The organism is Mesorhizobium sp. M0590, from assembly GCF_040320905.1.
Classification (GTDB): Bacteria; Pseudomonadota; Alphaproteobacteria; order Rhizobiales; family Rhizobiaceae; genus Mesorhizobium.
The window spans coordinates 1-95,789 of the sequence record NZ_JAMYQN010000023.1; the positions used below are offsets into that span (position 1 = coordinate 1).

The window sequence follows — 95,789 nt, forward strand, 5'->3', positions numbered from 1 at the left end:
CCGCTAAACACGGGGGCTGCGCGGCGGACACGCCGACGTCACCGCAATGCCACGCCATTTTGCAGAACTTGACGCACACAACTCGGCTACGGCTCCTCGCCTTCCCGATGCGGACCGGTGTGGCTGGACCACCCTGCCGGGCAAGAGACCTCCCAGGTTCCGACGCGTTCCTTTCATACGTGAGTGGCCCTAGACCCCGGCAGGGCGACGGTGCCTCGCTTATCGGCTCCGCACATGTTGCCTTCGACGGATGAGAACGTCTCGGCCCCTGCAATCTTATCACTATCGTGGCTCACTCCCACACCCCACATCATTGCTGTGTACGCTTCGCCGTGGTCGATGCCTTCCACGCCGCAACACTCGCTACCGGGCGGGCGCTACCCCTTACCCGGGCCGGACTTGCAGGCGAACCTTTCGTCGAAGACCACGGCGAATTGTGTCCTGGCCTCGAACCACTCGCGCGGGGCGCGTTTCCATTCCTCGGCGGCGTGGTTGAGAACGAGACATAGCAGCTTCACCGCGGCGTCGTGGGAAAGTGACCGCGCGTTCGCACGGCCCGCCGCAGCTTTGAGTTCAGCGATGACGGTCGGCCTGGCACGCGTCAGGGCGGCTCCGCCACATAATCTCGCCCGACGCATAAGAACGGATCGGCGCCCATCGTCTGTCACCGAAAGACCCTGCTCATGGGTCAGGCGCAAGATCGCTTGGATATCCCTCACGCTCGTTCGTCTCGCTTCAACTCCCTGGCGATTAGCCCAAAGTCCGGTCGCTCAGGTCTTGCGGCGGACGACCGGCACGGCCAAACAGCAGCCGCTCAAGCGTCGCGTCGTCGTGGCCGGGCGGCAGCGGCCAGCATGACAGCCCGGACTCCCGCGCCCGTACCGTGCAGTGAGATCATCCCCGTGCAACACAGGATCGGCAGAGGCTAAATCTCGGGAACAATCAGTGAGGCAATCGAGAACATCCGAGTGAGGCAACGGCATTGTTCTTTGGGAACACTCTTGGGCGACGACCGGTGCGGCGCCATTGCCGACGTTGAGGTGGCGACAGGTGAACAGAACGAGGGCATGGCTGTAGAGGAGCGTCTGGCGGGTCGAGGGCGTGCATGTCCAGTCCTCGGCGCACCGCGCGGGCGGGGCCGTGCCATGTCTTGGCTTCGCCAAATATGCGCATTCAGGCCTGCCTGACCGCTGCGGCCATTAATCTGAAGCGGCTGGCCGTCGAACTCTACGGCTTCCTGCTTCTGCTCATCAGCAATTCGACGGTCAGCATGAAGTTTCAGAGGCTCGCCGCGGTATGACGCGTCGTTGTACAAGTTGATCGCCATCGGCTTGGAGTACGAAATTGCCGGGCAAAAAAGCACTTCTTCAACAGGCCCACGCCCCTTACGCGCTTTAGCCCTACTTAATTTGGTGGCTCCCCAAGGGAGCAAAGGCGTGCTTTGGTTGGTTTGCAGGGGGGCCATCCGAGCTGCCCCCTGATGAGACAATAACAGACGCTGTATGGAGACGGACCTATGAAACTCGCTTCAGGATACAAGGATTTTTGGGAAGCGGCCCACAAGAACTATCCGGATCAAACGAAGCCGGGTGGAAATCTTCATTGGATAATCGCAATAAGCAGCGTTGTGAATGCTGAGTGTTCAGACCGCTTTGAAAAGCCATCAGAACGTGGATGGAAATCATCTTTTCACGCAAAGCTTTTTCCCGACAGATCCACAAAAGTTGGGGCTTTGGCGCAAACATATAAAGGGTTACTTAATGTTAAGACCCCTTTTGATCTACATCTGTATACGCGTCTTATTTGGGAACTTCAGCCAAAAACGATTCTGGAGCTTGGTTCTCTTCAGGGTGGAAGCGGGCTGTGGTTTGCAGATCAAATGTCTGTGCTATGCGATAATAAAGGTGAAGTTCATTCTTTCGATATTAATGATGAATGCATCCACCCGGATGCCAATCATCCAATGCTTAAATTCCATCATGTCGATCTTTCAAACGTTTCAAATTTCGACGAAGACCTCCTAACGAAGTTGCCTCATCCTTGGATTGTTGTCGACGATGCCAACATAGAAATATTTCCGACATTTTCTTACTTGGGGCAGTTCCTAGTACCTGGCGATTACTATGTCATCGAGGATGCCCCAATGCATGCAGATAGAGAGATTATCGATGGCTTGGAGTTGGTCGAGAAGTCAGGATTTCTAATTGATACCTACTACACGGACGCGTTTGGGACCAATTTAACTTGTGCTCCAAATGCATGGCTTCGAAAGTCGTGAGGCTGGACCGATAGGTTGCCGGCTTTCGAGATCATGCTCTTCATTTTGCGTCGTAAAGTGTTGGCTTTGGTTCGGGCGCACGTTCATTGAACTCGGAATCCGTCAGAAGATTAATCGAGATAGCGGCACGCCTCCTGGGGCCGCCCCTCCGACACCAGCGGGCATGCGGGTCCGTACCCCGCGATTAGCAGTGCAATGGAAAGCGCCGCGCCGCACGACAGCACGGTTGGCACCCGATCGCATCCAGCACTCGATTTGCGTAGTGATGACCGGCTGCCCAAACGTTTAGCCAAAAGGGGAAGCGCAAATCAGCCAAACAAGCCTTTTGGCACCGCCCGCTCACGCGGCGCTGTCAGCCAATTGCCCTTTCGGATCCTCCCCGGCTCTGGCAGCTTTTTAGCGGCGGGCGAGTTTTTGGAATTCCCAAGAGAGAGTTTGCGTGATTCATAGGAGGTCGGCTTGTGGAGGGCCGATCAAACCGGGCGACCGTAAGAGCGTACAACCGATGGCGCGCGAGAGGGCGATGTCGGCTACATCAGCTTCATCATTTTGTCGCGGCAGGGGTTTGGGACAGCGCTCCGCTCGAGGCCGCCCTGCTGAAGGGGGCAGATCGCCTGGTCGGCGATGAGGCGGGTTTTCTCGTCATTGACGACACAGCGTTACCGAACAAGGGACAACATTCGGTTGGTGTCGCGCCTCAATACGCTTCGTCGCTTGGCAGTCCAAGTGCCAGTCACTGGTGTCGGTGACCCTGGCCTCGCGCGAAGCGCCGGTGCTGGTGGGCCTTCGGCTCTTCCTGCCCGACACCTGACGAATGATCCCGAGCGGATGATGCGGGCGCGAGTCCCGAAGGATCGACAGGTCGCTCTGACAAAGCCGGAGATCGCCATCGAAGTGATCGATCGTGTCATCGCCTCCGGCGCGCGTTTCGGCTGCGTGCTTGCCGACGCGGGCTACGGGTCGAGCAGCTCTTTTCTTCAGGCTTTTAGTGAGCGCAGTCTGCTGTGGGCTGTAGGAGTATCGCGACGCCAAAACGTCTATCCGGCCGATGTTGATCTGATCTTCCCGGTCGCGACCACCGGGAGGCGCCGCCGACATTCACATCCCGGACCAGCCGCCGGTCTCTGCCGAGGTGATGCTGTCTGGTGAGAGAGGGCACAAGATAAGCTGGCGGCGCGGCACTAAAGGTCGGCTGACATGCATGTTTGCGGCTCGACGCCTCCGCGTTGCGGATGGTCATAAGCACCGGATGCTCGACAATCGCATGCAATGCATGCCAGGCGAGGAGGTCTGGCTCGTCGGCGAACGCCGGTCGATTGGCGAGCAAAAATACTATGTATCGAACTTGCCGGACGATGCGAGCCTCAAGATGCGCGCCGCCACGATCAAGGCGAGGTGGGTCTGTGAGCAGGCACATCAGCAATTGAAAGAGGAACTCGGCCTGACCACTTCGAAGGCCGATCATGGACTGGATTACATCGACACGCCTTGATGACCATGATCGCGTACGCCTTTCTCCAAGTCCGCCGCCTCAAAGCAGCGGGACGGAAAAAAAGAGTCGGTGGACCACCGCCAGAACCGAGCATGCCAGCTTAGACAAGCCATTCTTGACCTCTTCACGCGGCCGCCACCCCGCGATGTCCTCACTGTTAGAAGCTGCTCGCAGACGCCACCAAACCTAATCTGCCAAAGTAGTGTTAGCTCGGCGAGTCTAAGGGGAATGCGGTTCAGCGGGCCAGCCCCGAGAGTTATTTGAAGGGGCCAAGATTTATGATCAGCTCCAATTGCCTTTATCTGTCCCGCCGGATCGCTGGTCGGAGGCCAAGTTTGGCGCCCGCAGTCACCCTCCGAGTTTATTATGCTGCCGCCCTTCGGCCTGAGCCCATGGGCAAAGCTTCGTGTTGGCCAGCCGGTCGAAACAAACGTTGAAGACTTGTTGATTCGTGTCCTTGCACGGCACCGGCTCGGTCATGTCGTGATCCAGATGAGCCCGGACCACGCCCCGCCGGTCAATGCCAGCCCGGCCGATTTTTGCGATCAATCTACGCACACGGCGGCCCACTTCATCGCGAGTGAATCAAAGAAGCTCCTGTGTCACTGCCGGATTGCACCCTTTGGCGTAGTTCCAAATTGACGCGTAGCCTACCTCGTAGGGACCCTTTTGAGAGAGGTAGCGCCGCCCTCCAACAGCAACATCGCCCGCTTCATTCTGCGCTCGGCAATGTATTGGGCGTAGCTCGATAGCTCTTGGGTGAACACGGAGAGCCGCGGCGACCTCCGCTAGGGAGGGCGGGTTGTTCAGGTTTGCGTCGACCATGTTCCTGACGTATTCGACGCGGTTCAAAGCGAGATCAGAACGGGACAGGAAGCCGCCATCGGATAGGAGCGTACTTAGGCAGAGGCAGAGGAGCTCTTGAGATTTGACGTGTGGCTTTTGGAGAGCAATGGATGAATGTTAGGGGCCAGCAATTCCTCCGCCGCCGGCATAAGAGCATACCGGAGTGGTCGTGAATACCAGAACGCCTCGGCCTTACGTTGAGGTCTGAAATATTGGGAAAGCACGTCGGATAAAAGCCGAACAGCCAACTCAGCCTATCTGGCCAGACGCCGACGGAAAGCGACAGCTCATTGGCGCCGCGGTCCCAGGTACTCCGAGTACTCCGTCCCGCCGTCTGATAAAAAATGGCGAGCGTCGGTGCGGTCAATTCATAGTGATATGCGCTACGAAGCTCTATCGCACGCGATCCGGTCAGGTGAAGGAGAAACACTATGCGCCCAGCGCCTAGTTCGTCGTCGTGAAATTCGTCCTTGGCCTGCAGCTTGGCGTATTGTCAGACAAGGCTTCTCATAGTCATAATAGCCGACCACATGGCCCAGAGCGTGCTCCATAGGAGGCATCAGTCGGTAGGCGCCGGTCGCTTCGCTTCCGTCGGCACCCTCGATGCGGAAATTGTTTCCCTCGTTCAGGCGGCGAACAAACTCATCCGTGTTGATCAAGTGCTGCCCTCGTCGGCGGACACGCAGCGCGTAGGCGCTCCATCCCATTATTGGTGATAATGTCAAGGAGGACCCACATGCATTGTACCGGGCCGTACATACGGCGGGCCTTGTCGAACGTAGGGATAGCGTCTTACGACAACGTTCGTGCCGTCTGCGGTTGGATCAAGCGTCGGACGACTCGGAGCCATTCTGCTTGCAGAGTCCGACGCGGCATAGAGTATCGGATTGGCCGAATTGGCAACGTTTGCCGTTGGCAAGCGTGCTTCAGTATGCGGTCGACAGGAAACATCAACTGCACGGACCCGGAGCGCCGGACGGCGCTGCTTGTCGGGTCCGGTTGATGTGGTGATGTGAACGTGTGGTCTGTTCTGGCAGAGGGCGCTTGACCAGCCCACCAGGCAAAGGATTTGCGTCACGTGCGGGGCGCAACGCGCTGACGTTTGAATGAGGCGCCGACAATGGTTCAAAGCAAGCCCGGCCCGTGCGGGACGACGTAAAGGCCTCGGAGCCCAATCGCATGCTCGCAAAACTACGCCGCATAATAGTTCCTGCCTTCCCAGACTCTTCATTTCCTTGGATTGTAGCCGTCAGAACAAAAACGAGGGGAGCGTCCCGATGCCTATCAGAAGTCAATTCATTGGAAGCGCCGCAGAGCAAAAGACTTCCGCCGTCACGATTCACTCGTCGCTGATCCATGCAGTCCAGCGCACAATGAGTCCCGCCCAGCCCGCATTGCTGAACTGGGCATCGCGGCCGCCGCCGATAGAGAACTCGGTAATCGGATGTTCGGTGCCGACGTCTGAAATTGCCACCTAGGATTTATATCATGCACAAGAAGACCGTCGACACCTTGGTCCTGAACGGGGACATCTTTACTGGAGACAGGGATCAGCCGCACTATCGACCCGGTGCGATTGCCATTAAGGATGGCGTCATTGTGGGCGTTGGTACCGAGTCCGAGATATTATCCGCTTACGAAACTACCCAAAAGATCGATGCTCGGGGCGCTTTGGTGCATCCCGGCTTCATCGAGACGCACCTGCATATGACCGCCATGGCCTATCACGGCGCTCCTTTTTCACCTCAGAATGCAGCCGCAACAAAGGTGAACTATTCTACGCTGAAGAGTGCAACCAACCCGACAATTACCGCCGCGTATACTGCCGCAGCTGCGTGTTCGATGTTGCAACGCGGATTCACGCTGTTCTTCGAAGCCGGCACGGTTTTCGAGACCGACGCCTTCGCCGAATCGATGACCAAGTGCGGCGTCCGCGCTATGGTCTCAGCCCCATTCGCTTGGGACGACTTGTCGACTTATGAAGATCTCTGGCCTCATATGATGCCCGATGAACTAAAAAAGCGTGCTCCCGCCGATGCCCACCGCGTTATTGATCAGTGGAAACACGAGATTGCCCGAAATAAGGACGAAAACGCTCTCGTACGCGGATATTTCGGACTTTACGGAGGAGCGACCGCCACGGACGAGCTCACGCGAGAAGCCGTGAAGCTGGCGACCGAGTCAAACGTCATTTTTTGGCAGCACCAGTCATTCAATGCCGAGTTCGATGCCGAAGAAAAGAAAAAGTGGGGCGATACCGGCGCAGTGCGTATGGACAGGCTAGGTGCTCTGAACCCGAACACCACGCTGGCCCATATGAATGTTCTCCAGGAAAAGGACATTGAGCTCATTCTACAAAAAAGGCCCGGTCTGTCATGGTGTCCCAACAATGCCTTAGGTTATCGAATAACGCCGCCGCATAAATGCTGGTTTCCCTATCTCTACAAAAACGGGGTAAGCGTATCGCTCGGCGTTGATACAACGGTCATCCACCCGATCGGAATCGCTGGGCTTCTCAGTCTTTATCTTTCCGCGTCGTTCGGGGAACGCCTAAACGACGCTGATCCATTCTACATGCAGACGATCGACGCGGCGAACAATGTGGGCCTCGGCGACAGGCTTGGCAGTCTCACCGTCGGCAAGCGCGCGGACGTGGTGATCAGGGAGGCCCGCGACATCACTCACTTGTCCTGGCGTGACGATACGGGAATCTTGTTGTCGCTGTCCTCATCGATGATCCCTGTCGATACTGTCATAATCGACGGCAGGATTGTGATGGAGCAGGGCCGCCTCACCACAATGGATCAGGATGCGATCCTGACCGAGGCGGTGCACCAGCGCGATCTCCTGGCAGAAAGTCTGTCTGCCTGAGCTCATGCGATTTTGAGTAAGAGGCTAATCACTAGGCTAAATCACTGGAGCGATTCTTGCCCACAGTGCACAAATTCACCATTACGTGCGCGTAACCGGGGCAGCGCACGCGTCACCAATGTCGCGATATTCACCGGTCACTCTGGAGCAGATCAACCCGGGATGTCGCCGACCGGCTGTTCGGCGGCAATTGCCGCCATTCGGTCCTTGCGCCTGGAAAGCATCAGTCCTAGCTGCGCACTATGGACGCAACCGTGGGCTCGAATGTGTGGGTGGGAATGGAAGACAACCTCCGACCTGAGAAAGGCAAGGTCGCTAAGGCGGAGAAGGTAGCGCGAGTGCGGGGATATCTTGACCCTTTTGTGCTTCGACATCAACGGCAACAAAGTCCGGCTGATGCTCGCGCTCAGAGGGCAGGGTCGTCGCAATGGTTGAGATGCAAGGATGGTAGAGCGCGTGACAGTCACAAATGCGGTTGAGGTCTCTAAGGCGCCGAATCCGGCTAAGACTCCCATAGACCATATCCAAATTCTATCGGCCGCCGGCAATCCCTTCCTCCTATTTACCGATCGGGCAACGGCGACCCCGCCAGGCGATCAATCTTTCCCTTCAAATCAGAGTAACGAGGAGTACTCGTAAGTTTCGGTGGACGCGTTCGGATCGTCTGCCGATCGCTAGCTTCTTGGCCTTGCTACGACACTACCGACGAAGTGAAGGACACGTCGAGAGGCCGGCGCCCTGAAGGAGTGCGTTGCTGACCTGACACTCGAGAGCGGTTGTTTAAAAGAAGCATGATCGTGGGAACCTCGCGAAGACCCAGCCTTGGGAAGACCAAGCGTTAGCGCACCGAAACAGGTTACAAGGGCAAGTCTTGGTCATGTGCAACCGGCTGAAAGTCACGCCGAACGATCTCAGCGCATTCTGGATGCCATTCACGGCAAACCGGCAGTTCAAGCAGGCGCCGCGCATGTTCTTGTCCGCCAAGGACATGCACTACACCACCAGCGATGGCCGCAAGGTGCTGGACGGCACCGCCGGCCTCTGGTGCGTCAATGCCGGCCACTGCCGGCCCAAGATCACCGAGGCGATCCAGCACCAGGCCGCCGAGCTCGACTATGCGCCCGCCTTCCAGATGGGCCATCCGATCGTTTTCGAACTGGCCAACGTTTGGTCGACTTAGCGCCGAAGGGCATGGACCACGTGTTCTTCACCAATTCCGGTTCGGAATCGGTCGGGACGGCGCTGAAGATGGCGATCGCATATCATCGCGTGAGGGGCGAGGGCTCGCGCACCCGCCTGATCGGCCGGTGAGCGCGGCTATCACAGCGTCAATTTCGGCGGCATCTCGGTCGGCGGCATCGTCACCAACCGCAAGATGTTCGGCACGCTGCTCGGCGGCGTCGACCACATGCCGCACACGCACCTGCCGGAGAAGAACGCCTTCTCGAAGGGCGTGCCGGAATATGGCGCGGAGCTCGCCAACGAGCTGGAGCGGATCGTTGCCCTGCATGACGCCTCGACCATTGCCGCCGTCATCGTCGAGCCGGTTGCCGGTTCCACCGGCGTCATCCTGCCGCCGAAGGGCTATTTGCAGAAGCTTCGCGAGATCTGCACCAAGCACGGCATCTTGCTGATCTTCGACGAAGTCATCACCGGTTTCGGCCGTCTCGGTACGCCGTTTGCCGCCGACTATTTCGGCGTCACGCCGGATATCATGACCACGGCGAAGGGCGTCTCCAACGGCGTCATCCCGATGGGCGCGGTGTTCGTGAAGAAGGAAATCCACGACGCCTTCATGACCGGCCCCGAGCACATGATCGAGTTCTTCCACGGCTACACCTATTCGGGCAATCCGATCGCCTGCGCGGCAGCGCTGGGCACGCTCGACACCTACAAGGAAGAAGGGCTGCTGACGCGCGGCGAGGAACTGGCGCCGTACTGGGAGGACGCGCTGCACTCGCTGAAAGGCGAGCCGAACGTCATCGATATCAGAAACATCGGCCTGATCGGCGCGATCGAGCTGGCGCCGATCGCCGGCCAGCTGACGAAGCGGGCCTTCTCGGCTTTCGTCAAGGCGTTCGAGCGTGGTGCATTGATCCGCACCACCGGCGACATCATCGCGCTGTCGCCGCCGCTGATCATCACCTAGGGCCAGATCAACGAATTGATCGATCATGTCAGGGCGTTCTGCCCCACGTCCCGGATGGGCTCACCATAAGGCCTTTCCAAAACAAGAACAGCAGGGACGAATAGGCACCAAAGACCACATACCGGATAACGGCCAGGTCGAGAGGATGAACCGGACCATCAAGGATGCGACCGTCAGGCGCTTCTACTACGAGACCTCGATCAGCTCCGCCAGCACCTTGCAGACTTCATCTCGTCCTACCGTCCTACAACTTCGGCCGCAGGCTCAAGACCATCAAAGGCGTCACGCCCTATGAGTTCATTTGCAAGGTTTGGGCCGCACAGCCCGACGCTTCAAACTTGATCCGCTCCAGCAAATGCCGGGACTAAACATCTAGCAGGAAAAGTCCTTTTTCGATATGCCGACCGCACGACGTGCTGAGCCGACTCGACGCCACCGCGGGTCATGGGCCGGAAGAGCTGCTCGAGACACCGATCCAGTATCTTTCGGTCAACGTCTATTACCGCGTTTAGCCGGCTCGCGATGGATGGCTGCTGGCCCTGATGGTGTGTCCAGATATACGCTACTGGGAGATACGGAACCTACAGTCTATTGGTCATGATTTCTCCAGGAGCCTGCTATGGCCGCAGTCGCATTAGTCCTTCCTGCATAGTCGAGGCGACCAAGCGGCCGTCTTGTGTAAAGAACTGGCCCCTCGTCAGTCCCCGGGCGCCGCTTGCGGACGGGCTATCCATGACATGAAGGAGCCACTCGTCAATTCGCAAAGGGCGGTGAAACCAGATGGCATGATCCAGACTGGATGTTTGCAAACCGGAGGTGTTCCAGGTCAGAGCGTGCGGCTGCATGGCAGCCGACTGCATGTGCATGTCCGAGATGTATGCCAGCAGATAACGGTGCACAGCCGGGCGCTCGGAGAGCTTGTCGAGAGCGCGATACCACACGCGGCTAAGCGCAGGCTTCGCTTGTGGGTGGAAGATATCTACGGGGTCTACGGGACGGATTTCGATCGCGCGTTCAAACGACAGATGCCAAAGACCGGCCTCTGGCAAACTGTCCTTATATTGTCCGGCGATCTCGGCCTGTGATAGGAGACCTCCCGGGCCAGGGATGCGGGGCTTGGGGCTCTGATGCTCGAAGCCGGTCTCTTCGCTTTGAAACGAGGCCGTCATCGTGAAGATGGTACGGCCGTCTTGGGTTGCGTCCACGCGCCGTGTGGCGAAGCGCTTGCCGTCTCGTATCCTGTCCACTTGGTAAATGATTGGCTCGCACGCGTTGCCGGGCCGGAGGAAATGCCCATGCACTGAATGCGCAGCTTGATCCACTTGAACCGTCTGCTCGGCTGCCGCAAGCGCTTGAGCCACAAGCTGGCCACCAAACACATATCCGAAGCCAAGGTCCAGACTAATGCCGCGGAACTGGTCTGTCTTGACTAGTTCGGGCTCAAGCACTTCTAGCACCTCGCTCAATGATACAGCGTGACTTTGCACTTCCACCTGTCCTTTCCGATGCAGGCGTCAATCTTGTGCAGGGCAGATCTAGTTGATGTCATCGGTTCAGCACAGATTATCCAGTAAACATATCGAAATTATAAGTCCAAAGCCATTCGCTAAACCTCTGGCCATCGCCTTTATCCCACAGAAGCCATGGTGAAGCGTCGACTTGTATTTCAAAGTTCGTCCAAAATTAAATAGGAAACGCAGCGTTTGCGTTTGCAGGCGGCCCAGTATTATGAAGCGGGATGCCAATTGCAAGTGGCCATCAACGACCCGTGGGAATGCGCTCTCGGAGAGACTGCTCCCATCGCGCGAGTGTCTCACCCGCGCCACATTTTTGCGAGCGCAAGCCCTGCAGTACGCCTACAAGACCGTCATCAAGCATCTGTTGATAATCGGCGGCGGTCATATTATCCCCCAACCCCCACGTTTCTGCCTGCTCGGCGAGCCTGTCGATAAAGGTTTGGGTGTATTCGGGAACATCGGTAAGCTTCGAATATCCCTTGCTTTCGGGATTCCTCTTTTCCACAAACTCTCGCATGTCCTTCGTGCCGCTGCCGACGAAGTAGGTTAGGAAGGGCCCCATGACCGCTTGACGCAGCCCGAAGGAATAACGAAAAGCGTCATCGATATCCTGTACCGTGGCCAGATCGTCATGCACCAGCCACAGAGCCTCGAGCCATGCCGCCATCTGGAGCCGGTTCCCGATGAACCCGTAATTTTCCTTACGCACGACAAGCGGGTGCATTCCCACCGCCCGATAGATTTCCGCGGCCCGCGACACCATCTCTGGCGCCGTGTGCTGTCCGGCACAAAGCTCCACCAGGGGCGCCAAGTACACCGGTTGGAATGGGTGCGCTACAACCAGGCACTCGGGATTGCTCATCTCCGCCTGAAGCAACGATGGCATTAGCGCCGAGGTCGACGAGCAGATCAGAGTTTCGGGGGCCGCCTTGTTGGCGGCGGCAAGTAGCTGCTGCTTGAGCTCTAGACGCTCCGGTGCGGATTCTTGCACCATCTCTACACCCTGCACTGCTTCGGCCACAGTACTCACTACAGTAAGTGACCCTTCGGGGGGCAGCGGGACCTTTGTCAGCTGTCGGAAGGCACGGCGCGCTTTCTCTAGCCTTTCATTCACACGCGACACCGCATTGGGTGCGGGGTCATATAGCCTCACATTGACTCCGTTGAGCATGAGCCGTGCGGCCCACCCGCCGCCGATGACTCCACCTCCCAGCAGCCCAACGGCCCGGGGCGGTCTCTCCGATATGGATGTTGAACTTATAGACATGAATTTTGACCCTTTCTCAGACATGAACTCTGAATCGCAGCCGCAGACGCGGGCCGCATACTCCGCCGTTAGCTGCTGCAGCTGAGTGCGGCTATCTGCGCTTTTCAACGCCAAGAATTGCCCGTGCCTCGGAAGGTGTCGCGACACTGGCACCCATACGCTCGATGATTCCGACCGCGTTACAGACGAGCTCGGCGTTAGACGCCAGTACGCCACGCCGAAGATAAAGGTTATCTTCCAATCCTACTCGAACATGCCCGTGCATCGCCACTACCTGTGCGACCGTGGGCATTTCATCGGCACCGCAGCCAAATCCGCCCCAGATGGCCCCTGGAGGCAAAAGCTCCTGCATAGCCTGCAGAACTACAGGAATAGCCGGAGGGCTATATCCCGTGCTAAGGCAAAACTGGAAAAGAGGAGGACCATCAATGGAACCCTCCGATATGAGCTCCTTAGCAATTTCAATGTTTCCTAGATCGAAGCACTCCAACTCAGGCTTGACGCCAGCGTTTCGCATGAGATTCGCCATCTCCCGCAGGTCGGACATACGTGCAACAAAGATGCTCTCACCGACTGCCATCGTACAGCAATCCAATGTTGCAAGCTCTGGTTGAAGTTTAATCGCGTGGAGACAGCGCGTCGTACTATTCTTAAGTGTCGACGCCTGGCCGATTTTTATCGGATCAACGGAGTCGAGTATCAATTCGCCATCCATCGCGCAGGTTAGATTGATGATTACATCCGTTGCCGAGTCCCGTATTTTCATTACCACCTGTTCATAGAGTCCGAACTGGTTCGATCCGGCTCCGGTGTCTGGATCGCGAACGTGAAGGTGAACGACCGCAGCTCCTGCTTTCGCTGCCTCGATCGCTGCATCCGCAATTTGCGAAGGCGTCTTAGGGATGTTCGGGTGCTTCGCAAAGACAGCGGAACTGCCACCAGTTACCGCGCAAGTGATGATGGCCTTATGGGACATGAAGGACTCCTGCATTTTAGGGTGAGGCGGCCGCTCGACCGCTTGTATAACTTCTGGCTCGGGATCGCGCTGGCCACCAAGCCGCCACTGAAGCGGCTCACCGGGTGGATCTGGCTCTTTTCATCGACGGAAAGAACAATTGCATGGACCGGCGGCGAGACGTAGAGCCCGACGACGTCGTGCAGTTCTCGGCAAAGGCCTTGTCATTCGACACTTTGAATCTGCGCCAGCGGTGCGGTGCAAGACCATGCTCGTGCCTCTTGACGACCGAAGAGGCCGCGATCCCCACCGCCTTGCCATCGCGCGAACGGCCCAGTGTGTGGCCTCTTGCTTGCGCGTTTCAAGCGTCAGCGCGGTATGAGCGAACTGGTTGCGGCGGCCGCACTCACGTGTAACAGACTGCGTCTACTGATCATCGAAACCTCTCTATCGACGTGGATTTTTGGTGCCGTGATATCACCCGAAGAAAAGCCCGTTGGCAGACCCGAGTTGTTATGCTCGGACTTAGATGATCTCGCCAGAAATTGTAGAGGTGCTGTCCGCGGCGCGTGATCAGGGGAATGTTGTCGGGACGGTCGAAAATCGCTGTCAGGGCGTCGTGGTCGCGCTCGAACTGCGTTCCACCGTAGTCCTCCAAGGTCCTGGCCGACTGGCTGGCCGCCCAGTCAAGTGCCCGTTCGCCTCCTACGTCTTCAAGCCAAAGATAGTGATCATCGTCGGGAGCATTCAGCGTTAGGCGCAAATCGAGTGCGGTCATGTCCGGATAACCTGAAGAATGATGTCGACTGGAGAACAAGAGCAAGGTTCTCCGTCGGCTGAGGAGTTCGGCTTTTGCGGGGGCAACCGCATGTTCGACCGGCGTGATCATGGAATCCATTTCTCCTCTATCCGCGCCTCAGCGCGTTTGCGGATAGTGCAGCAAGTGTCGTGCCAAACGAGAGAATCATTTCACAATAATGGGATGGTCCCGATGGCGCTGTGTCTCATGTCCGACTTTGTCGAAACCCGACAACGAGTGCAACCGTAAGCGCATGGTCGGTGTCCAACGCGGGCTCGGTGGGCACCGCGCAAGACTCAAGCAGTGAAGCTCACCGCGAACTGGCCGAGCTTCGGATCGACATGGGCGATGGGAGGCGATCGCCTGCTTCTGATGCAAATCGACATACCGCTGGTCGAGCTTTTTCAAAAGTGTTCAGGGCATTGGTGTCGCCGGCCGTGGCAACAAGGTGCCCGTCGCGAGCAGCACTCTCGGATAGAGGGCGCCGGATCGTTCGCGGCGAATGACGGGCATTTCTGCAACTTTCACATTTCGCGACGGAGAACGCAATTCACTTCGATAATGCCGAGCGCATCGCGGCGCCCGTGATCCTGGCCTGTGCCTGTGGGCGCGCAAAAGGTTGCTTTACGGCCGCATCTGTCCGCCTAATGGCGCTTTTTCTCTTGCAGCGTGGCCGGAGGGTGATTATAGCGCAAAGCTCTTCCGGCGATCTTCACGCTCCATAATCCAGTTAGGGACGGTCCCAGCTAGCCGGTGGGTTGGCGGATGTGTTTCAAGCCGTTAAAATGACGTAGGATTGGGTTCCTAAGGCCGATCCGAATCATTTCCGGAGACCACACCCGCCAACCCACCGTCAATTTTTCAGGCTAGCCTCTAGGGCCGGTATCCGATAAGTCCCTCCCTTAGCCATCAATGCCCATACAATGCGCGCTCTCTTGTTGGCGAGGGCGACGATCACCAGTATGGGCGGCTTGCGCGGTCCGTAAGCCGGAGCCTCGAGCCCGCGCTCAATGTATTTGCGCACCGTCTTGCGGTCGATCCCGCTCTCCCTAGCGATCGCCGACACCGACAGGCCCTGCCGATGCAAATCCAGTATCATCATCATCTCCCCGATCTTGATCACCGAAATCCCTCTCCAGACCATCACGAGAAGCATCAACGATCACGCGCCGCCGGTCTCCCGGAGCGCGCTCCGGAAGACCGGCGACAGCGCTTACTTGGGGAAGATTCAAACGGCACTTCTGGGGAGTATTGAGCCGGCATCGCAGCAAGGGCGGTCGCGGTCATCGGCGCTTTCGAGGAATGGTCATCAACCGCTTGGCTTTCTGCACTCCTTGGCGCGCCGGCGATCTCTCGGTCGAGCACCGCCGCCTTCTTATCCAGCGACCGCAACTGCGCAACAAGGAGACACAGAATAGGGCGAGCAGCTTCGGGGATGGCGGTATCCTTGTCCTGAAGCGGCGACAAGCTTGGCGACATGGAAGAGACCCTGTGCGGCCACGAGGCCGAATTCGGCAAGATGGCCCCGTATCGCATTGATGGCCTGGGTCCGCTGGCGAATCACAAGATCACGAACGCGGAACACCATTGCCGCAGCCTGCTGCTCTTCGTTCTTTACCGCTACGAACTGCATAGTAGGCCTTTGGGCCCCCTCGCAAATTGGTTCGGCGTCAGCGGCATCATTCTTCTGCCGCTTCACTAATCGTGAGGTCGCAAGAATGTGAAGGAACGCGGGACAGACGCCTGAAAGCCGCGCAATTCTGGCGTTACCGGCTTTGCTCCGCATTATTTTCCGACGAACCTCTGCGGTCGTTTGACCAGCAGAGGAGCTATATGTCGAAACGCGATCGCGAACTGATCACCGAGCTCAAAGCCGTACTGATCAGCGTACAGCCCGCTAGTGATCAGGAATTACTGCGCCTACGCACAAGAGTTCCTCGACTGCATCGCACAGCGAACAATTCTGGTCGCTAATGTGACAAAAGCACAAGTCGAGCGATATCTATGCGATGGAATCGCCCTGTTTTACGATCTGCGATGAATACGAGACCTGGCTTCGCGAGGAGCGTGGCTTTGCCCGGCCCAGCATCGCGCGTTCCTGTGGGAGGCTCGACACTTCCTGGCCTGGCAACTCGAACGATGCGGTGCCAACGACCTGGTGAACCCGGGCGTCGAGACATCGACCGGTGACCTGAGACCCTGAACTTCCTCCAAATTTGGTTAGAGTCCGTCGATCACGGAGACGGACGATGCGACCCTCGCGGTTCACTGAGGAACAGATAATCGGGAAGCTGAAGGAGCAGGAGACCGGCGCGAACACGGCGACGTCTGCCGCTAGCTCGGCATCTCGGCGGCGACCTTCTACAAGTTCAAAGCCGAGTTCGGCGGCATGGATGCGTCCGACGCCCGTCGCCTGAAGGCTCTGGAGGACGAGAAAACGCGGCTGAAGCGGCTTCTGGCCGACGCCATGCTCGACAGTGCCGCGTTGAAGGATCTTGTGGGAAAAAATGTATGGTCCGCCCCGTCCGTGCAAGGGTTCGCGACATCGCCGATAACGATTCCAGTTGCGTAAATGTATCCGGCCTCTCTCGAGTGGACTGCTGTTGCAGCCAGGCCATGATGAGATCCGCGCACGCCATTCCCAATAAATGGTTCGGGCATGAAGCCCGCTTTTTTGCACAGGGCTTACGGGCATGCTGATCCACTGTTTCGTCATCGCTATTCCGAGCCTTGCAATCGAGCCAAAAGCGTCAGGCGAATGCAGGATCCCCTGCGCGCTCCCGGCTTGGTCAGGACAACCCAGACAATACGCGCCATCTTGGCGAGTGCGACAACGGCCTTGTTCGGGTGCATCCGGCGGGACGGTGACCGATACCAGGTGATCTGGGCGTTTCGAGCCGAGGCCGGCCGCGACAGCCTCGTCCGCCCGGGCGAGGAAATGTTCGAGCAAGTGGAGTGTGTGTCTGAGCAGCGCAATGCGCTGATGACGCGCATAGTTTGCAAAAGCTGACGCCTCACGAGCGCGCGACGAGGATCCGCCGGACAGAACCGGCTGTGAAAAGGCAGACCGCTATATTTTACATACGGCTCGGGTGATCAGGCTTGCCTCCGTAACCGATGCACGGCTAGCCAAGTCAATACCCAGTCGGCGGTGGTATTAAAGCGGATGTCATAGCATTCGCCCGCAGGTAATTCCCTGCAAAGGGTTTGGGTTAGGTGCAGCCGCAAGCATCCGTTCGCAGGGGGCGTCCGTAGTTCAGCACAGTCGAACCCAAAAAAGCGACGCACCACCGGGTAGAGTCCTTTGAAAAGTGTCTCCTTTGCCGAAAAGAGCAACGTTGCCAGCCGATCTGGAGGGAGCGCCGTCTGTCGTGCAATCAAGGCACGTTCACGCTGGTTAGCCGTCATGCTCAGGATCGATGCCAGCGCGTGGCCGCTGGCTATTGCCTCGATGTCGACACCGGCTTGCCAGCCTGGATCGCCTTTGGCGAAACAGGCGCAATGCCCCCGCGCATGGGTGATTGAACCAACTGAGCCTTTTGGCCAGACTGGGGCGCGGTCGGGACCGATGGGAATCTCAGTAGTAAGTTGCCCCAGCGCCTGCAATGCCGCGTCCGCCATCGCGCGACCGGCCAGAAATTCGGCACGGCGTAACGGTAGTGCCGTGCACAAGCTGGGAGGGAACGCCAAGGCGAGCTTATGAAACAGATCTTCCGTGTAGCACTCGAAATCGAACCGGCCATGCACAAGAACCGCATCGACGTATCCCGTGTCCTGCAAGGTCACGTCTTTAAGAAATCCAAGCGAACGGGCAGAAAGAGCAATAAGGTGCCTGATGGCTGAGGCGCGCATGCTGGAGGCCGCGCTCACCGCCACAGTGCCCAGCCTAGACCCCATCGCCGTAGACAAACGCAAGGTTCTCCTTCGGCTCGGGAAAGCTCAGTTTTCGCGGTGGCGACCGCATGTTCGGCGAGCGTGATCATGGATGATTTCTCCTCAGTCTGTGCCGTAGCGCGTTTGGGGATAGCCCGAGCATGGGTCGTGCCAACTAGGAAAATTCTTTCAGAACAGTGTGATCATTCCGATAGCACTGTATCATCCGACATCGTCGAAGATCCGACACCGAGTCTAACCGTGACCGCCTGTCGGTTCCCTGTGCGAACTCGGTGTGCGCCGCGGAAAACTCAACTCACCGCGAACTGGTCGAGTTACATTCGAGGAATGACTCGATTTCAAGGTTTGGGCCGACCGATGTGCGACGATGACTTTGAACCGAAGCCCCTGAAACATGCGCGCCACCCGCAGCCGCAGATACTTGGATCGGGCGCTGCCGTCAGTCAATCTTGCTGGTAAGAGGGCGGTGAGAAAGTCGCGGCACAAGCAACCTGCCATGCACCTGGACTTGGCCCGGCGCGGCGTGCGACCGCCATTGCGGTCGTTCTCGTTGAATGGGTAAGGCGCCCAACTTTTGAAGTCGTTGTTGAAACCGCGTTGACGCGGCGATGCTGATCATAGGTATCTTCGCGGTCAATAGTATTTGCCAAACGCCAAAACTATGGCATTTAAAGCCTCGCAGAGACCTGTCCAGATGGTTGAAGTGACTTGAGCCGACCGCGACAGCACCAGACGTGACGACGATCACCTGCTGCCCGCGTGCGAAAAATCGGACGACATCCTCCATTAGACTAGTGTCTCAAGCCAAGAACCGCGTATTTCTCCGGTTTCTGGATCGCCGATCAGTGCTGAGCCAATCTTCACTATCAGCCGGCGAGCCGAAACCAATCGGATCGAGTTTGTTGGTGCTGCCGCTGAGTGTTGCTGCACTGGAAGTGAACACACGTCTCTCCAATCTCACCTGTCCTGATCGTCACGGCCTTCGAGGGTATAACGGCGTACGAGGCGCCCTTGATTTCAGATCGGCTGTCAGCAAGCCGCGTCGCCTTTGGTATCAGAAACGGTAGGTGACGCCTGCGCCTATCAACCACGGATCGAGCGCAGCCTTCCCCGTCAGCTTCGCGCCGTCGACCGTGACGTCGAAGTCTGGCTTGAGGAAAAGCTTCTTCACGTCGAAGTTGACGCCCCAGTGCTGATCCACCATGTAGTCGAACCCGACCTGCAGCGCGGTGCCGAACGTGTTCTTAACCTTGAGAGCGTCGGCGCTGCCGACATCCTGGTTATAGAATATCGTGTAGTTCACGCCGGCGCCGACATAGGGCTTGAAAGTGCCGAACTTGGTAAAATGATACTGCAATGTGAGCGTAGGCGGCAGCAGCCAAACCTTGCCGACATTGCCCAGTCCGCCGACCGTTCCTTGGCCCTCGATGTTTGCATAGGTGGTGCCGAGTATGAGCTCGGCGGCGATGTTGTCCGTGAAGAAATAGGAGATATCGAGTTCCGGCGTCACCGTGTTCGAATAGGAAAGATCGGAGCCGGGCACTGCATTGACGTAGCCCGAATCCTCAGTGACGACCCCCAACGCACGCAGGCGGATCTGCCAAGGGCTTGGCGCTTCCGTGACCGAGGCCCCTGCCTGCAGGACGCTCGCGGCTTGCGCAAGCTCCGCCGCGACGGCCTGCTGTCTCACCATCATGAGCACGACAGCCGCTGTTACTCCCCGCGCCACGCCCATTCGCTTTCTCGCCATGATATTCTCTCCTTGCTCTTCAGAAATGATGCACTGAACTACGAAAAGTCTTGCTCGTATTGGGTGAGATTGGCGGAGCGCCCATGCGCAGTTTGCGTGGGACCGCGCACAAGTTATTTGCGCCCTTCTCGCAACCATCGACCTGTACTCACACAGAATTAAGTGGGATGACCAAAGGCCTGCAGCTTGGCGGCCGTCTTACCTGCGTGGCCCGGGTGGACGCGGTCGTCCCGCTCGTGGTGGCGAGCAGGATCGGCGGATTGGCGGCAAGGGTGGTCCCGACGCCACAGTGCGCACGGATTTCCGGCATTTTGCCCGAAACTGTAGAGGTACTGACCGCGGCGCGTGATCACGGGAACCTTGTCAGGACGGTCAAAGATCGCTGTCAGGGCGTCGTGGTCGCGATCGAACTGTGTTCCACCGAAGTGCCCCAGGGTCCTGGCCGACTGGCTGGCGGCCCAGGCAAGTGTCCGTTCTCCTTCTACATCTTCGAGCCAAAGATAGGGATCATCGTCCGGGGCATTCAGCGTTGGGCGGAAATCGAATACGGCCATGTCAGGATAACGTGAAGAATGATGTCGACTGGAACACAGCCGCAACGTCCTGTCGGCTCCGAAAGGCCCAGTTTTCGCGACTGCGACCGCCTGTTCGGCGAGCTTGATCATGACGTGATTTCTCCTGTGTCGGTGCCGCAGCGCGTTTCGCGGACTGCCTCGCAGGAGTCGTGCCAAATGAGAAAATCATTCAGAACAACGAGATGACCCTGATGGCGCTGTGTCTCATGTCCGACATCGTCGAAGATCCGACAACGAATGCAACCGTGACCGCCAGCTAGAACCTCCTGTGCGAGCCCGGTGGGCACTGCGGAATAAGCGGTGAGCTCACCGCGAAACTGGCCGAGCATCGGATTGACATCGGCGACGGGGCGCTCGACGACCACTACGTCGCCGGTGTCGGGCGCGGCACAGCCTGGGGACTCCGCGGCGGCGATCATCGAATAACTGCGTTTACGACGGCTCCATCCTGGCCCACCGGTGGGCGCGCAAAAGACTGCTTTGCGGCCTTATCCCTCCGCCTGGATCGAGTCGCAGGGACCGAATGGCGCACGTGCTTTTGGAACGGCAGAGTGGTCATAACGCAATTGTCTTCCGGCTATCTTTACAGAGATTCGACAATCCAGTTGGTGAAGGTCCCAGATCGCGCAGTCATTGATGCGCTTAGGTCTGGGCATGCGCCCATCCGCAACCATCTCATCAAGAGCATCGATCGGACACCAACATAGAGAATTGCTTCCCCATGAGAGAGGCCTCGCGGTGGACATGAGATTGCGTCACTCTTCATGATCGCGGCCTCCGAGGATGCGGGATCGAGCCAGTGCAACGGCACGACACGGGCGAAGGATCTGGCAGCTCTTGCAACTGCCGACCTCGATGGGAGAGGCATATCGCGATCTGTCCGGCAGAGACACGAGGTTCTGCACTGTCCGTTCATGAAGACTTCGTGCTGGTCTCCATAAGAGAAGTATTCTGGTGCAGAAGGTGCCCGATTATCTATTCGGAAAAAGGCGGCATCGACGTGCAAATCGGGCGCCGCCGTGAGGCTTCCCCCTCAATGTCGGATTTATGTCGGATTTCCGACAGGATCGCAAGTCCGCCAGCCCATGGTTTAGATAACTTCCTTCTCTGGCACGGCCTATGCATGGGGTTCTGCGTCATCAGCGAGAGGTCGTCCATTATCATGCGCACCGAAAATGCCGTCGCCGCAGTGAAACCCGCGCTCTTGCCTGCCACCAAGCCGGCGAAAGGCCGGCGCGTCATGGTCGAGGCGGGCGACTCGGCCGGCTTCAAACACCTGATGGGCCTGGAAAGCGTCTCGCGTAACGGCGACGCGGTCATCGAGGCGGGCGGAAAGGATATACGTTGATGCCCCAACCCACGTCCCCGGCATGACCCGTCGATTGTCACCGCGCTGGAATGCTCGGGTCTACATTCGACAACCCGCAGGACAATTCTCGCAAATCCGGTCGGCACCGGGGATCGAAACGTCCGCGAGGGGGCCCAATGGCTATGGCCGATATTCGCCGCGAACAAGCGCCTAGTGGGAAGACTCTATAGGAGGAAAGCAAGTGGAGTTATCTTGCGTTGGGGTCGGTGCTGGGCCGTCTAATTTGAGCCTTGCGTGTCAGATACACGAGCAAGTTGGGCAAGGGGCACTGTTCCTGGATCGGCAGGTCGACTTCCGCTGGCATCCAGGCATCGCTTTCGATTCCTCAGAGCTCCAGGTGAGCCACTTCAAGGATCTGGTCACGCTGGTGAATCCGCGATCAGCCTACACTTTCGTAAACTACCTGTACGAGAACGGGCGTCTGTACCACTTCCTGAACGCACAGTTCGAGGCTGTGTTCAGAGCTGAGTTTGAGCAGTACCTGAACTGGGCCTTCCACAGGAACCCACTTGTCCGTGGCGGCGAGACCGTGCACGAAATCCGCTTTGACGGCGCGTTTCGGGTGCGGACCGATAACGCGGTTCTCGGCGCCAGAAACGTCGTGGTTGGCATTGGCAAGCAGGCGCAAATCCCACCTCAGTTTCAGGGCTGGATTGGACGCAACCTGTTCCACTCATCTGTTTTACTGCACATCCACCCTGAGGTGCGGAGAAAGCATGTCTGCGTGGTCGGCGGAGGCCAGTCGGGAGCCGAGGTGATGTTGCACCTTGTCGGCCTGCCGAACGAACGGCGGCCTGCCTCGATCACTTGGGTCTCGCAGCGCGAAAACTATCTGCCTCTGGACAACAGCCCGTTCACAAACGAGTTGTTCATGCCCTGCTTTTCGGATCGTTTCGCGGCGATGAGCGAGTCGCAGCGTAAGCTGCTCCTGCGGCGTTTCGTGCTTGCCTCGGACGGCATTTCGGAAAGCACGTTGCGCGCGATCTATCAGGCGCTGTACCGCCACGCATTTTTCGAGCCAAACCGATCCGACATCACACTGCGGCCGGGCTGCACCGTCTCGCACTGCATCAACGCCGGCGCGGGTAACAGGCTGACCCTGCAGCACGGCATGGTCGAGGTCGAAGAAGTCACGGCTGACATCGTCATCCTGGCCACCGGTTACGAGAACGCGGTGCCAGACTTCTTGGAACCCATCGCGCACCGGCTGGAGCAGATCGACAATGAATTAGCTATTCGCGAGGATTTTTCGGTGAGCTGGGACGGACCGGGTGACAGACGCATCTTCGTACAAAACGCGAGCCTCGGGCAGCGCGGCCTGGCCGATCCGAACCTAAGCCTGCTGGCCTGGCGCGCGCGCCGCATCCTCGATAGCCTTCTTGGGCGCGCGCCATGCGCGAACCGCGAGCATCCTGGCTTCATCAGCCATACCTCGATCGAGAGCTGGCCCGCCCCCGCAGCCGAAGAAATGGGCAGCGGGATATGACTCGTAGACTTTTGATCATCGGCGGTGGCATCCTAGGAATGATGTCCGCCTCCGCTGCGGCGAAGGCCGGAGGCTTCTCCGAAATAATCGTGACCGAACAAGCCCTTGGACCAAGCGGCGCATCGCATTATTCTGGGGGCGTGCATTTCCCCTACGGTTGTCAAGACCGTACCAGGTCGCTCACTCGAAAGAGCGCCGTGGTCTTGGCGGCCATGGCTGGGTCGGCGGTCAGCGGATGGTGCCGGCCTTTAGCGATGCGTGTCGTGGCTGGACCGGGTGAAGCGATTGATCCGGCCCAGTTTACGGAACCCCTGGACCCGGCTGAGCCTGACATAGGCAGTCTCGCGCCGAGCTTCTGCGGAGAATATCCGCCGGAGCGGAACGCACTTAGCATCGCCGTCCCACATGACGTGAGTCCGTCTCCGTGTTGACCAGCGTCCGACGGCCCTAATTGGGATGTCCGACCAACCAGTTTTTCCAACAGGAGGCTTTTCGCATGTTGACTGATGCACAAAGAGAAAAGTGGCAGAAAGACGGATACGTCAGGCTCGAAAGGTTCTTCGCTCCAGCGGCTCAGGAAGATATCTCTACTTTTGTCGAAGATATGTCACGCTGGGATGTCAGCGATGACAAATGGCTCATGTGGTTCGAGAAGACGACGGACAATCGAAAGATCATCTCCAAGATCGAGAATTTTCTCGACTTCCATGATCCATTGCGTCGTTTGCTCTTAGAAGATCAGCGCATAAAGTCAGCGGTCGAGGATTTGCTTGGCGAAGATTCGCGCAGGCTCAAGGAGTTGCTGATTTTCCACTACCCAGACAGCGGCGGCTATCTCCCGCATCAGGACATTTATCACATTCCACACAAACTCCCCGACCGGATGGTCCATGCGGTGGTTGCCATAGGCATCGACGACTCCGACCCGGAAAACGGCGGGCTTTTCTTCAGCCCCGGCAACCACAAGAAGGGGGTGTTTCCCATGGATGCCGGCGGGGTGATCGATCCTCAAGTCGCCGAAATGTTCTCCTGGGAACCCGTAGTATGGAAGGCTGGCGACATCTTCATCTTCGACGATTACGCACCGCACTACTCACGACCGAACAAAAGCAATCGTTCGCGGCGGACACTCTACTTGGTGTTCCAGCGTGCTTCAACCGGTGGACCGACCCGCGCTGAATATAACGTGCTTAAGCGCGCCCTTAACCCACCCGAGGGCAAAGTGGCCGATCTCGACAATCTCAAGCCCCCAAATGGCATTTTCTATCGCGATTGAGCTCACGCAGCAAGGGAGGCATGCACACGAAACTGATCGGCCGCTCAAAAATGCGCGGAGAGTATGGCGTTCTGATTTGCGGGCTCGCGGAGCATCGACCGCAGCCCGTTACGACGCTTCGGCACGTGGATTGTGGAGGTGGTCGCAGGGCGGTCTTCTATGACGCCTACAGCCCGACTGGCGCCCCCCTCGTCGCCCGCCTGGCGGCCCAGAGCCGCATTATTCTGGCCGGGGCCGCCAACGGGTTGGGCTGCCGCTTCTCTGCGCAACTTGCACAAGAGGCTGTTGCGTTGGCAGCCGAAGATCCCACTGCTTCAACAGCTTAGGTTCGTCATGCGCAAATACACGTTTTCTCGAACGGAGCTGTCGCGGGCGTTCGGTATCGACACGGCCACGCTTGGAACGGGCAGCGCTCGCACGGGGTTTTCATTCGGAAAGGTTGGACCGGGCGTTACATCCGAGCCCCATCGGCACGACGAAATCGAGGCCTTCGTGGTCCTGTCTGGCGCGGGCAAGGTCACGACCGACCGTGGGGAAATCTCGGTCGAGGCGGGCGATGTCGTTCTGTTCCACCCTTTTGAAGCGCATGTGCTGCGCAACGATGGGGACGAAGACCTAAATTTCGTCGATGTCTACTGGCGAGACGGCGAGGCCGCCCTTGATGCCGCTGCAAAGACCACGGCTCCACGCGGGCCGATCTTCGTCTTCTCCACGCCGCCAACGCCAAATGGCGATCTCCATCTGGGACATCTTTCTGGCCCCTATTTCGGCGCCGACGTCTATACTCGTTTCCTGCGCATGAAAGGAGTCGAAGCATATCACCTCACTGGAAGCGATGACAACCAGAGCTACGTCACGACACGCGCCGATGCCGATCAATCGACGCCTGCAAACGTGGCGCGCCACTACGCCGACGAGATTCGCGCCACGCTTGCACTTCTCGATTGTGACGTCCACAGCTTCCAACCCACAATGGGCGATGACGGTTACGGCGAGTTTCAAGCCGCGTGTTTCCGCAGTCTTCTGAGCAGCACGGCGGTAGATCTGCGCCAGAGCCCTGCGCTTTTCGATGCTGTGACAGGCCACTATCTTTACGAGCCGGATGTTAGCGGCCTCTGCCCCGATTGCGGCGGCTCCGCCGGTGGCAACATCTGCGAGGAATGCGGCGCCCCAAACCTTTGCCACGACTTGGGTGCAGCCCGGTCACGGCAGTCTGCCGAGGCGCCGCTGGTCGGCTCCGTCCGCCGCCCGGAACTTGCCTTGGACCGATGCTACGACAATATCGACCGGCATCTAAGGGCGTCGGGCGTCCCGCTACGGATCTCGGATCTCTTCGCGCGCCTACGCCGACGCGGCAACTTTTCAGTGCCCATTACCCACCCCTCGGACTGGGGCCTGCCGGCCGAAGGGTTCCCGGGGCAAGTGATCTGGGTCTGGCCGGAGATGGCCTTCGGTTTTCTTTACAACATCCAGGCGCTCGGCCGCTCGCTGGGTCGCGACTGGAAGGCGGCCATGCCCGGCAACGACTGGCAGATTGTCCATTTCTTCGGCTTCGACAATTCCTTCTACCACGCGCTACTCTACCCCGCTCTTTACGCCGAGGTCTTCTCCCACTGGACGCCACGCATCCACTATCACGTCAACGAGTTCTACCTGCTCGACGGCAAGAAGTTCTCAACCAGCTGCCGCCATGCGGTCTGGGGCAAGGAGGTTCTGAGCCCAAAGACGGTCGACGTTATGCGCCTCCATTTGGGCCTGACACGCCCCGAAAGTGAGCGGACGGATTTCACGCTGGACGCGCTGCGCCGCACCGAGAACGAGGTGTTCCAAGGGATCTGGCTGAACTGGCTCGATGCATTGAACCAGGAAATCAAGCAGGATTTTGGCGGGCGTGTGCCCGACGCAGGCGATTGGAGTCCGGCCGACCGCGCCTTCTTTGCTCGGATAGAGATCTATCGCGCGGCCATGGAGCGCGCCTATTCGGACGAAGGCTTCTCGGTCCGGCGCGCGGCCGCTCAGGTCTGCGATTTCGTGCGCGATTGCGTGATCTACCGTCGGGCGCAAGACTATGCGGCGGCGCGATGTTTCTATCCCGCCCGCAATCGGACTTCGCTAGCCCTTCAGACGACGGCCGCGGCGATCCTGGCACCGACACTCGCTCCGCTGATGCCCCGATTCGCCAGCACGGTGGCGCGAGGCATCGATGGCGTCTCAACCGAAACATGGCCCCGGTCCGTCCAGCGCCTTGCACCCGGGACGAGCTTTGATCTCGGAGCCGTGCTGGTGTTCTACCCCAACTCCGGCAATCCTCATCTCGGTGAGGAGGAAGCACTATGAGCCCACAGGTGCACCAGTGAGCTATCCCAATCTCGACCAGATCTGCGCGGCAATCAAAGCCGATGATGCCAAATATCTTTACTCGCTGTCACTGGCGACCGAACCCGCTATCAGACGGTAGAGACCAGATTGGCGGACCTGAACCAACGCATCGTCGACACCCTGGCCCGCGCCTTCGAGGACCGCTCGGCCGATCGCTTCCCAGCGCTGTTTCGTGCCGCAAATGCCGTGTGGGCTCGACTGCGCTGACCAACCTCTTCGGCATCGCGGGATTTCCGTCCTCCAGCCGGTCAAGACTGTCATGCGGTTCGAGGCGCTTGGTCAACCCTGGCGCGCCCTGGATTGTGCGCCGATCACCGGAAATGTCGAATGCGAATGCCTGCCTGATGGTATCTTCGATTCTGTCCGAGCCTGTACTGGCGCGGCAGTCGGCCGAAGAACAACTGAGCTACTGACAATCGGAAGATAGCAGGTTCAAAATTCTGCCCCAGAAACCGGATATTGCACACAACCAGCGTTCACGATCGCGATGGTGCACAAGCTTCCAACCAGACCCGCGCAAAGACAGCCCGTCGTCTGAAGATAGTCGGCGAGGGCCGCCAAATCCCCGCAAGCGTATCCTCCATCACATGCACGCCGTCTTCGCCGACAATGCAGACGCTAGTCTCGTCGAGAGATAAGTCCAGCCAGGGTGCTCCTTCAGGATTGCGTGTTTGCTCGGGTACGGAGCCGCCCCTCAGTTCCCAATCGAGGAGCGATCCTACAATTCACACTTTGGAGATCGCTCGCTAGGTTACCCGGTCTGTGAACCCTGCAGGCCGAAAATTCAGATGCCGCCCATGCAGAGATATTTCATTTCGAGGTAGTCCTCGAGGCCATGGCGGGATCCCTCCCGCCCGATGCCGGACTGTTTTATCCCACCGAACGGCGCCGCTTCTGAAGACATCCGGCCGGTATTTACCCCGACCATTCCATACTCCAAGGCCTCGGCCACACGCCAGACCCGCTTCAGGTTGGAGGCATAAAAGTAGGCCGCGAGGCCGTAAATTGTGTCGTTGGCCTCACGCACGACCTGATCTGCATCTTTGAAGCGAATAATCGGTGCCAGCGGCCCGAATGTCTCTTCTTGCGCGACGGTCATCTCGCTGGAGACACCGGTCAGGACTGTCGGTTGGAAAAACGTGCCATTCGTGCCGATACGTTTGCCCCCGCATCGAATTGCGCCGCCTTTGGCGACGGCATCGGCAATATGGGATTCGATCTTGGCCAAAGCGTGCTTGTCGATGAGCGGTCCGATGTCCACTCCGGGAGCGAAACCGTCACCAACTTGAAGTTGGCGAGCCCGTTGCACGAATTTCTCGACGAACTCGTCGTGAACGCCCGACTGGACGTAAAGGCGGTTCGCCGAAACGCAGGTCTGGCCGGCATTGCGGAACTTCGCCTGGATCGCACCGTCAACCGCGGCATCGATATCGGCATCATCGAAGACGATGAAAGGTGCATTGCCGCCGAGCTCAAGGCTGACTTTTTTGATCTGGTCCGAGCACTGGCGCATGAGAAGGCGCCCGATCTCAGTCGACCCGGTGAAGCTGATCTTGCGGACCTTGGGATTGGTACAAAGTTCGCGGCCGACCGCGTCACCTTCGGACGCATAGATCAGGTTGACGACGCCTTCGGGAAAGCCAGCCTGATGGGCGAGGGCGAACATTGCTCCCGCCACGAGCGGCGTCTGTTCAGCGGGCTTGAGGACGATCGTGCAGCCCGCCGCCAAGGCTGGCGAGATTTTGCGCGCCACCATCGAGGCCGGGAAATTCCATGGCGTTATCGTGCCAACAACTCCGATGGGCTGCTTGATTACCAGCATTCGGCGGTCCATCGATGGTGCGGAGATCGTCTCGCCATAGACGCGATTGGCCTCCTCGGCGTACCATTGCAGATACGCCGCAGCATGCGATATCTCCGACTTGGCTTCTGCAAGCGGCTTGCCCATCTCCGCGGTGAGAATCTCGGCGAGATCGTCGGCGTGGTCGATGATCAACTGATGCCATCGCCATAGAACGTCGCTGCGCTCACGTGCGGTCAACCCTGCCCATCCAGGCTGAGCGACATAGGCCTTGTCGATCGCAGCGCATGTCTCCTCGACACCCATGTCGGGTAGTTCTGCCAGCACTTCGCCAGTCGACGGGTTGAGGACCTCGAACGTTCGCTCGCTAGTCCGCGTGCCAAGTGCCGGCTGGCGATCAATGGGTCCAAACAGGTCAGGCGATCTCAGGTGACGGATCATCGGCAGGCACAGGGGCAATACCGGATTCCTCCTCAACGCAGCAGGCATATATAGCAGGTGCGGTGTGTACTCCGCGACGTCCGGGTTCCTTATAGGGCCTCGGCCAGACAGCTGGTAGACCACGGTACCCAACTGGAAAGGGAGAATACCTGAATACGCTAGAAGATGCCTCGCGGTTCTACTAGTCGAACGATTGAACAACGGACATCGGCTTCGCCAGCCGCGCGGAGTGGATGCTGGTGGCCTGCGCCTACAATCTGCGGACCACGAATCGGCGACTCTGTTCACTCGAAGAGAGGCTGGCCTGAGGAGGAGCGCACCCCAATAATGACGCCTGAACCGGCAAATGCCTGGCAAGGCCCGCGAAAACCGCTCCTCGCGGCTTTAAACAGATCCCGTTTACCGGGCGAGCGCCCGCAAGATGAGAAAGAGGATGGAGAGGAACAGGGTGGCGAAGGCGCGCCGAGGGAAGACCGGCCGGCGCATTTGCATGGGGATGGAGCTCATGATCAATTCCCCGCCTGTTGCTGCGGCAAAAGATAGCCTGTCGTCGAATGGTCGAGCACCAGATAACGCGCGGCGACCGCCTTGACCTCGTCGGTGGTGACCTTGCGGACGCGGTCCGGCCTCTCGAGCACGTCCTTCACATCGCCACCGGTGGTGAGCGTCTTGCCATAAATGTTGGCGATGTGGTCCAGCTCGTCGTGCGCAAAAATCACCGAGCGGATATAGCGGTCTTTGGCCTTGTCCAGCTCGTCGCTGGTGACGCCATCCTTGGCGATCCGGGCGACTTCGGCAACGGCCGCCGCTTCGAGATCGACGAGGTTTGCATCGCCGCGCGGCGAGCCGGAGATGGTGAAACTGGTGTCGTCTAGCATGGTGCCCTGGAAGGAGGCGCCGGCCACCGAGGCTATGCCTTGCTTGACGACAAGCTCCTGATAGAGCCGGCTGCGGTTGCCGCCGCCGAGGATCTCGGCCAGCAGGTCGAGCGCCTCGGCCTCGCCGGGCTCTGCCGTATGATAGGACGGCACCACCCATTGAGTGGAAAAGCTCGGCACCGAAACGCGCGCATCGGTCAGCGTCACTGTGCGCCTGGTGTTCTGCTCCGGCTCGACCGGGCGGTTGCGCGGGGGCAGGTCAGGCCCGCGCACAACCTTGCCATAGGTCTTCTCGGCCAGCGCCTTCACCGTCTCCGGCTCTACGTCGCCGGCCACCACCAGCACGGCGTTGTTCGGTCGGTAGTATTTGTTGTAGATGGTGAATGCGTCGGTTTTCAGCTTCTCCATCTCCTGCATCCAGCCGATGACCGGAATGCGGTAGGGCTGGTTCTGCCGCAACGTCGCGTTGACCTCCTCGTCCAGCAGAGCCTGCGGGTTCGTCTCTCTGCGCCAACGGCGCTCCTCCAGGATCACGTCGCGCTCGGTCTTGATATCATCGTCGTTGAGGATGAGGTTGAACATGCGATCGGCCTCGAAGCCCATCATCTCACCCAACGCCGAGGGCGCCACCGTCTCGACGAAGGTGGTGTAGTCATAGGCGGTGAAGGCGTTGTTGTAGCCGCCGATGGCTGAGACGGCTCGGTCGAACTCGCCGGCGGCGTGGTTAGTCGTCGCCTTGAACATCAGATGCTTGAGGATATGGGCAAGGCCTGATTTGCCGGGTGGCTCGTCGGCGCTGCCGATCTTGTACCAGACCATATGAGTGACGATCGGCGCGCGGTGATCGGGGATGACGACCACTTCCATGCCGTTGTCGAGCAGGAAATCCGTCACCTTGCCGCCGGCGGTGGCGGCCAGAGCCGGAGCGGTCGTCACCAGGGCCAGCGCGGTGGCAATGAACGCGTTGCGCAGCCAGGCGGACGATCGATGGCTTCGGTTGTGGTGGCTGGTCGAAAGGCAAGGTTCGAGGCAAAGTGATTTGTTCCTCATTTTGATGAAGGCGCTGCGTCCCCGTTTCCCCCCGTGGGAGGATCGGCGGGCAGCGCCGAGGCAGATGAATAAGCTCTTCAGGGTGCCAGGCCTTACTCGAGCCTCATCTTTGGATGCACTCAGGAGACCTGCGGCGGTATTTCTTGGTGAGGTGATCATGGGACGGATTCTCCTTGGTCCGCGACGCCTTGCGGATGACCAAGCATGCACCGTGCCAGATCAGAACCGTTCGAGGCATGTGGACAAATCAAGCTCTGCCATGCTGCGCATCCGACATTGTCGGACATCGGACAGGGCCGAACGCGACGCGCGCGGCTGAGGATATCTTCTTCGTTCGGAAGACGATTGGGCGCGCTGCCGGGGGAGGGGTATAGGATGCGCTTCGAATGGCCGCTGCACTGACGGTGAGAATGGAGATGTTGGTCGCCCCAGCGGAACCCTGTTCTCGACAGCAAGACCGGGTCGATCTGAACGGCAGAGGCGTGAGCAGCGTAGCGAACTCGAGCGCGGGGCCTGCTCGCGCGCGAAGACGGATCTGATCAAAGATCGGCGAGTTGGGCGATATCCGCGAGGCGCTGGAAAACGAAGATCGTAGGACTCGGGCGGGAAAAAACGATGCGGTTGCGCGCTTCTGGCGTAATGCGCGTGCCGCGAGGCCGTTGAGCCTGATGAGTTGCTGCGGGAAAGGGGAGTGTTTGCGCGGGACCTTGGTCAAACGTAAGAAACAACCGTCGAGCTCGCCGTGGATGGGGGCATACAGGCACGTTTGTCGCTGGAGGACAGCAGCACGGAAGCTGTCCGCGCTTGCCGTCGTCGCTGGGTACCAAACAGAAGAATTTGGCGGTCGCGATCGAATTCATCTGCGTAAATACCGCCTGGCTGTGCTCGGTTTGCCGGCAAACAGATTTTGCCTTCTTTGCGGCTGCAAACGCATCCCCGGCGGCGTGGTCCCTAAGGTCAAGAGCATCGGGTGAGTAACAGCCTGATCCTGCTCAATCTGATGCGCGCCAACCGCATGGCCGGATTGTGGAACCGCTCGCGGTAGCTTCTACCACAAACAGCAAGGTCATGAAATCAAGTAGGAAGTCGTCGATCGCTTGGGCGATTGTTTCTGACTTGCCCTTGGTCCAGCAAAACGCGCGCGTTATCGATCGCTTGCACGCTGGTGGCATCGATCAACCCCTCGACCCTCTTGAAACAATCCAATTCGAAACTCCTTCAAGCGCTTGCCAAGCCGTTATGCACGAAGGTAGCTCCGTGAACTACCCGGCCTTTGACCTGGCGGCACGAGCAGCGGTCGGCCTTACGTCCCGTGCCTCCAAGCACCAGCCATAGACGTGGCGCTGAGGAGCGTTGGAAGGATCGGGCGCTTCCGGCCATGCTCGAGCGGTAGTGTAGGACAGTGCTTGCTGGCGACTACGGCCAAAATGGAGTGCGCCAGCTGATCGGGGCTTAACAATTTTTCGCTTTTTGCTGCACCCAAGTCTCGGCTATGAGTCAGGCAGGCCTAATGGCCTGCCCACGTTGCAATTGTTAAGGAGGAACACGTATATGCCTACTGGAACGGTAAAGTGGTTCAACAGCACCAAGGGGTTTGGATTTATCCAGCCCGACAATGGCGGTCCGGATGTTTTCGTCCACATTTCCGCTGTCGAACGCGCGGGCCTCTCGACCCTCGCTGACGGCCAGAAGATCAACTATGAGATCGAGCAGGATCGCCGCACCGGCAAATCTTCCGCTGGCAGCCTCAGCAAAGCTGGTTGAAATATTCTCCTGCGTCTTGGCAAGAGTGGGCGCGTAGGTCCGGAGGTCCTCACGGCCGCTCGATAGGAGCGAGCAAAAACTGAGGGCAGCAGATTGCTGCAGGCGTCGCGAATTCCTCATGAAACAAAGTTGTTTGAAAGGCGGGGTTGGCCCCGCCTTTTTATATGACGCGCAGATTAAGCCGATGTCTGCAACGCTCCAGAACGAATCTCGATTGCCGAAATCAAGCCGCGACCTTCTTGCGGGTTCGCTTCGTCGGCGCCGGCTCCGGCGCTTCTGGCGCTTTCGGTTTGCGGCCGAGCCCCATCGTCTTGGCCAATGAAGAGCGCGCCGCGGCGTAGTTCGGCGCGACCATCGGATAATCCGCCGGCAGGCCCCATTTGGCCCGATATCCATCCGGCGTCAGCCCATAGTGGGTCGACAGATGGCGCTTTAGCGATTTGAATTTCTTCCCGTCCTCAAGGGAGATGAGGTAGTCCGGTGTCACCGACTTCCTGATCGGGACTGCAGGCGTAAGGGCAACCGGCTCTTCTGTAGAGACACCTCGGGCCGTCCCTTTCAGAGCCGCGTGCACTTGGCCGATGAGGGCAGGGAGATCCCCCACCGGGATCGGATTGTTGGAGACATAGGCTGAGACGACATCGGCCGTGAGCTCGATGAGGGTGTCGATGTTTTTTTCGGCTTCTTCTGTCATGAAACTCTCCAGGCGGCGTGAAACACAGTCGGCGAAGCGTCGCTTCATAGTGGCGGTCGCCGCTGAAAGCAACAAAGGTCTCGACAGGATTGTTGCGATGTTCGTCCAGCGAGATCTACGGCGCGGTATCCCGCCGTCGTGACCGTTGATCCGTCCGTTGTTGGCGAGCTGCCGCGGTGCTTGCGCATTTTCAGGCGCGTCTCGGCCGTAAGCTTTGCGCCAAATGACCAGTAATCTCGAAACGAAGCGGGCTATTTCTGTTTCGCCATCCTCTCTTTGGCTGTGAAATCGGTGGCCGAGCAGTGGCCGCTTCCTGGTGGCGCGTGAAGGAAGTATCAAAGGTTGATTCGCAATGGTCGAAACGATGTAGATTCATCATCCGGGGAGCCGCCCTCGCAGCAGGATGTTAGGGATTGGCCCGCTGGTAAACCGAGGACATAACGCCGCTGCTTTGCCATTGAACCGCTATCGCTGTGACAGCACCTTCCGCAAAGGTGGGCGGGAGAAGGCGCCTGTTCACGCAAACGCGCGGTTCAGCAGGTCGGGAAGAACGAATGAGCTCAGGGACTTTCAGCAGCCCACTTTTCGTAAGGCGTGCAGCGCACATCGTGCAAGAGATTGCCAGTCCTGCGGATGCTATCGATTTTCTCAACGAATGGCCAGAAGATCGCAGAGACCGGATCTACGAAGCCGCCCTCAGGGCGTGCTTTGATGCATACAACGGACGAATACCTGCGAGCGCAGCGCGCAAGACTTTTTTCTGCTTTGGGGAACAGGTCGCCATATTGGAGGATGCAGCCTCCGCGATGCAATGGCTCGCTGCCTGCATGTCGGGCAATGGAAAAGCGCAAGTATAGGCGTCGCAGTCGTATGTGAGGCTGGAGTGGGTACGCCGACGAAGTTATTGTATCGAGATTTTGCCGGCATCTGGAGCGAACTATAGCGAACAAACAATATTTTGCGCCCTATGGCGATATTAATCATCTTGTTGTATTTGTAAATCAGCTTCTCGCGGCAGGACTGCAATGTTTCCGATGTGAAACCACTGCGTGGGACTTGGTTCTCTCAAATTCGTGACGGTAAATTGCCGTGTAGTTATTGCAAAGAAGTTGTCCCATTGAAGCAAGATGATAAACGAAGCCAAAATTGTGCTCCGTCGTCTGCCAATATTCACTCGATGGAGGCTATAGGCCTCACAAGCCAATCAAAACAGCTACTCGGGCGCCCTTTGAAATTTGTGTAATTCTGCTCACCCCAAACGGCCCTCTACAGTCGAAATAAGATCGTCCCGCAAAGGTGCTACAAGACACTATCGCGGATCGATTTGAGCCAAGGTCGATCTGACGAAGGCAGGCGGAAGTCGAGCAGGACCTGCTGCGGAACAGATAACCGGCCCCAAACCGAATCTGACACGGTGGCGGCCCCGATTTCTTCATAGTTGAAGGCGCAGAGAGAACCGAAGCACGGCTCCGGCGCCGCCGCTTGCCGAGCAGCGATCCTCCGCCTCCCTGAAATCCAGTCGAGAAGAGCGTTCAATTCCGGGACAGTCCAACCTCTGCCGCAAAAACAGGTGTCAGACCACCCGGTCCTCTCCCGCAACTGATCTAGCGCAGGGCGTTCATGAGCCGCATATCCCAGAGTGGCTGCGTGCACGACGCAGCGAGATCATTTATGAAAATCCTATTCAGTACGATGGCTGTCCCCTTGCTGACAGCCATCGCTTTTGCTGCGGATTCGATCCCCGCAGACCTCAGAGAAACGGCACTGGCCACTTTCAAGGCTTTGCCACCCACCACGCCGATAGTCGCTAACAACCCGATCACACCGGAGAAGATCGCCCTCGGCAAGGCACTGTTCTTCGATCCACGCGTCTCGGCGTCAGGCGTCTTGTCGTGCAACTCGTGCCACAACCTGGCCACCGGCGGCGACGACAATCATGAAACCTCGATCGGCCATGGTTGGCAGAAGGGACCGCGCAACGCGCCGACTGTACTGAACGCTGTCTTCAACATCGCCCAGTTCTGGGACGGTCGTGCCGAAGACCTGAAGGCTCAGGCGAAGGGACCGGTCCAAGCCGGCGTCGAAATGGCCAATACACCGGGTCAAGTCATCGCCACGCTCAAGTCGATGCCGCAATATCTCGAGTGGTTCGATGCAGCTTTTCCGGCTGAAGCCGATCGGGTCACCTTCGACAACCTCGCCAAGGCAATCGAAGCCTTCGAGGCGACACTGGTCACGCCGGCCCCATTCGACAGTTTCCTGAATGGCGATGACGCCGCCATGACTTCCGAACAGAAACAGGGCCTGGCGCTTTTCATGGACAAAGGCTGCTCGTCCTGCCATGGCGGTATCAACGTTGGTGGGGAAGCCTATTACCCATTCGGCCTCGTGGAACAGCCCAGCGCCGAGGTCCTGCCGGAAAAAGACAAGGGCCGATTTGCGGTCACCAATACTGCCGACGATTCCTATGTTTTCCGCGTGGCGCCGCTGCGCAACGTTGCACTCACCGCGCCATACTTTCATTCGGGCAAGGTTTGGGATCTGAAACAGGCCGTTGCCATCATGGGAACCACCCAGCTTGGCGTGGTACTGGCGGACGAAGAAGTCGACCTGCTTGTTGCCTTCCTCAACTCGCTGACCGGAAAGGCACCCGAGCTCGCCTATCCCATTTTACCCGCCGAAACGGCGACAACGCCCCGGCCTGTAACGCAGATCTTAGGAAAATAAACGGCCAGCTGGCACGGAACGTCGCATCGACAATGATTGCGACTTTTACTGGGACGAGACGATCGCGACGTCCATGAGGACGCAAAGGCCTGGCTCGTTTCAAAGTGCAGACACTGCTTCCGTCACCATCTCGTTGCGGTGGAACCATGTTTGGGATCTGGCGTGCGACATGCCAAGGAAGGCGTCGGACGTTTGAGGCTTGCGCGCTGTCGATACCGCGCGGCGGCCGGCTATCGCGCTAGCGGCCGAATAGCCGCGCGCCGGAGTGACCGGCCCCCTCACGGTGATGGGGCAGCCACTCCGTCCTCCATGTCCAGCGATTCTTCGACTGCTTCCGGATTCCGGGCGATGGTCCAAAGGAGAGTATTCGCCGCTGCATCCGGTTTCGAGCGACCTTGCTCCCAGTTTCGAAGCGTTGCCAGATCGAGGCCATACCTCACGGAGAATGCCTCCTGAGAGAGCTTCGTGCGATCCCGGACTTCGCGAACACTTATCGGGCGCGGCGCATGAACCTTCGCGATCACGCCTGAGGACGACAGTTCATTCTTCAGTGCCAATAGGTCGTCGACGCAAGGAACCGTCACGAACGCCTTGCCGTGATCGACCATCTCCGTGAGTATCGCGTGGGCCGTCCTGAGCGGCAGCTGTCTCTTAACGAGAATCCGGGCGGCCTCAGGAGTATTCGCGCCGTGAAGAAAACTGAGGCTCAGTCGGACGGGAGAGCCTGACGACACCGGGACGACGTCCCGGGTTCGCACCCGTTGTCCGTACCGCTCCATGAATTTCGATGTAGTCGACATTAAGCTTCTCCGCGATCACTCGACCGAGCTTGCGCAATTTGGACCATCCCCACTGGAGGCATCGCGATAAAAGTACGCCAAACAACGCTAAGGGAGAACAAGCAGTGATCTGATTTCGTTCGACGCTCGTTTTCGAGAGCCGTTCTGGGTCGTTCGCAATCAACTGTGTAGGCCGGCGGAGCGAGCAAGGAGCGCCAGATCCGGACAGGGCTGAGTGGGGTGTTTCTCCGAAAGATGGGGCCATGCCCTAAGGAACACGAGATGTAGTGGACTCGTCGATCCGCGCGGTTTCGATTCGCGCACCCGGGCACAACGCTTGGATAAGTCCCATCAGATGCTCTCCGGTGGCCGTCATCTGTTTAGCTGACATTGGGCCGAGGGCTTCCAGCACGAGCCACATGGCGCGGGTATCGACCGTGACCATGGTGCGCCGCCCCTGCCGCCAGTTCCAGCGGCGGCACGTGACACCGGCATCATCGCACCAGATGACTTCGCCCGGTTCAGGATGCTCGGTTACCATTTCACCTTGCTGGATCGTGTCGAATGGCTCCGCTCCCTTCGCAATTAAAAGTCTCGGGACCCCCTGGTAGAGATCGAGATCCTCCCCGCCAATCGGAACGCCATACAGCACGCTGACGGCATTGTAGGCATCAACCAGTGGAGATATCCGCGGGAGAGAGCCATCTTTCCGCACCCGCTTGAGAAGCGCGGCGGCCGAGCACGGCGTTCGATTGGCCTTTGTGCCGAAAGCCTCGCAGGCAACGGCCCACGCCGCAAGATGCGCGTCCCTTTGGGCGTCATCGCGAAGCGCCGCCTGTTCCGCCGCCGCAATCGTGTCGTTCAACGCCTGTGCATCCGGCACGTCGATTTCAGCGTTCCGCACCACAATGCTGATCAGATGAAAATCCGGGTAGCGGGCCTTGATCTCGGGGGCAATCAATGGCGTGAAAGACATGGGATGCTCTTTTCTCATGGGGAGGCTTTGCGCTGCGGGTCCTTCGGGAAAATGTTTGAAGAAAGGTGCTTGTCGAGCGTCCAGATCTTCTGGCATCGGCATGGTGCATGCCGCACCATGCGCTGGATAATTCCATCATTCGGCCGTGGACAAGGCCTGGTAGAGATCGTCGATTATCTCTTGCGGGTGCTCGAGCCCGCCTCGGCCGGCAACAAGCTACGCCTCCGCCAGATCCTCCATTTCATAAAAGGCAGCGGGCGCGATATGGATGTGAGGCAGCTTTCCTTGCCGGTTATGCATCGCTCTCGGAAATTCGTCTCGCACGAAAATCTGCCGCCAAACTGGCCTGATCAACAGCACCAGTTGCATAGCGTTTTCCCAGTCCAGTTGACTTTGCAACGAAATGCGGTTCAGCCCAAGGGTCGGTTTCCTCGCCAGCACGCCACGTCCCCGCCGTTTTAGCCACCGTGTCCCGGCAACGCGTCTTGCACCTGCTTGATAACCGCTCGCAGGATCTCAACGCCCTTCTCGATTTGCCGAATGCTCAAGGCGGCATAGCCCATGACAAGCCCCACGCGATCGATGTGGCCTTCGTCCGATTGCCGCTCGTAGAGGGGCGAGATCAGGTGCAGCCCCAGGCCCGCGCCTCGGGCGGCTTCGACCAGGGTCGTTTCCCGCGATCGCGGCAGTTCGTCGAACCAAACGACGACGTGCAGACCGGCCTCTGCTCCGTGGACAGCGATGCGATCTCCGAAGCTGCGCCGCAAGGCGCCCAACAACGCCTCCCGACGCTCGCCGTTCAGCCTGCGCACACGCCGCACATGGCTTTCGTAGCCGCCACTCTCGATCAAAGAGGCCAGAGCCTCCTGTTCAGCGACCGGCGAATGTCGGTCCGCGAATTGTTTGGCGGTAGCGAAGACCTCCTGCAATTCCGTCGGGACGACGACGTAGCCGATACGCAGCATCGGCGAGAGCGTTTTGGAGATCGTGCCGAGGTAGATGACAGCCCCGTGGTCCTCAAGACTGTGCAGCGGAGGGACCGGATTGATGTCGTAGCGATATTCGCTGTCGTAGTCGTCCTCGATCACATAGGCGTTGTTGTGCCGCGCCCATTCCAGAAGCTGATGGCGGCGCGCGATCGGCATGACGCCGCCCAGCGGAAACTGATGCGATGGCGTGACATAGGCCAGTCGTGCCCCGATCCCCGCCAGCAACTCCGTCTTCATCCCGTCCTCGTCGACGGTGACCGGAACGGGCGAGGCACCCGTACTGGCAAAGACCTGACGCGCCATTCTATAGCACGGGTCCTCGATGACGAAGCGGTCGGCGGGATCGAGAAGCAGGCGAGCGCACAGATCTAGGCCCTGCTGCGAACCGTTGACGATGATGATCTGCTCGAGGTCGCAGCTCAGAGTTCGGGCGCGCCAGAGATAGCCCTGGAGCGCCTGGCGCAGCCCACGCCAGCCGCGAGGATCGTCATAGGCAAGACGCAACGGGCGCTGCCCCATCGCCTCGTTCATCGCACGTTTCCAGACCAATGCGGGGAAGTCTGACGGCGCCAGGTCGCCATAGCGGAAATCGACCTTCAGTCCAGTCGGCAGATAATCCGGCCAGGGCGGCGTAACGCGCAGTCGTTCGCCATAGGCGGACAGATGAACCGGGCCGACTCGTTTCGCGACAGTGCGGCTCGTCTCAGGACCGATCAGCGAGGATGCAACGCGAGGTCGTGCGCCTTGACGGACTTCGATAAAACCTTCCGCGGTCAGTTGGTCATAGGCGACCGTCACCGTCGTTCGCGAAACCCCAAGGTCATTTGCCAGGCCGCGGGAGGACGGCAGCTGACTACCGGTTTCATAGACGCCGCCGAGGATTTGCTCGCGAAGAGCCTCGTAGATCTGGCGTGCACCCATCGCGTGCGAGCGACCTGCAGAACCGGCACTTGAAGACTGGACCATTTCATTCATTGCTCACTGGATATTTCACATTGGCCAGTTTGCCGTCAATCTTTCGGAAGCCCAAGAAAGATCTAGAGGCCGAATGACCCGTTCCTATCAATCCGAAACCGATGCTCTCACGCGGTCGCTCCACGACACCGGTCCCGGATTCGCCACTCGGGCGATCCATCATGGCTACGATCCGGCCGGCTTTTCCAATGCCGTTCAGCCGCCAGTCTTCTTGACCTCGACCTATGGATTCGAAAGCGTGGCAGCGAACGAGGCCGCCGCCGCGCTTGGCGGAAGGCTCTATGCGCGCGAATACAATCCGACGACGGAGATCCTAGAACAACGGCTTGCCAATCTGGAAGGAGCCGAGGCAGGTCTGGTCGTTGCCTCGGGGATGGCGGCTTTCGGGACGCTGATCCTGTCGCTCCTGTCCCAAGGGGATGAACTCATCGTCCACAGGACACTTTATGCGAACACGCTTGCCATGGTCGAACAGGCGGTCCCCCGCTTCGGCATCAAGGTCGTCGCGGTGGACCTGTCCGATCCTCAAAATCTCGATGCCGCGATTACCGAGCGGACCCGGCTTGTTTTCTTCGAGACGCCGGTGAATCCGCTGAGCCGCATCCTCGACATCGCTGCCATTGCCGAGCGCGCCCACGCGCGCGGTGTAAAGATTGCAGTCGACAGCACCTTCGCCTCCCCCGCGCTCCAGCGGCCGCTCGAACATGGGGCAGACCTCGTGCTCCAATCGCTGACCAAATACATCAATGGGCACGGCGATGCCCTTGGCGGGGCGATTCTCGGCGACGCGCAAACGCTCCGCACGCTGCACGAAACGGGCCTGCGCTACATCACCGGCGCAGCGCTCTCGCCCATGTCAGCCTTCCTGATCCTGCGCGGTCTGAAGACGCTCACGCTGCGCATGGAACGGCACAGCGCCACTGCCCTTGCGGTGGCTCAGGCGCTCGAGGCGCACCCGGCGGTGGCATGGGTGAGTTATCCCTTCCTCGACTCGCACCCTGATCAGGTGACGGCGCAAAAGCAGATGTCCCAAGGGTCGGGCATGTTGGCCTTTGGCCTCCACGCTGGGTTCGAGGGCGCGCGGCGGATGATGGACCGGCTCAACCTGATCACCCGGGCTGTCAGCCTCGGCGATGCCGACAGCCTCATCTATCATCCGGCAAGCCTGACCCGTGCTCGTCAGCCGATCCGCAAGGATGCGCATCTGGCCGATGGAGTCGGCGAGGACCTCATGCGTCTCTCGGTGGGTCTTGAAGACGTCGATGACCTAATCGCCGACCTGCGGCGGGCTCTGGACGCCTTGTGATGACCTGTCGTCCGGCCAGTCCTGCGCTCACGCACAAACCTGGAGCCTTGCCATGGCATTCCTGAGCGGTCTTTCCGCGTTTCCCATCACGCCCGCCGATCGTGACGGCCGCGTCGATACCGTTGCTCTGAGCAGGCTGATTACTCGGCTTGGCGCCGCTCAGGTCGACTCCATCGGTCTTCTCGGCAGCACCGGCACCTACATGTATCTGACGCGCGAGGAACGGCGACGGGCGCTCGCCGAGACCTTGGACGAAACCGGGGGACAAATGCCGGTCGTGGTGGGTGTGGGCGCGCTGCGCACCGACGAAGCAGTGAGGCTCGCGCAGGACGCTAAGGCCCTTGGGGCTGCCGCGGGGTTGCTTGCCGCCGCCTCTTACACCCCGCTCACTGATGACGAGGTGTTCGAACATTTCTCCACGGTGGCGCGCGAAAGTGGCCTTCCGATCGTCATCTACGACAATCCAGGAACGACGCATTTCCGTTTCACCCCAGCACTCGTCAGCCGCCTGGCAAAGGTGCGGGGGATCGTCGCTATCAAGAATCCGACAGACAAGGGCGATGCGATCAAGAGCCATCTGGCCGACCAGAGGCGCACTGTGCCGGAAGGGTTCTCGATCGGCTACAGCGGCGACTGGAACGCCGCAGAGGCCATGATCGCCGGCGCCGACACATGGTACAGCGTCCTCGCCGGCATCCTGCCCGAGGTCTGCGTGAAGATCGTCACGGCGGCGCAACAGGGCGATGCGGCCGAAGCGCGACGGATCGATGCCACGCTTGCGCCGCTCTGGAGCCTCTTCAAGGAGTTCTCGAGCCTTCGCGTCGTCTATGCACTTGCCGAATTGCTCGAGATTTGCCGTGCCGACCCCCCGCGTCCCATCCTGCCTCTGCCCTCAGCAGCGAAGCGCCAGATCGCCGCCGCGTTGGAACGCTTGCCATCGGATGTCAACCGGTGAATAGCGAACCCGGCGGCCAGTGAAAGGAACTATCATGTATGTACCCGCGCATTTCGATGAACCGAGCCGAGAAGTCCTCTACGAACTGATCGAGAACAGTGCACTTGGCATGCTGATAACCCATGGCCGGAGCGGTCTCGACGCCAATCACATCCCCTTCGAACTCGACACGTCACAGGGAGAAAACGGTACCCTTTACTCCTGCGCGATTAATACACGTGCCGAAGGAAAGTGCACATTCTCACTCGAGTGACTTATTTCAAAGGATGTGATCGCGTTTTGGCACATTCACAGCCGACATGCGGCAGCCGGCAACTCACCACATGGTGAGCAACCAGGAAACCTTCCGGCCTACACTTTCTCCCGGAGCGCGCGTGCTGCAGCAACCATGTTCATGAGGGCAGGGCGGACCTCCTCCCACTTGCGGGTTTTGAGGCCACAGTCCGGGTTTACCCACAGTTGGGCATCGGACAGTCGCTCGCGGGCAAGCATGACGAGATCCGAAATCTCGCCGACTTCCGGGACCCGTGGTGAGTGAATGTCGTAGACTCCGGGCCCGATTTCATTCGGATATTTGGAGCTCGTGAAGGCGTCCAGCAGTTCCATTTTCGAGCGCGACGTCTCAATCGAAATGACATCCGCATCCATTTCAGCGATCGCGTCGATGATCTCGTTGAACTCCGAATAGCACATGTGGGTATGGATTTGAGTCGCGTCCTTTACACCCGTTGAAGCGATCCGGAAGCATTCGACAGCCCAGTCGAGATAGTCGTTCCAATCAGACTGGCGCAGTGGCAATCCTTCGCGAAACGCGGCCTCATCGATCTGGATCATCCTTGCGCCGGACCATTCGAGATCCGTCACTTCGTCGCGGATGGCGAGCGCGATCTGGCGGCATGCTTCGGAGCGGGGTACGTCGTCGCGAACAAATGACCAGTTGAGAATGGTCACTGGGCCTGTGAGCATTCCCTTCACAGGGTTTTCCGTAAGCGACTGGGCGAACTGCCACCAGCGCAGCGTCATCGGATTGGGCCTCGATACGTCGCCGAAGATGATGGGGGGGCGCACGTAACGCGACCCATAGCTCTGCACCCAGGCATGCTGGGTGAAGGCGAAGCCGGACAGCTGCTCGCCGAAATGCTGTACCATGTCGTTTCGTTCGAACTCACCGTGCACCAGCACGTCCAGCCCGATCTCTTCCTGCCAGCGAATTGCAGCCTCGATCTCCTTCTTCAGGAAGGTCTCGTAGTCGACATAGCTCAGCTGGCCCTTCGCATGAGCGGCCCGCGCCCTGCGTACCTGCGGCGTCTGCGGGAAGGACCCGATGGTCGTCGTCGGGAACGGCGGCAGCCCGAGCGTGCCGGCCTGGACTCTGGAGCGCTCGGCAAAAGCGCTCTCTCGTCGCTTCATGCTGTCGTCAATGCTGGCGATCCGCCCCTCAACCAGCGGGTCATGGATCTTCGTGGATGTCACGCGAGTGGCGGCAGCCTCGGCAGACGCTTTCAACGCGCCTGCCACCGCATCCCTGCCTTGGGACAGGGCCCGGGCAAGCAACACCAACTCGTCGGTCTTCTGGGCCGCGAAGGCGAGCCACGACCTGATGTCCGCGTCGAGTTCCGTCTCCATGCGGAGGTCGATCGGCACATGCAGCATCGAGCAAGAAGGCGCGATCTCGACGCGGTCCAAGGGCCAGCCGGCGACGATCGGTTTGATGCGGTCGAGAATGGCGGGCAGGTTCGCACGCCAGACGTTGCGGCCATCGATCAAGCCAAGCGAGAGCACCAGATCCTTCGGTGCGAGCCGACCCACCGTTTCCAGCTGCTCGGGAGCGCGCACGAGATCAATATGCAGCCCGGCCAGGGGCAGAGAAACCGCGGTTTCGAGATTGTCTCCCAGCGGCCCGAAATAGGTAGCCAGCATGATCTTCAGCTCGGGCGCGGCTTTCGACAGCTGGCCATAGGCGAATTCGAACGCAGCTCGTTCGTTCGGGTTCAGATCGAGGACAAGCGCTGGCTCATCGATCTGCACCCAATCGGCGCCCGACAGCTTCAAGCTCCGCAGGAGTTGCTCGTAGACGGGCAGAAGCCGTGGTAGGAGCGCGATGGGATCGAAGCCTTCGGCAGGCGATTTAGCCAGCTTGAGGAAGGTGACCGGTCCAAGGATGACTGGGCGTGTGTGAATGCCGAGGGCTTTAGCCTCGAGGAAGTAATCAACCGGCTTCGTCGACGAAAGAGCGAACGTCTGATCATCGTCTAGTTCCGGCACAATGTAGTGATAGTTGGTGTCAAACCACTTGGTCATTTCCATCGCGGCTACGCCAGGCCGATGAGCCGCATGCTGGTGACCACCGTGCCCACAATCCTCCGTCTGACCTTGGTTGCCGCGCGCCATAGCGAAGTAGATGTCGAGTGGGACCTCGCCGCCATTCCAGCCGTAACGGGACGGAAGGGCGCCGACCATGGCTGCGGTGTCGAGCACATGGTCGTAAAGCGAGAAGTCGTTCGACGGGATTTTCGACACGCCGCGATCGCGTTGCTCCTCCCAGCTAGCGGCACGGAGCGCCTTCGCCGTCGTGAGAAGGTCGGCAGCGGACGATTTTCCGGACCAGTAGCTTTCAAGCGCGAATTTCAGTTCTCGCCGACGACCGAAGCGGGGCACGCCGAGCGTTGCTACAGGAATTTGCTGAGAGACAGTCATGCCAGACCCCGATGGTTGGGGCGTCGGTGACAAGGAAGGCGCTAGCAGGCCGGCACGAACGCCAGGCTGCAGCGGCCACCGAGACACCCCGCCCGTGGACGTAATTCGCCGTGGCAGGTCTCCTGGCTCGCGGGGTCATAGCCTCTACCCGTCTTCCCAAGGCTATTCGCCTCAGTGACATGAGTGGGGTTGGCTCGCCGCTAACAGTTGCGGGGGCAGCGCCGGCATCGCACCGGCTTCCCTCTTAGCTCCGCTGCGGCAGCGCCGTACGGAGAACCACGACGCGGGAGACAATTACAGCAGTTCGCTTCTCTGTCAACGCCGCATAAAGAAATGTTTATGTCGTTATGTTAAATTTCCGCTGGCATGTTCCAAAGGTCGCCTCGAAAGCGAAAACTGTGGAAGCCTTGAGCGGCCGGTAAATCAAAGCAATGACGCACGGCGCCCTTGTCCAGGAGGATAGGAGTTCGTCGGCTGCCGGCAGCAAACATACCGGCAAGCGCCGTGGTGCTGCTTAGCGCATCACGCGAACCACCTCGGCGTCGAACTTCGGCTCCGAGGTTCCGACCGCTTCGTTGGTGATCTGCTCGCGACCATATTCGGCTCAATGGCGAGGCTGTTGCCCATGTGGAAGCTGTTGGCCGTGATGCCCTCGGTGATATGTGACACAACGATTTCGGGGGGAGCACACCGAGGCCAGGCGCAGCGGCGTGTTGCGAAGTGATCGAGGCCAATGTCTCGAACTGCTTGTTCGCAGCCCACCGGCTCAAGGTAACCCGGCTCAAACCACCGGGCTAGCTCAAGTCCTGTCCAAATGAGGCCTGAGCGGCAAATCGTCGTGCACGCGCACGGTTTGGCGTTCGATCTTGTGATGCGTCTTGGGCGGACAATCGCCACGGTGCAGCACGCAGAAGCGGTCCCCAATTGGGAAGCCGAGGGCGGTGAGGGCAAGCCAGCGCCACAGGCGGAAGGGGACTTGGACCTGTTTGCCCTGCTGGACCACATGTTCGCGACACAGGGCCTCAAGGAGAAGACCAAGAGTGATTATGCGCGGGACCTCGCCAAATTCATCAAAAGCAGCGGGCAGTCAAAGTTCGGCGCCGATTGACATGGAGATAGCCATCGCGGCGGACCGCCCAGGCGGACCGCAAGCCGGAATACAACCGGGTGCAGGTGGCCAAGCTCGTCCACAAGATGGCGTCGGGCACACACCGGCGATGGGAGAGCGGACCGTGGAGTGCAGGAACTTCACGCCTATCCACGCTCCCGTGGACGTGTCCTGCGGCACATCGGCAGCGATATTGAGGAGGCAGTTGAGCTTCTGGTCGAGCACTCTTACCTGCCACTACCTACGCTTAACGTCATCTCGTACTGAAAACGCACCACGCAAGGTCGAGATGTAACATGCGCCCTTCGTGGATGGTTCTAAGCTTCCTCGGGCGCGGTCAATCTGTGATAACGGTCGCTTGGAACCTCCATCACCGCGACGCGATCAAGGTTGGCGTATCGCGCTCGGTAGTAACCTTCTTCCTCCACTTCGGCGAAACTACACTGGGGAACGTCAAAGGTCGCAGCTTCCAATCCGAAGAAAGTCGTAGCGGTTTCTTCATCCAAGAAGTTCCACTCATCTTCTCCGTCGTCATATGTGACGCGAACATAGGAGGCCATGCGCACGGCTTCCTGATCACCCATCTCTGCGATGATGGCATCGCATTCTTTCTTCAGCTTTCCTGAAACCTCACCCTTATCCCAGTCATCCAAAGCCCGATAGATTTCTGGATGATAATACTCTGGCATCTCCTCTACATCGTCACCGATAAGCTCAATGGTGCGGACATATTGCGGATTTATCAAGAGTATTTTGTTGTCAAGGCTCCAACAATACAGCCATGGCCTGCTTGTGTTATTTCTGCGCAGATTATGAAGTTCCTTCAACTGACGTAAAATCGATTCACGCGCCTTTTCATCGATAGGATATTGGCGGCTGCCAACAGTCGTCTTGATTCTGAGCGTGCCGTATCGCGTTTCGGCATCGGCAATTGCAAACGGGCTCGTGCGCCACTCCTCGACATCAATCTTCCAGCCCAGCAGCTCCTCGACCGTGCATTTCAACGTGAGACAAAGGTCCTTGATCTGCTCGACGTTCAACTGCGTTTTGCCTGTTTCCCAACGGGCCACAGTCTGTTGCGTCGTTGCCATCTGCTCTGCCAAATCTTTTTGAGTCATGCCCAGTCGAACCCTAAGCTCTTTCATGTTCATAACTCACCTCGCGTGTTCAACACACGCATCGTGGATGAATTAATCTAACACGTCAAGCGTGTTCAAAAATCGCAGCATGTGTTTTTAGGGCGTCTTCGAGGCTCCGGCAGCCGTTCGTGACCACTTGCGCAAGACACAGGGCTGGTACACAGCACGAATGGGCGATCAAAAATTACTGCTGCGATGCTCGTCATCAGCCAAGCTGCCGCCGCACCTTCCACTAGGGTGCCAAGGTTCGAAATGAGTGCAGCCGACCATAGCGAACGGAAGGTCTTGTGCTCAAAAGGAACGAGTGAAGATGTTCTCTTCGCCATTGTGGGAAGCCTCGGGATTGACCGCGGGGCTGGATTTGTTTCGCCTCACTCAACCATGGCCTCGCCGTACAAGCCAAGCTGCCACAGTGCGCGCCTGCTAACCCAGAAAACTTGGCGGCCTTACAGGCATGCGCAGGACGTGCGAAGCCGCTCAAATCTCCCCAGATGGTCAGCCATCGAAGACCGGCATCACTTGCCCGTTGAGCGGCTATACGATAATGCTCCGCGCTAAGCAGGAAGCGCCAAAAAATTCGAGCGGCGACTTCATTCTCCTATTCAGGAAGGAACTATGAGGCGGCAGACGCGACCATTCACCGTGGAAATCAAACAAAAGCGCAATTATCAAAAATCCGCACGTTCCATCTGGGGCAATTTCGACATCGCCGCGGCGATGGCCGAGACAACAAAGGAAGTCGAGCCGTTAAATCGTCAGCTTGTTGACTCTACTGTAGTGGCCCTTGATGCTGAACCTTTGCACAAACCGCGAGTGGAGCATTTCATGGCCAATCCCCTGGAGACCGAGTCAGCAGTAGTTCATAGCGAACCGGCAGACAAAACGGAAACGCCAAAACCGAAGACGAGAGCGCGGCGGTCGAGGAAGCCAGAAGCTGAGGCGAGCGCGCCTGCCAAGCCGATATCCGCGACCACTGAAGCACCGCCGTCAGCGCGAACGGGCCGAAAGAGCTACTCCGCGAAGGATCGTGCCCAGAAGCTGGCGCAGATCGAGACCTCGATCGGCGGCGGCGCTACTCTCAAGAGCGCGGTGAAGCAAGCCGGCATCTCGGAACAGACATACTATCTTTGGAAGAAGGCGGCGGCGCCTGCGGCGGACAGTGACGGGCTGAAGGATCTCGTCGCGCTCGAGGAAGAAAACAAGCGGCTAAAGAGCCTGCTTGCCGATCGTCTCCGCAAGGAGAATGCGGAACTGAAGAAAAGGCTCGGGCTGGATTAAGGAGGGTGGGCAGCTGGTTCTTGGCTCGCCACCTACAGCAGCCCCGCCTGCTCGGCCTCTCTGCGCAAATTCTGGCGTGGCCTTGGGCCGATCTGCTGGATGACCAGGCCGGCCGCTAGCGAGCCGAGATCGCCGCACTGCTTCAGGCTGCGGCCTTGCGTGTAGCCGTAGAGGAAGCCGGCGGCGTAGAGGTCGCCGGCGCCTGTGGTGTCGACCAGCTCGCGGATCCTGGTCGCATTGATGGTCACGGTCTCGTCGCCGCGCACGATCACCGAGCCCTTTTCCGAGCGGGTGACGGCGGCGATCTTGCAATCCTTGCGGATCTGCGCCAGCGCCTCGTCGAACGACGCGGTCTGGTAGAGCGACTTGATCTCGTGGCTGTTGGCAAAGACGATGTCGACGGTGCCGGAGCGCATCAGATCGAGGAATTCGTCGCGGTAGCGGTCGACGCAGAACGAATCCGACAATGTCATCGATACTTCGCGCCCCGCCGCATGGGCGAGCTTCGCCGTCTGCCGGATCGCCTCCTTGGCGCGCGGCGGGTCCCACAGATAACCCTCGAAATAGGTGACCGCCGCGCCCGAGGCCTTGTCGGCCTCGACGTCCTCCGGGCCGAGTTCGATGCAGGCGCCGAGATAGGTGTTCATCGAGCGCTCGCCGTCCGGCGTGACGAAGATCATCGAGCGCGCCGTCGGTGGCTCGCCGCTGAGCGGCCTGGTGTCGAAGGCGACGCCCTGGGCATGGATGTCGTGCGCGTAGATTTCGCCGAGCGCGTCGTTCGAGACCTTGCCGAAGAAAGCGGCGCGGCCGCCGAAGGAGGCGACGCCCGCCGCCGTGTTGCCGGCGCTGCCGCCCGAGGCTTCGATGGCCGGGCCCATGCGGCTGTAGAGCAGTTCGGCGCGCCTCGTGTCGATCAAATTCATCGCGCCCTTGATGATGCCGTTCGTCTCCAGGAACGCCTCGTCGCACTGGGCGATGATGTCGACGATGGCATTCCCGATACAAAGCACGTCATAGTCCGGCATCAATTCATGTCTCCGCCAAAAGCCCACCGGCTTTCTGGCATGCCGGCCGCCGGCGGGTCTGGCCAGTGGGAATGGGCTTTCCGCTTGCCAATCGGTTCGGCGCCAGCCCTCACGGGGCGGCAAGTCCTGCCTCGCGACGCAATTCGTCGGCCCTGTCTGTCTTCTCCCAGGTGAAATCAGGCTCTTCACGGCCGAAATGGCCATAGGTCGCGGTCTTGCGGTAGATAGGGCGTAAGAGATCAAGCATTTTGATAATGCCCTTCGGTCTGAGATCGAACAACTCAAGAATGAGGCGCTCGATCCTTCTTTCCTCAACCCTCGCTGTTCCGAACGTGTTGACCATGACAGAAACCGGACTGGCCACGCCGATTGCGTAAGCAAGCTGCACCTCGCAGACGTCCGCAAGTCCGCTAGCGACGATATTCTTTGCGACATACCGGGCCGCATAGGCAGCTGAGCGGTCAACCTTGGACGGGTCCTTGCCCGAAAAGGCGCCGCCGCCGTGACGACCCATCCCACCATAGGAATCGACGATGATCTTGCGTCCAGTGAGACCGCAGTCGCCGCGCGGCCCGCCGACTACGAACCTCCCCGTCGGGTTGACCAGAATTCTGATGCCTTCCGTCTCCAGGTGGGTCGGCAGGACAGGCTTTATGATTTCCTCAATGACGCCCTCGCGGACCGTCTCTTGCGAGACCTGCTCGTCATGTTGGGTCGATACGACGATGGTATCCAGGGCGACCGGGCGCAACCCCTCATAGCGCACTGAGACTTGGGATTTCATATCAGGACGCAACCAGCCAAGCTGTCGTGCTTTCCGGACATCTGCCTGTCGTTTCGTCAAGCGATGCGCGAGCTGGATCGGCAAAGGCATCAGGGTATCGGTTTCGCGGCATGCGTAGCCGAACATGAGGCCCTGATCTCCCGCTCCCTGCTGGAGGTCCTGCCCTCGTCCCTCGTCAACGCCCTGGCTAATGTCGGGCGATTGCTCGGTGAGTGCATGAACGACGGAGCAACGCCGGCCGTCAAAGCCGACGGCCTCATCGTCGTATCCAATATCGAGAATCGTATCGCGCGCAACTTGGCTATAATCCACCCGCGCATCGCTGGTAATCTCGCCAGCCAGAACGACTATCCCTGATTTTACCAACGCTTCACAGGCGACGCGCGCCTTGGGATCGGTGCGGACGATGGCATCGAGGATGGCATCCGAGATGTTGTCGGCCAACTTATCCGGGTGTCCCGCGCCAACCGATTCGGAAGAGAACACGAACTGCCTAGCCATGAAATGCCTCGTTTCGGGTGTTGGAGTTGTATGGTGCATTTTGCTTAGCCCACCTTACCTGTTGGTGATGCCCGGGACCTCGAACGCAGCGCACAAATCGGCAACGTCTCTTCGCACGCAGGCATGGAGATCTTCGTCATCAGGCCGCCGGAGGACGCAGTCAATGAAGCCAGCAATTTGCACCATTTCCACATCGCGCATGCCCATTGACGTCACTGCTGGCGACCCCAGGCGAATTCCGCTTGTGACCGCCGGATCCCGCGGGTCGCCAGGCACCATATTAAAGTTTGTGATGATGCCTGCCTTTGCTAGCCGCTCGGCATAGGCCTTGCCCGATAGTGGTCGATCGCGCAGATCAAGGATCAGCATGTGATTGTCCGTCCCCCCGGTAACCAGGTCATACCCTCGCTCGATCAGTGCCTGTGCAAGAGTCTTGGCATTCTTGACGGTCTGTTGGCCGTAGCTTCGGAAGGACGGGTTCGCGGCTTCGTGCAAGGCAACTGCTAGCGCAGCGATGGCATTCATATGAGGCCCGCCTTGCAGGTGAGGAAAGACCGCCCGGTCTATTCGTCTGGCGAGATTGTATTTGCTCTTTGTATGATACAGGGCCTGATAGCGATCTTCGTTCCTGGACAAAATGAAACCACCGCGGGGACCGCGGATCGATTTGTGGGAGGTGCTGCTGACCACGTCGCAATGGCGCACGGGATTCGGGTGCGCTCCCGCGGCAATCAGTCCGCTGATGTGCGCAATGTCGGCTACGAGATAGGAGTTCGCTTCCAGGGCGATTTCTGCCATTGCCGCGTAGTCAAAGACACGCGGGTAAGCAGTTCCGCCGACCCAAATGAGCCGCGGCCGTTCCCGCTTGGCTGTCTCGCGCAAGCGGTCATAGTCAATCTGCTGTGTCTTTTCATCTAGTCCATAGGGGACGCGTTGATAGTCAGTTCCGGAAAAGTTGATGGCCCAACCATGAGTCAGATGGCCCCCTTCCGGGAGGGGCAAGCCCATGACTTTGTCACCGGGGCTCAAAAGCGCACGATAGACAGCCTGGTTGGCCGGCGAGCCGGAATAAGGCTGGACGTTGGCATGCTCGCTGCCAAATAGTGTTTTCAAGCGCTCAATGGCTAGATTCTCAAGCTCATCAACGATCTCATTTCCAGCGTAGTAGCGCGCACCGGGGTACCCCTCGGCGTACTTGTTCGTGAAAATCGAGCCGTTCGCTTCCAGCACGGCCGAGGACGCAAAGTTCTCTGAGGCGATGAGCTTAAGGGTCGTCCGCTCCTGCCGCTCCTGTCTCAGAAGCAGTTCGTGAACGCGGCAATCAACCGCGGCCAATCGAGACCGTCCGTAAGTGTCGCGCGGCGCGATGGCGCCGTCGGCGGAGTTGTACATGGTGGTTTCGCGCTCCAATTGGACTGATCTATTTCACGGTCAAGCATGCGATCCCCTTCGACGGCGCGTCTTGTGTGGCTTCGAGCCGTTGAAGGTCTCGTTTGTGATAGCCATCGCCGTGGGGCAGGAGATCAACCAACAGTTGAACCAGCCCGCCGTCCTTACCTCCTGCTTTGAGATGGTACGAGCACCACGGACGTTGTTCGTTGCAGTAAAGAAAGTCGGCTCTGGCCAGCAGCCGGACGTGTCGTACAACGTGCTCACGACGCAGACCCAGAATCTCCGCTAGCTGGCAGACAGTTAGGTCCGCGTGCGCGCAAAGGCCTAGAATTCGAAGGCGATCTAAATGCGCTGCCGTCCGTAGGCGACTGACCAGTGTCAGCATTGGTCAGGACCAAGCCACTTGGAAAGCCTGGGCACTCGTCCTACTGAATTTGTCATTTCGCGTTCTCCACAGATGTTGCAGCTTTCGAACCAAATAATATGGTTGCTTGTCCACCGACCGGACAATCTCGGTGGCCGTGAAGATACTGTTTTGAGCCGATATGGCTGTGTCGAACAAACAAGATGGGCGCTCTTCTTGCCATTGCCTTTAGCCGAAATTGCACGCAGTTCGGCGGGTCGGAGAATAAGCCACGGTTCGGACCCCACTGACTCAAACGTTGCAATAAGCCTACCATTCACAGCGAACCGGAGTTGCTAAGAGTCTATGAATTTCCTTGAAGGATCTGTTGCAACGTTTGCGCAGCCCGTCTTGCTCCCGGCTTACAGCGGTCAATCTCGTGCAGACTGACCGTGATGCAAAGATGACAAGGAAGGTTCGCTTTCAATCCGATCTTCTTCCTGGCCAAGTAGTTCGTAGTCTCATAACTGTGGCCTAGACAAAAGCTGGGCTAATCAGCGAGGTATGATGTCGTTAGCGTGGTTGGGCCACCAGCAGGTCGACGCCAAGATCGACACGCGCAATTTCCCGCGCTCCGAGAATGTCAGTGACTGCGCGCTCTTCCTCGGGCGGTCTGGCTGCGCCGTCTAGAATCTGAATGCGTCTCGCGCCGACCCGTTCAGCAATGAGCTGTTCGGCTTGCCGCATTGACGGCGAAGCAAGCTCAAGTACGTTTTCGCGCATCTCACGCGCCGCCTCGCCGACTTCCGCAAAACGCTTCTCGGCGAACTGCTCCTTAAAGAGCGCAGCGAGATCATCAAATGTTTGAACTTTGGTGGGCTTGGGTTTCGAGCAAAATATCCAGTTGCCAGTCCAGGTTTATAGGCAAGGCTGTACGCTTTGTCGTCTGGCAAGGGCCCAATATCCCCTGGTGAGACGAAAGTGGACTGCCGTGCTACGGTTGCTCCATTATAAGAGCGGTCGAAATCGCTGATGTTTGCAATACAAGGAGCCGCATAGAAGACGTTTGACGGATAGCGCGCCTCAAGCCGAAGAAGCAGTTCATGCTGACGCGACACATCCCTGCGCATCATCGCAATCCGAAAAAATGGTATCGACAAACCGGGACAATGTCCGCTCGCAATCTCAAACGCAGTTCCTCGCTTCATCAGCTCCGGAAACTTGTACTGGAAAAACAGCGGAACCCCTGGGAAATTGATGCGGATGTCAAAGCCAGAATGCCCCTCCCGTATGAGGTTTGGAAAGACCGGCGCGCCTACAGGTGCGGCTGACGATGACCGGATAAGGTTTTCGGTGAAGGCATACCCAAATGAGAACTCCATGTAGCCCACCTTCATTCAATTCTGCTTTCGTACTGAAGTTTATCCCGGCTCTTTGCCTGCAGCCGAGCAGACTCTATAACAAAAAGCTGTGTATACTTGCGAGATAGTCTGAGCTTATCGATTCCTCGGATAGATATTTAAAGAGCTCACCCACTCTTCTGGCTGCTAGAATGGGAATGGGAAGCTTCTGGTTGATCTGGGTCGACTTCCAGTTGATTGGTAAGCGACAAAACCTCCTGCGCTATCTCAGCGATTCCCGGCCAGATCGCCGATAAGTTTCGGGCTTCGCGAACAGAGCCAGAGTGCGTAGCCGATATCTTCAACCGGGGCGGCGGCTTCTCCCTCGCCAGTGCCGAGCGCGATCACATGCGTTGCGCATTCGGCCAGCGCGCCGTCAAGGCGCCCCGCTTCCGTCGCGCTGCCGTAAAGGTCCAGGAACCACGCCAGCGAATAAGACCAGTCGGCAGGCAAGTCCTGCCCATTGTGATCCCTTGCGACGACGGCCACGACGGCGTTGCGGCCTTCGGGCGTGCGGGGCTCTATCCCAAGGATCGGGTATAATTCGGGTGTGGGCTGCTGAAGGATACGCGCCGGCACGAGCGACAGTGCTTTCTCCAGCGAGGGAGGAAAATCCTCCAGTTCTTCGGCCAGTTCGGCAGCTTCTCTCCTTCGTCCCTCGCGGCGCTTCTACATATTCTGCCGCAACCACGGCAACGGTGCGCTGCGCCCGTTCAGCGGTGCTGGTGGCAATCAGCTCGGCCGGAATGTCACCATCCTTGATCGCCCAGTGCGTACGGTGCTGTTCGAACTGTTGAATGCCCAGCCGGTCCGCAATTCTCAACACCGCTGACCGGTCGAGAAAGGCATGTTTCGGATCGGGCTCGAAGGTGAAGGCCAGTTCGTGTCCGCGCCGAACGATATTGCGTATGCGGCTGTGCCGGACCACGCGCGCGTGCGGGCCTCCCGCCCCGACTTCGTACATCAAAAGCGCCGGGATTTCCTCCAGCCGGCGCAATGTTTCAGGGCGCGAGGTCGATAGCCTCGGCCTCGGCGCCGCTAGATTCCTTGAACCGGTCAATGGTTGACGTGAACGGCGGCGTTTCCCACCACTCGCCGTGGCCCGAGACAAGCAAGTTAAACATGGCACACCACCGACCTCACGCCGCCTTCTCCATAGACCACTTCACCCGTTCGGCGAGAAAGGCGGCGAACGTTTTCACATTCATATTGCCGCTCGCCTCCTCCAGCCCTGCGAGGTAGGCCTTCCGGTCATCGACTCTGACGACTGTCCAGGGGTAACCGCCTGAAGCCAGCATCGCGTTCATGAGGAACCGCGCCATTCGTCCGTTGCCGTCCGGATAGGGGTGCACATAGCCCACAAGCCAATGCCCCAGCACGGCACGCACGGAGGCCTCCTTCTCCGCCTCCAGCAGGTCGAACAGCTCATTCATACCATCGGCCACCGCTTCGGTACGCGGCGGCACGTGCTGCGAGCCGCGCAGGTACACAGGGTGATTGCGATATCCCGCAAGCGCGCTGGCTTTGAGGATGCCGGCGGTCACTGACGGCGCGAACAGCTCCCGGTACCACTCCCGGTGAGTGTCCCGCGTCAACGCGCCGGCTGGCTTGCCGTTGATAATCGCGGCAACAGAGTCTTTGACCTTCTGGAATGCGAGGTAGTAGCCACGCGCGGCAAGCGCATCTCGGTTCTTGCGGTCCTCTTCATCAATCTCCGGATTCCAGCTCCCCTCGCGCACCCGGTCGATGAGTTCCGGGGTGACGCTGTACCCTTCTATCGACAGCGAATGGTAGGCGTCGCTTTCGTAGATATCCTCGACGAACTTCATATAGGCGTCTTTGTCGGACGGCAGTCCGGGTGCCTTCGGGAATATCTCGATGATGGCTTCGCGCTGCGATTGCCAGATCGCGCGCAGGCGGGCGACCAACGGCGGTACGCCCGCCGCAATAGTTGTCACTCCAATTTGTCCCGCGAACGGATCGGATTCGCGCACGTCATAGCCGGCGGCTTTGAAGGCGGCCACGATTTCATCGGCAAAAGAGTCGCGTCCTACGCGACGGAAGGCCCCCGCAAGCCGTCCCGCCACGGCGGAATGGCCGCCATCAAGCAGCAGGGCCAGAACGGTTGATACGTCGCGCACCGACGCCATGGCGATCTGCATCTCGATAGGGGCGCGCTGGAAGAACGCTTCCGGCACCCGGGTAAGGGCGGCCTCGACAGTGAACACGCGCTGGCCGTTTTTCTCTGTCAGTTCGGCCGGCATCTCCTTGACCTTGAGGTCATAGAGCGAAGTGCCGAACAGCAGGTCGATTTTGTTATTCGTGCCTTTGGGGGTGTTCACCACCACCTGAGGCGGAATAGTGGGCGCTTTCGCGTGCAGAAGCAGCGACTGCTTCGGTGAGAGGAACCAGTCCTTGCCGAACCGGTCATTGCAGTAAAGGAAGCAGAACTCCCAGAAGCTCGCGTACCAAGGGGTGGTGTCTTGCTGCCGTGCCTGCGGGCCGGTCGACATGAGCCAGCCTTTGATAACATCGCGCAGGAACCCGTTCTGCAGCAGCCGCTCCCGGTGGACGCGGGTCAGCTCATCTGATTTGAATATGCGCCGCCCACCCTCCTGCAGCTCTTTGAGGACGGCCAGTGATACAGCGAGTTTTTCAGGGGGCTTGGCCATGGCCGTGCCTTTGCAAGTTTTTAGAGCTGTGCGATTACAAGTATATAGTGCTGATAGGCGACAAGTCAGTGATGCTGTGGAGTTGCAAGTTTTTTTAGTCGTGCGATAACAAGTTTTTTATGCGATAATCGGCAAATGCGATCGTTTCCATAACCGCGCGAAGGATCGTTACCCGGATGGGCCGAGACCCAGCTCCCCCGCAGGCTACGCAGGGGCTCGGGGCGAGCCTAGAGCCTGGCCCTCCGAAGCGCTTCGAAGGAGGACGCGCCTCTTTGAAAAACTCGCCCGTTGTGCATCGTGGGTACCCGTAAACGCGAATTCTCAAAGGAAAGACGCTCCTTACCTCTCCCTCCCGCCACGATCATCACGGCCGCGCCCGCGCTCACTACGCCGCGACGCCCGCGAGATCGCTGCACGCATCTGATCGGCCACCAGACCGGGTTGCAGATGAAGGATGTCCGTGACGCTGTCGTGTGTTTGCACCGTCACCGCAGTGACGGCAAGGCAGCTGCGCACGCGCCATGGAGGAGAGCGTCTCGATATCGCGCGCGATTCCGGCACCCCCACTGGAGTCCGATCCGCCGACGACAAGTACATGCGATGCCTGCCTCAGCGCCCTTTCATCCGTTAGAATGAGCGTTCGAAACGCAGGATTCCGCCGACACTGCTCTTCTTGTTGGCGTTGGTCCAATTCATGTTGGAAGCGCCGTCCACCTTGCCGACGGCGAAGTTACCGTATCGGCCATAGTCGAGTTCCGCCGTAACTGTGAAATCTGGAAGAAACGCATAGGCGACGTTTGCAGCGACACCATGGTTCTTGAGCTGATCACCGGAGAGCTGAAGGTTGAACGAAGTTGTCTCGTTGAGCTTGTAAGTGGCGCCAGCCCAGAAAGCCCAGTTCCCGCCCCAACTCTTATAGAAGCCGCGACCATGAGCGTCGATGGCGTTCGTGGAGTCGTCGTTGAGCTTGCCATTGGAACCGTAGCCGAGCATTCCGAACAGCAACAGTTCGTTGGTGACATTGATGTCGACACGGACCTTGGCGGCCACCGATTCGTAGTTGCTATCATAGGCGGCAACGCCGGTGATCGCGCCCCAGCCATGTGTGTATTTCAAGCCGCCGACTACGTGCGGTGCGTAGCTGTCGATTGTGCCGACCACGCCCGAGCCTTCTTCGAGCGAAACCACGGCCGAAAAGCCGTTCCCGGCGTCGAAGTAGTACTGAACCACATTGGTATCGAAAGCGCCGTACGGAACCGGCTGGTTGAGTACGTCACCCGCGCCGCCAATAAACATGTCGAAGGCCGACCAGTCCTTACCAAGTCGGAGGCCACCAAGCTGAATCCAGGCGAAAGTCAAGGTGCTGTCTCCGTTGAAGGCATAGGACCGAGAACTGTCCGAAACCGAAGTGTGGCGGTTGCCGAAGTTCATGCGGGTTTCGGTGTAGGTCTTCAACGTGCCGAGTTCGGTCTCCTGGCCGGTCCAAGTTTTCAATGTGAAGCGCGTGTTGTTTTGCCATGTGCCCTGATGCTCACCAGTCCTCACATCCGAGGTTCTTGCGTGATCAACCAATCCGACATGGCCCAAGCCGACGTCGTAACGGACATAGCCGCCGATGCGCACGCAGGTCTCAGTGCCTGAAATGTAGACGTAGCCCGAGCCGTAGACGTCGCAGACTTTAACGTACTCAGTCGGGTCAGGCTCGGCAACGGCGGTCACGGCGCGAGCGTCGGAAACGGCAATCAGTGCCGCAGTTGAGCCGAGGAGGAGGCTCCTAATGTTCATTGTTGATCTGCGTTCAAAGAGTAAAAGGAATGGACGTCAGTGATGAACTTTTGCTAAGAAAACAGTCGATAACGATGCGCATTGAGTTGAATTTGAGCAGTTTTGATGCGCTCGTCACGCCAGATATTCATCAGAAATTGAGAATATGATTGGGCGTTATTGTTACAAATATGCGATTGTTATTACAAATATAATAATAGCCGAAACGACTCCATCCAACATTTCTGTACAAATCATCCCCGTCATCTCCGCTAGTTGTGGGCGGGCCGTCACAAAGGCTTCTACTGCAAATGACGTGCCATCCTGACGACGCAGCTGCGGCTTGAAGCTCAAGTGTGCCGGCGGACCTTGGTTCGCTCTTCCTTCCTTTTTGCCTTGCGGATCAACCCAAGCACGAACGGCAAACGTTTCGGCTACGGTTCGTCTGTTCGCTTCGCGACAGTTTCGTTCAATGGCGACAGCTTTGTTTGCTGTGAGCCCCGACGTTGAGACATCATGCGGCGGCACCGCTCGGTACGACGCCGTCATTTTGGCGAGCGCGATGATCGGTAATCACGCGCTGAACGCGCAGCCTTGCCTCCACCACGGAGTCAGTAGGCGCGCCGGCCTGGCATTGCGGCCGACCTGACGGTCGCGTCGAGCAGCCTCTCGTCCTGATAGACGGCGCGCCACAGCTAATGCTTCTTGCCAGCAATTCACACAACGAGCTCATCGAGATGCCAGAGATCACTATGGGGCTGCGCTAGCTGGCGAGCAAAGTCTGATCCCAACGCCGTGTTATCTCGTTGGATGCGGCAGCCGCGCTCAGCAGAATCTACTCGACCAGGCGCAGGCTGAAGGGAAGGGATGGTGGAACCAAACGGTGCGCGTGAGGGTCGCGGCGGGAACAGCCATGGCCAGTCGCTGACCGTCCAGCCAAGACTGAACGGCCGCTATTGCTGAGAAATACAAGTTTCGAGCCCAAAGCGGAACGGACTGACATAGCGCAAAGACACAGGCGAGCGCAGCCGTAAGGTTGGTGGTTATCAGCATGGGACGGTAACTGTTGCAGACCACAAAATATCGCGAGGCCGGCCTGCCTTGGTACACTATCTATCCGACTGTGTCGGAGTTCTCTGGGGCGGTCGGCGCCGAGGCTTATGAGGTATGGCTCAGGAACCTGCCGCCTGACGATCCGGTGTCGCTCTATTTCCACGTTCCGTTCTGCCGATCAGCTTGCTGGTATTGTGGCTTCCCCACCACCATCACCCGCCATGATGCGCCGATCCTCAACTATCTGGCGGCGCTGCGTGACGAGATCCGTTTGGTCTCGGAGCGAGCGCCTCAGACGCTGCCCGTGAGCGACATGCATTTCGGCGGCGGAACGCCGTCTCTCATAGGACCAGCCGAGTTCCTGGCTCTGATGGAGTTCCTGCGACGCCGCTTCGCTCTCACGAAAACAGCTACGGTTGCCGTCGAGATTGATCCGCGCACGTTCACGGCCGAGATGGCCGAGGCCTTAGGAGCAGCCGGCGTGAACCGTGTGAGTCTCGGCGTGCAGAGCTTCGATCTCATTGTTCAAAAAGCAATCAACCGGGTTCAGAGTGAGGCGCAGACGTCTGCTGCCGTGGAAATGCTGCGCCGGCATGGAGTAAGCCGCATCAACTTCGACCTCATCTTCGGTCTCCCGCATCAAACGGTGCAGTCCTGCGTCGAGACCGCGAGGGCGGCGGTCGCAATGCGCCCCGACCGGCTTGCGGTGTTCGGCTATGCGCACATCCCGTCGCTTGTAAAGAATCAGCGCCTCATCGAGGAGGCAGTTCTTCCGGGCAGCGCTGCCCGCGCCGAACAGTATGCGGCCGTGGCCGCGACGCTGATTGCCGCCGGCTACCGCGAGATCGGGCTCGACCATTTCGCCTTGCCGGACGACGAGCTCGCGCTGGCACAGAAAACGGGTCGCCTGCGGCGTAACTCGCTGGGCTACTCGGCCACCACCTGCAGAACCCTGATCGGTTTCGGCGCGTCGGCTATCGGCCGCGTCGGCGAGGGGTACGTCCAAAACGAAGTTACACGGGATTCCTACATCCAGCACATCGCAGCTGGCCGTCTGGCGACGTCAAAGGGCTATCGCCTCACCGACGACGACCGCGTGCGAGCCGCAATTATCGAGCGACTAATGTGCGATCTCGAGGCCGATGTGCAGGCAATCTGTGCCGCCCACGGATCTGATCCGATCCGTCTTCTCGATTCAGCTGAACGCTTGGCGATGCTGGCCGAGGACGGGATAGTGGACTTCGAAAACGGTTTTGTCCGCGTACGGCGGGAGCATCGCTTTGTAATTCGCGCTGTCGCTGCCGCGTTCGATGCTTTTCTCGATCGGGATGGCCGTAAGCATAGCCACAGGTGAGGGCAAGCATCCAACCGGAAGCTAAACTCGACGCCCTTGGCCGAGGCCTGTCATGAAGCGCGCGTCAAGGATGCGAAAAGCAGAGCTGATCCGCCTATTTCATCTCATCTTCAATGACATCGACCTCGTGGCTGCCACCGAGGCGTTTCCATATTGATCGTGGTAGGTGCGGGACATCTGGGTGTTTCGCCGTCAGCGCATGAATATCCCCGCCATGTGATGGGTCAGGAAATCGCGGTGGCTGCAATCAGCCCGTCCATCGATGACAGACCGCAGCCACGCCGCTTCGCGAGGCCCGTCAGGTCGCCCCAGGCCAGGGCAACCAGTTCGTCCACGGGCAGGACTCTCGGCTCGAAGCGCTGCGGCAGGTCCCGGGCGAGCCATCCGGCCAGTGCGTCACGTTTCCGACCTTTGTCTATGAGGGCAGCGCCGCACCGGATCTCGGCGATCGACACAACCTGATAAATGAGCGGTCTTCATCGAGCCCGTCATCCATTCCAGCACGCGCGCGTCAGGGCTCGGCCTCGTCACCTCGGAGAGGCCATTAGTGTCGAGCAAGAGCCTCACGATGGCAGACCATGCGGTTCATCGCGTAGCCGCTCGATGTCCAGTTCGGCGTTGCGCAGCGGCGATGCGCAGCGAGTGCCCAGAAAACAGCAGCCAGCTCCCCTTCCGGAAGATCGGAGCGGACGCCACGCAAAAAGCGCCAAATCCTTGGCGCCGGCGGTCTGTGTGTTTGCGCGCTGGCGGCTTTGGTGTACTCCTGTGCCGTTTCGACGAGGCTTCCAGCCGGACCGGCAGGGGAGGAGGCTTTGGCGGCGCGGCCGGCACACGGCCCACCTCGAGGACGAGATCGACGATGTCGGGCAGATCCTCGGTCGCCTCACAAATCGGTGAGGTCGTCGGGGCACCGTCTTCCACTTTTGTTGATCAGCCGCCTTCCTGGCCATGTTCCGAGACAATAAGGCGCCCGTGCGCCGCCGCCTCGATTAACCCAAGACGCGCAAGGATCTTTTGCCGGAGACAACGAGGTCACCATCCTGCGGTGCCGCGTTGCGTCACAGTCGGCATGAGATGTGCAAAGTGGACCGTCGTCAAACGTCAAACAGAGGCGTTGGTGACTGGACTGAACGACCAGAACGGGCTGCTTGCGCCCTTTCGGACTTCACAAAGTTCGAAAATGGCGTCGTTTCAGGGCATAATCGCCGCTTGTCAAAATGTTTGCGACAAGTCCGGTGAAAGCCTACCGAGTATCTTGTGCTTGGGGGGCGGTTAGTTCCGATAAACTAAGCGGCATACACATGCTAATCTATTTGATTTACGGGCCGACCTGCAGCGGCAAAACAGACGCGGGAATCCAAATTGCACGAGAGACCGGATGGCCGGTCATTGCGCTGGATCGTGTACAATGCTGTCCTCAAATCGCCACCGGCAGCGGGCGTCCCTCGGATTCCGAACTGCAATCTACCCAGCGGATCTACTTGGATTCGCGCCCGCTAACCGCGGGCATCATCGACGCCGAGACCGCCCATCGTAAGCTGATAATGCAAGTGGATGAGCGTAGTTCCCAGCCGGGGCTCATCCTCGAAGGCGGTTCGATCTCCCTTCTCAATTTAATGGCGCGAAGTCAGCATTGGGATGGCGCTTTTCGGTGGCATGTAAGGCGGTTGCGGCTCGGCAACTCGGACGCCTTTCTGGAGAGAGCCAAGCGTCGGGTCACAGACATGTTTGTCACAAGAGAAGGACAACCTTCATTGCTGCAGGAACTTGCGGATCAGTGGAAGGAAGATGCAGTCCGTCCCACTTTGGAAGACGTTGACGGATATCGTTGCGCCATTCGTTTTGCGAGAGAGCACAGCTTGGCAATCAGCGAAATGCCGTGCCTTCGCAAAGAGCTCCAACAAGATCTTGTAGAGGCGATTGCGAGAGAATATCTCGAATATGCGCGTTGGCAAGAACGCGACTTTCCAGAATGGCAAACTGAGTGAGCAAGCCTCCCCGGACCTCGCCTGCGATGCGGGCACGGTAGCTCCTGAGAATTGCGCTAAGTGGTTTGCTGAAGCAAGCTAGTGCCAGGCGACATTAGGTCCGTGTGGCAGCGGAAGGATTGCTTTCGCCACGGTGACTGCGGAGGAGGCGACATGGCTGCACTGCTCATTTCAGGCATGGGACGGAATGTACCGATGACAAAGTGCTGCGCGCTTCGTAGCGACCGCTACCGTGGCTGACTCGCGAACTACTATCCGCCAGCCCAGTCTGTGGCGTCGTCTCGGCTTTCATCGCCACCGCCTTCGCCCAGGAAACGCCCGAGGCCGCAAGCGTCGCCGTGGCAGTGCGGCACCCGGCAAGATGGGTGGTCATCGGACCTATCTGATCGACGGGGAGCACCGTGCTTTCGTCCTGGGCGAGGTTGAGCGAGATGCCAACATGACGCTTCATCAATTGACGGCGGCACTGGCTGAACGTGGTCTCCTGCGAGCGTCGGTCGCTTCCTGCACCGCGAGGGCAAGAGCTTCAAAAAAACCGTTCTGCCGGCCGAGCAGCTCAAGCCAAAGCTGATGCGCGGGCGTGCGCAATGGATGCGCTATCAGACCCGCATTGACCCTACGCGCCTGGTCTCCCTGGATGAAACATGGGTCAAGACCAACATGGCGCCGTTGCGCGGCTGGGGTGTGCGCGGCAAGCGGCTGATGGCCCACGCACCATATGGCCATTGGAAGACGATGACCTTCATCACCGCGCTGCGGCATGATCGGGTGGAGGCGCCTTGGGTCATTGACGGACCCATCAATACGCAGGCCTTTCGCGTCTATGTCGAAACCGAACTCAACAAAACACTGAACCGGGCGACTCGTCATTCTCGACAATCCCGGTTCTCACAAGGGCCAAGCCGTCCGCGACATCGTCAGGGCTGCTGGCGCAAGGCGGGTCAAGCCCGCGAGAGCGGCAATTTTGTTCCGGCTATCACCCTCTCGTCGAGAACGGCGTGACGGAAGCGATAAAGTTGCGCCGGCCGGCCGCCGGTTTCCGCGGTTGTCTCACCGGTCTCCTCGACCAACTCCTGCTGCTCGATCAGCCGGCGAAAGTTCGGCTTACGCACGAGCCTGCCGGCAAGCGCCTCCACGGTGCGCTGCAGCTGCAAAAGCGTGAAGACCGGCGGCATCAGTTCGAATACGACCGGCCGGTATTTGATCTTGGAGCGCAGCCGCGCAATGCCGGTCGCCAGGATGCGACGATGATCGGCGATCATCGATCTGCCCGACACCGAGGTGGGCGCAGCGGAATGTCCGGCGCGTATTGCTTCCTCCACCAGGGCGGCTTCGTAGAGCAGCTCATAACGTTGAAGCGCGAGTTCCTCGTTCCAATGGCGGTCGTCAAAGCCGAAGGCGATCGCCGCCCGCCGTCGTCGGTCGAGGCGTGTCGTACCGTCGTCAGTGCCATCCGCCCATTCCATCAGGCGCGGCCGCAATTCGTCCAACACGACCGCCGGTGTGCCGGAGCGGTGATCCTCCCACGGGAAATAGTCGTACCAGCTTCCCCAGTGTCGCCCGGCCGGGTCGCCAGCTTCGTCTTGGTGGGTGAGCGCCAGATAGCTGATAGAGACCACGCGGTCGTCAGCGCCAACCCTGTCGCGATCGGCGAAGGTGTAGAGCTGTTCGATATAGCCGAGCGGCTGGCCGGTCTGTTGTTCCACCCATCCCCTGAGGCCCGACTGCAGCGAACGGTGAGCAAGCTCGAACGGGCCCGAGGGCAGGGCGTTTGCCTGCGGGATGGTCAGAACGCAGGGGGCGCTGCTGTCCATGGCGACCACAACGGCGATCAAGTCCGCATTGACGTCGTTGGCCTTGCCTCCAGCTCCGCCTTTCCTAATCCCTTTTGCGCGATCGTCCATGGTCCCCGACGTCGTTGAGCAGAGCCCTGCCGCGTAGGCGGCTGAACCGATTGAATTCCGTTTTTGTCTGATAATTGTCGGCGCGTCAACACCACCCGTCGTGGCGATTTTAGCTCTTCGCAGCTGCACAAAAAGTGCCAACGCGACATCCGTGCTTGGGGAAGGAGGCCCATTGAGTGCGCCGATTCAAAGCTCGTCGATCGACATTGCGACGTTGTTCTCGTCGGCGACAGCGCGGCATGGTTCTCCACGGCTTGGCGTCGACGCTGGGCGTGACGCTGGGCGTGACGCTGGAGATGATGATCATGCACGGTCAGGCCTGCCCCGTGGCCTGGAGCCGGCGCAAATGGTCGTCGACCCGCCGTTCGGTTCCTTTTGAAGAAACCCGGAGCAGGCTTTCCGCAATGCCTGATAAAGCCCTTCCAGTGCGCCCGCGCCAGGATCATCGCACTCTCGCTCCAACACAACCTATGCGAGTCAGTAAATCGACTCGCCGGCACTATTGTTTCAGGGGAAATGAATCTAGTTTCAAAGGGTTCGGCCGATAGGCCGGGCACAGCTGCGGTCTTCACGGCCTTTTTGACATAAACGCGTCGCCCGATTGAGATTATCTTGACGGTAGCGCAGTGCGCCATCCATGCCAGTCGAGATGATCATGGGCAAATATCGAGACCATCGCGAGCCACGCCGGCATCGCTATGACGATGACCCCGTTTCCTTTTCGGAACGGACTTCCGAGCCAAGCTATTTTCAGCGCCCGCCGACCGTGACGGCAGATCCTGTCGATGCGGAGGTATTGTGGTTCACAGTCAGCAAGGGTTTTGGCTTCGTCAAACTGTCGGACGGCACGGAGGCCTATCTGCACGTGCGAGTGTTAGAGGCGGCCGGAAGCCGGGATGTTGCCGCGGGAACGCCTCTCAAGATCACGGTCGAAAAAAGTCCAAAAGGTCATCAAGTCGCGCAGGTGCTGGAGATCGGCGATCACCGCGCGAAAACTCCGTCACATACGCGCGTCGCTGGAGGGACCTTCGTTGAAACCGGTGCGCAGCTGGAGAGCGGGGGCACGGTCAAGTGGTACAAACCCGAAAAGGGCTTCGGCTTCATTGCTCCTGACAACGGTGAGAAGGACGTCTTCGTTCATGCCAGCGCCCTGACGCGCTCAGGGCTCAGCGTGCTGGTGGCGGGACAGAAGGTGTTTGTCGAATGCGGGCAAGGCAAGAAAGGCTGGGAAGTCCGGAGCATTCGCCTTGCCTAGACGGCGATGCATTGCTCGCCTCGAAGGAGATGCCGGAGAGCGTCGGGCGGTCGCCCGAGCCCGCGTAGCAGAAACCGACATTGTCGAAGCGCAGCACGCCGTCGGTGACGACGAGATCCCTGGCGCCCGCCGCGTCCTCGATGTCAAGTTCGGCGTCGAGCAACTCGAACAGCCGCGTGCCGCAGGTCGAGGCGCGCGCGAACGAGTTGACCATCAATCCGAGCTAGCGCACCGGCATCTGTAGAATGGTCATGAAGGTGAGCAACAGGGCCAGCGTGCCGACGCTGATTTGACCTGCGATCACTTTCTGGCCACCGAACCAGAGCACCAGGCCCATGGCGGTCAGGAACGAGAAATTCATGGCGCTGGTGTTGCCGACACGGATGTCAACGCGCTCATTGGCGAGATCAAGGCGCGTCCTGCTTGGCGCGGTCGAACTTTTCCAGCTCGTGCGGCTGCGCGGCGAAGGCACGCACGACACGCATGCCGCCGAGATTCTCATCCATCACCCGGATCTTTAACGATCGCTGATGCCCAGATATGGGAAGGTCAGGCTTCAATGACGGGGAAGGTGAAGGATTGACTGGTCGGGTTTCCGGGCCGAGCTTGTCGGCCGCTCAATCGAAAGCGTCATTTGAGGCGCTTTCTCTCCCGCGTGTAACTGGAAGACACGCTCGTCCAGTTCCTTGTCTACTTCCGTGAGACGATGATTGAGGCGAAGGTAGTCGGTCCAGGTCGGCGTTCGGAACGTTTCTGTCCACTGCATAGGCTTCTGAAGGTTGCGCTGGAGCGTTCAGTTCCGAGCACCGACGCGGCTGTGTACATGACGCCGCTGCCGCATGAGGTCGAGGAAGGCCTCGACATTTCTCTCGGCTATCAGATATTCGATCTTGACCACGATCGGGCCGCTTCTCGGCTTCAAACTGAGAGCGACAGCTGGGGCGTCGAATTCATCCAAAGGATCGGGCTCGGACTCGCGGCGCTCGCGAAGAGGAAACAGAACGCCGGCTGCAGCAACGAGCAGCAGGGCCGCAGCGGAACCCTCTAGCGCCCAGGTCAGCGAATGGTTCTGGGAAACGGTGCCCCACACCCAGCTCCCGGCCGCTATGCCGCCGTCTATCAATGCATAGTAGATGGAGATCGTGCGCCCCACGACCCAGCGCGGGCTTGCCAGCTGCACGCTCACGCCAACCCCGGACCAGGCAGTGACCCAGCCTGCGCCGCCCAAAGCAAGTGCAATTGCCGCCACGCCGATCGAAGAGGTAAGCGCCAGGGAGAGGGAGCACGCCGCGCAGGCGACGCAGGAGAGCCTCATCAGCTGTTCTTGCGACAAGCTCCGTCTGAACAGGCTGTTGGAGAGGCCGGCGAAGACCGCGCCTGTTCCGAAACCTGCCATGAGCGTGCCATAGGCGAGCGGGCCTCCTCCCAACTGGTCGCGGACAATCAGCGGCAGCAGCGCGAGTATAGCGATGCTCGCCAGGCCAAAGAGGGTTCCGCGTGCGATCGCCGCTTTGATTTCCGATGACATCGCCGTGAAGCGCAGCCCGTCATAGATGGCCCTCCTCATCGACTCGCGCGGAAGAGGCGACGAGCGGACCTTCCACTTGCAGCGCCATATGGTGGCCAAGGGTACCAAATAGGTGAGGGTGGTCACGGTAAAAGCGGCCAAAAGCCCGAAGGAGGCAACCACGATGCCGCCGAGCGCCGGGCCCACGGTCCGTACGGTGTTGAAGCCAACGGAAAGCAGGGTAACGGCAGCGGGAACATCGCGCCGGTCCACCATATCGCCAACCGACGCCTGCCAGGCGGGATCGTTGAGAGCGCCGCCGCATGCGATTAAAAAGCTGAAGCCGAGAATCATCCATGGGTCGAGAAAGCCCAGCGCTACAACAGCGGTCAGCATCGCAGATGCTATCACCATAAGGCAGCGGCCCGCGAACATAACCCTGCGACGGCTGAAATTGTCAGCGAGAACCCCGGCGAACACGGACAGAATGAAAGCGGGCAGGTTCGATGAAGCCTGCACCAGCGCAACCATCAGATCGGAAGTCGAGATGGTAGCCATCAGCCAACTGATGGCAACAGTCTGCATCAACCAGCCGAGGCTGGAGACTTGCGTGGCGAGCCAGATCGAACGAAAGGTGGGCTGCAAAAGTGGCGCAAAGGTCGTTGGTGCAGCCAAATCATCATTTGATCCAGCCACCCTACTCATTTTGCCAACCTTTGCTTTCCGTTATTGCCGTTTCCCATGTAATCTAGGCTGAACCGTGGCGGCTAGAAGAATAGAGAGAAACTGTTTGCCTTGCGGCACAGTTCCTCGTGATTAAGGGTTGCGGCCGAGACGCATGCCCGAGCCGGCTCACCCCGCCTTCGAAGACATCACGGGGTGGAGCCCGGATTCTTGCTTGTCGTTTGACCCAGCATGCTTCATCAACGGGCACTTTGCCGAGCGATGCCTTTTCGCGAAACGCGACGATGTTCTTTCGTCGGAAACTCTCTCCAACGGCGTTCGATGCGCTGAGTCTGGCTTGGGGCGAGGTGAGGGCTTGCAGATATTAGACAGGATTGATTACTGATAAACGCAGACGGTTGCCGGGCCGCGATCGAAGAGGCGCGCGCCTTGCTGCTTCAGCTTGAACAAAAGTCTGATGCGCTCACACACGCCATCGACGACTTTCTGCTCGATCTGATGAGGCTGGCTTTCATTGTTGAATGTTATGGACGCGGCTTTGAACTTTTGGCGCGAACGCTTGCCCGTAGAAGACTGGCAAAGGTCAGGCTTTTGTCGGGGGCGGTGGACTCCGCCAGGGGAGAAATGACACCCAAAGCCGGATGGCTGACGCGACGGTCGCCCCGCGTTCCGCACAGTGACGAAGGTAACGGTACGGCTCTTCGGCAGATGGCGCATCCTCATGGTAGCGACTGGCCGTTCCCTCTGATGCCTCGGCCTCCCACACCTATCCGAACAGGCCCGATCCTGGAGGGTCCTCGAAGTGGGCATGAGGGCGATAGGCCGCGTGGTTCGGGTACCAAGCGTAGGCGCGGTATTGGGCTGGAAATTGGCGACGCGCGACGAAGAAGTCCGAGATCAACTCGTGCAATGGCAATTCCTAACACCGTGGACGTGTTGGAGCAGCCTCATCCTCCTAGTCAGGAACGTCATCAAGGTTATAGGATTGATGCGCGGCGAACCCTCGGAACTCAGGATCATGTTGACATCGCTGTTCGACAGAGCCGACTTCGCGCAAGGAAGCCACATCGTTTCGGAATTGCTTATCTCAGGGTCTATCGTCGGCCTAGTCAAACTCTTGGCGCGGCGAGTAGCGGCGGTCGTCGGCGTGATGCATGACGGGAGTCGGCGGCGCCTCACCATAGGCGAAATGTAGGAACCAAAGGAAAGGACCACCTGCATGGAATTGCGAACCGCGTCCTCGGCGTCTGAGCCGCGACCCTTGCCAAGGATCATTCAACCCGCGACGTAGAGCTTCAAGCCAGCCTTGGACATGCGAACCGCGCTACCATCGTTGCAGAGGAGCCGTCCACCAGATGGTTCCATTTGTAGTCCGCGCCTTTGGTCGACATAGCGGACTGGCTCTGGCCACCGGCAAGGTTGAAGAGTGTTCCGTTGTTGCAGTCGTACTTGGCCTACGTGAACAGATGCCTGAGCACGCGGTCGCCTTTCAGGGTTGATCTACTCGTAAAAAGGAATTGTCTTAGGCGGAAGGCCGCACTTAATACCACTATCCTATTGGCGCCCCATCGGCTTCCCGGATTGAGCAAGTCCGGATCACTATTTTATGCCGCTGCCAGCGTTGTGTCCGCCATGTGCACGCGCGCTGCCGCTGCCAGCAGGTCGGTCTGGGTGATCAGCCCAATAATGCGTCGCTCGGCATCGACGATGACCACGGCATGGCTGCGGCCGTCGGTGAGCACCGGCAGCAGGCTCATCGCCGGCGTATCGGGAGAGGCGGTGCCAGCCTTCGACATCACAGCCCTCACCGCGTCGGTCGCCTTCGTCAGCTCGCGCAGGCCAACTACACCGACCAGCCCGCCGTCGGCGTCGGTCACCGGCAGCGTCCGGATGTTGTGATCGAGCAGCAAATGACGCGCCTGGTCGGCAGGCGCATGTTCATCGACCGAAATCACATCGCGCGACATGATGTCCTCGCACAGCAGGGTCCGGTGGGAGCGCACCATCGCCTGCAACTCGACCTGCCGTAGCAGCCGCTCAAGATCGTTGCGGTCGATATCGAAGGTTTCCTCCAGCGCGCCGAGCGCGGCATCGACATCCTCGGGCTGGAAGCCGACCCGCTCCCGCGCGGGCGGATCGATGGTTCCATGCGCGCTTTTAAGGGCGGGGGGCGCCACATGCGGATAGTTGCGCCGCGACAGTTTATGGATGCCGTAGCCGAGTGCGACCAGCACGATCGAGTTCAGCGCTACCGGAACGAAGGGAAACAGCAAGCCCGAGCTGAGGACGGCCGGTCCGCCGAACACCGCAGTTAAGGCGGCGGCGCCACCCGGCGGATGCAGGCAGCGCGTGAACGACATGGCGGCGATGGCCAGCGCCACCGCAATGCCGGTAGCAAGAACGGGTTCATGCACGAAATGCGCCACGGTCACCCCGACCAGCGCCGAAATCGTATTGCCACCGATAATCGACCAAGGTTGCGCCAGCGGGCTTGAAGGCACGGCAAAGAGCAGCACGGCCGATGCTCCCATTGGAGCAACCAGCAGTGCGACATGTGGGCCAGACCCGTTCGCCAGCGCACTGATCACGCCAGTCAATGCGATGCCGATCATGGCCCCGATGCAGGCGAGCAGCCGCTCGCGCAGCGTTGCACCGGCAAGGATCGGAACAAAGAGACGAAACGCCATGGCATACCCTTGGGCGAGTGGTCGGAACTCCGCGCTCCGCAATGCAGGCAAAGCCACAGATTTGGAAGTTAAGCCAATTCGGAAAGCCGGCTCACGGGGGAATACTTTTGCGCGAAGCGGCCATTGCCAAATGGGTGCAGACATTTTGATCAGCCAGAGGAGGCGGACGGCACGCTGATCCGCTCGAGCGCAGCTAGAGGCCAAGGGCTGCCGTGCCGCGGGCAGCCGGAAATGGGGATGGTCGGAGGTCGAGCTGGGATGGACACTAAGGAATTCAGAGGCTTCGAAAAGCGTGCTGACAATGTCGGCATGGCAAGACAAATCAGGCCCTTGTCGCTCCACTTCCGAGGCGAACTCCAGCGGAGTACAGCTTATACGCGGTGCTTGGTCTGCCTGTCCTTGCCACCATCGGATTCGTTGGCGTCATGCTGAAACGTCCACCTGTAGCCGCTGAGAAGACGACTGCCGCCAGTGCCGTTCGTGGAACCGCTATATGACGGCGGCTTGGTTACAGAGCCGGCTCGTGTCGATCGGGCGGGGGAGCCTGATGTGACGTACATGGTCCAGAAAGTGGCCAATGAAGGTGCTGGCATCGTCAACGTGATCAGGTCACGTAATAGCGCTAATACAACCGCGACCACGAGCCTCTCAGGCGTTCGATGAGGCGGGAAAATCCGATCACCAGACCAAACGCGTTTCCGCCACACTGCCACACACGAAACCGATCAGGGTTCCAGGCTCGCCAGAAGATTGGAGCCAAGGCCACCTCGGCTGAACTCTGCCATGCCGCGGCCACCACCTCTTCCAGCCGCGGTAGAAACGTGGGTCAGCAGCGCCGGCATGGGCGAGCAACTCCCAAATTGCGAGCAGCGCCATCGGCTCCGCAAGCGGCCGCAGATGTCGGCCGATGAAGCGGAAGGCCGGCGGTGCGATGGAAGCGCCGTGCGCAGCCTATCCCGACCTGCAATCGTGATCAGGCTGATCGTGGGGTCTCCGGACGCCAGCGTTGCAGATAGTTTTCGGCAATCGTGAGCAGGCCGTGGATCACCAATTCGGTCAGGCCGACCACGATCATGGCCGAAAGAACGAGTTCAAATTGAAAGAGCTGACGACCATAGGCCATCAGGTAATCGGAGCCCATCGAACGATGCGATGAGTTCTACCGCAACCAGGGTCTGCCAGCCGTTGGCAAGGCCTTCTCGCAGCCCTGTAAAGATCCACGGCACGGCGGAAGGCAGCACGATCATCGTGAGTTTCGATCAGCGGCTGAACGAAAGGACACGGCCAGACCCGTCTCACGACGACGCCGTTGCGCTTCGCCGCCATCAGCTGGGTAGAGGACTTGCACCTCCAAGCTGTCGATCATGCTCGGCACACAAAAAAGGGCGGCATTGCTGCCGCCCTTTCCGCTGTAGGTTGATAGGGGGCTGGATTAGAAATCCATACCGCCCATGCCGCCCATGCCACCGCCGGGCATACCAGCCGGCATGCCGCCGCCAGCCGACTCCTTCTTCGGAGCCTCGGCGATCATAGCTTCGGTGGTGACCAGCAGGCCGGCGACCGAGGCCGCGTCCTGCAGGGCCGTGCGCACAACCTTGACCGGATCGACGATACCCATGGCGATCATGTCGCCATATTCGCCGGTCTGGGCGTTGAAGCCGAAGGTCGCGCCCTTGTTCTCAAGGATCTTGCCGGCAACGATCGATGCTTCCGCACCGGCGTTGGCCGCGATCTGGCGGGCCGGAGCCTGCAGCGCGCGACGCACGATTGCGATGCCCGCGGTCTGGTCGGAGTTAGCGCCGGTGACGGTGATGGCCAGCGAAGCGCGCAGCAGGGCGACGCCGCCGCCGGGAACGATGCCTTCTTCGACGGCGGCACGGGTCGCGTTGAGGGCGTCATCGACGCGGTCCTTCTTTTCCTTGACTTCCACTTCGGTCGCACCGCCGACGCGGATGACGGCAACGCCGCCCGCCAGCTTGGCGAGACGTTCCTGCAGCTTCTCCTTGTCGTAGTCCGAGGTGGTCTCCTCGATCTGCTGCTTGATCTGGGCGACGCGGCCCTGGATTTCTTCCTTCTTGCCGGCGCCGTCGACGATGGTGGTGTTCTCCTTGGAGATCGACACCTTCTTGGCGCGGCCGAGCATGTTAAGGCCGACATTCTCGAGCTTGATGCCGAGGTCTTCGGAAATGACCTGGCCACCGGTGAGGATGGCGATGTCTTCCAGCATGGCCTTGCGGCGATCACCGAAGCCAGGCGCCTTGACGGCGGCGATCTTCAGGCCGCCGCGCAGCTTGTTGACGACGAGCGTGGCCAGGGCCTCGCCCTCGACGTCTTCCGAAATGATGACCAGCGGCTTCGAGGTCTGCACGACAGCCTCGAGGATCGGCAGCATGGCCTGCAGGTTGGAGAGCTTCTTCTCGTGGAGAAGAATGTAGGCGTCTTCCAGATCCGCAACCATCTTTTCGGCGTTGGTGACGAAGTAGGGCGAGAGATAGCCGCGGTCGAACTGCATGCCTTCAACGACTTCAAGCTCGGTCTCGGCGGTCTTTGCTTCCTCGACGGTGATGACGCCCTCATTGCCGACCTTCTGCATCGCTTCCGCGATCATCGAGCCGACCGACACGTCGCCATTGCCGGCGATGGTGCCGACCTGGGCAACCTCTTCCGAGGTCTTGATCTTCTTGGCGTTCTTGATCAGCGTCGCGACGACGTCGGCGACGGCGAGGTCGATGCCGCGCTTGAGGTCCATCGGGTTCATGCCGGCGGCAACCGACTTGTGGCCTTCCTGGACGATCGACTGTGCCAGAACGGTCGCGGTCGTGGTGCCGTCGCCGGCGATGTCGTTGGTCTTCGAAGCAACTTCGCGGACCATCTGCGCGCCCATGTTCTCGAACTTGTCCTCAAGCTCGATTTCCTTGGCGACGGTGACGCCGTCCTTGGTGATGCGCGGTGCGCCGAACGACTTGTCGATGACGACGTTGCGGCCCTTGGGGCCGAGCGTGACCTTCACCGCGTCGGCGAGGATGTTGACGCCGCGCAGCATGCGCTCACGAGCGTCGCGGGAGAATTTTACGTCTTTGGCAGCCATTTTTTACTCCTGGGCATTTCGCCCGAAATTCAGATTGGATGGTGCGGATGAAAGGCGGCGGCGTGTCAGCCGATGACGCCCATGATGTCCGCTTCCTTCATGATCAGAAGGTCTTCGCCATTGAGCTTGACTTCGGTGCCCGACCACTTGCCGAACAGGATGCGGTCGCCGGCCTTGACGTCCAGCGGGACGAGCTTGCCGACCTCGTCACGGGCGCCGGAACCGATGGCGATGATCTCGCCTTCCTGCGGCTTTTCCTTAGCCGTATCGGGGATGATGATCCCGCCGGCGGTCTTCGCTTCGGACTCGACGCGGCGAACGACCACGCGGTCATGCAGCGGCCGGAAATTCGACTTTGCCATTTTTGGATTTCCCTGGTGCGGATGTTGAACGGTTCTCCGTTGCCGGAGCGTGGTTAGCACTCACCAGAAGCGAGTGCTAACGCGGCAGTGAGATAGGCCGTAGGCTCCTGCTAGTCAAGACGGAAGAGGGACGGGCGAAGAGCAAACGAGCGTGGAAGCACCGAGCCCTTTACGTGAAAGACGTCGGAGATCGGACATGGACGGGGCGGCTCACCATTTGTAACTGAAGGCTTTATTCATTTGGCACGATTGGTGCAGCGGATGATCCGCAAACGTTGCGCGCGACAAATATGAGAGGTGAGCGCCATCAGGACTCTTGCGGTTAACGGGTCCACTCGGTGTTTACGGTGTTGGCCGCCGCGCGGGCGCCAGGACTCCGGCCATCCCGATAGTCACCAATCCAATCTGCGGAGAACAGGAGGCAAGATGAGAGCGACAGTCAGCATGAACTCGAATTTGAAATGTTTGGCCAAAGCAACTGCCATCGCCTTGCTCTGGACGGTCACGGCTACGTCGGCGGACGAAGGTATGTGGATGCCGGGCCAGACTGCGGAAGTGGGCGCGGCCATGCGGCCGTCTGGACGCTGACCCGCTCAACGCGATCGTATCACTGGGCGGATGCTCCGCCTCGTTCGTCAGTCCACAAGGGCTGGTCGCAACCAATCATCACTGCGTGTTCGAATCCATCCAATACCGCAGCAAGGAGGGCCAGGACTATCTCACAGACGGCTTTCTGGCGAAGAGCCCTGGGTGAAGAATTGCCCGCGGCGCCAGGCAGCCGAATCCATGTGATCGAGGACATGCGGGATGTGACCGCCGAAATGCTCAAGGGCGTCTCGGACAAGCTGAATGGGTTTGCCCGCTATGAGCGGCTCGCCACGAACCGCAAGGCCCTGATCGCCGCATGTGAAGGATAGCCCAATCGCCGCTGCGACGTAGGGGCCTATTATGGCGGCGCCTCCTACTATCTCCAGCAGAAGCTCGAAATCGAGGACGTGCGCCTTGTCTATGCGCCCGCGCTCGGCATCGGTAACTTCGGCGGCGAAACGGACAATTGGATGTGGCCGCGCCACAGAGGCGACTTCGGCTTTTATCGCGCCTATGTCGCTCCTGATGGTTCCTCCCGGCCATATGCGCGCGACAATGTGCCTTACCGGCCGGAGAGTTGGCTACCCATAGCCTGTGCAGGCGTCAAGGAAGGCGACCTTGTGATGGTCGCCGGCTTTCCCAGCGCAACCCACCAGTTCCTGACGGCGGATGAAGTCCGGTTCAACTTCGCGCAATTCGAATCGCGGTTGCAGCGTTCGCTCTCGGATTATGCCGCCCAGATCAAAAGGCAACAGCAGGCAATCGCGAGGCGCAGATCCATTGACCGCCCGCTTCACAAATTGGCTCGGCCTAAAACGCATGGGAAAAGCAGAAAAGGCAACAGATCGGCACCAGAATGAATATGGCCGCGCGAACTGACAGACGCGCCAACAATCGGCATCTCGCATGGTCGGTGGCACTGGACGTGGCTCCCACCCTGCTGGCGCGACTCCCCATCAGGTCGTCGGGGTTTCGCTGGCGAAAAAAACTTCCGCGTGTCTCTGCGCGATACATCCCGCTTGCGCGTGCCTAGTCAACCAAAAAACTGACCATCTGCAGGATCAGGATCAGCAAAAAAAAGCCAAAGGCAGACGCCAAAACAGCTGCCAGCAGGACGATGCGTTGTTTCTTCACCCACAGTTCCCCCGGGAGAGAGTCTAATGATAATCCTTAAAAAAGGCGCCATGGAACAGGGCGCCCTACACTCATTTGTGCAAGTTTAAAGTTTAGCTTGCCTGCTTTATATAATTAAACGTTTCTTTTATGCGACACTTCTCCAAGTGTTACTTGCACAAATCGAACGTATCGCACATTTAGACTAAGTGTACATTCGATAGCGACTTTGACGCATGCGTTTACTGGCGGTATACATCCTTCACCGTTGCCGCAAGGCATTGGCCCACTCGCGCGGCACCTCCTTCACGACAAAGGTTGAAAGCCCGTCCTCGGGCGTTTCATTTCCAAGATCACTTCGATCCACTCATACGGGCTTCCCGAGCGAGACCGTGGGTTCGGACGGTGCGAATGAATTTCTCGTTATAATCGAATTGATTATAAGGGTATATTTCTACGTTGAGTATAAAGGATGTCAAGCCCGCGCCAGCGGCAATTTTGTCCGGGCGACCGCCGTTTCGTCGAGGACATGGTGGCGGAAGCGATAAAGCTTCGCCGGCCGACCGCCGGTGTCAAAAGCACTTCGCCGGTCTCCTCCACCAGTTCCTGCTGCTCCATCAAACGGCGAAAGTTCTGCTGAAGCGCCTCTGCCGATGTAGTCGTCAACGCCGTGCGCGTCAGCGCATTGCCATCGGCGAGAAGCCAACGACATTGTTGATGACGAACGTAACGATCCGCGGCTTCAGAGAGGAATGCGCGCTTCGTCCAGATGGATGGAGTGGGCTGGCAGGTCCGGGCGGCCGCGCCGTTGAGGATGCAGCATCGAGAGCCGCGCTCGCCGAGGATGACATAGGTCGAGATTCGCGCGCCGGAAGTCTTGCTCCATGTCTCCACGAATCCATTGGCAGGATCCCGGCTTCTTCGCAGTGGTCAGGGTCGAGCGTTATCGAACCGTGGTAGTTGAGGTTTGCTTCGGTGACGTGGATGCCGTGCAGCTTGCCGGCGACTATTTTTCGCATTGGTCCCGTTGTCCTATTCATCTCACAAAGTCAGTCCTGATGTTGAGCAGCTTCGCTGGGCTAAATCCCGACGACGAGCGCCCCGCCGCTGAGTCCCGCACCTGCCGCCGCCAGGAGTATTTTCTTGCCCGGCCGAAACGGCTCCGCTTGATTGGCGAGCGACAGTGAGAGCGGGATCGTCGCGGCCGAAGAGTTGCCGTATTCGGCAATCGTCTTGACAATTGCTTGATCCGCTATGCCGAGGTTACTCCCGACAGCATCGAAAATGCGAGCATTGGCCTGATGCGGCACGAACCGGTCGACATCCTTTGGTCGCACTCCGGCAGCGGCTAGCGCGCTTATCGAGCAAGCGGTCATCATCTCGACGGCCTTTGCGAACACTTCGCGGCCGTCGGTCATCGTCATTCGGGTTTGCGCGAGGTCGAGGTCACCGTGGAACGGGATGTTGCTTCCTCCTGCGGGAATCTGGATCAGGCCGTATCGCGAGCCGTCCGAATCCACGGAGGCACCGAGAATCCCCCGATCAGTATCCTCGCACGGACCGATCACGACGGCGCCGGCGGCATCGGCAAACAGCACGGCGCTGGCGCGCTCAGAGGGATTGATGCGGCGGCTGAGGATATTGGCGGCGATAACAAGGCTCGCTTTGCCGTGCAGGCGGGTAAATCCGTCCGCAAACATCAGCGCATAGATGAAGCCGGCGCAGGCGCCGGTCAGATCGACAGCGCCGGCGCGGCCGAGCCCCAGCCGATGTGCGACCAGGGGCGCGCTGGGCGGCAGGAGGTGATCGGGCGTCGAGGTGGCAAGCAGCAGCAGACCGATGTCGTTGCGCGCAATGCCGGCGCTGGCCAGCGCCATGGCGCCGGCCTGCGCAGCAAGACCAGACAGCGTGTCTTCGTCCGTTGCCCAGAAGCGCGACCGGATTCCAGTACGCCGCTCGATCCAGCCCGGTTCGAGGCCGAGATCGCTCTCGATCTCGGCATTCGCCACCTTTCGGCCAGGCGCATGATGGCCAAACCCGAGAAGGCGCGACAACCTGCTCATGGGCTCGAACCGAAGCGTTCGCCGGCCTCCTCGATCGCGTCATGGAGCCGATCGAGCTCGTCGCCGGTGACGCAATAGGGAGGCATGAGATAAAGGACATTGCCGAGCGGGCGCACAAGCAGGCCGAGCTCGAGGAAAAAGGCCCGCAGCTTAGGTCCGATCTCGGCCAGATAGCCGGCAGAGCCGGCGCGCAGGTCGAGAGCCAGGATCGTGCCGATCGCGCGGCTGTCGGTGAAGTTGGCATTGTCGCGAAAGCGTCGAAACCCGGCGGCCTGCCTCGCGCTCAGGGTGGCGATCCGCTCGGCCACCGGCTCGTCACGCCAGATCTCGACATTGGCGAGTGCTGCCGCGCAGGCAATCGGATTGGCCGTGTAGGAACTCGAGTGGAAAAACGTCTTCTTCCGGTCCTCGGAATAGTGAGCCTGGAAGATGGCATCGGTGGCGAGTGTGGCGGCCAGCGGGATTGCGCCACCGGTCAGGCCCTTCGAGGTGCACAGCATGTCCGGAGAGATGTTCGCCTGCTCGCAGGCGAACATGGTTCCGGTACGCCCCCACCCGGTCATCACCTCGTCGGCGATCAGCAGCGTGCCCGAGGCCTCAGTGATCCTCTTCAATTCGGACAGAACCGATGCCGGATACATCAGCATGCCGCCGGCGCCAAGCACCAGCGGCTCGACGATCAGCGCAGCGGCGCGCTGGTCGCGGCTGAGGGCCTCGAAACGATCTAGCGTTTCCTGTTCGCGCCCGGCGGCAGGGAAGGGAATGGTGTCGACCTCGAACAGCAAGGGTTCGTAGGCGGCGTTGAACACACCGCGGGCACCGACGCTCATCGTGCCGATCGTGTCGCCATGATAGCTGTGCTCCATGACGACGATGCGCGAGCGCGGCGCGCCGATGTTGCGGAAATAGCCGAGCGCCATCTTCAGCGCGACTTCGACGGCGGTCGAGCCGCTGTCGGAATAGAACACCCAGTCGAGTCCGGAGGGAGCGAGACCGACAAGCGCCTTGGCCAGGCGTTCGGCCGGTTCGTGCGTGAAGCCAGCGAAGATAATCTGGTCGAGGCTCGACGCGGTCGTCTCGATAGCCTTTATGATGCGCGGATGGCGGTGGCCATGCGTGACGACCCACCAGGATGAGATGGCGTCCAGGATGCGCGCGCCATTGGCTTTGTGGAGATAAGCGCCTTCAGCCAGGACGATTTCAGGGATCGCCGGCTCGAGCGCGTGCTGGGTGAAGGGATGCCACACACGGGATTGCGGCATTATCCGCCTCCGGCAATCAAAGCGAGGTCGAAGCCGGCAATCATCGCTTGTCTCAGCGTTTTGTCCGTCAGCGGATCGAGGTGCGGCAGCCTGCCGAGTTGCGGCACGTCGCCGAATTCCACGATCGTCCGTTGCGTATCGGTCATCTCATCGCCGATGAAGGCGATGCCAGCCAGCGGGATAGCGCGCGCCCGCAGGGCCTCGATCGACAGCAGGGTATGATTGATTGTTCCGAGCGCGGTGCGGGCGCACAGAATGACCGGCAACTGCCATTGCTCGAATATGTCGATGAACCTTGTCCGGCGGTTCAGCGGCACCATCAGCCCGCCGGCGCCTTCGATGACGAGCGGTGTCGGCAGGACCGGAAACGAAAGATCGGCAGCCTCGATCGAAACGTCGTCGATTTCGGCCGAACGATGCGGCGAAAGCGGGCTCTTCAAGCGGTAGGCTTCCGGCAGCACGCGCCCCGACGGCAGCCCGGCAAGCCGCGCAACGACCTCGCTGTCGGTTTCCTCGTCGAGGCCCGATTGCACCGGCTTCCAGTAGAAACCGTCAAGCAGGCCGGCAAGCCCGGCCGAAAACACCGTCTTGCCAATTCCGGTGTCTGTTCCGGTGATGACGATGCGCTTGGTCATGTCGCCTCCGGTCATATCTGGGCCAACACCTCGACGAGCGCCTCGAGCATGGCGGAAATGTCGGCTTCGCCGATATTGAGCGTCAGTGAGATGCGCAGCCGCGACGTGCCCTCGGGCACGGTCGGCGGACGAATGCCGCGTATGTCGAAGCCGCGGGCCTGCAGGCGCGCCGCCACTGCCATGGTGCGCCTGACATCGCCGATCACCAAGGGCTGGATCTGAGAGCCACTTGGTGTCACGCCGCAGCGATCGACCAATTGGCGGCCTGCGAGGGCGACGCGTTCATGCAGCTGAAAACGCCGCATCGGCTCGTCGGCGAGCATTGCGAGCGCTTCGCGCGCCGCGACCGCCATCAGCGGCGATGGCGCGGTGGCGTAGATGAATGGCCGGCAACGGTTGATCAGATACTGGCACAGTGTCCTCGGCCCGGTCACGAGCCCACCAGATGCGCCGAGCGCCTTGCCGCAGGTGTGGAGCGCGACGATGTTGTCGCGGCCCTCGAAAGCGGCGGCCAGCCCCCGGCCGTCCGGTCCCCAGACGCCGGTCGCGTGCGCCTCGTCAATGACGATGAATGCGTTGTGCCGATCGGCAAGCGCGGCCAGGCTCTCCAAAGGCGCGCAGTCGCCATCCATGCTGTATAGGCTTTCCACCGCAATCCAGACGCATCCCATGCCGCCTTCGGCGCGCCAACGCTTGATCGCGTCCTCGACAGCATCGACGTCGTTGTGCGCGGCCAGCTTGAACTCGGCACGTCCGGCCTGTGCCCCCTCATGCATGCTGGCATGGACGAGCTCATCGAGGACCAAAAGGTCGCCCTTCTGCGGCAGCGCAGTCAGCAGAGCGAAATTGGCGATGTAGCCGCTGCCGAAGAACAGCGCGCGGTCGGCTCCAAAGAATGCCGCCGCGTCTGCCTCGAGCTGCTCGTGTTCCGGTGCATTGCCGCGCAACAGCCGCGACCCGGTGGCGCCAACCGGCGTGCCCCGCGCAATCGCCGCCGTAACCGCTTCGCCAAGTCTTTTGGAGGCGGCAAGCCCGAGATAGTCGTTCGACGAGAAGTCGCGCCCGGCGCACGGCTTCAGCGTCCGCAGCCGGTCCTTGCGCGCCAGTCCCTGCAAGGTCGCCTCATAGCGGGCAAGCGGTGCCCCGTTCATTGCGCCTCGAGTTCCATCGGCTCGATGCCAAGGCGCCGGAACAGCAGGGTATCCTTGTCCTCACCGGGATTGTCCGCCGTCAGCAGCGTGTCGCCGACGAAGATCGAGTTGGCGCCGGCAAAAAAGCACAGCGCCTGCATCTCGTCGGTCATGGCCGTACGGCCGGCGGAAAGACGGATATGCGATTTCGGCATCATGATGCGCGCCAGCGCGATCACGCGCACGAATTCGATCGGCTCGATGGGCTTGGCGTCGGCAACCGGGGTGCCGGGGATCGGGATCAGCATGTTGATCGGAACGCTTTGCGGATGTTCCGGCAGGTTGGCCAGCGTCACCAGCATGCTGATCCGGTCCACCGGCTCCTCGCCCATGCCGACAATGCCGCCGCAGCAGACCTTGATGCCGGATTGGCGAACGTGCTCGAGCGTCTCGAGCCGCTCGGCAAAGCTCCGCGTGCTGATGATCTCGCTATAGTAGCGTTCCGACGTATCGATGTTGTGGTTGTAAAAGTCGAGACCAGCCTGCTTCAGTCGAGCGGCTTGCTCACGATCGAGCATGCCGAGCGTCATGCAGGTCTCCATGCCCAGCGCCTTGACGCCTTCGACCATCGCCACCACCGCATCCATGTCGCGCGCCTTGGGGTTTCGCCAGGCCGCGCCCATGCAATAGCGGGTTGCGCCGGCGTCACGCGCCTTGGTCGCCTCGGCGACGACGCGCCGGACCTCCATCAGCTTCGACGCCTTCAGGCCGGTCTCGTGATGCGCCGACTGGCTGCAATAGCCGCAATCCTCCGGGCATCCGCCCGTCTTGATGCTGAGCAGCCGGCTGAGCTGGACCTTGTTGGGATCGAAATTCTGGCGGTGCACGGTTTGCGCGAGGAAGAGGAGATTGTTGAAGGGGGCATCGTGAAGTGCCCGAGCCTTCTCCAGGGTCCACGCTCCAGGGTCAGGGGATTGAGCCTGTGGCGATGTCTGCGTTGGACTGGCTGTTTGCATGTCCATGCTGTTCCTCCGGTTCTGCCTTGCTTTGCTGTCTGATTGATGACGATCGGAAAGGACAGTTGATTCGATCCTGTCCGTTCCTCAGGCAATCATGAGCCCCAATAGTCGAGGCCGATATCCAGGATCGGCGCGCTGTGGGTCAGTCGGCCGACTGAAATCAGATCAACGCCGGTCGCGGCAATCGCTCGCGCTGTATCGGATGCGATCCCGCCAGAAGCCTCGGTGATAGCACGGCCGCCAACGATTGCGACGGCGCGGCGAAGATCGGCGAGGGACATGTTGTCGAGCAGAACCGCATCGGGAGCGAAGCCAAGTACCTCCTCCAACTGGGCCAGCGTATCGACCTCGACTTCGATCTTGACGAGATGACCGGCCCGTCTTCGTGCTCGCTCGAGCGCCGGGCGAACGCCGCCTGCGATGGCGATGTGGTTGTCCTTGATCAGAATTGCGTCGTCGAGGCCGAAGCGGTGATTGGATCCGCCACCTGCGCGCACGGCGTATTTTTCGACTGCCCGCAATCCGGGCGTCGTCTTGCGCGTGCAGACGATCTTCGCGCCATATCCACGAACCGCAGCGACGATCGATGCCGTTGCTGTAGCGATGCCGCTCAGATGGCACAAAAAATTGAGTGCCGTCCGTTCGGCTGTGAGAATGGCCCGGGCAGGGCCAACCACTGATGCAATGACCTCTCCATCCATGACATTGCAGCCGTCTGCCCGCTCCACCGAGATTTCGACATCAGGATCAATCAAGCGGAAAGCGAGCATCGCCAGATCGAGGCCGGCGACAACTCCGGACTGGCGCGCCGCCAGCACGGTTCCCGCTTGGCGTTCCTTCGGCACGATGGCCTCCGTGGTCAAGTCGCCGGCTCTGCCAAGGTCTTCAAGAAGAGCTGCCCTTACAAGCGGCTCAAGCATGACCGTGGGAAGCGGTGAGAGCGTCATCACTTTGCCCCTTCGAGGCTTGGCGAGCTTCCGAGTTCCCGCGCAGCGGCCAAGGCGGCTTCGAGGGTGATTTCGGACCGTCGGGCGACAGTCGCATGATGAGGAAAATCTGTCCGGTAATGAGCGCCGCGGCTTTCTTGGCGCAACAAGGCGGCAACCGCGATCATTAGCCCGACAGCCGCCGCTTCCGAGGCCGCGTCCTGGCTTTCGGCGAGCGGCAATAAGGCACTTGCGGCTGCTTTCAGACCTTCACCATCCCGGACGATGCCCAGTGCACGCGACAGGAAAACACGCACGGGTATCGGAGCGGGCGATGGGTAAACGTCCGCAACCGCAGGCCTTGTTCTGCGAGCAGGCGTTCCGGCGACACTTTCAGCGACCCAGCGCGCGCACACGACGGCCTCGGTCAAGGAATTGCTGGCGAGCCTGTTGGCGCCATGCAGTCCTGTCGAAGCGACTTCGCCGCAGGCCCACAGCCCCTCGACGGACGTCCTACCGGAGCCGTCCACGGCAACGCCACCCATGTGATAGTGTTGGGCCGGACGAATGGGGATGAGATCGCGCGCGGGATTGATGCCGGCTCCACGACAGGCTGATGCGATTGTCGGGAAGTGTCGAGCAAATTCCGGGCCAGGCCGTTGCCGCGCGTCGAGAAAAACACGGTGGCCGTTGGCAAGATGGTTCCAGACGGCGCGCGCCAAGACATCACGAGGCGCGAGTTCCGCCCCTGGCACGCTCTGGAGAAAAGCCTGGCCGGTTTCGTCGATCAGGGCAGCACCTTCGCCGCGGACGGCCTCGCTGAGCAGCACCATAGGGCGTTCCGGGCCGTCAAGCGCGGTCGGGTGGAACTGGATGAACTCGAGGTCGGCAAGGACAGCTCCAGCGCGGGCCGCAAGCGCCAGGCCCTGTCCACAACTGCCCGAAGGATTCGTGGTGTCGAGAAACAGTCCCCCGATCCCACCGGTGGCGAGGACGACCCGCCGTGAGCCGAAGAAGACAGGTCCTATCGAACCGCTCGCCCAGACGCCTCGGATCGCATTCTCTCGCACCGCCAGCCGGCGCGCTTCCACGCCCTCCACGACAACAATCGAGGGAGTGGAACGCACAGCCGCGATCAGGGCACGCATGATCTCACGCCCGGTGCCGTCACCATGCGCATGAACGATGCGACGTCGGCTGTGCGCGGCCTCCAATCCGAGGCACAGTGATCCTTTCGGCGTACGGTCGAAGGGAACCCCAAAGCCCGCAAGCCCCTCTATCGCCTTGGGCGCGGCTTGGAGGATGCGGCTCGCCACGTCTCTGTCGCAGAGACCATCCCCGGCGGCAAGCGTATCGGCCAGGTGCAGTGCCGGATCGTCGTCTTCGCCGAAACTTGCAGCCAGACCACCCTGTGCCCAGGTGCTCGAATTGTCAGCTCCCAGCAGCGTCCTGGACAGAAGCAGCACCGGCTCCGGCGCCAGTTGAAGCGCGGTCATCAATCCGGCGATGCCGCCGCCGATGATGATGGGCCGCCCGAAGAAGCTGCGGACATCGGCGCTCAAATTGCCAGCATCCGTTCGACCGCAAGCCGCGCGCGCCCGGCGATCCCGGGTTCGATGGTTACGATATGGTGGTTCTGCTCGAGCGCCATGCGGATGTTGGCAAGCGTGATCCGCTTCATGTGAGGGCACAAATTGCATGGCCGGATGAACTCGACCTCTGGGTGCGCTAACGCGACGTTGTCGCTCATCGAACATTCCGTCATCAGCACGACACGTGCCGGCCTTTGCCTCTCGACATAGTCGGACATGGCAGCGGTCGAGCCGGAAAAATCTGCTTCAGCCACGACGTCGGGCGGGCATTCGGGATGCGCGAGCACGATCACGCCGGGATGGCTTTCGCGCAACTCGCGGATGTCGGCCGGTGTAAAGCGCTCATGCACCTCGCAATGCCCTTTCCAGGCGATGATCTGCACATCGGTCTGGGCGGCGATATTCTGGGCCAGATATTCGTCCGGCAACATGATCACCTGGGGAACGCCAAGGGATTGGACGACCGCCTTGGCGTTGCCGGATGTACAGCAGATATCCGACTCGGCTTTCACTTCGGCCGACGTGTTGACATAAGTGATGATCGGCACGCCGGGATAACGCTGGCGCATCAAGCGCACGTCTTCTGCCGTGATCGATTCCGCCAACGAACAGCCTGCCCGCAGGTCGGGAATGAGCACCGTCTTTTGCGGATTGAGCAGCTTGGCCGTTTCGGCCATGAAATGTACGCCGGCCAGCACGATGACTTGCGCCTCGATCGTCGCAGCCGTGCGGGCCAGTGCCAAGCTGTCGCCGACGATGTCGGCCACGCAATGGAAGATCTCGGGGGTCTGATAGTTGTGCGCCAGGATGATGGCGTTGCGCTCGCGCTTCAGTGCAATGATCGCCTCGATATCCTCGACGAAAGCCGGCCATTCGATCGGCGGGATCACTCGTCGGACGCGCTCGTAGAGAAACGCGGTCGCAGGCAGCATGGCGCTCATCGACCCCTCCAGCTTATACTCTAGTTGAAAATAACCAGCATATACTTGCTGTGAGTATAAGCGATGTCAACCCCGCGCCAGCGGCAATTTTGTCCCGGCGATGACCCTCTCGTCGAGAACGGCGTGGCGGAACCGGTAAAGCTTCGCTGGCCGGCCGCCGGTCTCCGCGGTTGCCTCTCCGGTCTCTTCGACCAGCTCCTGCTGCTCGATCAGCCGGCGAAAGTTCGGCTTACGCACGAGCCTGCCGGCAAGCGCCTCCACGGTTCGCTGCAGCTGCAAAAGCGTGAAGACCGGCGGCATCAGCTCAAAGACGACCGGCCGGTATTTGATCTTGGAGCGCAGCCGCGCAATGCCGGTCGCCACGATGCGGCGATGATCGGCGACCATAGACTTGCTAGGCACCAGCGGAGGCAGCGTCGCGTCCCGTCCGCTTCCGGCCTCTTGGACCAGGCCTGCTTCGTAGACTAACTCATAGCGTTGAAGCGTGAGTTCCTCGTTCCAAAGGCGGTCGTCGAAGCCGAAGGCTATCGTCGCCCGCTGCCAGCGTTCACGTCGCGTGGCCGCGTCGCTGACGCCGTCTGCCCATTCAATCAGGCGCGGTCGCAGAACGTCCAGCACGACCGGAGGCGTGCCGGAGCGGTGGTCCTCCCATGGAAAATATTCATACCAGCTCTGCCAGCCGCACTTGGGCGAGCCAGCTGCCTGTTCCTTGCGGGTCAATGCGAGATAGCTGATGGAGATGACGCGCTGCTGGCGCTCGGCGCCGATGCGATCCCGATCCGCGAAGGTGTAGAGTTGCTCAATATACCCCAGCGGATGGCCGGTCTGCTGCTCGACCCACCCCCTCAAACCGGATTGGAGCGATCGGTGCTCAAGCGCAAATGGTCCGGAGGGCAGGGTGTCCGCCTGGCCGATGGTGAGGACACAGGGTTCACTGTCGTTTACGGCGACGACAAAGGCGATCAGGTCCACTTTGACTTCGTCGGCCTTGACGGCGGCTCTGTCTTTCCTGGGTCCTTTTGCCTGATCGTCCATGTTCGCGAAAGTGGTTGGCCAGCTCGGGGGCGCCTGAATCGATTTAAGTGTAAGCGCGCCTGTCCGCACGTCAACACCGCACAGCTGCACGGCCATTTTTAGCTCTTCGCACTTGCACAAAAATGTGGCAAACGCGACACCCGCGGTTGGTAACGTTGGGGAAGGAGGGTTCATTGAGTGCGTTTGGTGACACCAAGGCGATCACACCGCCGGATATTCGTTCGCGCAAAGGTGGGACGCCGCTCGTCTGCCTTACCGCCTACACGACGCCAGTCGCCCGGCTTGTCGATCCCCATTGCGATGTGGTGCTGGTCGGCGACAGCGTCGGCATGGTTCTCCACGGCCTGCCCTCGACGCTCGGTGTGACGCTGGAGATGATGATCACGCACGGCCAGGCCGTGCGCCGTGGCCTCGAGCAGGCGCTGATGGTCGTCGACCTGCCGTTCGGTTCCTTCGAGGAAAGCCCCGAGCAGGCTTTCCGCAATGCCGCGCGCGTCATGGCCGAGACCGGCTGCGCGGCCGTCAAGCTCGAAGGCGGCGAAACGATGGCAGAGACGATCGGCTTCCTCGCTGCGCGCGGCGTGCCGGTCATGGCCCATGTCGGCTTGACGCCGCAGGCGATCAACACCATCGGTGGCTACCGCGTGCAGGGCAGAGGCGGGGATGCCGAGCGCATCAGGCGCGACGCGCTTGCGGTGAGCGAAGCGGGCGCCTTTGCGGTCGTGCTGGAGAAGGTTCCCGAGGCGCTCGCCCGCCGGATCACCGGGGAGGTGGCGACCCCGACCATTGGCATCGGTGCCTCGGCAGCCTGTGACGGCCAGATTCTCGTCGTCGACGACATGCTGGGCCTCTTCGGCGACTTCCGGCCCAAATTCGTCAAGCGCTATGCTGAACTGGGGGAGGCCGCTGCGGCTGCGATCGCGGCCTATGCGCGGGAAGTGAAGGAGCGCCAGTTTCCGGCCGCCGAGCACGTGTTTGCCGATGCGCCCAAGCCCGCCGACGCGGACGCGGCCAAGAGCGGAGAAGCAGCGTGAGCGTGCCGATTGTCAGGAGCGTTGCCCAGCTTCGCCAAATCGTCGCCGCATGGCGCCGCGAGGGCGTGAGGATTGCCGTGGTGCCAACGATGGGCGTCCTGCATGAGGGCCATCTCAGCCTGGTGCGCGCGGCACTCGAGAAGGCCGACCGGGTGATCGTGACGCTCTTTGTCAACCCGAAGCAATTCAACAGCCAGGCCGATCTCGCCGCGTATCCGAGCACCGAGGACGAGGATGCCGCCAAGCTGGCACCGCTTGGCGCGCACCTGCTTTATGCGCCGGACGCAGAGGAGATGTATCCGGCGGCCTTCGCCACGACCGTTTCGGTGTCCGGTGTCAGCGAGGGCCTGTGCGGTGCCTTCCGGCCGGGACATTTCGATGGCGTGGCGACCGTCGTCGCCAAGCTCTTCCTGCAGACCAGCGCTGACTTCGGCTTCTTTGGCGAAAAGGACTTTCAGCAGCTTCAGCTAGTCAGGCGTATGGCCCGGGACCTGGATATTCCAATCACCATTGTTCCTTGTCCGACAGTCCGCGAAGCCGACGGTCTTGCACTATCATCGCGCAATGTCCGGCTCTCGCCAGCAGAGCGTGCTGTTGCCCCCGAGCTACCATCGGTCTTGCTCGAGACGGCTGAGCGGCTTGCCCGCGGCTCGCCCGTCCTGCCAACGCTTGCCGAAGCGCGCGCAGCAATTCTGGCTGCGGGCTATCGCGAGGTCGAATACCTGGAATTTCGCGACGAGGCAGATCTGCGACCCATGATAAGCCTTGACCGACCTGCACGCTTGCTTGTCGCGGCCTGGCTCGGCGGCACACGGCTCATAGACAACGTCAGAATATCACGGGTTTCAACAGATTAACGGGGTTCTCGGCACGCGCTGTATCCGTCCGGGATCGTTTAAAACAAGGTCTCTGCCTGGCATCGAGCGATCACGGAGGTTACGCAAAGCGCAAATGCATCGCGTGTTTGAGAACTTCGTCGAGCAACTGTCTGCAAGTGTTGATGCTGCCGATCTCCGTGAGGCAATGGCATCCGCTGCAGCCGGCTTCGATTTTCCGCTATTCGCCTATTTCACTTACCCGTCGGCCCCCGGCGACGCCCCGCAATTGATCTCAAACTATCCTTCATCCTGGACATCACGTTATCTGCAACAGCGGTACCACAGTCTTGATCCGGTCATCCTGCGCGGGCTGCAAGGCTGGGATACCTTCGATTGGGGTGTGGATCGCGCTCGGCACTGTCTGCCGAATTCGCAGCAACAAATTCTGGAGAGTGCGGCTGAGTTTGGCATCCGCGGCGGCCTGACGATATCCATGCATGATCATCGCGGCCGGTTTGCTGCCCTGACCTTTGCTTCCGACGAGTCCCGCCCGCCTCTGTTGCGATCACTGACACGTTACGAAAAAGCATTGCAGCTGGTCGCCATCAACTTTCATATCCATGTCCGGCGCAGGCTCGCCGACGATCGCGTGGTGGATGGTGTAACGCTCACCCCGCGGGAGTTCGAGTGCCTGAAATGGGCGGCGCGCGGCAAGTCGGCTTGGGTTATCAGCCAGCTTCTCGGCGTCTCAAAGCGCACCGTGACCTTTCATCTGGAAAACGCGAAGGCAAAGCTTGGCGTTCGAACGATCAACCAGGCCGTTGCACGACTGGCTGCCTCCGGCCAGGCGAGATCCTGATTCGTCGGCCACGATAGCTGTAAACCTCTACAGGCTGCATCGCTGCCGGGTTTGCCCTTCGATGGCGGGAACACATCCCGCACGGAGGCGACCATGATGCAGCTGATAACACCAGACCTTTACGACGAGTTCGCAAGCGAGCTCAAAGAGATGCACGGGCTCAGGTTTCGGGTGTTCAAGGAAAGGCTCGATTGGGAAGTTGATACCGAAGACCAGATGGAAACAGACCCGTTTGATGGTCTGAAGCCTGTCTATCTGCTCCTCAAGGGATCCGACTGGCGAATTCGCGGTTGCGTGCGTCTTTTGCCCAGCACCGGACCCACAATGTTGCGCGACACGTTCCCGGTGCTGCTGGGTGCTGACGTCGTGCCCTCGACCTCCGACATATGGGAGAGCAGTCGTTTCGCGCTCGATCTCCCTCCGTCGGCGCCCAAGGCAGCGGGCGGACTGGCCCAGGCAACCTACGAGCTCTTCGCGGGCATGATCGAGTTCGGCTTGGCCAAGGATCTGACCCGGATAGTAACGGTGACGGACACGCGCATGGAACGGATCCTTCGCCTCGCGACGTGGCCATTGTCGCGCATCGGACAACCCAAGTCCGTCGGCAAAACGGAGGCGGTGGCCGGGTTTCTCGAGATTTCCCGCGCGAGCCTTTTGCGCATCCGCAGCAGGGGACGTCTGAGCGGACCGGTACTGTGGCAACCGGTTCTAGGCCCGTCGGCATAGCGCCATTGTGGACACCTGAGCCGTGAAGGATGCTGGTCTGCCCAAGGAAGCGACGGTCGGTCTTGTATGCTGGCCGGACTGGCGTCGTCACGAAGCTTACCACTACGCCAGACGATTGCCACGCACTGCCTGGGCCTGGGAGTTTCTTCGGCGCAATCCACAATTTCAGCGCGACCACGCCAAAATGGCACCGTCCGCCTACATTGTCGGAGCCCAGGCCGACATGAAGATAATCGAGTTGACGACAGGATCATCTTTCCTAAGACAATGGAGCCTCCTTTTTCGCGGACGCGCCACAGTCGGACGCTACGTCGGCAAGGGTCTTTTGGGATCCGCGCGACTGCGCCCGTATTCTACGAGCGGCCGCGGAGCCGGTTGGGCTCGACCACGATTTTGAACCGCTTGATCTCCCTTCGCTCTCATGCTGCAAGGACATCCTGCTGACACCTGCCGGCGTGCAGCACGTGCTGCTGAGGGAGGACTGCCGGAGTCTGCAGATCGCCCTTTCCGGTGCATCCGTTCTCCGCCCGTTGCGGCTATATGTCGACGCGATCGTGCAGCCGCAGCACCTGAAGTTCCATGTCGCTGCCCTTCAGTTCCTGAACGACATCAATGGTTGCGGCCGCCTGGCAGCTGCTTGCTTTCCGCCGGAACCCCGCGGAGCGCGTCTGCGTATCGTGCTCCAGGCTTTGGATGGCTCGCTTGCGGGAGCATCTCATCAGGAGATCGCCATTGCCCTGTTCGGGAGACGCCGTGTCGAAGAAGATTGGTCTCATCCAGGTAGCCATCTTCGCGATCAGGTGCGTCGCGCCATCCAACGTGGCCGCTACCTGATGGGCGGCGGCTATAGACAGTTCCTGATGTAATTCGGGTGACAGCTTGGTGATTGTCTTATTCGAAAACGCGCAGGCATCAATCTCCATTTCTCACTGCTATTGTGCCTTGTACAAGACGTGACACGCGCCTACTTCTTCCGCTGCGGGAATCGGGTTTGAGTAATACGGACGAAGCACTGAGAACCAACGTTTTCGTGATAGTGCATTCATGCCCCGAGAATCCTGATGACCGTTACGAACCCCGACAAAGCCGGCGCTGACTGAAACGGTCGCTGAACGTGCTCTGTGGCCTGCGCCGCCTGACTCTCGGTTTCGGCTATGCCGACTAACAGCGTATTGATAGGCCATCGCGGGCTAAGCTCCACCGGCGAAAGCCGCGTCAAAGCGGCAGGCAATCAGAAACTAGATCGGCGGCGACGATGATTATGATCAACGTGACGAACACGTGAATCATGCCGACGGCGCCGACGTTGCCGATGATGATGATGCCGACCATGCGTCGCTGATGCTGCCTAACTACAGTGCTGTGTGATCATGCCGATCACCGCGTGACCACGAGCGGCGGCGCTTCGTGTCAGGTGCGTGGCCGGGATGATCGCGCATGGCCGATTGTTCCTTCGTGCCGCGGGGTGTGGGCTTGCGTTCGGTCATGAGGACGTCAGGCGCAACGAGGAAGTTAGATCAGGGCCCCAAACGCGGCTTATCCATGGGGTGGATGATAGCTATCCCTACAATCAATTATACCAATATTACCCAATACTACTAGAAGATCCCCCAATGAAAGCGGCCGGATGGGTATCCGTCTCGCGTAGGCTGAAGCTGCCGGCAAGAATGGGAAGACGAACATGTGCGGGATTGTTGGCATCGTTGGGCAACAGACGGTGTCGGATCGGTTGGTCGACGCATTGAAGCGTTTGGAATATCGCGGCTATGATTCCGCCGGCGTTGCGACGATCACCGAAGGTGTCTTGCACCGCCGGCGCGCCGAGGGCAAGCTCGTCAATCTCGAGAGGAGACTGAAGGAAGAGCCGCTGAGCGGCAACATCGGCATCGGCCACACGCGTTGGGCAACCCATGGGGCCTCGACGGAACGCAATGCGCACCCGCACTTTGCCGACGGTGTCGCCGTCGTCCATAACGGCATCATCGAGAATTTCACCGAGCTGAAGGACGAATTGGCGGCGGCTGGCGCCGAGTTCCAGACCGACACCGACACCGAGGTCATCGCGCATCTCTTGGCAAGACACCGCCGGGAGGGCATGAGGCGGCAAGAGGCGATGCGTGCCATGCTGAAACGCGTCAGGGGCGCCTATGCGCTTGCCGTCCTCTTCGAAGATGATCCGTCGACCATCATGGCGGCGCGCAACGGACCACCGCTGGCGATCGGTCACGGCGACGGCGAGATGTTCCTGGGCTCCGACGCGATCGCGCTTGCTCCCTTCACCAATGAAATTACCTATCTCATCGAGGGCGACTGGGCCATTGTCGGCAATTCGGGCGCCCATATCTTCGATTTCGACGGCCATCCCGTCGAGCGTCCGCGCCATACCTCCACGGCCGCGGCCGATCTGGCCAACAAGGGCAACCATCGCCACTTCATGGAGAAGGAAATCTACGAGCAGCCCGAAGTCATCGCCCATGCTCTCCGTCACTATAGCAACATCATAGAGAATCGCGCCGACATGGTTTCTGGCATCGATTTCGCCAGGATCCCGAGCTTGGCGATCTCGGCCTGCGGGACCGCCTATCTCGCCGGACTGATCGGAAAATACTGGTTCGAGCGCTATGCGCGCCTGACGGTTGAAATCGACGTTGCGTCCGAATTCCGTTACCGCGAGATCCCGTTGTCGCCGCAGTCGGCGGCTCTTTTCATTTCGCAGTCCGGCGAAACCGCCGATACGCTCGCATCGTTGAGGTACTGCAAGGAGCGTGGGCTGAAAATTGGCGCTATCGTCAATGCCTGCGAATCGACCATCGCTCGGGAGGCCGATGCGGTCTTCCCGATCCTTGCCGGACCGGAGATCGGCGTCGCCTCCACCAAGGCGTTTACCTGCCAGCTTGCGGTTCTAGCCGCACTCGCCATCGGCGCCGCCAGAGCCCGCGGGACCGTAACCGAAGACGAGCTGCAGGCGCTCGTCAGGAGCCTCGCCGAAGTGCCGCGCGTCATGGGCCAGGTACTCAACAGCATCCAGCCGGAGATCGAGTTCCTGTCGCGCGAACTGTCAAAGTGTCGTGACGTCCTGTATCTCGGCCGTGGCACCAGTTTCCCGCTAGCCATGGAAGGTGCGCTGAAGCTCAAGGAGATTTCCTACATCCATGCCGAGGGCTATGCGGCGGGTGAATTGAAGCACGGTCCGATCGCATTGATCGACGACAACATGCCAGTGATCGTCATCGCGCCCCATGATCGCTTTTTCGACAAGACCGTCTCCAACATGCAGGAAGTGGCTGCCCGTGGAGGGCGGATTATCCTCATCACCGATGAAAAAGGGGCAGCCGCATCGAAACTCAACACCATGCACACGCTCGTGTTGCCGGCTGTCGACGAGATTATCGCGCCGATGATCTTCTCGCTGCCGATACAGCTTCTTGCCTACCACACGGCGCTCTTCATGGGCACAGACGTAGACCAGCCGCGCAATCTCGCAAAATCGGTCACGGTCGAGTGATTGTGAACCTTTATAGGTGCCGATGCTTGTCCATCTTCGCTGCATCGGCGGTGGAAATTGGTCGAAGGTATCAGCGTCCGCGAGGCTGGGTGGACGGTGCCGCGAATAGCCACTGGAGGCGTCAGTGAGAGTTCGAGTTGCTGTTCAAGAAAGCCATCGGGGAGAATGAGTCGTGTAGGATCGCAGGTCGAATGCGCTACAGCCGATCAGGCCATCTCATGGCGGGCAGGTTCTTAGAACTTGATCAAAAGCAGGTGAGCCGCCATATTCCGACCCGGCTGCCAATTTCAAGTGGCCCATTCCATGGATGAGGCCGGTCCGGCCGAATGGACGTCCATTTTTTTGATTTGCTGGGTGTGCGCCAGGGTCGGGGAGGAAATCTCCCGATTTGTCAGGCGCTCCCATCTTCTTGGAGATGTTTATGAAGGATTCGCGCATTCCCGAGCCAGTCTTGACGGCTATGTCGCAGGGGACCCACATCATCCGCGCTTATCGTGAGCACCTTGGGTATTCAATCGAGGACCTCGCGGTCGCGTGCGGGCTTGCCGCTCAGGAAATCCAAAACATCGAGCGGGGTCTAAAGTACAATAAGGGCTATCGGAATCGGATAGCGAGATCGCTGTCCATACCTGTGGGAATTCTTGAGGCAGAGTCGGACATATCGGACGCCGCCTGATCAGTCGGATAATCTGCAATGGGTGGAAGACCGCTCTTGTGATGTGACGTTTGCGGCTGATAGTCGTCGCTTGATTCCGTTGTACGCGAATGCCTTCTGGCGCAGTACCGCCAAGAGAATTCTCGTCCACTGTCGGAGTCAGGAACTGCACGCGGGCTCGCCGAACAGGAAGTTGGAACGCTTCGTCATGCTGTCTTAGGCGATATAGCCGCCCGGAGTGCTGCGACACGTGCACGATAGCATTGGCTCGCGAGGATGGATTGCTAACGGCGAACCCATGCTGGTCGGCAAGGTGATACTGGCTGGAGCATCAACTCGGCCGACGAGAGTGGCCCCCCATCCTAGGCAGGATCGGCCGACATGGGCGGCATCGCGAGCCGCTCTGAAAAGAGCACAGCGGGCATCCAGACGCTGCCGGGTTGACTATTGGTGTCGGAACCGCAAAAAGGGGCCGCTCTTCATGAGTGGCGTGCGCCGGCAGTCTAACCCCAAGCCCCCCGCCAGGCTGCCGGCGCGCTTCTAGCCGCCTTGATGCACGGCGATAAGCTTTTGACGGCCTGAAGCGACGTTGTGGTCGCCGTTGCGGTGCTTTTCCACGCGCCTCGTCAGGCGCCGGGATTGCTCCGTCGTGATGGCAGGCGGGGGTTTGCAGGTTGCGGTCGACGGGTTCGTTTCGGGGCGTCTGCCCCCATCGTTATGTCGCGAGTTGGGGGATGCGATCGAGGACGATGCGCAGGATGCGCTGGTCGGGGCACGATGTCGGCAGGTGCAGGCGGATTTGCGATTTCATCTCGACCACCCGCGCAGCGATTTTGATGAGGCGCAATCGCAGCGTGTCGAATTGGGCGACGGCAAAGCTCGAGCGCCTCGGCATCGCGGCCCGCAAGCCCCACATCAACCAGTAAGCACCGGCATGCAGGAATAGCCGGAACTGGTTGGCCGTCGCTCTGGTGCAGGATGTGCGGTCGGCGGCAAGATGCGTCTTCCACGACTTGATGTGGTTCTCGGCCGCGCCGCGCCGGCAGTAGACATCCTCGTAGAGCGCCTTGGCCTTGCCACCGGCAAGGTTGGTGACGACGAAGCGGATATCGCCACCTTGGGCGCCGACCTCGACCCGCGCGATGATGCGCCCGACGCGGCTCCAACTAGCGGCGCCGTCAACGAACTCCTTGAACCTGCGGACCTTGCCTGTCTTGGCCGACGCTTCGAAGCGCGCCGTCGTGCTGGCCTCCAGATCCGCGACATGCTTGCGCAGGGTTGTGGTGGGCGCGAGACCAAAGATGAAGTCGACGTCGTTGGCGCGCCAGTCGATGACCTGCGGGCTGCAATAATGGCTATCACCGCGGAGCAGGATTCGAATGTCCGGCCAGTTGCTCCGGATCGCCCGCACCAGGCGGCGCAGGTGGGAGCGGATCTCAGCCCCACTCGGCCGCTTGGCCGGTCGCTGGATCGCGCTGACGAACCGTCCCGCACCATCGAACACTACGATCGGCTGGAACCCGTACTCGTCATGGTGGGCATTGAACAGGCGAAGCTGTTGGCCTCCGTGCACAGCGTCAAAGGTGTCGTCAATGTCGAGTACGATCCGCTTCGGCACCTGCCGGAACGAGGCGCAATAGAGATCGACCATCGCCCGTCCCATCG

The 95,789-nt window shown here is 59.8% G+C and carries 72 protein-coding genes, 17 pseudogenes and 1 riboswitch; of the genes and pseudogenes, 35 read left to right on the plus strand and 54 right to left on the minus strand.

What is annotated here, in order from left to right:
- Positions 1-377: 377 nt before the first annotated feature.
- A pseudogene (locus NKI52_RS27655) lies at positions 378-580 on the minus strand (transposase); the annotation flags it as partial.
- 585 nt (positions 581-1,165) lie between these two features.
- On the opposite strand from NKI52_RS27655, the gene NKI52_RS27660 reads away from it, so the two are divergent.
- From NKI52_RS27660 to NKI52_RS27675, 4 genes and pseudogenes are all read left to right on the plus strand, one after another.
- Complete coding sequence (locus NKI52_RS27660; protein WP_352700352.1) at positions 1,166-1,300, plus strand: hypothetical protein; 135 nt, start codon at positions 1,166-1,168, stop codon at positions 1,298-1,300.
- Positions 1,301-1,516: 216 nt separating this feature from the next.
- The gene (locus NKI52_RS27665) at positions 1,517-2,278 is read left to right on the plus strand and encodes a CmcI family methyltransferase (RefSeq protein WP_352700353.1); all 762 of its coding nucleotides are present in this window, start codon (positions 1,517-1,519) and stop codon (positions 2,276-2,278) included.
- Between the two features lie 439 nt (positions 2,279-2,717).
- Positions 2,718-3,874: pseudogene (locus tag NKI52_RS27670) on the plus strand (IS701 family transposase).
- Between the two features lie 262 nt (positions 3,875-4,136).
- Positions 4,137-4,412: a hypothetical protein gene (locus NKI52_RS27675; protein ID WP_352700354.1), complete on the plus strand. Its 276-nt coding sequence runs from the start codon at positions 4,137-4,139 to the stop codon at positions 4,410-4,412.
- Between the two features lie 1,543 nt (positions 4,413-5,955).
- Here the strand turns inward: NKI52_RS27675 and NKI52_RS27680 are convergent.
- Entirely contained in the window at positions 5,956-6,090 is a 135-nt protein-coding gene (locus tag NKI52_RS27680) for a hypothetical protein (RefSeq protein ID WP_352700355.1), read from the minus strand.
- 14 nt (positions 6,091-6,104) lie between these two features.
- Between NKI52_RS27680 and NKI52_RS27685 the strand changes: the two genes are divergently transcribed.
- The 3 genes and pseudogenes from NKI52_RS27685 to NKI52_RS27695 form a co-directional block, all read left to right on the plus strand.
- Positions 6,105-7,487, plus strand: coding sequence for an amidohydrolase family protein (locus tag NKI52_RS27685; RefSeq protein WP_352700356.1), 1,383 nt, complete (start codon positions 6,105-6,107; stop codon positions 7,485-7,487).
- A gap of 877 nt (positions 7,488-8,364) precedes the next feature.
- Positions 8,365-9,636 (plus strand): annotated as a pseudogene (aptA, locus tag NKI52_RS27690) (omega-aminotransferase AptA).
- A gap of 121 nt (positions 9,637-9,757) precedes the next feature.
- A pseudogene (locus tag NKI52_RS27695) lies at positions 9,758-10,012 on the plus strand (IS481 family transposase); the annotation flags it as partial.
- Between the two features lie 241 nt (positions 10,013-10,253).
- On the opposite strand, the gene NKI52_RS27700 reads toward NKI52_RS27695, so the two are convergent.
- The 8 genes and pseudogenes from NKI52_RS27700 to NKI52_RS32785 all read right to left on the minus strand — a co-directional run bounded on the left by NKI52_RS27700 (position 10,254) and on the right by NKI52_RS32785 (position 15,960).
- The gene (locus tag NKI52_RS27700; protein WP_352700357.1) at positions 10,254-11,084 is read right to left on the minus strand and encodes an acyl-CoA thioesterase; all 831 of its coding nucleotides are present in this window, start codon (positions 11,082-11,084) and stop codon (positions 10,254-10,256) included.
- Positions 11,085-11,394: 310 nt separating this feature from the next.
- Positions 11,395-12,444: a 3-hydroxyacyl-CoA dehydrogenase NAD-binding domain-containing protein gene (locus tag NKI52_RS27705; RefSeq protein WP_352700393.1), complete on the minus strand. Its 1,050-nt coding sequence runs from the start codon at positions 12,442-12,444 to the stop codon at positions 11,395-11,397.
- 67 nt (positions 12,445-12,511) lie between these two features.
- Positions 12,512-13,396, minus strand: coding sequence for a beta-keto acid cleavage family enzyme (locus NKI52_RS27710; RefSeq protein ID WP_352700358.1), 885 nt, complete (start codon positions 13,394-13,396; stop codon positions 12,512-12,514).
- Positions 13,397-13,473: 77 nt separating this feature from the next.
- Positions 13,474-13,750: pseudogene (locus NKI52_RS27715) on the minus strand (IS630 family transposase); the annotation flags it as partial.
- A 58-nt stretch (positions 13,751-13,808) separates the two neighbouring features.
- Positions 13,809-14,264: a hypothetical protein gene (locus NKI52_RS32780; RefSeq protein ID WP_502897809.1), complete on the minus strand. Its 456-nt coding sequence runs from the start codon at positions 14,262-14,264 to the stop codon at positions 13,809-13,811.
- A gap of 763 nt (positions 14,265-15,027) precedes the next feature.
- A pseudogene (locus NKI52_RS27725) lies at positions 15,028-15,150 on the minus strand (IS110 family transposase); the annotation flags it as partial.
- A pseudogene (locus NKI52_RS27730) lies at positions 15,133-15,297 on the minus strand (helix-turn-helix domain-containing protein); the annotation flags it as partial. The pseudogenes NKI52_RS27730 and NKI52_RS27725, both read right to left, overlap by 18 nt.
- A gap of 252 nt (positions 15,298-15,549) precedes the next feature.
- Positions 15,550-15,960, minus strand: coding sequence for an IS110 family transposase (locus NKI52_RS32785; protein ID WP_502897810.1), 411 nt, complete (start codon positions 15,958-15,960; stop codon positions 15,550-15,552).
- Between the two features lie 463 nt (positions 15,961-16,423).
- Here NKI52_RS32785 and NKI52_RS27740 point away from each other — a divergent pair.
- A pseudogene (locus NKI52_RS27740) lies at positions 16,424-16,686 on the plus strand (transposase); the annotation flags it as partial.
- A gap of 584 nt (positions 16,687-17,270) precedes the next feature.
- On the opposite strand, the gene NKI52_RS27745 reads toward NKI52_RS27740, so the two are convergent.
- From NKI52_RS27745 to NKI52_RS27760, 4 genes and pseudogenes are all read right to left on the minus strand, one after another.
- Positions 17,271-18,026 (minus strand): 4'-phosphopantetheinyl transferase family protein, encoded by a 756-nt coding sequence (locus NKI52_RS27745; protein WP_352700359.1) that lies wholly within the window; start codon positions 18,024-18,026, stop codon positions 17,271-17,273.
- Between the two features lie 1,096 nt (positions 18,027-19,122).
- Positions 19,123-19,818: an OmpW/AlkL family protein gene (locus tag NKI52_RS27750; protein ID WP_502897811.1), complete on the minus strand. Its 696-nt coding sequence runs from the start codon at positions 19,816-19,818 to the stop codon at positions 19,123-19,125.
- Between the two features lie 278 nt (positions 19,819-20,096).
- Positions 20,097-20,372, minus strand: a pseudogene (locus NKI52_RS32790) (prolyl oligopeptidase family serine peptidase); the annotation flags it as partial.
- Positions 20,373-20,479: 107 nt separating this feature from the next.
- A complete protein-coding gene (locus NKI52_RS27760) occupies positions 20,480-20,812 on the minus strand; it encodes a hypothetical protein (protein ID WP_352700361.1) in 333 nt (110 codons plus the stop codon).
- Between the two features lie 506 nt (positions 20,813-21,318).
- On the opposite strand from NKI52_RS27760, the gene NKI52_RS27765 reads away from it, so the two are divergent.
- The 4 genes from NKI52_RS27765 (at position 21,319) to NKI52_RS27780 (ending at position 26,861) form a co-directional block, all read left to right on the plus strand.
- A complete protein-coding gene (locus tag NKI52_RS27765; RefSeq protein ID WP_352700362.1) occupies positions 21,319-21,741 on the plus strand; it encodes an iron-sulfur cluster assembly accessory protein in 423 nt (140 codons plus the stop codon).
- Between the two features lie 202 nt (positions 21,742-21,943).
- Complete coding sequence (locus NKI52_RS27770) at positions 21,944-23,248, plus strand: lysine N(6)-hydroxylase/L-ornithine N(5)-oxygenase family protein (protein WP_352700363.1); 1,305 nt, start codon at positions 21,944-21,946, stop codon at positions 23,246-23,248.
- A 496-nt stretch (positions 23,249-23,744) separates the two neighbouring features.
- Positions 23,745-24,524: a phytanoyl-CoA dioxygenase family protein gene (locus NKI52_RS27775; protein ID WP_352694240.1), complete on the plus strand. Its 780-nt coding sequence runs from the start codon at positions 23,745-23,747 to the stop codon at positions 24,522-24,524.
- A 333-nt stretch (positions 24,525-24,857) separates the two neighbouring features.
- Entirely contained in the window at positions 24,858-26,861 is a 2,004-nt protein-coding gene (locus NKI52_RS27780; RefSeq protein ID WP_352700364.1) for a class I tRNA ligase family protein, read from the plus strand.
- Between the two features lie 826 nt (positions 26,862-27,687).
- Here the strand turns inward: NKI52_RS27780 and NKI52_RS27785 are convergent.
- Entirely contained in the window at positions 27,688-29,145 is a 1,458-nt protein-coding gene (locus NKI52_RS27785; RefSeq protein WP_502897812.1) for an NAD-dependent succinate-semialdehyde dehydrogenase, read from the minus strand.
- A 509-nt stretch (positions 29,146-29,654) separates the two neighbouring features.
- Complete coding sequence (locus tag NKI52_RS27790; RefSeq protein WP_352700365.1) at positions 29,655-31,073, minus strand: M16 family metallopeptidase; 1,419 nt, start codon at positions 31,071-31,073, stop codon at positions 29,655-29,657.
- A 1,551-nt stretch (positions 31,074-32,624) separates the two neighbouring features.
- On the opposite strand from NKI52_RS27790, the gene NKI52_RS27795 reads away from it, so the two are divergent.
- Entirely contained in the window at positions 32,625-32,837 is a 213-nt protein-coding gene (locus NKI52_RS27795; protein ID WP_023679670.1) for a cold-shock protein, read from the plus strand.
- Between the two features lie 223 nt (positions 32,838-33,060).
- Here NKI52_RS27795 and NKI52_RS27800 read toward each other — a convergent pair whose 3' ends face one another.
- A complete protein-coding gene (locus NKI52_RS27800) occupies positions 33,061-33,531 on the minus strand; it encodes a Ros/MucR family transcriptional regulator (protein WP_352615682.1) in 471 nt (156 codons plus the stop codon).
- Between the two features lie 554 nt (positions 33,532-34,085).
- On the opposite strand from NKI52_RS27800, the gene NKI52_RS27805 reads away from it, so the two are divergent.
- Positions 34,086-34,388: a DUF982 domain-containing protein gene (locus tag NKI52_RS27805; RefSeq protein ID WP_352700366.1), complete on the plus strand. Its 303-nt coding sequence runs from the start codon at positions 34,086-34,088 to the stop codon at positions 34,386-34,388.
- An 814-nt stretch (positions 34,389-35,202) separates the two neighbouring features.
- Positions 35,203-36,258, plus strand: a complete 1,056-nt coding sequence (locus NKI52_RS27810; protein ID WP_352700396.1) for a cytochrome-c peroxidase — start codon at positions 35,203-35,205, stop codon at positions 36,256-36,258.
- Between the two features lie 278 nt (positions 36,259-36,536).
- On the opposite strand, the gene NKI52_RS27815 is transcribed toward NKI52_RS27810, so the two are convergent.
- The 4 genes from NKI52_RS27815 to pdxR all read right to left on the minus strand — a co-directional run bounded on the left by NKI52_RS27815 (position 36,537) and on the right by pdxR (position 39,968).
- Positions 36,537-36,866 (minus strand): helix-turn-helix domain-containing protein, encoded by a 330-nt coding sequence (locus tag NKI52_RS27815; RefSeq protein ID WP_352700367.1) that lies wholly within the window; start codon positions 36,864-36,866, stop codon positions 36,537-36,539.
- A gap of 439 nt (positions 36,867-37,305) precedes the next feature.
- Complete coding sequence (locus NKI52_RS27820) at positions 37,306-38,115, minus strand: B3/B4 domain-containing protein (RefSeq protein ID WP_352700368.1); 810 nt, start codon at positions 38,113-38,115, stop codon at positions 37,306-37,308.
- Between the two features lie 114 nt (positions 38,116-38,229).
- Complete coding sequence (locus tag NKI52_RS27825; RefSeq protein ID WP_352700398.1) at positions 38,230-38,454, minus strand: hypothetical protein; 225 nt, start codon at positions 38,452-38,454, stop codon at positions 38,230-38,232.
- Between the two features lie 17 nt (positions 38,455-38,471).
- Positions 38,472-39,968 carry a MocR-like pyridoxine biosynthesis transcription factor PdxR gene (pdxR, locus tag NKI52_RS27830; RefSeq protein ID WP_502897813.1) on the minus strand — a complete coding sequence of 499 codons (1,497 nt, stop codon included), beginning with the start codon at positions 39,966-39,968 and terminating at the stop codon, positions 38,472-38,474.
- An 82-nt stretch (positions 39,969-40,050) separates the two neighbouring features.
- On the opposite strand from pdxR, the gene NKI52_RS27835 reads away from it, so the two are divergent.
- Genes NKI52_RS27835 through NKI52_RS27845 form a run of 3 tightly spaced genes read left to right on the plus strand, consistent with a single transcriptional unit; the run spans position 40,051 to position 42,491 of the window.
- Positions 40,051-41,283 carry a trans-sulfuration enzyme family protein gene (locus NKI52_RS27835; protein WP_352700370.1) on the plus strand — a complete coding sequence of 411 codons (1,233 nt, stop codon included), beginning with the start codon at positions 40,051-40,053 and terminating at the stop codon, positions 41,281-41,283.
- 52 nt (positions 41,284-41,335) lie between these two features.
- Positions 41,336-42,238: a dihydrodipicolinate synthase family protein gene (locus tag NKI52_RS27840; RefSeq protein WP_352700371.1), complete on the plus strand. Its 903-nt coding sequence runs from the start codon at positions 41,336-41,338 to the stop codon at positions 42,236-42,238.
- A gap of 34 nt (positions 42,239-42,272) precedes the next feature.
- Positions 42,273-42,491 carry an FMN-binding negative transcriptional regulator gene (locus NKI52_RS27845; RefSeq protein ID WP_352517525.1) on the plus strand — a complete coding sequence of 73 codons (219 nt, stop codon included), beginning with the start codon at positions 42,273-42,275 and terminating at the stop codon, positions 42,489-42,491.
- Between the two features lie 98 nt (positions 42,492-42,589).
- Here the strand turns inward: NKI52_RS27845 and metE are convergent, their stop codons facing one another.
- Positions 42,590-44,935, minus strand: coding sequence for a 5-methyltetrahydropteroyltriglutamate--homocysteine S-methyltransferase (metE, locus tag NKI52_RS27850; protein ID WP_352700372.1), 2,346 nt, complete (start codon positions 44,933-44,935; stop codon positions 42,590-42,592).
- Positions 44,936-45,030: 95 nt separating this feature from the next.
- A riboswitch (cobalamin riboswitch) is annotated at positions 45,031-45,231 on the minus strand.
- 557 nt (positions 45,232-45,788) lie between these two features.
- Here metE and NKI52_RS27855 point away from each other — a divergent pair.
- Positions 45,789-46,043, plus strand: a complete 255-nt coding sequence (locus tag NKI52_RS27855) for a hypothetical protein (RefSeq protein ID WP_352700373.1) — start codon at positions 45,789-45,791, stop codon at positions 46,041-46,043.
- A 317-nt stretch (positions 46,044-46,360) separates the two neighbouring features.
- On the opposite strand, the gene NKI52_RS27860 is transcribed toward NKI52_RS27855, so the two are convergent.
- Positions 46,361-47,194, minus strand: a complete 834-nt coding sequence (locus tag NKI52_RS27860; RefSeq protein WP_352515945.1) for a helix-turn-helix transcriptional regulator — start codon at positions 47,192-47,194, stop codon at positions 46,361-46,363.
- Between the two features lie 62 nt (positions 47,195-47,256).
- Positions 47,257-47,508: an MFS transporter gene (locus NKI52_RS27865; protein WP_352458261.1), complete on the minus strand. Its 252-nt coding sequence runs from the start codon at positions 47,506-47,508 to the stop codon at positions 47,257-47,259.
- 289 nt (positions 47,509-47,797) lie between these two features.
- Between NKI52_RS27865 and NKI52_RS27870 the strand changes: the two genes are divergently transcribed.
- Positions 47,798-48,460 (plus strand): transposase, encoded by a 663-nt coding sequence (locus NKI52_RS27870; protein WP_352542143.1) that lies wholly within the window; start codon positions 47,798-47,800, stop codon positions 48,458-48,460.
- Positions 48,461-48,492: 32 nt separating this feature from the next.
- Here the strand turns inward: NKI52_RS27870 and NKI52_RS27875 are convergent, their stop codons facing one another.
- The 9 genes and pseudogenes from NKI52_RS27875 to NKI52_RS27915 form a co-directional block, all read right to left on the minus strand.
- On the minus strand, positions 48,493-49,485 hold the full coding sequence (locus NKI52_RS27875) for an adenosine kinase (RefSeq protein WP_352700374.1): 993 nt from the start codon (positions 49,483-49,485) through the stop codon (positions 48,493-48,495).
- Positions 49,486-49,594: 109 nt separating this feature from the next.
- Positions 49,595-50,770 (minus strand): methionine adenosyltransferase, encoded by a 1,176-nt coding sequence (gene metK, locus NKI52_RS27880; protein ID WP_352700375.1) that lies wholly within the window; start codon positions 50,768-50,770, stop codon positions 49,595-49,597.
- Positions 50,771-50,824: 54 nt separating this feature from the next.
- Positions 50,825-52,162, minus strand: coding sequence for a serine hydroxymethyltransferase (gene glyA / locus NKI52_RS27885; RefSeq protein ID WP_352669534.1), 1,338 nt, complete (start codon positions 52,160-52,162; stop codon positions 50,825-50,827).
- 1,029 nt (positions 52,163-53,191) lie between these two features.
- On the minus strand, positions 53,192-53,902 hold the full coding sequence (locus tag NKI52_RS27890; protein WP_352700376.1) for a hypothetical protein: 711 nt from the start codon (positions 53,900-53,902) through the stop codon (positions 53,192-53,194).
- 231 nt (positions 53,903-54,133) lie between these two features.
- Positions 54,134-54,394, minus strand: a complete 261-nt coding sequence (locus tag NKI52_RS27895) for a hypothetical protein (RefSeq protein ID WP_352700377.1) — start codon at positions 54,392-54,394, stop codon at positions 54,134-54,136.
- 512 nt (positions 54,395-54,906) lie between these two features.
- A complete protein-coding gene (locus NKI52_RS27900; protein WP_023679689.1) occupies positions 54,907-55,029 on the minus strand; it encodes a hypothetical protein in 123 nt (40 codons plus the stop codon).
- Between the two features lie 15 nt (positions 55,030-55,044).
- Positions 55,045-56,577, minus strand: coding sequence for a Fic family protein (locus tag NKI52_RS27905; protein ID WP_352700378.1), 1,533 nt, complete (start codon positions 56,575-56,577; stop codon positions 55,045-55,047).
- A gap of 402 nt (positions 56,578-56,979) precedes the next feature.
- Positions 56,980-57,190, minus strand: a pseudogene (locus tag NKI52_RS27910) (bifunctional hydroxymethylpyrimidine kinase/phosphomethylpyrimidine kinase); the annotation flags it as partial.
- Positions 57,191-57,204: 14 nt separating this feature from the next.
- Positions 57,205-58,362: a porin gene (locus tag NKI52_RS27915; RefSeq protein ID WP_352700379.1), complete on the minus strand. Its 1,158-nt coding sequence runs from the start codon at positions 58,360-58,362 to the stop codon at positions 57,205-57,207.
- A gap of 1,045 nt (positions 58,363-59,407) precedes the next feature.
- On the opposite strand from NKI52_RS27915, the gene hemN reads away from it, so the two are divergent.
- On the plus strand, positions 59,408-60,748 hold the full coding sequence (gene hemN / locus NKI52_RS27920) for an oxygen-independent coproporphyrinogen III oxidase (protein ID WP_352700380.1): 1,341 nt from the start codon (positions 59,408-59,410) through the stop codon (positions 60,746-60,748).
- 227 nt (positions 60,749-60,975) lie between these two features.
- On the opposite strand, the pseudogene NKI52_RS27925 reads toward hemN, so the two are convergent.
- Positions 60,976-61,315 (minus strand): annotated as a pseudogene (locus NKI52_RS27925) (PIN domain-containing protein); the annotation flags it as partial.
- 734 nt (positions 61,316-62,049) lie between these two features.
- On the opposite strand from NKI52_RS27925, the gene NKI52_RS27930 reads away from it, so the two are divergent.
- Entirely contained in the window at positions 62,050-62,736 is a 687-nt protein-coding gene (locus NKI52_RS27930; protein WP_352700381.1) for an isopentenyl transferase family protein, read from the plus strand.
- A 166-nt stretch (positions 62,737-62,902) separates the two neighbouring features.
- Here NKI52_RS27930 and NKI52_RS27935 read toward each other — a convergent pair whose 3' ends face one another.
- Entirely contained in the window at positions 62,903-63,187 is a 285-nt protein-coding gene (locus tag NKI52_RS27935) for a hypothetical protein (protein ID WP_352452632.1), read from the minus strand.
- A gap of 140 nt (positions 63,188-63,327) precedes the next feature.
- On the opposite strand from NKI52_RS27935, the gene NKI52_RS27940 reads away from it, so the two are divergent.
- Positions 63,328-63,738, plus strand: a complete 411-nt coding sequence (locus NKI52_RS27940; RefSeq protein ID WP_352700382.1) for a transposase — start codon at positions 63,328-63,330, stop codon at positions 63,736-63,738.
- On the opposite strand, the gene NKI52_RS27945 is transcribed toward NKI52_RS27940, so the two are convergent.
- Entirely contained in the window at positions 63,678-64,640 is a 963-nt protein-coding gene (locus NKI52_RS27945; protein ID WP_352469024.1) for an NUDIX hydrolase, read from the minus strand. The two genes, NKI52_RS27940 and NKI52_RS27945, sit on opposite strands and share 61 nt — an antisense overlap.
- A gap of 147 nt (positions 64,641-64,787) precedes the next feature.
- On the opposite strand from NKI52_RS27945, the pseudogene NKI52_RS27950 reads away from it, so the two are divergent.
- Positions 64,788-65,016 (plus strand): annotated as a pseudogene (locus NKI52_RS27950) (3-methyl-2-oxobutanoate hydroxymethyltransferase); the annotation flags it as partial.
- Positions 65,017-65,277: 261 nt separating this feature from the next.
- Entirely contained in the window at positions 65,278-65,895 is a 618-nt protein-coding gene (locus NKI52_RS27955) for a cold-shock protein (protein ID WP_352458545.1), read from the plus strand.
- Here the strand turns inward: NKI52_RS27955 and NKI52_RS27960 are convergent.
- From NKI52_RS27960 to groES, 6 genes and pseudogenes are all read right to left on the minus strand, one after another.
- Positions 65,870-66,419: pseudogene (locus NKI52_RS27960) on the minus strand (ABC transporter transmembrane domain-containing protein); the annotation flags it as partial. The gene NKI52_RS27955 and the pseudogene NKI52_RS27960 sit on opposite strands and share 26 nt — an antisense overlap.
- 32 nt (positions 66,420-66,451) lie before the next feature.
- Positions 66,452-68,107 (minus strand): annotated as a pseudogene (locus tag NKI52_RS27965) (MFS transporter).
- Positions 68,108-69,690: 1,583 nt separating this feature from the next.
- A complete protein-coding gene (locus NKI52_RS27970) occupies positions 69,691-70,773 on the minus strand; it encodes an HPP family protein (RefSeq protein ID WP_352700383.1) in 1,083 nt (360 codons plus the stop codon).
- A 973-nt stretch (positions 70,774-71,746) separates the two neighbouring features.
- On the minus strand, positions 71,747-71,914 hold the full coding sequence (locus tag NKI52_RS27975) for a hypothetical protein (protein ID WP_352452641.1): 168 nt from the start codon (positions 71,912-71,914) through the stop codon (positions 71,747-71,749).
- Between the two features lie 291 nt (positions 71,915-72,205).
- Positions 72,206-73,861 carry a chaperonin GroEL gene (gene groL / locus NKI52_RS27980; RefSeq protein ID WP_352509329.1) on the minus strand — a complete coding sequence of 552 codons (1,656 nt, stop codon included), beginning with the start codon at positions 73,859-73,861 and terminating at the stop codon, positions 72,206-72,208.
- 65 nt (positions 73,862-73,926) lie between these two features.
- On the minus strand, positions 73,927-74,223 hold the full coding sequence (gene groES, locus NKI52_RS27985) for a co-chaperone GroES (RefSeq protein ID WP_352453535.1): 297 nt from the start codon (positions 74,221-74,223) through the stop codon (positions 73,927-73,929).
- A 610-nt stretch (positions 74,224-74,833) separates the two neighbouring features.
- On the opposite strand from groES, the gene NKI52_RS27990 reads away from it, so the two are divergent.
- Positions 74,834-74,977, plus strand: a complete 144-nt coding sequence (locus NKI52_RS27990; protein WP_245278729.1) for a S46 family peptidase — start codon at positions 74,834-74,836, stop codon at positions 74,975-74,977.
- 4 nt (positions 74,978-74,981) lie between these two features.
- Positions 74,982-75,671, plus strand: a pseudogene (locus NKI52_RS27995) (S46 family peptidase).
- A 728-nt stretch (positions 75,672-76,399) separates the two neighbouring features.
- Here the strand turns inward: NKI52_RS27995 and NKI52_RS32795 are convergent.
- The 11 genes and pseudogenes from NKI52_RS32795 to NKI52_RS28045 form a co-directional block, all read right to left on the minus strand.
- Positions 76,400-76,605, minus strand: a pseudogene (locus NKI52_RS32795) (NrtR DNA-binding winged helix domain-containing protein); the annotation flags it as partial.
- A 29-nt stretch (positions 76,606-76,634) separates the two neighbouring features.
- Positions 76,635-76,943, minus strand: a pseudogene (locus NKI52_RS28000) (aspartate 1-decarboxylase); the annotation flags it as partial.
- A gap of 60 nt (positions 76,944-77,003) precedes the next feature.
- Positions 77,004-77,987, minus strand: coding sequence for a 3-oxopimeloyl-[acyl-carrier-protein] synthase BioZ (gene bioZ, locus NKI52_RS28005; protein WP_352700384.1), 984 nt, complete (start codon positions 77,985-77,987; stop codon positions 77,004-77,006).
- Positions 77,984-79,249 (minus strand): adenosylmethionine--8-amino-7-oxononanoate transaminase, encoded by a 1,266-nt coding sequence (locus NKI52_RS28010; protein WP_352700385.1) that lies wholly within the window; start codon positions 79,247-79,249, stop codon positions 77,984-77,986. The genes bioZ and NKI52_RS28010 overlap by 4 nt, the downstream gene beginning before the upstream one ends.
- Positions 79,249-79,884, minus strand: coding sequence for a dethiobiotin synthase (gene bioD / locus NKI52_RS28015; RefSeq protein WP_352700386.1), 636 nt, complete (start codon positions 79,882-79,884; stop codon positions 79,249-79,251). The genes NKI52_RS28010 and bioD overlap by 1 nt, the downstream gene beginning before the upstream one ends.
- A gap of 11 nt (positions 79,885-79,895) precedes the next feature.
- Positions 79,896-81,035 (minus strand): 8-amino-7-oxononanoate synthase, encoded by a 1,140-nt coding sequence (locus NKI52_RS28020; protein WP_352700387.1) that lies wholly within the window; start codon positions 81,033-81,035, stop codon positions 79,896-79,898.
- On the minus strand, positions 81,032-82,030 hold the full coding sequence (gene bioB / locus NKI52_RS28025; protein ID WP_352700397.1) for a biotin synthase BioB: 999 nt from the start codon (positions 82,028-82,030) through the stop codon (positions 81,032-81,034). The genes NKI52_RS28020 and bioB overlap by 4 nt, the downstream gene beginning before the upstream one ends.
- Positions 82,031-82,125: 95 nt before the next feature.
- A complete protein-coding gene (gene nadC / locus NKI52_RS28030; protein ID WP_352700388.1) occupies positions 82,126-82,980 on the minus strand; it encodes a carboxylating nicotinate-nucleotide diphosphorylase in 855 nt (284 codons plus the stop codon).
- Entirely contained in the window at positions 82,980-84,521 is a 1,542-nt protein-coding gene (locus NKI52_RS28035; RefSeq protein WP_352700389.1) for an L-aspartate oxidase, read from the minus strand. Before NKI52_RS28035 ends, nadC begins: the two co-directional genes overlap by 1 nt.
- Positions 84,518-85,492, minus strand: a complete 975-nt coding sequence (gene nadA / locus NKI52_RS28040; protein ID WP_023722074.1) for a quinolinate synthase NadA — start codon at positions 85,490-85,492, stop codon at positions 84,518-84,520. Before nadA ends, NKI52_RS28035 begins: the two co-directional genes overlap by 4 nt.
- Before the next feature lie 66 nt (positions 85,493-85,558).
- Complete coding sequence (locus NKI52_RS28045; protein WP_023722073.1) at positions 85,559-86,527, minus strand: NUDIX hydrolase; 969 nt, start codon at positions 86,525-86,527, stop codon at positions 85,559-85,561.
- Between the two features lie 173 nt (positions 86,528-86,700).
- Here NKI52_RS28045 and panB point away from each other — a divergent pair, with 173 nt between their 5' ends.
- The 8 genes from panB to NKI52_RS28085 all read left to right on the plus strand — a co-directional run bounded on the left by panB (position 86,701) and on the right by NKI52_RS28085 (position 94,145).
- Positions 86,701-87,561 carry a 3-methyl-2-oxobutanoate hydroxymethyltransferase gene (gene panB / locus NKI52_RS28050; protein ID WP_352549642.1) on the plus strand — a complete coding sequence of 287 codons (861 nt, stop codon included), beginning with the start codon at positions 86,701-86,703 and terminating at the stop codon, positions 87,559-87,561.
- Entirely contained in the window at positions 87,558-88,418 is an 861-nt protein-coding gene (gene panC / locus NKI52_RS28055; protein WP_352700390.1) for a pantoate--beta-alanine ligase, read from the plus strand. Before panB ends, panC begins: the two co-directional genes overlap by 4 nt.
- Before the next feature lie 94 nt (positions 88,419-88,512).
- Complete coding sequence (locus tag NKI52_RS28060; protein WP_352474702.1) at positions 88,513-89,238, plus strand: LuxR family transcriptional regulator; 726 nt, start codon at positions 88,513-88,515, stop codon at positions 89,236-89,238.
- A gap of 93 nt (positions 89,239-89,331) precedes the next feature.
- Positions 89,332-89,964, plus strand: a complete 633-nt coding sequence (locus tag NKI52_RS28065) for an acyl-homoserine-lactone synthase (RefSeq protein WP_352496585.1) — start codon at positions 89,332-89,334, stop codon at positions 89,962-89,964.
- A 22-nt stretch (positions 89,965-89,986) separates the two neighbouring features.
- Positions 89,987-90,361, plus strand: coding sequence for a transcriptional regulator domain-containing protein (locus tag NKI52_RS28070; RefSeq protein WP_352496584.1), 375 nt, complete (start codon positions 89,987-89,989; stop codon positions 90,359-90,361).
- Between the two features lie 157 nt (positions 90,362-90,518).
- The gene (locus NKI52_RS28075) at positions 90,519-90,830 is read left to right on the plus strand and encodes a DUF2285 domain-containing protein (RefSeq protein WP_245278728.1); all 312 of its coding nucleotides are present in this window, start codon (positions 90,519-90,521) and stop codon (positions 90,828-90,830) included.
- A gap of 815 nt (positions 90,831-91,645) precedes the next feature.
- Positions 91,646-93,469, plus strand: coding sequence for a glutamine--fructose-6-phosphate transaminase (isomerizing) (gene glmS, locus NKI52_RS28080; RefSeq protein WP_352700391.1), 1,824 nt, complete (start codon positions 91,646-91,648; stop codon positions 93,467-93,469).
- A 460-nt stretch (positions 93,470-93,929) separates the two neighbouring features.
- Positions 93,930-94,145 carry a helix-turn-helix domain-containing protein gene (locus tag NKI52_RS28085; protein WP_352453550.1) on the plus strand — a complete coding sequence of 72 codons (216 nt, stop codon included), beginning with the start codon at positions 93,930-93,932 and terminating at the stop codon, positions 94,143-94,145.
- A gap of 694 nt (positions 94,146-94,839) precedes the next feature.
- Here NKI52_RS28085 and NKI52_RS28090 read toward each other — a convergent pair.
- The coding region (locus NKI52_RS28090; RefSeq protein ID WP_352700392.1) for an IS1380 family transposase at positions 94,840-95,789 on the minus strand (950 nt) is incomplete at its 5' end.

Coding starts and splice junctions, on each gene's coding strand:
- NKI52_RS27820 (WP_352700368.1), bottom strand. CDS start 38,115: ATGCCGATGCCAGAAGATCTGGACGCTCGACAAGCACCTTTCTTCAAA.
- NKI52_RS27710 (WP_352700358.1), bottom strand. CDS start 13,396: ATGTCCCATAAGGCCATCATCACTTGCGCGGTAACTGGTGGCAGTTCC.
- NKI52_RS27775 (WP_352694240.1), top strand. CDS start 23,745: ATGTTGACTGATGCACAAAGAGAAAAGTGGCAGAAAGACGGATACGTC.
- NKI52_RS27845 (WP_352517525.1), top strand. CDS start 42,273: ATGTATGTACCCGCGCATTTCGATGAACCGAGCCGAGAAGTCCTCTAC.
- NKI52_RS27905 (WP_352700378.1), bottom strand. CDS start 56,577: ATGGCCAAGCCCCCTGAAAAACTCGCTGTATCACTGGCCGTCCTCAAA.
- metE (WP_352700372.1), bottom strand. CDS start 44,935: ATGACTGTCTCTCAGCAAATTCCTGTAGCAACGCTCGGCGTGCCCCGC.
- NKI52_RS27955 (WP_352458545.1), top strand. CDS start 65,278: ATGCCAGTCGAGATGATCATGGGCAAATATCGAGACCATCGCGAGCCA.
- NKI52_RS28060 (WP_352474702.1), top strand. CDS start 88,513: ATGCATCGCGTGTTTGAGAACTTCGTCGAGCAACTGTCTGCAAGTGTT.
- metK (WP_352700375.1), bottom strand. CDS start 50,770: ATGGCTAGGCAGTTCGTGTTCTCTTCCGAATCGGTTGGCGCGGGACAC.
- NKI52_RS27935 (WP_352452632.1), bottom strand. CDS start 63,187: ATGAAGCGTCATGTTGGCATCTCGCTCAACCTCGCCCAGGACGAAAGC.
- groL (WP_352509329.1), bottom strand. CDS start 73,861: ATGGCTGCCAAAGACGTAAAATTCTCCCGCGACGCTCGTGAGCGCATG.
- NKI52_RS27975 (WP_352452641.1), bottom strand. CDS start 71,914: ATGGGCTCCGATTACCTGATGGCCTATGGTCGTCAGCTCTTTCAATTT.
- NKI52_RS27760 (WP_352700361.1), bottom strand. CDS start 20,812: ATGATCGCCGCCGCGGAGTCCCCAGGCTGTGCCGCGCCCGACACCGGC.
- NKI52_RS27875 (WP_352700374.1), bottom strand. CDS start 49,485: ATGCCGGACTATGACGTGCTTTGTATCGGGAATGCCATCGTCGACATC.
- NKI52_RS27970 (WP_352700383.1), bottom strand. CDS start 70,773: ATGGCGTTTCGTCTCTTTGTTCCGATCCTTGCCGGTGCAACGCTGCGC.
- NKI52_RS27780 (WP_352700364.1), top strand. CDS start 24,858: ATGCGCAAATACACGTTTTCTCGAACGGAGCTGTCGCGGGCGTTCGGT.
- NKI52_RS27945 (WP_352469024.1), bottom strand. CDS start 64,640: ATGGACGATCGCGCAAAAGGGATTAGGAAAGGCGGAGCTGGAGGCAAG.
- NKI52_RS27890 (WP_352700376.1), bottom strand. CDS start 53,902: ATGAAGGTGGGCTACATGGAGTTCTCATTTGGGTATGCCTTCACCGAA.
- NKI52_RS27900 (WP_023679689.1), bottom strand. CDS start 55,029: ATGTTTAACTTGCTTGTCTCGGGCCACGGCGAGTGGTGGGAAACGCCG.
- NKI52_RS27805 (WP_352700366.1), top strand. CDS start 34,086: ATGAGCTCAGGGACTTTCAGCAGCCCACTTTTCGTAAGGCGTGCAGCG.
- NKI52_RS27870 (WP_352542143.1), top strand. CDS start 47,798: ATGAGGCGGCAGACGCGACCATTCACCGTGGAAATCAAACAAAAGCGC.
- NKI52_RS27860 (WP_352515945.1), bottom strand. CDS start 47,194: ATGAACATGAAAGAGCTTAGGGTTCGACTGGGCATGACTCAAAAAGAT.
- nadC (WP_352700388.1), bottom strand. CDS start 82,980: ATGACGCTCTCACCGCTTCCCACGGTCATGCTTGAGCCGCTTGTAAGG.
- NKI52_RS27790 (WP_352700365.1), bottom strand. CDS start 31,073: ATGAGGAACAAATCACTTTGCCTCGAACCTTGCCTTTCGACCAGCCAC.
- NKI52_RS27675 (WP_352700354.1), top strand. CDS start 4,137: ATGCTGCCGCCCTTCGGCCTGAGCCCATGGGCAAAGCTTCGTGTTGGC.
- NKI52_RS27795 (WP_023679670.1), top strand. CDS start 32,625: ATGCCTACTGGAACGGTAAAGTGGTTCAACAGCACCAAGGGGTTTGGA.
- NKI52_RS27745 (WP_352700359.1), bottom strand. CDS start 18,026: ATGCGCGCCTCAGCCATCAGGCACCTTATTGCTCTTTCTGCCCGTTCG.
- NKI52_RS28045 (WP_023722073.1), bottom strand. CDS start 86,527: ATGGACGATCAGGCAAAAGGACCCAGGAAAGACAGAGCCGCCGTCAAG.
- NKI52_RS28010 (WP_352700385.1), bottom strand. CDS start 79,249: ATGCCGCAATCCCGTGTGTGGCATCCCTTCACCCAGCACGCGCTCGAG.
- bioD (WP_352700386.1), bottom strand. CDS start 79,884: ATGACCAAGCGCATCGTCATCACCGGAACAGACACCGGAATTGGCAAG.
- NKI52_RS27685 (WP_352700356.1), top strand. CDS start 6,105: ATGCACAAGAAGACCGTCGACACCTTGGTCCTGAACGGGGACATCTTT.
- NKI52_RS27665 (WP_352700353.1), top strand. CDS start 1,517: ATGAAACTCGCTTCAGGATACAAGGATTTTTGGGAAGCGGCCCACAAG.
- glmS (WP_352700391.1), top strand. CDS start 91,646: ATGTGCGGGATTGTTGGCATCGTTGGGCAACAGACGGTGTCGGATCGG.
- NKI52_RS27705 (WP_352700393.1), bottom strand. CDS start 12,444: ATGTCTGAGAAAGGGTCAAAATTCATGTCTATAAGTTCAACATCCATA.
- NKI52_RS27815 (WP_352700367.1), bottom strand. CDS start 36,866: ATGGTCGATCACGGCAAGGCGTTCGTGACGGTTCCTTGCGTCGACGAC.
- NKI52_RS27865 (WP_352458261.1), bottom strand. CDS start 47,508: ATGGCGAAGAGAACATCTTCACTCGTTCCTTTTGAGCACAAGACCTTC.
- bioB (WP_352700397.1), bottom strand. CDS start 82,030: ATGCAAACAGCCAGTCCAACGCAGACATCGCCACAGGCTCAATCCCCT.
- NKI52_RS32780 (WP_502897809.1), bottom strand. CDS start 14,264: ATGATCACGCCGGTCGAACATGCGGTTGCCCCCGCAAAAGCCGAACTC.
- glyA (WP_352669534.1), bottom strand. CDS start 52,162: ATGTACAACTCCGCCGACGGCGCCATCGCGCCGCGCGACACTTACGGA.
- NKI52_RS27785 (WP_502897812.1), bottom strand. CDS start 29,145: ATGATCCGTCACCTGAGATCGCCTGACCTGTTTGGACCCATTGATCGC.
- NKI52_RS27930 (WP_352700381.1), top strand. CDS start 62,050: ATGCTAATCTATTTGATTTACGGGCCGACCTGCAGCGGCAAAACAGAC.
- NKI52_RS28065 (WP_352496585.1), top strand. CDS start 89,332: ATGATGCAGCTGATAACACCAGACCTTTACGACGAGTTCGCAAGCGAG.
- nadA (WP_023722074.1), bottom strand. CDS start 85,492: ATGAGCGCCATGCTGCCTGCGACCGCGTTTCTCTACGAGCGCGTCCGA.
- NKI52_RS28020 (WP_352700387.1), bottom strand. CDS start 81,035: ATGAACGGGGCACCGCTTGCCCGCTATGAGGCGACCTTGCAGGGACTG.
- NKI52_RS27810 (WP_352700396.1), top strand. CDS start 35,203: ATGAAAATCCTATTCAGTACGATGGCTGTCCCCTTGCTGACAGCCATC.
- NKI52_RS27800 (WP_352615682.1), bottom strand. CDS start 33,531: ATGACAGAAGAAGCCGAAAAAAACATCGACACCCTCATCGAGCTCACG.
- NKI52_RS27660 (WP_352700352.1), top strand. CDS start 1,166: ATGCGCATTCAGGCCTGCCTGACCGCTGCGGCCATTAATCTGAAGCGG.
- bioZ (WP_352700384.1), bottom strand. CDS start 77,987: ATGAGCAGGTTGTCGCGCCTTCTCGGGTTTGGCCATCATGCGCCTGGC.
- NKI52_RS32785 (WP_502897810.1), bottom strand. CDS start 15,960: ATGCGGAGCAAAGCCGGTAACGCCAGAATTGCGCGGCTTTCAGGCGTC.
- pdxR (WP_502897813.1), bottom strand. CDS start 39,968: ATGGTCCAGTCTTCAAGTGCCGGTTCTGCAGGTCGCTCGCACGCGATG.
- NKI52_RS27840 (WP_352700371.1), top strand. CDS start 41,336: ATGGCATTCCTGAGCGGTCTTTCCGCGTTTCCCATCACGCCCGCCGAT.
- NKI52_RS28085 (WP_352453550.1), top strand. CDS start 93,930: ATGTCGCAGGGGACCCACATCATCCGCGCTTATCGTGAGCACCTTGGG.
- NKI52_RS27750 (WP_502897811.1), bottom strand. CDS start 19,818: ATGGCGAGAAAGCGAATGGGCGTGGCGCGGGGAGTAACAGCGGCTGTC.
- groES (WP_352453535.1), bottom strand. CDS start 74,223: ATGGCAAAGTCGAATTTCCGGCCGCTGCATGACCGCGTGGTCGTTCGC.
- NKI52_RS27915 (WP_352700379.1), bottom strand. CDS start 58,362: ATGAACATTAGGAGCCTCCTCCTCGGCTCAACTGCGGCACTGATTGCC.
- NKI52_RS27835 (WP_352700370.1), top strand. CDS start 40,051: ATGACCCGTTCCTATCAATCCGAAACCGATGCTCTCACGCGGTCGCTC.
- NKI52_RS27940 (WP_352700382.1), top strand. CDS start 63,328: ATGCGCTATCAGACCCGCATTGACCCTACGCGCCTGGTCTCCCTGGAT.